The following is a 115,020-nucleotide window of genomic DNA, read 5'->3' as shown; positions in this document are numbered from 1 at the left end:
GCAAGGTCACGAAGTTTACAATGTGATACCGGATAATGCTCCGCACATTGATAAAGACTATCTCCGTCATATGGATATAACTGGAATTAAACTATTTCAGTTAAAAACGAATCAGTGGTGGTGGCCTGAGTCTAAAACGCTAGATATTTTGGATTTAGAAATTCAAGCCTCTCAACAAAAGAATATTGAGGAAGTAAGAGAAATCATCCAGAATGAACAGATCGAACTGGTTATTTCGAATACAGTCAATGTGTTTCAGGGTGCTATTGCAGCTGCATGTGAAAAGGTCAGACATTTTTATATTATTCATGAATTTCCTTTTGGTGAGTTCGGTTATTATAAGGAATTAATTCCTTTAATCGATGATTTGTCTGATAAAATTTTTGTAGTAGAAGGGGAATTGTACCAGACTCTAACGAATTATTTTACGACTGATAAATTGATTCCGTTTATCCCCTATACAGAAGTTCAAGAGCGACCTCTCAAGAATTCTACTATTTCTCGTTTTGTATCCATTGGTGGGATTAATGAACGGAAAAATCAGCTTGAGTTGCTCACTGCTTATAATCAGTTAAATCGGAAAGATATTGAACTGGTCTTTATCGGAGGATGGGATGAGCAGTACAAAAAGTTGATGGATGACTATATTCAAACTCATCATCTAGATCATGTAACTTTTGTTGGTTTTCACTCAGATCCATGGTCTTTGGTGACAGAGAAAGATATCCTCGTCTTGCCTGCTAAATTAGAAACATTTTCTTTAGTATTTGTGGAATCAGTTTTAAATGGTGTTCCGGCAATTATTTCTGATAATTTAGGTCATTTGTCTTCGAGTAGATTTTTAGAATCTGGGAATTTATATCCACTAGGAGAAAGAGATCTGCTAAGTCAACAAATGGCTACAGTGATTGAGAATTTTGATAGCTTTAAAGAAAAACAATTACTGGATCAAGAACTCGCTCGAAAGAAATATAATCTTAAGACGATCTATGCTGTTTTTAAAGATAACATTGAAGTAGAAACGCCAATTTGTAACCAAAAGCTTTCCTCTAAGTATGCTCGATTTTTGGGGATGAAATTCAATAATCGTGATCTCGAAGTGATTGGTAAATCTCAAGTGGTGATTTCAGCTTCACACGATGGACTCCACTCAGCCTACCATGAAATAACAAAAGAGAGAATGGAAAATAAGGGCTCTATTATCTTCCAGCTTGAAAAGGAAAAGAGTCTAAAAATATTACTTTCAGAATTTTCGGGATCCTATAATAAATTGTCATTGATTGCATTGGAGGATCAAAGAGAAATTCCTCTTGTAACTTCAAACGGAATTGATTTCGAGGATGTTCTGGTTTTCTTTAATACCCATCCACATATTCTGTTTGATCTTTCGAATAGTTCGGGTAATCAATTTCAATTCTCCTATGAAAAAGAAAGTGACGAAGAATTTTGCAGACACCTATTCAACTTACATGAGAATCATAAAAAATTATCTCATGAATACAATTCCGTCATCCATTCTCGCCGTTGGACCATTCCAACAAAAATCTTGAAATTCTTTAGAATAAGGAAATAATATGCAACGTTTACTTTTATATGTTCACTACAATAAGTTTAATTTTATTAGTGGGCATGTACTCTATCAATTAGAAAAGATTCGCCCCTTGTATTCACGGGTGGTCTTTATCTCCAATAGTCAGCTACCAGAAGATGTGAAGTCTAATTTAGTAGCACAGCATCTGGTAGACGATATTCTAGAGCGCCAAAATAGTGGCTTTGACTTTGCGGCTTGGCGGGATGGAATGAAGACAGTTGGCTTTGACCAACTGGCTCATTTTGATTCGGTTACCCTCATGAATGATACCTGTTTTGGACCGCTTTGGGATCTAGACCCCATTTATCAGCAGTTTGAACATGATGATGAAGTGGATTTCTGGGGAATGACCAATTACCGGAAAGACAAGGATTTTAACGAGCATATTCAGAGTTATTATCTCAGTTTTAAAAAACAGGTGTTGACATCAAGCGCCTTCCTAGAATTTTGGCAGGGTGTTCAAGACTTCACCAATGTTCAAGATGTGATTGATCACTACGAGACCAAGGTCACAACGAATTTCTTGGATGCTGGTTTTCGCTATAAGACGGTCTTTGATACCATTCATGAAGACACCATAGGGATGCTCTATCCGGACTTTTCTTACTACAATCCTACAGCGATTCTCCTTCATAAGGTTCCTTTCATCAAAGTCAAAACTATTGCAAATAATGAAGGAATCATTCCTTACATTTTTGATGAATTGGAACGTATATCGGACTATCCATTAGATTTGATTCTCAACCACATGTCTATGATTGATCGTCCGGACTATCCGTATTTGTTATCGCGTAAGTACTTGAAAAACAAAGAATTGGAAGAGAATTTCGATAGAAAAGTTGCGGTTCATCTCCATGTCTTTTATGTGGACCTCTTGGAAGAATTTCTAGATGCTTTCCAAACTTTTCATTTCACCTATGACTTATGGATTACGACAGATGTAGAAGAGAAGAAGCAGGCTATTGAGAAAATTCTTTCTCATCGAGCACAAGATACCACGGTTGTGGTGACTGGAAACATTGGACGAGATGTGTTGCCAATGCTGCTCTTAAAAGAGCAACTCTCCCAATATGATTATGTTGGCCATTTCCATACCAAAAAATCTAAAGAAGCAGATTTTTGGGCAGGTGAATCTTGGCGCAAAGAATTGATTGAGATGCTAGTGAAGCCAGCGGATCAAATCCTTGCCAACATGGAAGCCAATCCAAAAGTCGGAATCACTATCGCAGATATTCCAACTTTCTTCCGTTACAATCGAATAGTGGTTGCCTGGAATGAAGCTCTTATTTCACCAGAGATGAACAAGCTCTGGGAACAGATGAATGCTACCAAGACAATTGATTTCAAGAATCTCAATACCTTTGTCATGAGCTATGGGACCTTTGTTTGGTTTAAATATGATGCTTTGAAACCACTCTTTGATTTGAATTTGACAGCAGCAGATGTCCCGGCTGAACCTCTTCCTCAAAATTCGATCCTTCATGCGATCGAACGTTTGTTGATCTATATTGCTTGGGATCAAAAGTACGACTTTAGAATCTCCCAAAACCCACATGTTCTCACACCATTTATTGATAATAAGCAATTGAACAATCGCGAAGATCTTCAACCCCATACCTTTGTAGACTTTAATCAAATCGGTGGGATCAAAGGAGCCTTGAAGTATATCGTAATCGGTCCAGCAAGAGCTGTGAAATATATAGTAAAAAGAATGATAAAGAAAGTGAAATAATGAAACGGAAAGAAGAGTTTAATATTAAGGAATTTATCCTCTCAGTTTTATCGAAAGTCTCAAGAACCCAGTGGTATTATGTGATTACTTTCGTTCTATTTTCTTTTTTTAATTTTTATCTAGCCCAGAATAATCTTGCTGTTCACAACAAGGCAACTGGTACAGTCTTACAATATGTCAATTTTTTAGGAATTTTATTTGGAATAAGTTTCCTACTATTAGTTTCAATATTATCCCAGTTCAATTTTAAAAAATGGTTTCCATTCAAACTGGTTGTCAGTTATTTGGTTTACAATACTCTATCTTATTTGACGGAAATCACGATCTATTTGAATAATCCAAAATACAAGGTTTGGAATTTTGATCAGAATCCATTCTTTAGAACGGATTCCTACCTTTTTGTTTTCCTTCTGTTTGCTTCTACAGGTGGTTTGGTTCTATTGCGACAGCATTATGATAAGCTCCCTAGTCGGAAAAAAGGAGGAGAAGAGATAGGCGAGAACTACCAGTATCTGGTTTTGTCACAACTCTTGATCACTTTTATCGTAACAGATAAAAATTTTTCTACCCTTATTTACAGGACGGATAATTTTTTGTATAAGGCGTTTGAAATTGGCAAATACTCAGCCCAACAATTCTGGTTGACGAATGAATTCTTATACTTTCTATTCCCGTTGATTTCCTTACTTGGATTCTTGTATACAAAAGGGCAGCGAGATTTTGTCAAGAACAAACCGAGTTTCTCTTTAGTGTTCTTCTCTAGTACCACTATTGCAATCGTATTGAATTATTTTATCCAATTTAGTTTAGGTCGAACAGAACCCTTCTTAGGCGTTCATTACACGATTCCAGATGCCATCATATTTCAAATTCTCATTCTGACAGCGATCCTCATCTTAGTTTATTTTTGTATCAATCAATATTGGATCGCTACCTGTCTCATTTCCATTGTTTCCATAGCTTTTGTGGTTGCTAATTCCATTAAGTTTGGAATGAGGAATGAACCAGTTTTACCGAGTGATTTAACTTGGCTAAGTAAACCAATGACCCTTTTGAGTTTTGTGGACAAAGCGCAAATGTTTTACATCCTTTTATTGGTGGTCTTTCTGGTTTGTCTACTAATTGTTGGGAAAAAGTACCTGTTCAAGGGAAGAATTATTTCCTCATGGAAAATTCAAATTGTAGCTATCGCTATGATGCTCTTGTGTTTTAAGAGTGTCAATGGAATATTCAGTGATAAAGAAAACGGTAAAATCAAGGCCAATGTACCAATTATTAGCACCCTGAACAATTATCAGGATATTAATTGGCTAGGCAATACGACCAATGCACGTTATAAGGGCTTGTCCTATGTTTGGATGAATCAATTAACAACAGAAGTTATTCTAAAACCGGATGGTTATTCAAAAGAACGTCTTGAAAAGATAGTCAAAAAATATACTAATTTGTCGAATGAGATCAATAAGGAGAGAAGTAACTACTTAAACGATCAAACAGTCATCTATATACTGAGTGAAAGCTTTTCTGATCCTAGAAAAGTTGAGGGAGTAGAACTGACGCAAAATCCAATTCCAAATATTGAGAATATCATGAAGACCCATACGAGTGGGCAAATGCAATCGGATGGTTATGGGGGTGGAACTGCAAATATGGAGTTCCAGACTCTGACAGGTTTACCTTTCTACAATTTATCGCAAACTGTATCTGTCTTGTATACGGAAGTCCTTCCTAAGATCCATGATGTGCCATCTATCAGTAATGCATACTCGAAACAGAATAAGGTTGCTGTTCACTTGGCAGGTAAATCGAATTATTCTCGGGATATTGTGTATTCGCGGTTAGATTTCAAAGATTTCATTACGACCAATACAAAAGGGATCAAATATAGAAATGAAGGAATCAGTCCGAGTGATGAATCCACTTATAATATTGTTCTAGATAATTTAAACGACAAAACCGGACAATTCTTTTCTGTAATGACCATGCAAAATCATACACCGTGGTTGGAAGCAAATCCAGAATCTTTGGATGGTAAAGGTAAAGGGTTTAGTGATGAAGAAAATTCAAAACTAACCTTTTACAGTCGCTTGCTTTCACAAACAGACACCGCTACCCAATCCTTCCTGGAAAGTCTTTCTAAAATAGATAAGAAGATCACAGTGGTATTTTATGGGGATCACTTGCCAGGACTTTATCCTGAGTCCGCCTTTAAGAATAATCCGGAGAGCCAGTATCAGACAGATTACTTCATTTGGAGTAATTTTGATGCTCCAAAATTGAATTATCCTTTGGTCAATTCAAGTGATTTCTCTGCTATGGTCTTTGAACAGACCAATTCAAAAGTTTCGCCTTACTATGCTTTGTTAACAGAAGTATTGAAAAAAGCAAGTGTCGATAAAAAGGCTTTAGAAGGAGAAGCGTTAGAGATTGCGGATGATTTAAAAATGGTTGAATACGACCTGATTAGTGGGAAAGGTTACCTATCTAAAGACTTTTTTAAAGTTCCAACTAACCGATCAAATTAAAAGGAGGCTAGCAGGTAAAAATCTTTGTGTTTTTAGCTGTCTAGCTCCCTTTTTTTTGTTTTTTATGCTAAACTATTAGATGGGGGTACGCTCATGATTAAGATATTTGGAAAGGTCCATTATCATTGGCAACCGGACTTATCAATACTTGTGACTTATTGGTCCATTGCCGTGATTCCGGTCTTTATTGGACTGGCCTTGATGTATGAGAGCTCTAGTGTGCCAACGCTAGTTTTGTTTTCGTTCTTTTTATTTATGGTCTTGCTCGCGATTGGAGTTCATCGTTACTTCACGATCTATGAAGACGGGATCTTGCGGATTATTACAGCTAATCCTTTTACTCCAATCAAGGTGAAGATTGACTCGATCGAAAAGGTCGAAGTAAATAAGAAATCAATCAAGCTCATTTTTAATGACGGTTCGCGAAGTCGGACATTCTGTATGCGCAAATGGCCGAAAAAATACTTTATCAATGCACTTGCCTTAAATCCTTATTTTAAGGGAGAAGTAATCCTGACGGATAACTTCATCCATGTGGATTACTACGAGATGTATTATGCAGACAAATAAAAAGCCCTCTTAATCTTTTAAGAGAGCACGAGTGGGGCATTCTTTAATAGCCTCGAGAACATCGTTTGTGACAGGGACTTCCTTTTCAAGGAGGTTGTCCTCTTCAGCAGCAAATTTAACGATGCCATTGTCATGGTAATCAAATAATTCAGAATAGGTCTGACAGAGACCGCAAGCGATGCAACGATCTGGAATTAACGTAACTTTCATACTTCTATTGTAATGATTTTTACGAGAAAAAACAAGGAGGAAGTCATGGCAAAAGAACCATGGGAAGAAGATATTTACGATGATGGAGAAGAAACATTGAAAAGAACGAGTAAGTTAAACGGAATTAAGGCAGATCGTCTATTGACGATTTTAGCCATTATTTTCTTTGTAGTAGTAGTGGCGATGGTCTGCTTGTTGATTTTCCTTTCAACAGGTGGCAGCAACAAATCCAAACAAATGTCTGGATTCTATAATGGTGAGACCAAGGTTGAACAGAAATCATCCGCCCCTGCGGCAAAGAACAAACAAGAAGCTACCGAGGACAGTTCGAAAAATGAAAACTCTGAAGAAGGAACGATTACTGTTCAAGCAGGAGAAGGGGAAGCAGCTATTGCAGCGCGTGCCGGCATTTCCATTGCTCAATTGGAACAGTTAAATCCATCTCACATGTCTACAGGATCATGGTATGCCAATCCTGGTGATGTCGTTAAGATTCAGTAGGAGTTGAGCACAGCATGAAACAAATTCAAATTGCTATTGATGGACCGGCTTCTAGTGGAAAGTCAACGGTTGCGAAGATCATTGCTAAGGATCTAGACTATACGTATCTAGATACGGGGGCTATGTATCGTGCAGCGACTTATCTAGCTTTGCAAAATAAATTGACAGCCGAACAGGTTGATGACTTGTTAGACCTTTTAGATCAGTATCCGATTAGTTTTGGTCGTTCGGAAGACGGAGAACAGCTCGTTTTTGTAGCAGATGTGGATATTACCCACCCGATTCGCGATAACCAAGTGACCAATAATGTCTCATGGGTTGCAGCACTTGCACCAGTCCGTGAAAAACTTGTCGCTCTACAGCAAGAGATTGCAGCAGAAGGTGGCATTGTTATGGATGGTCGTGATATTGGGACAGTTGTCCTTCCACATGCAGAATTAAAGATCTTTTTGGTTGCTTCTGTGGAGGAGAGGGCAAAACGTCGCTATAATGAAAATGTTGAGAAGGGCATTACAGCGGATCTTGAATTGCTGAAAAAAGAAATCGCTGAGCGGGACTATAAGGACAGCCACCGTGCCGTGTCTCCTTTGAAACCTGCAGCTGATGCCATTCATTATGATACGACGGGTGTTGGAATTGCAGACGTTGTTGCCTTTATTGAAGAAAAAGCAAAAAAACTTCTTGACAAAGAATAAAAAACTTGATATTATATAAAAGTTGAGAAAAGCAGAAGTGAGAACTTCTCGCCTTGTGACGCAAGTTGCCTGGCCCCTACGGATCAAGTTTCAGTAATGAAATACATCATGTAGTTCGGGCCTGTTTTGCAGGCTCGTTCTTTGTTTTTCTCGAATAATAAAAAAGAGGTGAAAACCATAGCAAAGCAAGACTTATTCATCAATGATGAAATTCGTGTACGTGAAGTTCGCTTAATCGGTCTTGAAGGTGAGCAATTGGGTATCAAACCACTTAGCGAAGCGCAAGCACTTGCGGACGATGCTAATGTTGACTTGGTTCTCATTCAACCTCAAGCTAAACCTCCTGTTGCGAAAATTATGGACTACGGTAAGTTCAAATTTGAGTACCAGAAGAAGCAAAAAGAACAACGCAAAAAACAAAGCGTTGTGACCGTGAAAGAAGTTCGTTTGAGCCCAGTGATTGACAAGGGTGATTTCGATACAAAACTTCGCAATGCTCGCAAATTCCTTGAAAAAGGAAATAAAGTGAAGGTATCCATTCGCTTTAAGGGTCGTATGATTACCCACAAAGAGATTGGTGCTAAAGTTTTAGCCGACTTCGCTGAAGCGACACAAGATGTGGCGATCATCGAACAACGAGCTAAGATGGATGGACGTCAAATGTTCATGCAATTGGCGCCAGCAACTGACAAGAAATAATCTGTCAGAAAGTTAAAAAAAGGAGAAAATATCATGCCAAAACAAAAAACACACCGCGCATCAGCTAAACGTTTCAAACGTACAGGTTCTGGTGGACTTAAACGTTTCCGTGCTTACACTTCTCACCGTTTCCACGGAAAAACTAAGAAACAACGTCGTCATCTTCGTAAAGCATCTATGGTGCATGCAGGAGATTTCAAACGTATCAAAGCAATGCTTACTCGCTTGAAATAATCGCGTATTTGTAAGTAAAGAATTCTAGGAAATATTGGAGGAAATATAAATGGCACGTGTTAAAGGTGGCGTTGTATCACGCAAACGTCGTAAACGTATTCTTAAATTAGCTAAAGGTTACTATGGAGCTAAACATATCTTGTTCCGTACTGCAAAAGAACAAGTAATGAACTCTTACTACTATGCATACCGTGACCGTCGTCAAAAGAAACGTGACTTCCGTAAATTGTGGATCACACGTATCAATGCGGCAGCTCGTTTGAATGGACTTTCATACTCACAATTGATGCATGGTTTGAAATTGGCTGAGATCGAAGTTAACCGTAAAATGCTTGCTGACTTGGCTGTTAACGATGCAGCAGCTTTCACAGCTCTTGCAGATGCAGCGAAAGCAAAACTTGCTAAATAATATTTATAAGACTGGGAAGGTTTTCTCAGTCTTTTTTTCTTGTTGATTTCATGCTATAATGAAAATAATCGTAAGCAATATGAGGAGAGATGGAGGATACAAAGGTGCCACACAATCGACTAGCATGGGATGAATATTTTGCAGCACAGGCCTTACTGATTTCGAATCGAGCGACCTGTAATCGCGCTAAGGTAGGGGCCGTTCTGGTTAAGGATAATAAGGTCATTGCAACGGGTTATAATGGGTCCGTTTCTGGGACAGATCATTGTCTAGAGGATGGCTGCCTCATGGTCGAGGGACATTGTGTCCGGACGATTCATGCGGAAGTCAATGCGATTTTGCAAGGAGCTGAACGTGGAATTCCCAAGGGCTTTACAGCTTATGTGACGCATTTTCCTTGTCTCAATTGTACCAAGCAATTGCTTCAAGTCGGTTGCAAGAGAGTGGTATACATTCATCAGTATCGGATCGATGAATATGCTGAGTATCTTTACCGTGAAAAAGAAGTAGAACTGGTCAATTTACCAATTGAAGAAGTGAAACGAGCTATTGCAGAGGCTGATTTTATTTAGGGAAGCTTCCAGTCTATTTCATGATATGTTAGCAATCTAATTGAAAACCTGTTCAAATTAATGTTTAAGAGATAGCATTGAATAGATGGCTATCATGAAAAGAATAATGGAATCAAGAATAATGGTGTTAAAGGAAAAACATAAAAATATAAGAAAGGAAGGAGAAAGTGATGACAAACCAAGAGAAACATTTTGAGGAAAATAAAGAACATAGTAAGTTAAGTGAAGATTATCCCAATTCTGTATCTGTTCAGAATCCTCCAAAAGAAAATAGCTTACATTCTATTCTTCTTTCAGCGACATTTTACTTATCCATTATCTATCTTGTATTGTTTGTCTTTTACTTTGCACCTTGGGGTTATGGTTGGGGATTTGTCGTTTTGATTTTCCTTGGTCCAAACTTATTAAGTCTTGCGATTGGGGCCTTTCTAATTCGACTAGGGATGAAGAAGGGGAATAAAAGCCTTCTCTATGCGAGTGTTGGACTCTATCTGCTGTCTATCATCTTGGCTTTTGATCCGGACTGGGAAATATTTCGAATTGCTCCCTTATGTTTAGGTATTTTGGATTTAATCGGAACACTCCTGGTTAAAGAAGAGAAAAGCTCTTAATCAAAAAATGGGTATGGTCAACTCTACTCAATAAAAAGTATTCGGGTCGATCAAAGAGACAGTTAAATCAGTTCTTCCGCTCTATTTTAGGCGCTATTATTTGAAAGAATAACTAAAAATGTTAGGAGAAAGTTATGACAGATCAACAAAAAAATCCTGAAGTAGATAAAGAAAATGAGGCATATGCTTCAGATGAAAGTCTTTTTCCGAACAATGAAATGAAGCCAGAGAAGAGAGTTGGGACTTCTGCAATACTTTCTTTTGCCTTGTTCATAGCCATTGCTTATACAGTTTTACTTTTATTAGGTCTCTTTTCAATGGGAGCGTGGGCTGGTGGCTTTTTGTACTTTTTGGGAATCCATATGATTAGCTTTGTTATTGCAACTATCCTCTTGTGGAATGGAAAAGCAAAGGGCAATAAAACAACTCTTTATATAGCAGCAGCTATTTATGTTTTTTCATTTATTGCTGCGGGTGATCCGGATTGGGTGATTAATCATATACCACCGCTTGTGGTAGGAGTGCTGGTATTGATTGGAACTGTGTTGTTTAAAAATGGAGAGTGACTAGTGTAGATGGGATTGAAGATTTTTATAAATATGTTGTAATTTAACTATGTAATAGCATCCATTGCTGTGCGGTTACCTACTATTTTTGAAGATAAAGAAGTACCGTGTGAGGGTGCTAGATCTTGCCTACTGGACTCGTTAATTGATAGATACCCTATGGGGTATTTTTTGTGAACTTTTTAGGAACTTTGAGAACTATATTCAAGTCGGTATAATTAGGTAGTTTATAGACTAAAAAAACTGATCTAATAGGCTTCTTGCAAAATAATTTTCCATATCATTGGTAATGTGTTATAATGAAGTGTTATATGGTCCCGATAAGGTGATAGTCTTTCTATCAGTACTTTGTAACTCTATAACAATATTTTTTAAGGGGGGACATTTTTATGTCAGAATGTAAATTATTCACGTCTGAATCTGTATCTGAGGGGCATCCAGATAAGATTGCAGACCAAATTTCAGATGCTATCTTGGATGCTATTTTAGAGCAAGATCCAGAAGCACACGTGGCTGCTGAAACAGCTGTTTATACTGGTTCAGTCCATGTCTTTGGTGAGATTTCTACAAATGCTTATGTCGATATTAACCGTGTAGTTCGTGATACGATTGCAGAAATTGGTTATACCAATACAGAGTATGGATTTTCTGCGGAGACGGTAGGAGTACACCCATCTTTGGTGGAACAATCTCCTGATATTGCCCAAGGGGTTAATGAAGCCTTGGAAGTACGTGGAAATGCAGATCAAGATCCACTTGATTTGATTGGAGCTGGAGACCAAGGTCTCATGTTTGGTTTTGCAGTGGATGAAACAGAAGAACTCATGCCATTGCCAATTTCACTCAGCCACAAGTTGGTTCGTCGTTTGGCAGAGCTTCGTAAGTCTGGTGAAATCAGCTATCTTCGTCCAGATGCGAAATCTCAAGTTACGGTTGAGTACGATGAAAACGACCGCCCTGTGCGCGTGGATACAGTGGTTATTTCAACTCAACACGATTCAGATGTCAGCAATGAACAAATTCATGAAGATGTCATTAACAAGGTTATCAAAGAAGTGATTCCAGCATCTTATCTTGATGATGAGACAAAATTCTTCATCAATCCAACCGGTCGTTTCGTTATCGGTGGACCTCAAGGAGACTCTGGTTTGACAGGTCGTAAGATCATTGTGGATACTTATGGTGGTTATTCACGTCACGGTGGTGGTGCCTTCTCTGGTAAGGATGCGACGAAGGTAGACCGTTCCGCTTCTTATGCAGCTCGCTACATTGCCAAGAATATCGTAGCAGCAGGTCTTGCTAAGAAGGCAGAAGTGCAATTGGCTTATGCGATCGGGGTGGCTCATCCAGTATCTGTTCGTATCGATACCTTTGGTACAAGTACTGTTGCTGAGAGCAAATTAGAGGCAGCAGCGCGTCAAATCTTTGATCTTCGTCCTGCAGGGATTATCCAAATGCTCGACCTCAAGCGTCCAATCTACCGCCAAACAGCAGCATATGGCCATATGGGACGGACAGATATCGACCTTCCATGGGAGCGTTTAGACAAGGTGGAAACCTTGAAAGAAGCTGTAAAATGATTAGTTGAAATGGAAAAGTTAGGGTCAAGATGATCCTAGCTTTTTTTCGTTTTGAAAATTCCTACAGATGGAAAAATAGGGCGATCTGTGGTATAATAGATGCAGTATTTTGAATACGTTGTCCCTTTTATTTCCGTTAAAAAAACGATAGTAAAAGGAAAAAGACTTGAAAGAACTAATAAATTAATAAGATGAAAAAAATTGTAATAAATGGTGGTCGCCCTCTAAAAGGAGAGGTGTCCATTAGTGGTGCAAAAAATAGCGTAGTAGCCCTGATTCCGGCGACCATTCTGGCGGATGATATCGTGACCCTTGACGGAGTACCGGATATCTCCGACGTGGCGAGTCTGATTGAAATCATGACCATCATGGGGGCTAAGATTGAGCGCAATGAAGACAGCTTGATCATTGATCCACGTGGAGTGAAGAATATGCCTATGCCATTTGGAAAGATCAATAGTCTGCGAGCTTCCTATTATTTCTATGGCAGCTTGTTAGGGCGCTATGGTCAAGCAACGGTTGGGCTTCCTGGTGGGTGTGACCTTGGCCCACGTCCGATTGATTTGCATTTGAAGGCCTTTGAAGCGATGGGAGCCACTATGACTATGGATGGCTCTAGTATGAAGCTTGCAACTGAAGGTCGGCCTCTTCAAGGAGCTAACATCTACATGGATACAGTTAGTGTCGGTGCAACGATCAATACGATTTTGGCGGCGGTCAAAGCTAAGGGACGGACAGTGATTGAAAATGCTGCGCGAGAACCCGAGATTATCGATGTGGTGACCTTGCTCAACAACATGGGAGCCCATATTCGGGGAGCAGGGACAGACATTATTATCATTGATGGTGTTCCACAGTTGCATGGAACGAGACATCAGGTGATTCCAGATCGCATCGAAGCTGGAACCTATATTGCCCTTGCAGCTGCTATCGGAGAAGGTATCCAGATCAACAATGTCCTGTATGAGCATTTAGAGAGCTATATTGCCAAGTTAGAGGAAATGGGTGTGCGTATGACCATTTCTGAAGATAGCATCTTTGTAGAAAAGCAGACGGGCTTGAAGGCGATCCAGATCAAAACGTCTCCTTATCCTGGTTTTGCGACTGATTTGCAACAACCGATCACACCTTTACTCTTAACAGCAGCAGGACGTGGTCGAATCGTTGATACGATTTATGAAAAGCGGGTCAACCATGTGCCAGAATTGGCTAAAATGGGGGCCACTATTTCGACCTTGAACGACCACATTATCTATGAAGGGCCAAATCAATTGACAGGATCCAGTGTGAAAGCGACGGATCTTCGAGCTGGTGCGGCTTTAGTGATCGCAGGTCTGATGGCTTCTGGAACAACAGAAATTACAAATGTGGAATACATCCTTCGCGGGTATTCAGATATTATTCATAAATTGACCCAACTTGGAGCAGATATCCAGTTGGTAGAGGAATAGTGACCGAACTAGGGATCTGATAGTGGCGGCTGGATACACGAACAATGGAGTTTGACATGAATATTTGGACGCACTTAGCTGCCTATTCACTAATTGAAACACAAAGGTTGTATTTACGACCTTTTCTCTTTGAGGATGCGGAAGATTTTTATAAGATTGCTTCGAATCCTGATAACCTACAATTTATCTTTCCTGCACAAGCCGATCTTGCTGAAACTCAATATGTACTTGCCAACTATTTCATGAAAAATCCTTTGGGAGTTTGGGCCATCTGTGATAAGGAAACCAATCAGATGGTTGGCTCCATCAAGTTTGAAAAGTTGGATGAAATCAAGGGTGAGGCTGAGTTAGGCTACTTTTTACGCAAAGATTTTTGGGGAAAGGGTCTGATGACAGAAGCGGTCAAAGAGTTGGCCTACCTATCATTTGAAAAATTTCAACTGAAGGAGCTTAAGATTGTCACCCATGTTGAAAATGCAGGGAGTCAAAAGGTCGCTTTAAAGGCTGGTTTTCGTCTCTTTCGTCAATTCAAAGGGAGTGACCGCTATACGCGTAAAATGCGCGATTATTATGATTTCCGCCTAGGTAGAGGGGACTTTTATGAGTAAACACCAAGAGATTTTAGACTATCTCGAAAAATTACCGATTGGGAAACGGGTCAGTGTCCGCAGTATCTCCAATTTTTTGAATGTCAGTGATGGGACAGCCTATCGTGCCATTAAAGAAGCTGAAAATCAAGGAATTGTCGAAACGCGTCCTAGAAGCGGGACCATCCGTGTCAAATCGCAAAAAGCTGTACTAGAGCATTTGACCTATCGGGAAATTTTAGAAATCACTGGTTCTGAAATATTAGCTGGTGAAGAGGGGCTCGAAAAAGAATTTAATAAATTTTACATCGGTGCTATGACAGAAAAGCACGTTCTTGACTATGTGTCTGAAGGTGGGCTTTTGATCGTGGGAGACCGCACTAACATCCAACGATTGGCACTTAAGCATGACAATGCGGTCTTAGTGACAGGTGGCTTTGAGGTCAGTGAGGATGTGATCGATCTGGCCAATCAGGTACAAATCCCAGTAATCCGAACTTCACACGATACCTATACCGTCGCGACCATGATCAATAAGGCCTTGTCTAACATGCAGATCAAGACGGATATCTTGACAGTGGAACAGGTCTATCGGCCCTTCCATGAGTATGGTTATCTTTCTGAGACGGATACGGTCCGGGATTATTTAGATTTGGTTCGAAAGAATCGCTTTAGTCGTTTTCCGGTTGTCAATCAGCACCAGATGGTAGTGGGCGTCGTAACCATGAGAGATGCTGGAGATAAGGCGCCTCAGACGACCCTTGATAAGGTGATGTCACGGACCATTTTTACCACTAATTTGTCCACCAGCATTGCGACGATTAGCCAACGGATGATCGCTGAAGATTATGAAATGATTCCTGTTGTTCGTAATAACCAGACCTTGCTGGGTGTTATTACGCGTCGGGATGTCATGGATCGGATTAGCAAGGTGCAGTTTTCGAGCTTACCAACCTTTAGTGAGCAGATTGGTCAAAAGATTCAAACAGAGAACGACCATTACCAATTCACAGTGGAGCCAAGTATGCTGGAGAAAAGCGGTGTTTTGGCCAATGGGGTGATGATCGAAGTGCTGATGAAGGTTGTTCGCAAGATGATGCAACACAGTGGGCGTAGCTTGATTGTCGAACAGTTAATCATCAATTTTTTACAGGCCGTACAGATGGATGATGTGATCCGCATTGAACCACAGCTTGTTCAGCGAACCAGACGTTCGGCCTTGGTTGATTTTAGCTTGTATTTAGATCTGCAGCTAGTCGCAAAAGCAACCATTACGATTAAGATTAATTAAACAAAAGAAATGAGGAGACAATGATTACATTAAAATCACAACGTGAAATTGAAGCCATGGATCGTGCAGGAGATTTCCTTGCCAGCATCCATATTGGATTGCGTGACTTGATCAAGCCAGGGCTTGACCTTTGGGAAGTAGAAGAATATGTCCGTCGACGCTGTAAAGAAGCCAATGTCTTGCCACTTCAGATCGGTGTAGAAGGTAGTCTCATGGACTATCCTTATGCGACTTGCTGTGGTTTGAATGACGAAGTAGCCCATGCTTTTCCACGTCACGTCATTCTCAAAGATGGGGATCTCCTCAAGGTGGATATGGTCTTGTCTGAACCACTGGATAAGTCTGTTTTGGATGTTTCAAAATTAGATTTTGATAATGTGTCGCAAATGAAGAAATACACGGAGTCTTATAGTGGTGGCTTGGCGGACTCTTGCTGGGCTTATGCGGTGGGAAATGTTTCGCAAGAAGTCAAAGATTTGATGGACGTGACCAAAGAATGTCTCTATAAGGGAATTGAGAAAGCGGTCGTTGGCAATCGGTTGGGAGATATTGGTGCAGCGATTCAAGAGTATGCGGAAAGCAAAGGCTATGGCGTGGTGCGTGACTTGGTCGGACACGGTGTCGGACCTACCATGCATGAAGAACCAATGGTCCCACATTATGGTCGTGCTGGACGCGGTCTTCGCTTACGTGAAGGGATGGTCTTGACGATTGAGCCAATGATTAATACCGGTACTTGGGAGATTGATACAGATATGGAAACTGGTTGGGCCCATAAGACACTCGACGGTGGCCTTTCTTGTCAATACGAGCATCAATTTGTGATTACAAAAGATGGTCCAGTGATCCTGACTAGTCAAGGTGAAGAAGGAACATATTAAAACTAGAGAGGAAAGAATGGAGCTGAAGGCAAGTGTCTGGTTTCGCTCTTTGCTCTTTTTTAGTAAAATGGGGAGGTGACGAATGAAAAAGGTCCTACAAAAAGTACTGGGACAGCCATTTATAAAGGGCTTCGTGCGGTTTTATCAGAGTGCAGAGTCTGATATCACCAGCATTGCTGTAGCCTATTATTTGCTGATCTCTATTTTCCCTTTGATGCTGATTGCAGCCAATATTCTGCCTTACTTTCATATTCGTCCTACCCAGATTCTTTTGAGCTTACAAAAAGTCTTGCCAGCGTCCTTATATAGAATAGTGGCACAGATGATTTCGAGTGTCTTGACCAAACCGTCAACAGGCTTACTGAGTTTCTCGATTATTTCTGCTTTGTGGATCTTCTCTCAGAGCATTGCCTACCTCCAAAAAGCCTATAACAAGAGTTATGGGGTGGAAAAGGAGCGTGGTATTATCTGGGGGCGACTCTTTAGCTTTCTGATCAGTTTTGCCTTGCAGGGCTTGTTCGGACTCTCGCTGATCCTTTCCATGTTTGGGAAAATGATCGTTCGTTATCTCTATCAGACCTTTTCATTTGATCGGACGATTTATGTGCGCTTACTGAATTTGACAGAGCCGACCATCTATCTCTTGCTTTTTGTCAGTCTGGTCTTGCTCTATTACACCCTTCCAAATGTCAAAATTCCGAAATTTAGATATGTATTGCCAGGGGCGACCTTTGTTGTTGCAGTCCTGTATGCGATCTTGAATATCTTTTGGAAATATGTGGATCGTTATGTGAGTCATTTCTTAGATGCTCGTTTCTTCGGTTCGGTCGTCCTAGCGGTCATTATGTTCTGGTTCATCTTGGTAGCTAAAATCATGATTATTGGTTGTATTTTAAACGCTAGTATCCAGTTTGCTAGAGAAGCCAAGTTCCAAACACGCAATGGAGAAATTGTCTCCAAATTAAAAACAGAAGAAGTAGCCTTTCGGCATAAAGAAGCTTCACAAACATTAAAGCGACGGTTACGCTTGATAAAAAAAGATAAAAAGGAATAAGGGAGAGTGGGACAGAAATCGGTAATTCGTTAGAATTCGATTTCGTCGTCCCACCTCCGCACAGTTTAGTAGGGCTGTAAAAGCTGATGAGATCAGCGTAGTAGAGCCCACTCAACCACTGCGTCTTGCTCGACAATTCAAAAATAATTGAGAGGCTAGAACTTTTGTCCCAGCCTCTTTTTTTGTTATCTATTTTTGTTGCATTTGCAACAAAAATGTGTTATGCTATTGTCAATAGGAAAGGAGGAGTGAGATGAGTATTTTGCGTGAGATTGGCATCATTGCGCGAGCACTGGATTCTATAGCAAATATTGAATTTCGAGATTTGGATCTGGCGCGTGGTCAATACCTTTACTTGGTGCGAATTGCGGAGCAACCTGGAATGATTCAGGAAGAACTCTCTGAGCTCTTAAAAGTAGATCGCTCAACTGTTGCCCGATCCGTAAAAAAACTAGAAGAACGAGGCTTGATTCAACAGCGCCCAAGGGGTGAAAACCTCAAAACCAAGGAATGGGAATTAACTGAAAAAGGCAAGAAGATTTACCCCTTCATTTTAGGGGAGCATCTTTACTCTGAAAAAACTGCCTTAAAAGGATTTTCAAAAGAAGAAGTCTCACAGTTAGAGGAGTATCTCATCCGAGTTCGTGAGAATATCACCTTGGATTGGGAGCTAGTTAAAAAAGGTCAAAAAAGAAATTATAGTGAGGTAAAGCAATGAAAGTGACAGTCGATCAAGCTTTTTGGGATTTATTCCCAACAGCTAGAATTACAGTGATGTCCTTGTATGGCATTGATAATACAGTAGATGAAGCCAAGGATCCTTATTTCAAAGAATTGTTGGACAAGGGTGCCAAGCGAGCATGGGAATTTATCGATGAAGAAAACTATACCCAGAGTGAGTTCGTTCAAGAGTGGCGCCAAGCTTTTAGCAAGTTTAAAACAAAAAAAGGAGCCCGATCTTCCATCGAGGCACTCTTAAAACGGGTTCATCAGGGACGTGAATTCTATCCGATTAATCCTTTGGTGGATCTTTACAATAGTGTGTCTATGGCTTATGCCCTTCCTTGTGGGGGAGAAGATATGGATAAATTGGTGGGGGGACTCTCTCTAGGACAAGCGAAAGGAGGCGAACCTTTCTTTCCGTTAGGAGCTGAAGAAGATTCGCCAGCTTTGGAAGGGGAGATCATCTACTACGACCAAGAAGGAGCCGTTTGTCGTTGCTTGAATTGGCGTGAGGCTCAAAGAACCATGCTAACAGAAGATACCAAGGACGCTATCCTGGTTATTGAAGCCATCAATGAGGAGCAGGCCAAACGGGCTCAAACAGCCATGCAGGAATTGAAAGATCTAGCCAAGGATTATTTTGGGGTTGAAGGCACCATCTATCAATTAAGTGCAGAGCATGCAAGTATAGAAGTTTAAAAGAATAAGGCTGAAACAATCGTTTCAAGCCTTGTTTTTATTTTTAAAGACGAAGAGTTTACTAAAGACGTAATTGAGGACCACAATGGCCACTTGTGCAAAGAGGGTTTCGATTAGATTGATCTGGCTTTTGTTATTGTGGACAAATTGCCCGATAATTCCTGGGAATTGCTTGACAAAGATTTCTGTTAAGGCCATGTCCAGTATAAAGGTCCCAGAGCGCGCAATCGCAAATCGGATTAGGCGCTGAAACCAGCCTTTTCTCTCTTGCTTAAAGACGATGGTATCATTGGTCGCAAAGGCAAAAAGGATCCCAGCAATGTTTCCAATCGCTGTCGCTAATCGTTCATCACGAGACACATGATAGATGAAGAGGCGGGTTCCGACGGAAACAATGGTTGTTGCTACTCCAAAAAATAGATAAGATAAAATCTCATTATCAAAAAATCTTTTAATTAGTGTTTTCATAAATTTAGTCTACCATAAAACCTTAAAATATGCTATACTTGAAAGGTTGAAAAAATAAATTATTCAACCCTTGGTGCTTAAAATCCTTTCGCCAAGCATATTATACGCGGGAAAACCGCTAAAGGAGAATAAATGAAACAGTTAACTGCTCGTGATATGGCACAAATTGCCATTGTTGCCGCGATTTATATCGTATTAACGATTACCCCTCCTCTCAATGCCATGGCCTATTATGGCTATCAATTCCGTGTTTCGGAGATGATGAATTTCTTAGCCTTTTACAATAAGAAGTACTTGATTGGGGTGACTCTTGGTTGTATGATTGCTAACTTATTTAGTTTTGGATGGATCGATGTCTTTGTCGGTGGAGGTTCAACCTTTGTCTTCTTAGGACTTGGACTCATTCTATTTAGTCGTTTCAAAAACAAGTTCTTGTTTGACGGTCTTATTCGCTTGGACCATTTCTTGTTTTCGATTTTCTTTTCCATCTCCATGTTTACGATTGCCTTGGAACTTTATTACCTTCAAGGCCAACCATTCTTCTATAACTGGTTGACCATGGGATTGGGTGAATTTGCATCCTTGATTTTTGGAGCGATTGTGATCAATCAACTTTCTAAACGGATCGATTTTACAAAATAAGAAAAGGGAGCTTTGGCTCCTTTTTTTAATGCTAAGAATGCAGTAAATTCAAGGCTAAATTAAGATTTTATGATAAAATAAGAACATGAAAACCAGAATGAAAGAATTAGTGGAATTACTCAATCGTTATGCTTATGAGTATTACACAAAAGACGCTCCATCAGTTTCAGATAGTGAGTATGATCAATTATATCGGGAGTTGGTGGAACTAGAAACTGCTCATCCAGATGAGATCTTACCAGAGAGTCCAACTCACCGTGTAGGTGGGGTGGTTTTAAAAGGCTTTACCAAATACCAGCACCAGTATCCCCTTTATAGTTTGCAGGATGCTTTTTCGCGTGAAGAATTAGAAACCTTTGATCAGCGTGTCCGTAAGGAATTTCCTTCCATCAGCTATGTATGTGAGCTGAAGATCGATGGCTTGTCCATTTCCCTCACCTATGAAAATGGTGTCCTTGTAACGGGGGCAACACGTGGGGATGGTTCTGTCGGTGAGGATATTACAGAGAACCTCAAGAGGGTCAAGGACATTCCTTTGGTTTTACCAGAGCCAATGAACATTACTGTTCGAGGCGAGTGCTACATGCCACGGGCTTCCTTTGATCGGGTCAATCAGATCCGTCAAGAAAACGGCGAGCCGGAGTTTGCTAATCCGCGGAATGCTGCTGCAGGAACACTTCGCCAATTGGATACGACAATCGTGGCCAAGCGAAATCTCGCAACCTTCTTGTATCAAGAAGTGAGTCCAACTGATCAAAGCAGTCAGGAAGGCGTGCTTGAGAAATTAGCCCGCTTAGGCTTTGTCGTGAACCAAGAGCGAGTGCTGGCTGAGGATATGGAGCAAATTTGGGACTTTATCCAAAAGGTAGCTCAGCTTCGAGACGATCTTCCCTACGATATCGATGGGATCGTCATCAAGGTCAATGACCTAGCTGTTCAAGAAGAACTAGGCTTTACCGTAAAAGCCCCTAAATGGGCTGTCGCCTATAAGTTTCCAGCTGAAGAAAAAGAAGCGAAAATCCTATCGGTGGATTGGACGGTTGGACGGACCGGAGTTGTGACCCCAACTGCCAATCTAACTCCAGTCCAGCTAGCAGGAACTACCGTTAGTCGGGCAACCTTGCACAATGTGGACTATATTGCTGAAAAAGATATTCATCAGGATGATACCGTCATCGTCTACAAGGCGGGTGATATCATTCCTGCGGTCTTGCGTGTTGTTAAAGATAAGCGAGTCTCTGATCAAGCATTAGCCATTCCAACTCATTGTCCGAGCTGCCAGAGTGAGTTGCTTCATTTCGAGGATGAGGTAGCCCTTCGCTGTATCAATCCACTCTGTCCAGCGCAGATCAAGGAAGGATTGAACCACTTTGCAAGTCGGGATGCTATGAATATCACAGGCTTGGGTCCAGCTGTTGTAGAGAAACTCTTCGCCGCTCAGTTGGTAGAGGATGTAGCTGGGATCTATCGTCTGACAGTCGAGGATCTATTGACCTTAGAAGGCTTTAAAGAAAAATCTGCTGAAAAACTCCATGAAGCCATTCAAGCTTCAAAAGAGAATTCAGCTGAGAAGTTACTCTTTGGTTTGGGGATCCGCCATGTCGGTAGCAAGGTTAGTCAAATCTTGCTCCAAGAATTCCATGACCTCGATCAATTGGCTACAGCTGATCCAGAACGAATTGCCAGCATTGACAGTCTCGGTATGGTCGTGGCTGAAAGCCTCAAGCGTTATTTCGCACAAGAAGGATCCAAGCGCCTATTGCAAGAGCTTAAAGAAGCTGGTGTCAATATGACTTATCTTGGTGAAAAAGTCGCTGCTGATGCGGCCCTATCAGGAATGACAGTCGTTTTGACTGGGAAGCTAGAGCGACTCACGCGTTCAGAAGCCAAGGCAAAATTAGAAAGTCTGGGCGCTAAGGTAACTGGATCGGTTTCCAAAAAAACAGATTTGGTCGTTGCAGGTAGTGACGCTGGTAGCAAGTTAACCAAAGCACAAGAATTAGGAATCCAGGTAGAAGATGAGGCCTGGCTTGAAAGTTTATAGAGGATCTTTATGGTAGAACGAATCAAAAAAGCCCGTTTAATTTATAATCCGACCTCTGGGCAAGAAATTATCAAGAAAAATATTGCGGAAGTCTTGGACGTACTCGAAGACGTGGGCTATGAAACCAGCGCTTATCAAACGACTCCAGAACCATTTTCTGCCCAAAATGAAGCAGAAAGAGCCGCTAAAGCAGGCTTTGATTTAATCATTGCCGCTGGTGGAGATGGTACGATTAACGAAGTGGTCAATGGGGTCGCAGGTCTGGAAAATCGTCCGCAGATGGCCTTTATCCCGACCGGTACCACCAATGACTATGCGCGTGCCTTGAAGATCCCGATGGGTGATCCTGTGGCGGCTGCTCGCATTATCGAAAAGAATCAAACCATTCAGATGGATATTGGTCGTGCCTATGGCAGTAAGTATTTCATCAACATTGCTGCAGCAGGAACCATGACAGAATTGACCTTCAGTGTTCCAAGTAGTGTTAAATCTCGCTTGGGTTACTTTGCCTATGTGGCAGAAGCTGCTAAAATGTTGCCGCGAAACAAGGCTCGTAAGGTGCGGATTGAGCATGACAATGGTGTCTTTGAAGGGCCAGCGTCTATGATTTTCGTGGCTCTTACCAACTCGATTGCTGGTTTTGAAAGTGTCGCGCCAGATGCTAAGCTTGATGATGGGAACTTTACCTTGATTATCGTAAAAACTGCTAAGCTCTTTAACATGTTGTCCTTGATGATTCAGGCCATCAATGGAGGCAAGCATGTGCACGATGAAAATGTAGAATATCTCAAGACCAAGAAGTTGACGATCGAAATGCTAGGGAAAAATGCTCAACCATTCCGCATCAATCTAGATGGGGAATACGGGGGAGATACGCCGGTTGAATTGGAAGTCTTCCATAATCACTTGGAATTCTTTGCAAATATTGATGAAATCAACAACGATGCTTTGGTTCACACATCTGACGAATAAAAACAAAAAGTTGGAGTCCATTAAGTGTTTTACAAGCGGATGGTTCCTTCGGTATTAAATTGGAAATAGGAAAATGTTATGCGACAATACCATGTAAAGCTTCATTTTCATAAGCAAAAAGGAAATTATTTTGCCTATGATATGTGGCAATGGCAGGATCAAGTAGAAGGAAAATCAGTCTCATTCTCCAAGTTGGATTATTTTGGAGTAGAGGGAAATCTAATTTATGAGAGCGAAGAACCCTTGAACCGGGGCCATGTCTTGGTCAAAGAAGGGGATTGGCTCACTAAGACCCGTGATTTTGAAATCGAACTCTTACCAGAAGGCTATGTTCGAGAAGTGTGGATTCTCGATGGAGACGATACAGTCTATTATTCTTTGCAAGCTGCTTTGACGAGTCATGCATACAGCCATCGTCAGCCTCATGCCTACGATATGGCGATGCGCCCTAGAGAGTTTGATGCTAAATGGGCGTATCAAGGATGGCTCGGTCATCGGGAGGAAGAAGGGGAGCATTGCTTTAAACTGTGGGCTCCTACTGCTAAGAAAGTTGAATTGTTGCTTTATCAATCAACCGAGCTGGATGCGCCTATCTGGAAGAGTATTCCGATGACGCGCGGCAAACAAGAGTCTAGCTACCACCCAGAAAATACCCATGGTGTTTGGATTTTAGATTTTCTAGGAAATTTAAGTGGTATGGCCTATCAATATCGTGTGCATTTTGAACACCATACTCAAGTGACGCGCGATCCTTATAGCATTGCAACGACAGCCGATGGGATGCGCTCTGCCATTCTTTCAAGAGCAGATCGTCAGTTTGATTGGGGTCCTAAAAAAGGCGCCGATGCGACTCCTTGGCGCTTGGACAATCCTTGTCAAGCAGTGATCTATGAGATGCACCTTCGGGATTTGACCAAGTCACCGACTTCAGGTGTGGACGAGTCTTTGCGTGGGACCTATCTGGGAGCTTGCCAAGAAGGAACCGTCAATAGCCATGGTGATGCAACTGCCTTTGATTATATCCGTCAGTTAGGAGTCAATGTCGTGCAACTACAGCCCATTTCTGATCGCTTTAAACAGTACGACGAAGAAGGCCGGGTGACCTACAATTGGGGCTACGATGTTCAGAATTATTCTGCACCAGAAACTAGCTTTTCGACGGATCCATCCAATCCGAAACAAACCATGAAAGAGCTCAAAACCATGATCCGAGCTTATCATGAGGCAGGAATTTCTGTGGTCATGGATGTGGTCTACAATCATATCTATTCGACCGAGCATGGTCCTTTCCAAAATACAGTACCCGATTATTATTACCGGATGGAGCCAGATGGTCGCTTCCAAAATGGGACAGGTGTCGGGAATGAAACGGCTAGTGAGCATGAAATGTACCGCAAGTACATGATTGATTCCCTCACGCACTGGGTCAAGGAGTACCAGATCGATGGCTTCCGTTTTGATTTGATGGGCATTCATGATGTAAGGACGATGAATGCTATTCGGGAGGCTATGGACGATCTGGATCCTCGCATTCTTCTTTACGGAGAAGGTTGGGACATGGGAACAGGTCTCGCACCAGAGGACAAGGCTAAGAAAGACAATGCAGCGCAATTGCCAAGAATTGGATTCTTTAATGATACGGAGCGCGATGCCATTAAAGGGGCTGAGGTTTATGGTTCCATCAAACGTGGTTTTGTCAGCAGAAAATCAACAGAGAATATCGTTGCGCGTGCTGCTTTAGGTAGCGCAGAGCTTGGCAATTATTTAAGTCCCAATCAGGTCTTGAATTATGTGGAGGCTCATGACAATTATAATCTCTATGACTTGCTTCAGACCCTTCATCCGGATGAAGAAGTAGCAGGATTGGTCAAGCGCTCAGAGTTGGCTACAGCCATGAATCTGCTCTTTCAGGGCATGGCCTTTATGCAATTGGGTCAAGAGTTCATGAGGACTAAATTGGTAGCGACAGGTCCTGATGGTGAGATCACCCCTTTGGATCGTGAACAGGCCATGAATTCCTACAATGCTCCAGATTTTGTGAATCAGGTCAATTGGGATCTGGTCAGTCAGAACAAGGAATCAATTGCCTATATCCGAAGCTTAATCGCCTTGAAGACAAGTCTTCCTGTCTTAGCGCTTGAAAGCTATGATAAAATCTACCAACAAATCTTTATTCAATCTGCAACTGATACCAGTGGTCTTGTCATCTATGAACTTACAGGAAACAAGAAGTACTTGGTGATCTTCAACGCCAGCGGACTTCCATATTACCTCCAAAATTCAAATAAATTGAAATTGATGGTTGGGAATAGTCGTCATAAACGACCATTCTATGTGGAGAATTTAACAGCTTCTGTTTTTGAAGTCCTAGATGAAGATAAAGCGTAATCTTTTTAAAGAAATCACAAAATCCCTGAGTTTTTAAACTCAGGGATTCTTTTTATTTAGAAGAACTGCTACTGGTCTCTGTTGAGGAAGAACTATCGTCTTCTGGGTGCAATTCTTTATAAGTTGGTGCCTTGAAGAGATCAACGGTGGACTGGTTGCCACGTTGATGATAAAGGCTGGTTGATTTGTCACCTTTTTCCTTTTCAATCTTCTTCAATGCCTTGAAGGAATTGGTGTAGGAATAATCTTCTGGATTGACTTTTCCAAGATCATTGCCCTTGAAGAAGCGAAGGAGATCACCCGTTTGGATGCTATCGCTAATCCTCAATTGAAGGTTAGCAGCTTCTCGGATTTTATCCAGTTGTTCCTTGGTATTTTCATCTGGGTTGGTGATTTCCTCACCTGTTTTTGTGTAATAGGTCCGACCACTGTAACTCGTATACTCTGGAGTTACAAAGTAGTTAGCGGATCGGAAGGCTACGATTTGATCATGATCTGGTGAGAGCATATCTTGACCAACCTGGAGGAATTTGTTGGACTCAATACCCAGCAAGTGTTCCAAGGTTGGGAGCATATCAATTTCGCCACCAAAGGTATCAATGATTCCTCCTTTATCCATACCTGGAATGACTACCATATATGGCACTCGTTGCAACATGGCATTGTCATAGCTTGACCACGTTTCAGAGTTCTTGCCAAGTAGTGGAGCGAGAGCTGGGTTGCGAGAGTTTGAAATTCCGTAGTGGTCTCCGTAGAGGACGATGATGGAATTTTTGTAAAGACCAGATTCTTTCAGGTAATCAAAGAAGGCCTTGATCGAAGAATCTAGGTAGTTAGCGGTCGCAAAATAGCCATTGATGGTTTCGTCCTGTGTCTTAGCTAAAGGGAAGCCAAGATCATCTCCTGACAAGCTGGTTGTATAAGGATAGTGGTTGGAAACTGTAATGAACTTCGTATAGAAAGGTTGTTGCAATCTTTCAAGGTATTTGATGGAATCTTTGAGCATGTATTTGTCATTGAGACCATATTGGAAAGAATTACTGCTGTTTTGTTTGGTGAAGTAGCTGGCATCAAAGAAATAATTGTAGCCCCATTGTTTATAGGCTGTATTTCGGTTCCAGAAACTTCCAGCATTCCCGTGGAAAACAGCGCTCGAGTTGTAACCATTTTTTGAAAGAATAAATGGTGCAGCCTGTTGGGTATTGGTTCCACCATAGTTCACCATAAAGGAACCTTGGTTGAGTCCGAAGAGGCCTGTTTCAATCATGGTCTCAGCATCGGACGTTTTCCCTGCCTTGACTTGGTTAAAGACATTTGAAAAGGAAAAGGTTTCCTTTGAGTGGTAAAGTGAATTTAAGAAAGGTGTTACTTCATATTCTTTATCATCTACTTTCAACTTGTAATCGATCAAGAATTGTTGGAAACTTTCCAGGTGAATGTAGATGACATTACGGCCTTTAGCCATTCCAAAGTACTCAGGATTAGGCTTGGCATAATGCTGTTGGATATATTCTTCAACCGGTTTTAAATCTTCTTCGGAGGCTTTGGAACGCTCTTTGTTGGCAGCATAGGTCTGATTAGCGCTGTAACCCAGAAAGGCTGGTAAGCCTAAGGCACGGACGACATAGTAGTTTGAGAACCCACGAGTCAAAAGCTCAGGTCGGTCAATTTCTGCAAGGAAAAGGTTGGCCGAAAAGAGCATGGCAGATAAAGAGGTAACCGCAAAACTAGCTCGTTTATTGAAGGGACGATTGTCCATTCGAATCCATTTCTTAAAGAAGAAAAAAGCGAGAATCGGGAAATCTAGAATGTAAATCACATCCCAAGGGCGGAACAATTCTAGAGCCGCGGCTCCTAAACCAGCAGAAACCTTGCTAGAAGCCAACATGGTATTAACCGTTACAAAGTCTGTAAACTCTCGATAATAGATGGAGTTGGAAATCAACCAAATAAATAAGAGAAGATAGATCCCAAAGGCCAAACTATAAAAGAGCTTGGTTCGTTTGATATAGAGTGCTAGACCGATGAAGAGCAGACTGATCGGCAATGGGTTGATCACTGCTAGAAAAATCTGATACGGTCCCTGAATGTCTAAATTAAAATCAACTGAATAGGCCCACATGGTTTTGAACCAGTAGAGCAGCAGAAGGGTCAAGACAAATCCTAGTCTGGTACTCATGAAATTGAGTATCGAATTCGTAATTTTTTTCACAAAATGTTACTTCCTTGTCTTATTTCCTAAAAATTTTCATATACAAGTATACCACAATTTTATGGAGAAAGAAAAAGATGACTGTAAAGAAGAGGAAAGAAATAGGAAAGATCCGGCATTTTATATCATTTGAAGCTAAATGATGAGAGCTAGGATAAAATGGTAAAAAAAGTTCCAGTAAATAAAGCCTCCCTTTGTGAAAACTGCAGACTTTTGCTATAATAGAGGGTATGAAAAAACTCACAGTCAGTCGCCAAGTCGCAACAAAAATCAAACAAGGACAATCTCTTCTTGAAAAGCAAGATTTTGACTCTCTTCCTGCTTTGGATCAAGCGGTTCAATTGCTTTCAGGAGATGGACAATCCCTCGGAGTCGGATACTTATCTGAACAAAATAAAGGGATTGGATGGTTTGTTTCGCAAGAGTTGGTCGCTTTTGATCAAGACTTTTTTAAAAAGCTTTTCATCAAAGCCAAGCAATACCGTCGTTCTTATTATGCGGATGAAACGACGACAGCCTTTCGTCTTTTCAACCAAGAGGGAGATGGTTTTGGTGGTTTCACGGTTGACTTGTATGGTGAGTTTGTTGTCTTTTCTTGGTACAATCCCTTCGTATTTCAGATCAAGGAAACCATTCTAGCGGCCTTTCAAGAGGCTTTTCCAGAAGTCCGAGGCGGCTATGAAAAGATTCGCTTTAAAGGCTTGGACTATGAATCGGCTCATGTCTATGGAGAAGAAGCTCCGCAAGAATTTTTGATTCTTGAAAATGGAGTCTCTTACCAAGTCTTTCTCAATGATGGTTTGATGACGGGAATCTTTTTGGATCAGCATGAAGTTCGAGGTAGCTTGGTAGAGGGATTAGCAGCTGGTAAGTCCTTGCTCAATATGTTCTCCTATACGGCAGCCTTCTCTGTGGCTTCGGCAATGGGTGGAGCAGTTGAGACAACGTCGGTCGATCTTGCTAAGAGAAGTAGAGAACTATCAGAAGCGCATTTTGTGGCAAATGGCTTGACGCTGGATGCTCATCGTTTTGTCGTGATGGATGTCTTTGACTATTACAAATATGCCAAACGCCATGACCTAAGCTATGATGTGATCGTGCTCGATCCGCCTAGCTTTGCGAGAAATAAAAAACGGACCTTTTCAGTCGCTAAAGATTACCATCGGTTGGTCAGCGAGGCCATTGAGATTTTACATCCAGGTGGGACCTTGATTCTCAGTACCAATGCGGCTAATGTGACCAAAGATAAATTTAAAAAACAGATCGAAAAAGGATTTCAAGGCCGTAAGCATCGCTATTTAGCGGAATACGGCCTTCCGGGAGATTTTCGGTGGAACAAGAAAGAAGAAAGTAGTAATTACTTAAAAGTATTTACAATTAGGGTGGATGTATGAAGTTAGTTGTTTCGATTATGCCTCGCTCCTTAGAAGAGGCGCAACAACTAGATAGTTCGCGTTACGAGGATGCGGATGTTATTGAGTGGCGTGCGGACTTTTTAGAAAAAAGCGAGATCTTAACTGTTGCTCCTGCAGTTTTTGAGAAATTTGCTGGACGCGAGATTTTATTCACCTTGCGGACTCGAGCTGAAGGTGGAGAGATGGAGCTGACCAACGAGGAATATGTTGGGATCCTGAAAGATATTCAATCCATCTATCATCCGGATTATATCGATTTCGAGTATTATAGTCACCGTGAAGTCTTTGAAGAGATGTTGGAATTTTCAAATCTTGTTCTCAGCTACCATAACTTCCAAGAAACTCCGGAAAATATGATGGAGATCTTATCGGAATTGACCAGCTTTTCTCCAAAATTAGTCAAGGTATCCGTTATGGCCCACAATGAACAAGATGTCCTTGATTTGATGAATTATACGCGTGGTTTCAAGACGCTGAATCCTGAGCAAGAGTATGTAACCATTTCCATGGGCAAGGTCGGGAAGATTTCGCGCTTGACAGCTGATTTGACAGGCTCTTCTTGGTCTTATGCTAGAGTCGGAGAGGAAAGTGCTCCAGGTCAAATCCCTCTTGAAAATATGAGAAGAATTCGGGAGTTATTGAATGAGGATTGACGGATATACTCGGATGGCAGCGGTCATTGCCCATCCCATTCGTCATAGTATCTCTCCTTTCATTCATAATCTAGCCTATGAATTAACAGCGACCAATGCTGCTTATCTAGCTTGGGATATTGCTGAAGAAGACTTAGAAAGCACCATCAGCCAAATTCGTAAGTTGGATATGATTGGGGCCAATATCTCCATGCCCTACAAGCAGAAGGTCTTTCCTTATTTAGATGAAGTGGATGAGATGGCCCGAAAGATCGGTTCTGTTAATACCATTGTTCACCGTGACGGCAAGCTTAAAGGCTATAATACGGATGGGATTGGTTTCTTTCGTAGTTTACCTCCTGCTTTCTCTATTAAGGGAAAAACAATGGTTCTCTTAGGTGCAGGTGGTGCAGCTTTAGCGATTATTGCACAGGCGATTCATCTAGGTGTAAAACGTATCCTTGTCTTTGTGAGAGAGGAAAGATTGGTTCATTATCGTTCAATAGTTCAGTTGATTGAAGATGGCTTTGATTTTTTGATAGAATTGTATGCGATTGAGAAAGATGAAGAAGTTCAAAACTCTTTTCATCAAGCTGATCTCATCTTAAATGCCACTGGTGTTGGGATGGATGGTCATTCTCTTCCGATAGCGAGTCACTTGACCTTTCCCCCAAAGGCCTTAATCGTAGAGATGGCCTACTATCCGGCAGTGACCCCCTTTCTGCAATTAGCAGTGAATCAAGGAAACCAGAGGGTAAATGGGCTGGGAATGCTCTTTTATCAAGCTGAAGCAGCCTTTGAATTAATGACTGGGAAAGTATTTCCTACAGAGTCTGTATGGGAAGCATTGACAACAGAATATCGCCAATTTGTATGTGACTAAGAGAGGGGTTTACCTTTTCCTATTGAAAAAGCTTTATGAGATTAGAACAAGACCTGATTTAAAAAAACAGTCTTGCTCTAATCTCTTTTTCATTTTGATTGAGACATGTGCCCTATTTCATGATAAGATAGAATCAAAGAAAAACGTGAAGGAGATTCCTATGAACGTATCGGTACCTATTCCAGGACATTCCTATGATATTGTGATTGAAAGAGGTGGTCTCAACCAGGTTGGAGACTGGTTGCGCACTCTTTGGGGCGATAAAAAAGTCGCCATTATTTCCGATAACCGCGTGGCTAAGCTATATGCCTCTATCATAGAGAAGAGCCTTGAGAAAGCTGGATTTCAAGTGGTGCGCTTTGAGTTTCTTCAAGGGGAAGCCAGTAAGAATCTAACCACTGTTTCAAAAGTCTATGACTTTCTAGCTACCCAGGGCATGACGCGCAGTGATGGAATCGTTGCTCTTGGGGGTGGCGTAGTTGGTGATTTGGCTGGTTTTGCTGCCTCGACCTATATGCGGGGAATTTCCTTTGTTCAGATCCCGACTAGCTTGACGGCACAGGTGGATTCTTCTATCGGGGGAAAGACTGGAGTCAACACAGCACTTGCCAAAAACATGGTAGGAACTTTTGCCCAACCAGATGGTGTGTTTATTGACCCTGAAGTGTTAAGCACATTGGGGCAACGTGAATTGATCGAGGGGATGGGCGAAGTCATCAAGTATGGTCTCATCCAAGATACTGAACTTTGGGAAGAATTGGAAGCTATGAATGGTTCTGTTGAGAGTATTTTAGAGCATGCAGAGAGCATCATTTCTCATTCTTGCCTGGTCAAGCGAGACCATGTTGTAGCAGATGAGCTGGACAATGGCATTCGACTGTATCTCAATTTTGGGCATACCATTGGGCATGCCATTGAAGCGACAGCTGGTTATGGGCAGGTTATGCATGGAGAAGCTGTCAGTATGGGTATGGTGCAGCTGTCCCGAATTGCAGAAGAAAAGGGCTTGATGCCAAAAGGAATCACTCAAAAAATCGAAGAAATGTGCCGGAAATTTGGCCTTCCGGTGACCTGTGAGAACTGGAATAAAGACGCCCTTTATCAAGCCTTGACTCATGACAAAAAAGCGCGTGGGACGAACTTGAAATTAGTAATTGTTCCAGAGTTGGGGCAAGCAGCGATTCATCAAATCCCTCTTCAAGAAATGAAGGACTTTTTAGAAAGAAAGGAATAAGGTTGTATGAGATATTTAACAGCAGGGGAGTCCCATGGCCCTCGACTAACAGCCATCATCGAAGGGGTTCCTGCAGGCCTTCCTTTATCTGAAGAGGATATTAATAAAGAGCTCAAACGTCGACAAGGTGGCTATGGTCGTGGTGCTCGGATGAAAATTGAGAGTGATCGTGTCGAGATCACATCAGGGGTCCGTCATGGCTTGACCATGGGAGGTCCGATTACTCTGAATGTGACCAATCTGGATCACCAAAAATGGCTGGAGATCATGAATGTAGCACCGATCGAAGACAAAAAGAAAAATCTGCGTAAGATTACCAAGCCACGTCCTGGTCATGCCGATCTAGTCGGAGGGATGAAATACCGTTTTGACGATCTTCGTAATTCGCTCGAACGTTCTTCTGCCCGTGAGACGACCATGCGTGTAGCCGTTGGTGCAGTTGCTAAACGGATTTTAGAAGAAATCGGCGTTGAAGTGGTCAGCCACATTGTTAATTTTGGGGGAATCAAGATTGCAATTCCCGAGAATCTAACCGTTTCAGAAATCAAGGAAAAAGCAGCGAAGTCGGAAGTTTCGATCGTTGTGCCAGAACAAGAAGAAGCCGTTAAGGCTTACATTGACCAAGTGAAAAAAGATGGTGATACCATCGGGGGAATTGTGGAAACCTTGGTTGGTGGTGTGCCTGTTGGACTAGGATCCTATGTGCAATGGGACAAGAAATTGGATGCCAAAATCGCTCAAGGGGTGGTCTCTATCAATGCCTTTAAGGGTGTTGAGTTTGGCCTTGGTTTTGACGCAGGTCGCCTAAAAGGCAGTCAAGTCATGGATGAAATCATCTGGTCTGAAGAAGCTGGCTATACCCGTCGCACCAATAATCTTGGTGGTTTTGAAGGGGGGATGACCAACGGAGAGCCCATTCTGATTCGTGGCGTCATGAAGCCTATTCCGACCCTCTACAAACCTTTGATGAGTGTGGATATTGAGACCCATGAGCCCTATAAGGCAACGGTTGAGCGCAGCGACCCAACGGCTCTACCAGCTGCAGGAGTGGTAATGGAAGCAGTGGTCGCAACGGTCCTTGCTACAGAAGTGCTTGAAAAATTCTCATCCGATAACTTGGAAGAATTGAAAGAAGCTGTTGCTAAGCACCGGGAATTTACGAAGAATTTTTAAGAGAAAGAGTTTTCCTTTGGAGAAGAAAGTTGTTTATATTGCAGGGTTGGGCTTGATTGGTGCTTCACTTGCGCTAGGCATTAAGAGGGCCCACCCACATGTGACTATTCTTGGGTACAATCGAAGTGAAGCCTCTCGAACCATCGCCCTTGAAAGAGGAATGGTGGATCAAGTGACGGATGATTTCGAAGCCTTTGCCCCTTTAGCGGATATTATTATTTTGTCGCTTCCGATTAAGCAAACCAAGTCTTACTTAGAAACCTTAGCTGGCCTGAATTTGAAAGACCAGGTACTGGTGACAGATGCAAGCTCTACCAAGGCAGAAATTGTCGCACAAGCTGAAAAGGTATTTACAGACAAGGCTGTTCGCTTTGTGGGAGGACACCCCATGGCTGGTAGTCATAAGACAGGTGCTGCAGCAGCAGATGCAACCTTATTTGAAAACGCCTATTATATTTTTACTCCTTCAGGCTTGACCACAGAAGGTGCCATGGAAGAGTTGAAAGAGCTTCTGAGTGGATTGGGATCTCGATTTATTGAAATCGACGCCGAGGAACACGATCGGGTGACTTCCCAGATCAGCCATTTTCCTCATATTTTAGCTTCGACTCTGGTCGAGCAGGCCGTAGCTTATGGGGAAGAGCATGAAATGACCCGCCGTTTTGCGGCTGGTGGCTTTCGAGATATGACACGGATTGCGGAAAGTGAGCCAAGTATGTGGACTTCTATTCTCTTGTCCAACCCTCAAGCGATATTAGAGCGGATTGCAGATTTCAAAGACCGTTTGGATCAGGTGGCTGAGACCATTCAAGCAGATAACGAAAAGGCCATTTGGTCCTTTTTCCATGAGGGGCGCAAGCACCGAAAAGAAATGCAGATCCATCAGCGTGCTGGACGCGATAGTGCCTATGATCTCTTTATCGATGTCCCCGATAAGGAAGGTGTGATCCTCGAAATATTACAACTCCTACAAGGGATTTCCTTGGTCAATATTCACATCAATGAAGAGAATCGGGAGGACATCCATGGGATTTTACAGTTGACCTTTAAAAATGCAGAAGATCAGGAGCGGGCCCAAGCATTGATCAGCCAGGCGACGTCTTATACCGTCCTTGCTCGCTAGGTCTAAAGAAGGATTTGCATCAAAAGGCCTGCTTCATTTTAGGAATATTGAAGGAAAAGCAGTATAATAGAAGTATCTTATCAGTAAAGGAGCCTAGAAAATGGCAAATATTTATGATGTAGCAAACGAACTCTCTCGGACACTGCGAGACCTTCCTGAATACAAGGCTGTCGTAGAAAGCAAAGAAGCGATTGAAGCAAATCCAGAAGCGAAAACCTTGTTTGACGAATACGTCGCTTTCCAAAATCAATTGCAAGGCTTGATGCAATCCGGTCAACTTCCAACAGAAGCTGTGCAACAAGAAATGAAGGACTATATGGAAAAAATCCAAGCAAGTCCGATTGTGAATGAATTTTTCACCAAACAACAACAATTGTCTATTTATCTTGCAGATCTTGAAAAGATCATCTTTGAGCCGATTCAAGATTTATACAAATAAGATTTTCTACCAGAGTTGTGTCTTCACCTCTGGTATTTTCGTTCGCTTGAAGATGGATAAATGCTCAAAATATGCTAGGAAACATTCGCTTTTTATTCCAAAATTTTGATCAAAAATTGAATTCATGTCCCAATTATGATAGAATATGAGGAAAAGCACTCTGGAGAAGGCAATGAAATTAAGAACCAATAGCAAGGGTCTAAAGGGCACCATTCGTGTCCCTGGTGACAAATCCATCAGTCACCGATCCATTATTTTTGGAAGTCTCGCAAAAGGCGAAACCAAGGTCTATGATATCTTGCGAGGCGAAGATGTGCTTTCTACCATCCAGGTGTTTCGAGATTTAGGAGTCTCCATCCAAGATGACGGGGATGTGATTCGGATTCAAGGAGTAGGCTTTCAAGGTCTTCAAGCTCCGACCGCTCCCCTTGATATGGGCAATTCAGGAACTTCTATTCGTTTGATTTCAGGTGTCTTAGCAGGTCAGGATTTTGCTGTGACCATGGTTGGAGACGACAGCCTTTCCAAACGGCCCATGGATCGTGTGGCGATCCCACTGCGTCAGATGGGGGTAGAGATTGCTGGTCAGGGAGATCGCGATTGCCCACCTTTACATGAAAAAGGGACCCATCAGCTCAAACCGATTCATTACCGTTTGCCAGTGGCATCGGCTCAAGTCAAGTCTGCTCTCATTTTTGCGGCTTTACAGGCTGAGGGTGAATCAACGATTATCGAGAAGGAAAAGACGCGTGACCATACGGAAGATATGATTCGCCAATTTGGCGGAGAGATCCTGGTGGATGGAAAAATCATCCGCATCAAAGGTGGACAAGAGTTCCAAGGTCAAGAAGTCATCGTTCCTGGAGATATTTCCAGTGCAGCCTTTTGGTTAGTGGCAGGCCTCATCCTACCAGAGAGTGCGATTAAGATTGAAAGTGTTGGCATCAACCAAACGCGGACAGGGATTCTCGATGTGATTCAAGAAATGGGGGGAGATCTCGCCATTGAGGATCGCGATGAAAAAGCGGTCTCTGCAAGTCTCACGGTTAAGACTTCGTCCTTAAAAGGGATTCGGATTGATGGGGAGTTGATTCCACGCTTGATTGATGAATTGCCGATTATTGCTTTACTAGCGACACAGGCAAATGGTCAGACAGTGATTGCGGATGCTGAGGAGCTTCGTGTGAAAGAAACGGACCGCATCCAGGTCGTAGCAGATAGCCTCAATGCTATGGGAGCCAATGTCGTGCCAACGAAAGACGGCATGATTATCACTGGACCGACTCCCCTACATGGAGCAGACTTAGAGACCTTTGGAGATCACCGGATTGGGATGATGGCTGCCATTGCTGCCTTATTGGTGAGAGATGGAAATGTGATGCTGGATCGAGCAGAGGCCATCAACACCAGTTACCCTAGTTTTTTTGAAGATTTGGAGACATTTCTGCATGGCTAAAATTTTACTTGGTTTTATGGGAGCTGGGAAAACGACCGTTGGTCGCATTCTTGATCCAAAGTTCTATGATATGGATGAATTAATTGTTGAAGAGATCGGTATGTCGATTAATGACTATTTTGAAGTTGAAGGAGAAGACGCCTTTCGTCATCGTGAAGCTGAGATGTTAGAGCGCTTATTGGAAAATGAAGCGGCCATCATTTCTCCTGGAGGCGGGATTGTGGTCAATCCTCATAACCGTGCACTTTTAGAAAATAATCCGCACAACATTTATCTGCGAGTAGATTTTGAAACCTTGTACAGACGGATTCAAAATGACAAAGCCATCCAACGTCCCCTCTTTTTAAACAACACCAAAGAAGAATTCAAGAAGATTTTTGATGGACGTTTACCTTTGTATGAGGATATTGCAACTCATATTGTGGATGTCGAGGACAAAACACCTGAAGAAATTGCGGAGATTATTCGATGCTTGTAGGCTATCTTGGTCCCAAAGGGTCTTTTACCCATGATGTAGCCACTCATAGCTTTCCAACTTCTGAACGCATTGCCTATCGGACGATTACAGATGTCATCAAGGCTTATGAGAATCAAGAGATCGATTTTGCAGTCGTCCCAGTTGAAAACTCGATTGAAGGCAGTGTCCATGAAACGCTTGATTACCTCTTTCACCAGGGAACGATTCAGGCTGTTGCAGAAGTGGTCTATCCCATTAAGCAACAGCTTTTGGTGGCTAAAAAAGATCGGCTCATTCGAACGGTTTATTCGCATCCACAGGCCTTAGCCCAAGGGAAGGCTTTTTTAAGAGCTCATTATCCGGATGTGGCTATGGAAATGACGGCTTCGACAGCCTATGCAGCTCGCTATGTAGCTGAGCATCCGGACTTGGAAATTGCAGCGATTGCCCCTCTGGCGGCAGCTAGTGAGTATAGCTTGGAAGTCCAGGCCAGAGACATCCAAGAAATTGAGGACAATTATACACGTTTTTGGATTTTAGGGGCTAAAGAGCCAGCGATGTCGGAAACTTTAAGTCCGGCTCTTCAAAAAATAAGCTTAGCCTTAACCTTACCAAATAACTTGTCAGGAGCCCTCTATAAGGGCTTATCTACCTTTGCTTGGCGGGGGATTAATTTAACCAAGATTGAAAGTCGCCCCCTAAAAACGGCTTTAGGAGAATACTTTTTCATTATTGACCTCCTAAACGAAGCGCCTGATCTCATACAGTTTGCCTATCAGGAATTAGACAGTTTGGGCATACAGACAAAAGTCTTGGGTCGATATCAGGTCTATACCTTAAAAGATAACGGAATGGAGAAAAGATGAGTAACGAATCCAACTTTCTATCTCACCACGAGCGAAAGCGATTAGAGTACTTAAACTCAAATTTTCATTATTTGAATGAACGAGAACAACTAGAATACAATTACCTGCTCAAGAAGAGCCAAGGAGCTTTTGAGGATGCAGAAGCCCTTCAACCTGAGGTAGACGCCACAGAAGAAGTGCAAGGTGAGATTGCTGAACCAATTGGTGATCTCCCTGTTTACCAATCACGTAGCAAAAAGTCTAAGAAGAAAGCAGTTGCTGCGATGAGCGATATACCTAAGAAACCACTGAAAAAGATTAGTGTTAAACGGATCTTCAAATGGCTTGCACTCTTTTTATTGCTCATTATTGGTGGCATGGTCTTCATGTTTGTAAAAGGCCTGAACAGTAAGCCGACAGGGCCAGATGCCAAACCGGCTGTCGTTGAGAAATTTAACGGCAAGAAGTCGCGAGATGGGATCAATATCCTGATTTTGGGGACAGATGGTCGGATCGGTGAGAAGTCAGATGAGACCCGGACAGACTCCATCATGGTGGTCAATGTCAATAACAAAGAAGGCAAGATCAAGATGGTCAGCTTCATGCGGGATACATTGGTCCATATCGATGGTGTCAGCCAGCAAAATATTCCTGAATATGATGGCTACTACGACCAGAAGCTCAATACTGCCTTCACCATCGGGGAGCAAAATAACAACCAAGGGGCTGAATTGGTGCGTCAGATGCTCAAAGACAACTTTGACATTGACATCCAATATTACGCCATGGTCGATTTCAAGACTTTTGCGACAGCGATCGATACCCTCTTCCCAAATGGGGTCGAGATGAATGCGCAGTTTTCAACGGTTGATGGCGAAAAAGTCAGTGAAGTAGAAGTGCCAGATGATTTGAACATGAAAGACGGTGTCGTTCCGCAGCAAACCATCAAGGTTGGAAAACAACGGATGGATGGCCGGACCCTTCTCAATTATTCGCGTTTCCGTAAGGACGATGAAGGGGACTTTGGTCGGACCCGTCGCCAGCAAGAGGTCATGTCTGCCATTATGCACCAGATCAAGGATCCAACCAAACTCTTTACGGGATCAGAAGCCCTCGGGAAAGTCTTTGCTATGACGTCCACCAATGTTCCTTTCTCCTTCCTATTGACCAATGGACTTGGCCTAGTCGGTAGTGCTGGAAAAGGAATTGAACGAGTGACCATCCCAGAAAATGGGGATTGGGTCGATGCCTACGATATGTACGGTGGCCAAGGCCTGCTAGTCGATTTTGATGCTTATAAAAAGAAATTGTACCAAATGGGACTGAGATGATATAATAAGGGGATAGGAGTTTTGGACTCCATCCCTTTTAATTTGTAGAAAGATAGAAAATGATGTTAAAGAAAAATGAAATTGTAACGGTTGAGATTGTCGATTTGACCCACGAAGGAGCAGGAGTGGCTAAGGTCGATGGCCTGGTCTTTTTTGTGGAGAATGCCCTGCCAGGAGAAGTCATTCGCATGCGCGTGCTCAAGGTCAATAAGAAGATCGGCTACGGAAAAGTAGAGGAGTACTTGGAAAAATCCCCTCACCGCAATGAAGAACTAGACCTGGCTTACTTGCGAAGCGGTATTGCCGACTTGGGCCACCTAGCTTATCCGGAGCAGCTGAAATTCAAGGCCAAACAGGTCAAGGATAGCCTCTACAAGATGGCAGGAATTTCCGATATCGAAGTGCCCCTGACCTTGGGGATGGACCATCCCGTCAAGTATCGCAACAAGGCCCAGGTCCCTGTCCGTCGCGTCAATGGTCAGGTAGAGACAGGCTTCTTTCGGAAAAACTCTCATGATCTAATGCCGATTGAAGATTTCTATATCCAAAATCCAGTCATTGACCAAGTGGTCTTGGCGCTTCGGGACTTGATTCGTCGATTTGACCTCAAGCCTTATGATGAAAAAGAACAATCTGGCTTGATTCGCAATCTCGTCGTCCGCCGAGGTCACCATTCAGGAGAAATCATGGTCATTTTGGTCACTACTCGTCCCAAGGTTTTCCGTGTCGACCAGTTGATCGAGCAGTTGATCAAGCAATTTCCAGCCATCAAATCCGTTATGCAAAATATCAATGACCAGAATACCAATGCCATTTTTGGAAAAGAATGGCGGACGCTTTATGGTCAAGACTATATTACCGATCAAATGTTGGGCAATAGCTTCCAAATATCTGGTCCAGCCTTTTACCAAGTCAATACCGAAATGGCAGAGAAGCTTTATCAGACAGCTATTGACTTTGCGGAGTTGAGAGCAGAGGATATCGTGATTGACGCTTACTCCGGAATTGGGACCATTGGCTTGTCAGTTGCCAAGCATGTCAAAGAAGTCTATGGAGTTGAGGTCATCCCTGAAGCAGTGGAGAATAGCCAGAAGAATGCTAGATTAAACGGCATCAGCAATGCCCACTATGTCTGTGACACAGCTGAAAATGCAATGAAGAATTGGCTCAAGGAAGGCATCCAACCAACTGCTATCCTAGTTGACCCACCACGCAAGGGCTTGACCGAAAGCTTTATCAGAGCAAGTGCCCAAACAGGGGCTGACCGCATCGCCTATATCTCCTGTAACGTCGCCACCATGGCGCGTGATATCAAACTCTATCAAGAGTTAGGTTATGAATTGAAGAAAGTCCAGCCGGTTGATCTGTTCCCACAAACGCACCATGTTGAGGCGGTAAGTTTGCTAGTCAAGGAGTAAAACGACGAAGATTAGCATTTACTTCCGCCCATGCGATAGCTGTCCGTGATTGACAAGTGCTAGCACGCAGACAGAACGGAGATAGCGAACCGCTGAGTGTGTCGCTCTGCTCGTAAAAGCTTAGAAACCTTTGAACGAAAGGGATAATGAAAGCCTTGATTGCAAGGCTTTTTGCTTTATGGTGGGTAAGTATCAGAGTGAGAAAATTTTTGGAATGAGTAGAAGTGATAGCTAGAAATTATCAGTTTCTATTTCCATTTACCCTGTGGGTACGTGTTTGTTTCCATTGACAAGGAGTTTGTGGGAATAGAAATGTACCCACCTTGTTTGAATCAAGTGAAGTGTAGTTGAAGGAAATCTGTTGAAAGCAATACTTCATTTTACCGAATAAGTAATAATTTAGGCAACTTCAAATCGATTAAAAAAAACTATTTTAAAGGTTAAGAGTAGACAAAAATTGTCCACTCTTTTTTGCAAACTCAATTTATCAATAAATGAAATGAGGGAATGTAAAATGAAATATTTTGAGGTTGAGTTAGAAAATCCTGATGAATTTTTAAAACTACAAACAGAAGATTTTGTGAAAGCTAATCGCTTGCTACTAAGGAAGATAATCCAGAGCGTTACAGTCTATGAAGAAAACTTCGTCATATCCTTTAAATCTGGCATCGAATTGGAAGTATGAGTCTCATTCCATAACTTTTATATTGAACATATCATCTTGTTGTGTTATACTATAAATTGATATAAACAAAGATGTAGGAGGAACCGAAACTATGACAGCCTCAATGCGTTTAAGATAAGCTGGCAATAAAAAAAGCAGAATCTATACCCGATGATAGGCTTTTTTGTTGTGCTTATTTATACGATATTGAGCATTCATTAGTTACGGTGAGGATATTGGTTATTTAACTATACCTTTATTTAACTATGTCTTTAATATGAATGTTTCCAAATTGTATGTATGCAGACCAAAAGCCACATTGTGGGGTTTGGCCTGCATTTTTTATTGCCTAGAATGCTATTCAAAATAGAAATTCAAGCAAAATAATATGCAGGAGATAATATAAATGGAAAAATACAACAATTGGAAACGAAAATTTTATGCAATATGGGCAGGGCAAGCAGTATCATTAATCACTAGTGCCATCCTGCAAATGGCGATTATTTTTTACCTTACAGAAAAAACAGGATCTGCGATGGTCTTGTCTATGGCTTCATTAGTAGGTTTTTTACCCTATGCGATTTTGGGACCTGCCATTGGTGTGCTAGTGGATCGTCATGATAGGAAGAAGATAATGATTGGTGCCGATTTAATTATCGCAGCAGCTGGTGCAGTGCTTGCTATTGTTGCATTCTGTATGGAGCTACCTGTCTGGATGATTATGATAGTATTGTTTATCCGTAGCATTGGAACAGCTTTTCATACCCCAGCACTCAATGCGGTTACACCACTTTTAGTACCAGAAGAACAGCTAACGAAATGCGCAGGCTATAGTCAGTCTTTGCAGTCTATAAGCTATATTGTTAGTCCGGCAGTTGCAGCACTCTTATACTCCGTTTGGGATTTAAATGCTATTATTGCCATCGACGTATTGGGTGCTGTGATTGCATCTATTACGGTAGCAATTGTACGTATACCTAAGCTGGGTAATCAAGTGCAAAGTTTAGAACCAAATTTCATAAGGGAGATGAAAGAAGGAGTTGTGGTTCTGAGACAAAACAAAGGATTGTTTGCCTTATTACTCTTAGGAACACTATATACTTTTGTTTATATGCCAATCAATGCACTATTTCCTTTAATAAGCATGGAACACTTTAATGGAACGCCTGTGCATATTTCTATTACGGAAATTTCCTTTGCATTTGGGATGCTAGCAGGAGGCTTATTATTAGGAAGATTAGGGGGCTTCGAAAAGCATGTATTACTAATAACAAGTTCATTTTTTATAATGGGGACCAGTTTAGCCGTTTCGGGAATACTTCCTCCAAATGGATTTGTAATATTCGTAGTTTGCTGTGCAATAATGGGGCTTTCGGTGCCATTTTATAGCGGTGTGCAAACAGCTCTTTTTCAGGAGAAAATTAAGCCTGAATATTTAGGACGTGTATTTTCTTTGATCGGAAGTATCATGTCACTTGCTATGCCAATTGGGTTAATTCTTTCTGGATTCTTTGCTGATAAAATCGGTGTAAATCATTGGTTTTTACTATCAGGTATTTTAATTATTGGCATTGCTATAGTTTGCCAAATGATAACTGAGGTTAGAAAATTAGATTTAAAATAAACAATATTGGAGGAATATTTATGTATCTTATTTTCATGTAACTCTTCCTGCTAAAATCGCAGGGTTTTCCCTGCATACAAGCAAATGAAAGCATGCGATTATAGACAGGAGGAAATGTTATGGAATTAATATTAAAAGCAAAAGACATTCGTGTGGAATTCAAAGGACGCGATGTTTTAGATATAAATGAATTAGAAGTATATGATTATGACCGTATTGGTTTAGTAGGAGCAAATGGTGCTGGAAAAAGCACTTTACTCAGGGTACTTTTAGGAGAATTAACTCCCCCAGGATGTAAAATGAATCGTCTGGGTGAACTTGCCTATATTCCCCAGTTGGACGAAGTAACTCTGCAGGAGGAAAAAGATTTTGCACTTGTAGGCAAGCTAGGTGTTGAGCAATTAAATATACAGACTATGAGCGGTGGTGAAGAAACAAGGCTTAAAATAGCACAGGCCTTATCGGCACAGGTTCATGGTATTTTAGCGGATGAACCTACGAGCCATTTAGACCGTGAAGGAATTGATTTTCTAATAGGACAGCTAAAATATTTTACAGGTGCACTGTTAGTTATTAGCCATGACCGCTATTTTCTTGATGAAATAGTAGATAAAATATGGGAACTGAAAGATGGCAAAATCACTGAGTATTGGGGAAACTATTCTGATTATCTTCGTCAGAAAGAGGAAGAACGTAAGAGCCAAGCTGCAGAATACGAACAATTTATTGCGGAACGTGCCCGATTGGAAAGGGCTGCGGAGGAAAAGCGAAAACAGGCTCGTAAAATAGAACAGAAGGCAAAAGGTTCTTCAAAGAAAAAAAGTACTGAAGACGGAGGGCGTTTAGCTCATCAAAAATCAATAGGAAGTAAGGAAAAAAAGATGTATAATGCTGCTAAAACCCTAGAGCACAGGATTGCGGCCTTAGGAAAAGTAGAAGCTCCGGAAGGCATTCGCAGAATTCGTTTCAGGCAAAGTAAAGCATTGGAGCTCCATAATCCATACCCTATAGTCGGTGCAGAAATTAATAAAGTATTTGGGGATAAGGCTCTGTTTGAAAATGCATCTTTTCAAATTCCGTTAGGAGCAAAAGTGGCGTTAACTGGTGGTAATGGAATCGGAAAAACAACTTTAATCCAAATGATCTTAAACCATGAAGAAGGAATTTCTATTTCGCCTAAGGCAAAAATAGGTTACTTTGCACAGAATGGTTACAAGTACAACAGTAATCAGAATGTTATGGAGTTTATGCAGAAGGATTGTGACTACAATATATCAGAAATTCGTTCAGTGCTAGCATCTATGGGGTTCAAACAGAACGATATTGGAAAAAGTTTATCTGTTTTAAGCGGTGGAGAAATTATAAAATTGTTGCTTGCTAAAATGCTCATGGGTAGATATAACATCCTAATAATGGATGAACCCAGTAACTTCCTTGACATACCAAGTTTAGAGGCTTTGGAAATACTAATGAAGGAGTACACCGGAACTATCGTGTTTATCACCCACGATAAACGATTACTCGAAAATGTAGCAGATGTAGTTTATGAAATTAGAGATAAGAAAATAAATCTGAAACATTAAATTTAAGGTAGTCGCTGGTCAGTATAGTCTGTTCTGGTTGGCGACTCCATTGTTAAAGAGTATAAAGACTTTAGATTTTATGAATATTAAAAATAGGAACAGTCAATTGAACTGCTCCTATTTTTCTGCTAAATATATTGTAGTTTTCTTATATGTATAATGATAGATTAGCGGATTCTCATCTACGGTACTTACTTCAAATATGAAGAAGTGATCGCGGTTATCTCTGGACTTTTCCTTATTGAGGACAAAGTAATTCTTACGTGAAGTCGCCATTGTTTTTAGGATATCATCAGTTAGGAAGGTCAATGGAATATTCATGTTAGAGTAGCGGTAGAAGTCACGTTCAAAATCTTGGTAGCTCTCGCTATAATAGTCCATTTGTAGGTGATTACGCTGAAACTCAAGCTGATTCATAGAGCACCTCCTCGACAAGTTCAATACTAATAATGTCTTTTAATTTCAAATTGATGTGACCTGTTGTAGTTTTTATCAAAATGAAATCTTTGGTCAGACTTGGTATTGTTCCAGTGTAGGAAACACGCTTGTTTTTTTCAATCACTTGAATGCGTGTGCGTAGCTGCCCGGCGTATACTTGACTGAGGAGTAATAATTTCTTCTCTAGTGATAAGTCAGACATGTACGTTACTTTGTTTGTATCATCAGAGAGTGCTGATGCATGTTCAGATAGGAAAAAGCCCATCCATTTTTGCATCTTTGTATCCTGGTACTCTCTTGCTGATTGAAATGGTAAATATGAACGGTCAATCATATCAAATCCTTTCTATGCAGAGGCAAGGGTATTTTTATCAAATTGAATCGTAAAACCTTGAATTCCCCCACCTGTGTAACATTCTTTAAAGCGATTGATTACCTCAGTATAGATTATCACAGATGAGCTTGTTGGCTTAATGCTAAATGTAAATTCCAATGGTAATCGGTTTTCAGATTTAGCATGTACTAGTCGTATCGATATTTCAGTTGTTTTGAGTTTTCTCTGACGAAGTTTTGAAGTTGCTGTTTCAACGATTCCATGTAAAAATCTTTCAAGCATTTCAATATCATTACATCCTTTGCTACGGATTTCTGAAAATTGTACTGTATTTTTTTCTTGTTTCATTTTAATCCCTCCAATCCACCCGCGGAATGACCACCGATAAGTTTACTGCGTTCAATATTTCTGGAACCTTCAGTTAGGACGGTTCCTTTTTGTATGGCTAAAAAACCAAACTGTTCTCTGACAACATCAATAGCTGTCTGAAGTCTATTATCTTTTTCAATTTGTTCTACATCATCAAAGAGTGATAGTAGAGTATAGCTTTCATCTACGAAGCCACTATAAGATACACCAATTTGTCTCACTGCACCAGAGGTGTATTTTTTCGGAATAATACAAGTACATGACTCACCATTGTTTTGGGGAGATTTGCGGGTTCAATTTTATTCTGAGCATTTATAGATTTTTTCATCTCAGTCCTAGAATAGCCAATATGAATAGAAACGACAGTAGTCAATACTAGGGCTACTGTTCCGTTCCACAGTATCATTTAAAAATCATTTTCACACCCTTTCGTCTATTAGTATAGAAGAAAGCTCTCAGCACATGTTGAGTGTGCATCTTTGCTCGTAAAAGCATAGAAAGCTTGGTATGAATCAATAATGAAAGGCTTTGATTGTAAGGCTTTTTATGTTTTTTGTGATAGAATATAGGTAGTTATAATCGAGAGCAACTAAGAAGCAGTAAAAAAATATTATACGTAGAATAATCAAGATTAGGAAGAAAAAATGACAGAAATTGATAAAAGGAATTTAAAAAATTATCTTTGTTTTACATTTGGAATTACTTATATAGCTTGGGGCCTTCTTGCCGTATTTACTCAATCTCATATTTTGGGATTAGAAACAATTATAGGAAGAACATTACATATAGTAGGTGCACTTGGTCCAGCTATTGCAAGTGGCTTTTATTTGAAAAGGAATAATATAAAATTTCAACATTTTGTATTTAGTAAGAAAGAAAATAGTAGTATTTATTTCATTATTCATTTGTTAGCAATTTTGATACTATTTTCAGTATCTTCCTTAGAATTAAATGGAGTATCAATTTATCTGATGCCATTATTCTTTATACAACTAATTTTTTTTGGTGGTGGACATGAAGAATTAGGATGGAGAGGAATATTACAACCATTACTTGATAAAAAATATACTTATTGGCAATCTAATTTGATTGTAGGATCAATTTGGGGAATATGGCATCTGCCTTTATGGTTTATAGTTGGAGAAAGTCATCAAGGGTTTCCTTTTATCTTATTTTTTATATATACATTATTTTTAAGTTTTGTTTTTGGGCTTCTTTACCGTCAAACGAAATCTGTGGGGTACTGTATATTATTTCATGCGTTCGCAAATTTGTTAAATCTCTATTTTGTTTTAAAAATTAATGTTACTTTTATTATCATTTTTATTGGTTATTTAATCTATACTATATTGGCTAGTAATAGAATTAGTAAGGAAAAGAGTTTGTATCCAAAATAACTGGATATACTCTAGAAAATGAAGATGATTTTGTTCAAGGGAATAAAGTAGAAATAACGAACATTTAGATGAAAGGTTTAGAGTAAACATGAGTCTCTTATTTGAAGAATTTAAAACCATTTGTTTCCATTTAAATCGAGTCGGAATTACACCGACACTGATGGGTTCTTTGGGATTGGAGTTTAGAACGAAAGAAAATTGGGGGCCGTCTGACATTGACATTCATGTGCCTGGTGACCCTAGAGGTTGGGAAGCACCTGATCATCTCAGAATTTATGACTGGGACAAGATAATGAAAGTGATGAAAGACTTAGGCTACGTCTTAATAGATATTCATGAGCATGAATTCCAAAAGGATAGAGTGAGTGTTGAATTTGGAAGTATCGATTCCTTACTTGATTTTGCAGGAGTTTCGGAATCGGATATAGAGCTTATTCACATTGAAGGCATCACTTTTCGTCTTCCAAGTCTGGAGCAGTATCTAAGTATTTACAAAGCCTCTTCTCAAGACTCCTATCGAAATGAACAAAATAACAATAAGGATTTTAAAAAGATCGAGTGGCTGGAAAAACATTTGTAAATTATCATATGAAAAGTAGTAAGTTGTAAGACTGGCTGCTATGTTATCTTTATTATCATTTTTATTGGTTGTATAATTTATACTATATTGGCTAGTAATAGAATTAGTCAGAAAAAATATTTTAAATTTTAGAACAGGACATCCATTATTAAAGGTAACAATCGGTCTATCTAGATAATCAATGTTAGAGATTTTCTGTTTAAAGAGGTATCACTGCTTGTTCAAACAGATTAAACAAAGATGTAGTTAGGAAAGTCTTACAGTAAGGAGTTTAAATATGAAATTCCATGAATTTGGTGATAAGAATTTGCCTTCTATCTTGCTGATACATGGCGGTGGCAGTTCTTGGTGGAATTATCTTCGTCAAGCACGGATCTTATCAAAAAAATACCGTGTTATTTTACCTACTTTGAATGGCCACGGCGAAGAATATCCACTCGATTATGTTTCTACTGAAGATTCCGCTTTGGAGATCCTAGACTATGTCAAAGCAAACTGTGGTGGGAAGCTGTTTGCGATCGGTGGTGTTTCTCTTGGTGGTCAAATTGCCATGGAGCTTTTGTCATTAGACAGCGAGATAGCTGAGAAGGTTATCATAGATGGAAGCCTCTGTATTCCTCAACCAAGGTTAGCTAAAATCAGCATCTTTCTAGTAGCTCTATTTGGTAAACTGATGTTCAGTAAATTCTCTTGCAAACTTCAATTAAGCATGATGGACAAACTCTATCCTAAACTGGCTTATCCAGAGGAGATAAAAGCTTATTATTTGGAGGATTTGCCAAGGACGCCTATCAAAACATTGGTGACCATTTACAAAACCTATATGGGGCGTTACAAGTTGAAGGACACAATTTCTGCTAGCAAGGCCCAGGTTCTGTATATTTATGGTGAAAAAGAATTAAACTGTGTGAAAGCATCAGCGAAATTATTTCAACAACTGCATCAAAATACGATCTTGTATGAAGCTAAGGGCTATAACCACGGCTATTTATCAGCTTATCTACCTCAAGAGTGGATTGATTTGGTAGAGCCGTTTTTAAAGAGCGATTCATTGGAAATGTGTAATGAATCTGATATATCATAAGGAGGAATCTGATGCTAGGAGCAATAGTTGGAGACATTGTTGGTTCTGTTTACGAATGGGACAACATTAAAACGAAAGACTTTCCATTATTTCGTGAGGATTGTTTTTTCACTGATGATACGGTTATGACCTGTGCTGTTGCAGAAGCCATTATGAATGGCGGTCAGAAGGATGACTTTATTGATGCCATGAAGAAGTATGGTAGGATGTATCCTGATGCTGGTTATGGTACTAGGTTTGACGCATGGATTCATAGCAATGACCGCACCCCTTATAATAGCTTTGGCAATGGCTCTGCCATGCGTGTTTCTCCCTGTGCTTGGGTCATGGATTGTGGCTTTTGTGCACGAACAGGTTGCTGGCCATCTAGCAGAGCTCTTGCCCATCTTTCTGCAGAGGCGACTCATAATCATCCTGAAGGGATTAAGGGAGCTATGGCGACGTCTGATGCTATCTTTATGTGTCGTTATTACTTTGGAGGTGATGGTTGCGATAACCCTGCGGAGATTAAAAGACTCATCAAGGAACACATAGAGCAAGAGTATGGATATAATCTTTCTCAATCACTAGATGAAATTCGTCCTACTTATCGTTTTAATGAAACTTGCCAGAATACAGTACCTCAAGCTATCATTGCCTTTCTTGAAAGTACAGACTTCGAAGATGCTATCAGAAATGCTATTTCTCTCGGTGGAGATAGTGATACTCTCGCTGCCATCACAGGAAGCATAGCAGAAGCGGCTTACGGAATTCCTGATTGGATTAAGGAAAAGTCCTATAGCTATCTAGATGAGCCTTTGAAAGACGTGCTAAGAAGGTGGGAAGAGACGATTGTAATAAAATAATAGATAAACGTCATGTGGACCGATACTGAATGACGAAGGGTTATCGATGGTTATATTGGAATTGTATCAAGGTGATTATCAAAAAGATTTAGTCGTATTTGAGACTTTAGAAGAGGGAAGAGCCTTTGTAGCGCAAATCCCTGGATATACTCAAGAAAACGAAGATTTGTTTGAAATGGAGTATTTTAATCCTTCAAACTTGCCGGATTATATGGAAATTATGTTCAATGGATATATTGTTCCTTTATCTAGATTTTCGTTTGAACCTGAAGAAAATGTGAACATAATTTGGAAAGAGGTTTCGAATCTGTCCGAACTAAACGATAAAGTGATCGAAGGCGCTACAAAAATAGATGCCTATGTCGTTAACAACGATGAAGTGAAAGCCTATGTCGAAGCAAGAGAAGCAAAATTCCGTAAGGCAAAAGACTTCTTAGAGCGCAGTGGATATCAAGCCGACAGAAGCTTTTTCGGAAGTGAAGATGGTGAAGCGATTGTCTATAGAAAAATAGGCAACGAAGAATGGCACTTCTTATGTCACTTAAACCCAATGTTTGTAGAGATTGAAGATGTAGAGGAATATATTAAAGAAGTGATGAATGCTATTCAATAGCCAACCAAAGTTCGTTTTGAGTTGCTATCACGTCTTGTATGAACTGATTGACCATCAAATAGTAAACCTTTAACATTGCTAGCTTCTTAAGGAGAAATATCTATCATGAAAATGGAAGTTGGGAAAACCTATCTTGTAAAAAAAGATGTTTTTGGTTTAAAAAAAGATGATCTTTGGACCTTAGTTGACAAGGGTTATCAGGCTTATTTTGGTGAACATAATTTCGTATTTGTCAATGATGATAAAGTGAAGGTATTTGCAGTTTTGCAAGATGGTTCAGAAGAAGATATGCAAATCTACCATCATCTGGATGATTATTTTGAAGAAGTCGCTCATGAGAATTTCTAGAGGATGTGAGTTGTAAATTGCAAATGCCTACTTTTAATTAAGCTTAGACCTAATTAATCAATTTTAAGTTAAGAGTTTATATTTGTAATAGAGTCTTCATAGAGACTTTTTCGTTATAAAAAAACTAGACTGAAACCAGGATGAAAACCTCTGGTTCAGTCTTTTTTTCTGTTTATGTAGTATAATATAAGATGTAGGTATTTTATTTTTTAAAAGTATTTTCCAAGAACGATAATTTATCTAGAAAGAGAAAAAATATGAAGCAATCACTTGAATTTTTAAGAGAAAGAATCACCGATAAGATGCCCTTAGAGGAAATGATAGCCATCTTTGAAGACTTGTGTCGTGAGCCTATTGAGGATGAGATGATTTTATTTGAAACAGGGACGTTTACAACTATATCTGATAAGCCAATGTTTCAACTATCCTTAGTAAGGCAAGCCCCAAATGAAGATGAAGAGTTTTATCAAGTTCACCTTGATATTTTCTATGAAGCATGTCAAGAGAATGAAATATTTCATGAATCGATCTGGGATGAAGATTTAGAGGAAAATATCTTTGATTACATTAGAGCTTCAGAGGTGTTTGCCTATGCTAAAGAGCAGGAATACCAAGCGGTCAAGATTTATATGGACCAAACTTGAGAATGAAAGTTAAACTAAGGAAGTCTAATGACAGGAGAATTATAAATGAAAAAATTATGGTAATCATCAATCCAACATCTGGTGGCGAAAAAGCTTTGAATTATAAGGTGAAACTGGAGAATAAAGCTAGAGACTATTTTGAAGATGTGGAAATTAAAATTACAGAGCAAGCCCAAGACGCCACAAACTTTGCAGAAGAAGCTTCTCGTGAGCGATATGATGATGTTCTTGTTTTTGGTGGAGATGGGACTGTCAATGAAGTAATCTCTGGCATCGCGGAAAAAGACTACATTCCGAAACTCGCAATTATCCCTGGAGGAACTGGAAATCTTATCACCAAACTATTAGAAATCAATCAAGATATTGATGGAGCCATTGACGAGCTTGATTTTAGTTCTACCAACAAGATTGATATCGGAAAATCTAATGGAAACTATTTTGGCTATATTTTTAGTATTGGATCACTACCAGAAGCGATTCACAATGTTGGGATAGAAGATAAAACGAAGTTTGGCATGCTTGCCTATGCGATTAATACTATGAAGTCTGTTGTAACAGATCAAGCATTTAACATTACTGTTGAGACAGAAAATGGAAATTATATTGGCCCAGCCAGCCATGTTTTGGTTCTTCTTACCAATTATTTCGCTGACAAAAAAATCTTTGATGAAGATAAGGATGGTTATGCTAATATTTTGATTTTAAAAGATGCCTCAATCCTTACTAAATTGTCAGTTATCCCTGATTTATTAAAAGGGGATGTCGTCGTAAATGATAATATCGAGTATATAAAAGCTCGCCATATAAAAATTTCTTCTGATTCTGAATTAGAAACGGATGTTGATGGTGACAAATCTGATGACCTACCAGTAGAAATCAAGGTGCTAGGTCAGCATATCGAAGTCTATTCTCAACCGAAAGAATAGGAATTTTTAACAATTTAACAAAAGGAAACATACACGTGAGTATCTAGATAAACTATTTTCAAGAATAGTGAGAATAGCTCTAATACAAAAACAAGTTGTTAAAGATAAGGAGAAAAAAATGGAATTACAAGATTTTACGAAACAAGAACAAGAAATGATTAAAAAGGGACTAACTTTCTCTAAGCTGAACGATAAGGAAACTGCTGACAAAATTATCGCATTAATTCCTCAAGATATGATTAAACGGATTCCATTTTATGTTAGAAAACATGCCATTACACGTACTGTTAAGAGAGTATTGCTCGAGTATCCGGAGTTGTATGCTGTAACTGAACAAGAAGGCCAACTTCCCGAAAGGGAAGCTCAAGAATTGCGACAAACTCTTACAGATATTTTCCAAGAGAAAATGAATAAGCATAAAATCAAGTAGGAGAGTCTAAACGCTCATCTATTTGATTATATGCTTACTAATGACTAAAGATAACACTCCATCATTCCCACATGCTATGTTGGGCTCTGACTCCATAGCTATCAATCGAACCATCTGAATTGAACTTGGATTCAATACGGTATCTTTTCCAGAGGTCGTAATCTGCTGTTTGGATGGTTAGGATAAAGTTGGTATCTTTATCAGAGACGTTATAATCAGCTGGATTGACTTCAAAGATATCGATTAATTTTCGTGTTTGAAAATCTTGGAGCTTGAGATTTGCTAGCTTGACATGATTGATGGAAATTTCTTCTAGTTGCTTGTTATCCTTAGGTGTTCTGTAATAGGTGATGACGCAGTTTTTGAGCTGATCAGTATCCTTACCTGTGGGGGTAAGGCTCATAAAGCCAAAGGACTGATTATCCCGCTTGACTTCGAGAAGCTGACCGTAGTAGAAGTGGTCGTTTTTGGGATTAGTGATGGAGCTCTCTGCGCCTTTATCTCCAAAGGTATAGCCTTGGTCTAAAAGCTCGGAAGCCTTGGTCTCCCCGATAATGATAGTGGTATCTTGAATGGTTACTGGAACAGGTTGAGCTGGAAGGCCACTCATCATCATGCAAAACATAAAAACATAACTCGTTAAAAAAGCTGTCCCGATAAAAGCGTTGGTTGATGCATAGACATGACTGTTATGAAAGTTTTTGCTTATAGCTAGAACAACAAATTTGACAATACTTTTTAAAATCATACTAATAAGTACGATGAAAAATTGTTTTTTCAAACATTCATAAATGGCTTGAGGAAAGCTCTTGCCATGACAGTAGAAGCCAGCCAATACGAGTAGATTTACGATTAAATAGATTAGCAAGAACCAATGAATCTCTTTAAGGGCATTAGCATCAGTGATTTCTTCATAGTCAACGTGAATTCTTCCTTGAACAGCTTGGCCAAGTTTATAGATCCATTTTGGGACATCTTTCCCTTGTCTGACCGCAACTACGAGTCTGATATAGAGATAGATAGTAAAGGATAAGGATAGAAAGAAAAGAGCATAAAACCCTAAAACAATATTAGTGAACATGACTATTCCCCCTATTTAACATCAATAAAACAATTTCTTAGCTCCATTATAGCATTTTCTATAAAAGAGAGGTAAAAACATCAGTATTATCCTACAAGATTCAAAGGAGAAAAATCATGGGAATGATTGCCAATTATCAATATTTACCAGACAATGAATTAGAACAAATAAAAGGTCTTTCTAACCAAGAAGATGACTTGTTAGATTTTGCTGAGAATTCCGCTGATAATCATGATATCTTAATAGATATTGATAAGATATGGGATGCACTTCTCTTTGTCATGACAGGATTTAGTAGTTCAGAATTCTTGGATGACAATCCCTTGAGAGAAGCAGTATTAGGGGTGACCCCTTTAGAGGATGTATCTGAATATATCGCCTATACTGAAAAATCGAGAATAGCGGCTATCAGTCAAGCTTTAGAAGAATTTGATATGGACAAGGCTTTGAAAGACTTTAGTATGGATGCTTGTAAAAAAGCTGACCTCTATCCAGATATTTGGGATTATCTTGAGGAAGAGGATGAAATCAAGGATGATATTTTAACCTACTTTGTCAAAATGAAAGACTTTTACAAGGAAATCTTAAACCACAAGGGGAATGTCTTAGTGACTATTTGTTAAGTTTTTTATATTCCATTAGAAAGGTAGTCCCATGAATCCATTTCTAGAAAAGTATATTACTTTAAAAAAGCAATACCTGGAACAAGATGGAAATTCTTCCAGTGTTGCGGCACTCTATGATTTGGCTGATGAATTAGCTAAGTCTGAGGATTTAGAATCTAAAAAAGTCTTAGTTGACCTCTATGACCAATTGGGTCTCTACACTAGTGCCTATAGCTTATTTACCGAAATCTTAGATAAACCAGACCGAAAACAATTAAAGAAACTGAGCCGTTTACAAGAAATGAGTCAGAGTCATGGCGATCGTTTTGCCCTTCCTCGTCCTCTAAGAAAAGAAGAGAAGAAGCAAAGACAGGACTTGTTAAAAAACTTGCCTCATTTCCTCTATCATCCAGATCCCTTAGCTACAGGTTCATTTGTTGAAGGAGAAGCCAAGGTTTGTCCATCTTGTGGGAAAGAAAACAATATATATTATGACTTGATGCCTTATTGTATTGACAACATAGAAAATCTTTGTCCGTTTTGTATTGCAAATGGGCTAGCAGCCAAGAAATTTGATGCGGAATTTATCCAAGATGCCGAGTGGCAGGGTGAATTGGATCCAGAAAAAGATAAGCTTCTTTTTTGCCAGACTCCAGGTTACATAAGTTGGCAGGGAGAATATTGGCTTTCTTGTTGCCAAGATTATTGTGCTTACTTGGGTACAGTTGGAACTCGAGAATTGAAGGCCATGGGAATCGCTGAGCAAGTCTTGGCAGACTATGAAGCTCGTGAAGAATTTCAAGATATTGAAGAATACTTGGTTAAGGATGGCTCTCTCTGTGGCTACCTTTTCAGATGTCTCCACTGTCAAAAATACCAGATCTGGGTCGATGCAGATTAAATCGAAATGTGATTAGCTATGAAAATTAAAGAGAAGACTATGGAAGAACTAGAATTATTCGAAGCCGCCTCCAAAGATTTATTTGATACTATGCAGGGATTTAAAGACAATCTATCTGTTCAATTTCCCCTATTAGATAGTGATAACTGGCAGTATGACAAGGGATCGATAAAAGTTTGTAAGGCTGATGAGTCAGGATTCAAAAAAAGATCTAGGGTCGGAATTAGCTACAACTTGAAAGTCTCCCTATTAAACGAAGATGCCGAGCAAATCTGGTTACTGTTTAAAGACTGGTTCAATACTAGCAGATTGGGTCAAGTTGAAAGAAATCCTAATAATGAGGATTTGGGAAGATATGTCTTCTCAGCAAGTTCCCCTCTAGGTGATCAGGTAGATTGTTCGCTTTATTTGCCCAATGAGTGGAATATCCCTCAGATTAGCTTTTCAGGCTATCTAACAGCTCGTTATAGGGCTTGTGATCTTGATAAAATGCAAGAATAAGGTGGAGGTTTTTGAGATGAGAAAGATTGATTGGGACAAGATAAAGACTCGCTTAGATGCCTTGCTGGTCATTGATGAGTTTCTAACAGATCCGAGTGAGGATTGGCTCAGACTTGTGATTAAGTCTGAGGAAGACTATGGACTCCGCTACCTTATTGACAATGGCTCTGGTGATTCTTTAAATGTGATTTTGACTGATAAAATGATCCTCATAAAAGGTTTTGATCATGAAAGCAGTTTAAGCCAGTTTGGTGCTGACGAGTGGAATCAAGACGTCATTGATGGTTTTTATAAAGGACTGGATGAAAAGTATCTCTCACTTTATTCTGAAGACCAAAAAGATGAAACAACCTTCTTTATCTGGTATGACGGTCAAGCGCATCAACACACTTACCAAGATCAGGATGGCGGAGAATGGTTGCTCTCTTACCTTTTTGATAGCTTTGAGAGATTTCATGAGTTTGTGACTGACTATTATGAAATTACCGTAGATAAAGATTTACTTAGGAAACTCTACATGGATGGACAACTTTCAGACATAGAAGTAAAGCAATTAATCCAGGATGATTAAGAGGCTTATTATGAGAGTGAACTATAAAAATACCCCTGAAAAATATCAAACTATGGCAGAAATAATTATCACACCATTGCTTGATTTACTCAAAAGTTTAACCTTATTAGAAGAGGAAATTTTTGAGCGTAACAGAGCACTGGATAAGGAAAAAGAAGCCCTTGGTATCCCATCTAATCAGCTTCACCCTTTGTGGAATGATCTTATGGATGACTATTTTCATAGACAAATACAACTTATAACTGGACGAGTGACTCAAAAATGCTTGGAAGGAGGAGTTCGAAATTCTTATGGCTCCCCAAGTGAGTATAACTATGTTCAAAGGAATGATTTTTCTGTAGATTTTATCATGACAAAAGCTGAAGAAGCAAGAGTCATCACCCATTATCAAGAAGCTTTAGAAATGAAGCATCAGTTTGTACTTAGATTGGTGGATGGAAATTGGCTACTTGATGAGAAATTCTACGGTTTTGAGGATGAGGAAACTTGGCATCTCGACTCACTTTGACCAAGATAGCTTTGCTTCCCAACTAATTAGTAAGGAAACCACATGTTAAAATCCAATAAGCTGATTATTTTTTTAATTTCTCTACCCTTTCTGATGGTCCTTGTTTTCTATTCTCTTAGTGAGCATCCTGGATACAGTGATGATGGGAATTTCGTCAGAAATCATGAGACTGCTATTAAGAGTGAGATCATCGCACACTTAGCCCAGGAAAAGCAGGGCATAGAATCTGTGACCTTATTACCAAATACTGCTAGGGGCGAGTATGATAATGGTGGTGATGTGAGCGGACATTACCATATCTATTTTACAGCCTACGTCAATCATAATCGCGAGCGAACGATAAGCGTAGAACTATTCTTCCCAGATGCCAGCATCCCCCCTTTCACCTTGTTTCCTCCCAACCCTTATAAAGACAAGGGCAAAAAGATGTCCAATTGGTTGATGGGGAATATTGAAGTATCGGAAGAAACGTCAAAATAGAAATAAGACAAGTAAGAATGAATAGAATAGTAGACGAACAGATCACTCTTATTCCTTATTATAGGAATGATGACATTTCCCTTCTTTGGTATCAAGATAGTGAGGTTTGCAAACAAGTTGATAATACTGATCAGATTTACGATCTAACAAAACTTCATAAAATGTATGATTACCTAACTTCACACGGATCTTGCTATTATATCCAATATGAGGGAGTGTTAGTTGGAGATGTGACACTTCAAGATAATTCAGAGCTTTCTATAGTGATCAGCAAAGAGTATCAAAATTTACAGATCGGAAGACGATGTATTTCTGAAATGATACAGCTGGCCAAAGAAAAAGAAATGGTTAAGGTAACTGCTCAAATTTATCCTTTTAATACTCAAAGTCAAAGAATGTTTTTGGCATTGGGATTTCAGAAAGTAGATGAAGAGTGGTATGAATATAAGTTGATTTAGGATAGTTGTGTATCTCCATATATATTAAGACTGCAATCTACTGTTTATAAAACAATGTTCATGAAAAATAGAGTTAAAGGGTACCTCCTGATACATGGACAAGAGGTTTTTTCAGAAATCTAAAAATGAAGAGAACACCAACAGATGATTTTTTGTTGGTGTTCTCTTCATTTGATTTTACGATCTTTCTCGCTTTTGCTTTAAAGTAAATGCTGCCATGGAATTATTCAGGCATCTAGTTAGATTTTTGTTTATTCAACAGGAAGAAAGATGATATTATTGCAATGCAAGATACAAGAATCAGATACCAAAGATTTTCAAGACTAAAACCATTTTCTAGCATCAATCTGTATCCCCAAGAAGCGGGGAAAAGACGTCCGATTGCTTGAAGAAAATCAGGCAGTAAGGTGATGGGAAACATGATTCCTGAGAGCATAATTGAGGGTAAAAAGACAAGTTGCGCTATCATGGTCAGCTTTGCTTGATTTTTTACAGTAAGGCCCAGTATACTTCCGATACTCAACGATACAAAAATATAGATAGCTAGTGCGAGAAAGAATAAGGGAAGTTGACTCGGTAGGCTTGCGCTAAATAAAATTGGAGCAAGTAGTAGGATGACCATGCAAGTCATTGTCAAATGAACAAAGGCAGAAAGAACCATTGTCACCAATCCTAAGTGAATAGGCACACCATTTGCTTTATAAATCTTTTTTATGTCGCTTCCGTATGTTTCAATCAAGGAAGCCGGTAAACCGAGAAAGGCTCCCATAGAAACACTCATGACAATCATTGACTGTATAAGTGTGCTATCCATTTCAGGCATAACGGAAGTAAAAATACCACCCATGAGAAGAAAGAAAATAAGCGGTACAATATAGTAAGTAACCAAGAGAGACTTACTTCGTATGTCCAATTTCCACTGTAATGCTAGGCTATATAAAAAACCATTCATTCCGATCCCCTCCTTGCCATTTCGATGAAATGCTGCTCCAGTGTGCCACGATCAACCTTGATATCCAATATCTGGATATTTTTCTGTTTGCATTCTTCCAATAATGAAATTAAGCTATCCTCGATCGTATCTGTTTCATATGTATCCTCCCCTTCCTGTGTTTTTAAATGGATGAAATATTTTCTTCCAAGTTTTACTGTCAGTTCTGAAGGACTATCACAAAAGACAATCTTTCCACTATTCAAAATGGCAATGCGGTCACATAAAGTTTCAACTTCGGCCATATCGTGGCTTGCCAAAACAATTGTATTGCCTTGTGATTTGAGCTTTCGGATTTGTTCATGGAGAGATAGTCGTCCTTCAACATCAAGTCCCGCTGTCGGCTCATCAAGAAATAAAATATCCGGATTGCTGATAAGTGCTAGAGCAAGATGTAATCTTCTTTTTTGACCGGTGGATAATTGTATGTATTGTGACTGTTCAATTTCTTTTATGCCCAGGGCCTTTAGCATAGCAGCATCAATGTATGTATGATTCCATTTTGCAAAGAGCTTTATGGCTTCCATCGGTTTGATGTGGACGGGTAGAGAGGAGGACTGTAGTTGAATTCCGGTTTTACCGTTTACAACTATCTTGCCTTCATCATATTTTCTAAGACCGTCGATACATTCAAGCGTTGTTGTTTTACCAGCTCCGTTCACTCCGAGCAGAGCAAATATTTCTCCTTGTTTGATTTGAAAATCAAGACCTCTAAGAACCATATTGCTACCATAACTTTTCTTTAATCCAGAAATCTCTATCGCGTCTTTCATGGTTCCACCTCCTCAAAGGGATTTGTTCCAAGCCTTGAAAAATAGACTTGTAAAGCGGGCCCTATATAATCATTGACGATTTTTTGCTTTTCTTCCCAAGTGTTTGAGGCGGTATCAATAGTACCTATTTCCATTAACTTCGGAAGCATGCTCATATCACCATTTGTAAACTCCATAATCAAGCTCCAGTATTCTTTCACAACCTGTTGGCTTTGTTCGCTTTCAGCTGGTACGTCTTCTTTTTGAAGCTCCACGATTTGATCACTTAGGCGGTTCAATCTGTCCATAAAGTCTTGTCCGCTTTTCTTGTCAAATCGACTGCGTATCTGGTCGAGCGTATCATCATCAAAGCGCTTGATAAGAGAGTAGGAGTCATTCTTCATCTGTAGATTGACGATGATGTCTGCATATTTCTTAAAATTGACCGTCTGTATTTGTAAAACCTCTGCCTTTAACTGCTCTAGTGCGACCAAAGAATCCTTAAGTTGTTCTATATTTTTACGAAGAACATCTGCCTGCTCCGTAAGAGCTTTAGCAACATCATCAGGTGTTTTCAAAGAGATCAAACGCCCTTTTATATCCTTGAGAGAAAAACCTAATGATTTTAAAGACAATATCTGATGGAGTAGGACTATGTCTTTATCGGTATAAAGCCTGCGACCACCCTCACTTTCTGCCGATGGGGAAAGCACCCCTTCTTTATCATAGTATTGTAAAGTACGGACGGTAACCCCCATTTTCTTAGCAAGTTCCCCAACTGTCATAAATCCTTCCGGGATAGCTCTATATTTAGCCATTATTACCCACCTCCTCATACCTATTATACATCGTTACGTAAGGTCATGAACAAGAGTTATTGAAAAAATATCTTTTTGTAACCGCTTTTTTCTGCTATAATATCACTAGATAGAAATGTGGGAGTTTCAATCATGGTTACAAAACGGTTTTTGAAAAATGTTATTGTTGCGATAGTATCGGTTTTTATGTCCTTGGTCGTTGTTCAAGGGGCTCAAGCTGAGCAAACTGGACTCGATTACCAGAGTCTTCATCTACTGCCTTTTAATGGCGATAAGTAGCTAGTACTGGGGGATTTTGATCATTTGGGTCGTGCGACCTCCGCTCATATTCAGCTGCAGGACAAGGATGAACCAAAGCAGAAAAGAGAGCCACGGCTTACCTACAATCCAGTTGGCTGGCATAATTATAAGCTGTCCTATGGAAACAAAGGGAAGAAGGCCTGGTTGTTCCATAGAGGGCATTTGATCGGCTATCAGTTTAGTGGCTTGTCTAATGAAGGGAAAAATCTGGTTCCTCTAACTGCCTGGACCAATACGGGGAATTATAAAGGAACAGCGGATAGCAATGTGGAGGGCATGCTCTACTACGAGAAACGACTCGATAGCTGGCTAGCCACCCACCCCAATTATTGGCTGGACTACAAGGTGACTCCGGTCTATACTGGTGATGAATTAATTCCTCGGCAGGTGACCTTGCAATATGTAGGAATTGATCGAGATGGCAACCTTCTACCAATCAATTTAAGTAGTCCCAAAGAGTCAGTAGATGCTTATGGGATTACCACCGTTACCTTGGACAACTACTCTAAGAATGCGACCATTGACTATCTGAAGGGAACTGCCAAGCCATCTTTAGTGCCGACAGAACCAAGTAGTCAACCACAACCTGCTAGTCCTTCTGTAGAGACGCAACCAAGTCAAGCCCCTCAACCGAGTCAGCCAGCAGTACCTGCACAGCCAGTTCAACCTGTAGAGCCTGCAGCGCCAACTCGTCAACTGGCTCCAGTAGTTTATGTAGCCAGAAATGGGAGTGCGGAAGTTTATTGGTATTCTTTAGACAGCATGCCTCGCAATACTAATTTTTCTAAGGTTGTTCAAATGTCAGAAGAGCAAGCACTAAGTCTTGGAAAGCGGCATACGAGTAAGGAATGAGTATCAGTTATTCTGATGATGAGAAAGCCCAATCATTGGGCTTTTTGTGTAGGGTAGGTATTAAATAGGAGAACTAAAATGATTGAAAATATGCTATAATAATAGGACGGAGGTAGAATATGACCTTAGATGTAGATAAAGAAAAAATGATGATTATGGGTGTGGTTTTTGACAACAAAAAGGTTTTTAAGAGCGTCTGGTTTGCTCTGAGCACCAATATGATTGAAGGATGGCATCCCACGGTAGAAGACGTGGAGCGACTGAGAGAAGAGGCAGTGGCATTAGGAGTTGGATAATGGTCAGAAAAATATATGATGGGTATGATTATATAGACCCTGATAATTTATACACCTATCCCCATTCATCTGTTCTCATAAATAAATTTAATGAGAAAAATGATAATAAAGCACGAGAATTAGAATATCGTTTAGTAGCAAGCCAAAGTTTAAAACTGTTTATTAATCCAATTGAAGTAAATACTGTTTCAGATATTTTAAAGATTCATAAGTTTCTTTTTGAAGGAATGTATACTTGGGCAGGTCAATACCGTCAAGTAAATATCTCTAAAAGTGGAAATGCTTTTATGCCAGTTCAGTCTTTTGATATGGCAGAAAAATTTTTAAATACTTTGCTTTCAAACTATTTACTTAACGCAAATAATAAAATTGAGATTTGTAAAAGTTTAGCTGAGATATTAGATAATCTAAATTATTTTCACCCATTTCGAGAAGGAAATGGTCGTACTCAACGAGAAGTTATCCGTTCTTTAGCTTTGATGAAAGGTTATGAATGTGAAATTTCAATTGGTTTAGATGATGATATCTATCACTTATATATGGATGGAACAGTTTATGGAGATACTAGTAAGCTCGAACAACTGTTCAATAAACTATTAACAGAAATATAGATCTATAGTATATTTTAGTAGGAAACAGTATAAAGTGATGCTTATAAGGTAAAGTCATTGCTTCAACAAAAATCTTTAAGCCCAATCACTGGGCTTTTTGTGTGCAATACAATCATAAAAGTTAGAAGGCTAAAATTATCTCTTATAAGATCTTGCAAACCTTTTCATAAAGTTGTATACTAGTACATGATTTTATGTAATCGTTTGCATAAACTGATAAATGATGAGAAAGAGAGTAACGTAGGAGACTAGACAGATGGAATTAACAGCTATTTATCACAGGCCTGAATCGGAGTATGCCTATCTTTATAAGGACGGTCAGCTCCACATTCGCATCCGGACCAAGAAAGAAGATATCAAACGGATTGTCTTACACTATGGGGATCCTTTTATTTTTGCAGAGGATCTATATGAGGCGTCCAAGAAAATGGACAAGGTGACAACAGACGACCTATTTGATTACTGGCAAGTGTCGGTATCTGTTGGCTATGCTCGGATCCAGTACCTCTTTGAATTAGAAGATACAAAAGGACAGAAGGTCTTATATGGAGATCGAGGTGTGGTAGCCTATAATAAGGAGAACCTGGATTTCGTCATGAACGGCTTTAAGCTTCCTTTTATCCATGAGATTGATGGTTGTGCTGTTCCAGATTGGGTGGCGCAGACGGTTTGGTACCAAATTTTCCCAGAACGCTTTGCCAATGGGAATCCAGCCCTTTCTCCGGAAGGCGTTCGCCCTTGGGATGCATCAATTGCTTCTCAAATATTGGATTTCTTTGGTGGGGATTTACAAGGGATTATTGATCACCTAGATTACTTGCAGGAGTTAGGGATTACAGGGCTCTACCTTTGTCCAATTTTTGAATCTCCGAGCAATCACAAGTACGACACCATTGACTATTTTGAAATTGATCGGCATTTTGGTGATAAGGAGACCTTCCGCCAGCTAGTGAAAGAGGCCCATGCGCGTGGGATGAAGATCATGCTGGATGCTGTCTTCAACCATATTGGCTATGATTCACCCCAATGGCAGGATGTGGTCAAATACGGGGAGGATTCGATTTACAAGGACTGGTTCCATATTAAAGAGTTCCCTGTCTCCTCAGAAAATCTGTGGAATAGTCGCAACTTGTCTTACCATGCTTTTGCCTTTGCAGGCTATATGCCTAAGCTCAATACGGCTAATCCAGAGGTGAAAGACTATCTCTTGAAGGTGGCGACATACTGGATTGAAGAGTTTGATATCGATGCTTGGCGTTTGGATGTGGCGAATGAAATCGACCATCAATTTTGGCGAGATTTCCGTAAGGCGGTCTTGGTCAAGAAACCGGACCTCTATATCCTCGGAGAAATCTGGCATTCGTCCCAACCTTGGCTCAATGGCGATGAGTTCCATGCGGTTATGAATTACCCGCTCTCTGAAAGTATCAAGGATTATTTCCTGCGAGGGCATAAGGAGACCCAGCGCTTCATTTGGGAAATCAATAGCCAGTCTATGTATTACAGGCAGCAGATCTCTGAGGTTATGTTTAATCTCTTGGACTCGCATGATACCGAGCGCATCCTGACGACGGCCAAAGGTGATCTCCAGTCCGTCAAATCCGCTCTCGCCTTCCTTTATCTGCAACGGGGTACGCCCTGTATCTATTATGGAACGGAGCTAGCCCTTATTGGTGGTCCAGACCCAGATTGCCGCCGTGTCATGCCTTGGGAGCGCGTGTCAGCAGACAATGACATGTTGAACTTTATGAAGGACTTGATCCAAGTACGAAAAGAAGTAGCGGGCATGATTCAGTATGGTAAGGGTAGCTTGGAAGAGGTTGAACCGGATGTGGTAGCAGTAGAATGGCAGCATGAAGGTAACATGCTCAAAGCCTACTTTAACCACTCCAAGAAAGATTTTGTCTTAGAAAGAGGACAGGCAGATCTGATCAGTCTTGGGAGTATTTCCGATAATCGATTGATCATTCAGCCAAATGGCTTTGTTATTTATAGAGAAGATAAGTAGGAATGAAGACTGCAATTGAGAGATTGCAGTCTTCTTTTTTATAAATGGTTTCTTTATTCGTAACCTTATATTATAATTGGAGATGAGAAAGGAGGAGCCGGCGATGAAGATGTTAGCAATCAATCCTATTTCGTTAAAAAAAAGAATGATAGAATTTCTATTCGATTATCTTTTCATTCTAGCTTATTTAGTGCTTCTGTTTTTAGGTTCTATGCTTATTTACCTCATTTTTTTTAATGGCGTCCCAGAGTTTACAGAAATTCAGTCGCAGTGGCTTGTATTTTTTACCTCTGTTTTGCCAATCACGCTCCTGTTCATATTTTTGGATTATGCAAAAAATGGCAGTTTTGGAAAGGCAAAAGCTGGACTTAAACTGATCTACCAGAAAAAAACAGTACAGGCTAGCTTGATCAGAAATTCCGTTAAATTTTTACCTTGGCAACTCGGTCATATGGGAACAATTCATGGCTTCTATAGTGAGTTTGATGTGTTATCCATTATCCTCTCGATTTTAGCGACTCTACTCGCAGTTTTGCTACTGGCAATGACGGTGTTTAGGAAAGATAAGAGGCATCTTGGAGACCTGCTAGCCCATACGCAAGTCCAGCAAAAAGGTGACTAGGATACATTGTCTATTCTGTCCTCATAGAAAAAATACACATAGTTAGGAAGTATCTGTATGAATGAGACCGTAGAGTTTACAATATTGCTTTATTATGAACAAAATAACAAATTAATTTGACTAAAAACAAGTAAAGGTATTCATTATGAAAAATTTTTTGATATTTATTTTGACGATTTTTGTATTGATGGTAGGAGTTGTATCTCTCATGTTAAATAGTTATGATAGAGCTTATGAGAATGCTCATAATCATTCGAGTTATTCATGGACAAAAGAAACTTATCCTGTAGAAAAATACTCTAATCCAATTGATGAATATAATGATAATTTCGAATTATTATTTAATTTGCTTGTTAAAAAACTTTTTTCTCCAACTTTAGTAGAAAAAGAATTTAAAAGGGCATATGAAACAGCTAAAAATCTGTCAGCGGATTCTCCTATTTCGATGCAGGCTATCAAAAATAAAATAAAGATTTATAATTATTCAGAAGGCGCTAACCAGTACGCTGTATATAAGCTTAATATAGACTGGAGAGAGCAGGCTGTTTTAGCAGCAAAATCACTTCAAAAGTATCGTTATTCAAAAGAAAAGTTAGTTGAGCAACTGATAAATGTTGCACTATTTACTCAAAAAGAGGCTGACTATGCTGTAGAACAAGTAAATTTCGATTGGAAGGAGAATGCTGTGAAAGAAGCGGAATCTTATGTAAACAGTGGCAAGATTTCGAAAGAAAGGTTATTAGAAAAACTTGTTGAATATAGAAAATTTACTCAAGAGGAAGCCGAGTACGCAATAGAACATGCAAAAATAGATTTGTTGGATTAGACAATAGTTCTAGTATTTATTTAAAGACCTTAAAAGAGGTTAATGAAGCTAAGATAGCTGCGGTAGAAAGTTATGAAAAGTGGCATAATAAGCATAAGGACACAATTTCTATTAATGATTGCTATTTGAACAGTGGTGATTTCGAAACAAGTCCAATGGAAAATATATAAGATCAACTGAAAATATTTTTGATCGACCATCACTACTATGAAGTGGCTATTCCCCAGATTAGACAATTTAGTAAGAGTTACGATTATTACTATAAAAAACTAACAGAGTAAAGTGACTATTACTTAAAACAAAAAGGAGATGCTCCACAATAAATGGAAGATAACTATACTTCATAATATTTAACGACTAATAGATAGAGTGAGGGATGACTTACCCCTGCTCTATTTTTCGGTTCCTTTAATTGTGCTTTTCCCTACATAGGTGTATAATGTGTCCTTAGGTAAAGAAATTAGTAGAATAAGGAGATTCATATGGAATTAAAAGATTTTACAGAAAAAGAACAAGAACAGATCAACCAAGGTTTGAGTACAGCTGAGATTTCTGATAAAGAAGCGGCGAAGAAGTTGCTCGCTCTTGTCCCGCAGGAATGGATCAAACGCATTCCTTTCTTTGTCAGAGGGCATGCGACGACCAAGACTGTTGAGCGTGTAGCCAAGCAATACCCTGAACTCTATGCGGTGGCGAAACGCCAAGGAGAACTTCCTGAAAAAGAAGGAGAAGAGCTCCGCAAGATTATGACAGCCATCTTTGAAGAAAAGATGAACAAACATAAGATTAAATAAGATTCATTATTCATTGAAGAGCTGGATAGTCTGCCAGCTCTTTTTTTGCTACCTATAAAGTTTCCTCATTTCGTGAAAAATAGTTGGAGCTAAGTCAGTTTTAAACTATAATATAGGAGAAGGAGATTCGATAGGAAAAAGAAATGAATCATGTTGTCCAACGCGATTCCATGTTACAAAACATCTTAGTATATAGAAAAGGAACCAAACTATGAAACCATCTAAAAAAATCATGCTCCTTACTAGCTGTGCTTTGGCGATCTTTGCTTTAGCGGCTTGTGGGACCAACCAAAAGAAATCCAAGGAAAAGCGGGAAAGCTCCACTGTCCAAAAGGCCACTTCAGACAAGGAGCACTACAAGGGAACATACAGCAACCTCAATAGCAAGGAAAGTGTCGAAGAAGTGCGGGCTCTCTTGTCTGCTTATTTGGATCAGGAGAGTGTAGACAAGTTTCTTGGTCTCGTAACGGACTATGATAACATCGTAGGATCTGTTGGCTTGACGGGCGACTTTAGCACTTTCAAAAAGACGGAATACGATGTGGAGAAGATTAGTGACTTGTGGACCAAGAAAAAAGGAGATTTCGTCGGAACCAACTGCCGGATCAATAGTTATACCTTGTTGAAGAATCGCATCGAGATTCCTAAGCAAAAGGCGGATAGTGAACTCTTGTTCGTGGACAATGATGCGATTGAAAAAGGGAAAGTCTTCGATGAGGCAGACAAGGAAGCCTTTAACATTCTCTATTCACGGGTTCCGACAGAAGCTACAACGGATGTCAAGGTTCACGCCAAGAAGATGGAAGAGTATTTTGCCAATTTCAAATTCAATGAAAATGCCCGCATGCTTTCCGTTATCGTTCATGATAACCTAGATGGCAATTCCCTTTTTGTCGGTCACGTCGGTGTCTTGGTTCCTACCAAGGACGGCTACCTCTTTATCGAAAAGCTGACCTTTGAAGAACCCTACCAAGCCATCAAGTTTGCGACCAAGGAAGATGTCTACAAATACTTGGAGACCAAATACCAGGATTACACAGGTGAAGGTCTAGCCAAGCCCTTTATCATGGACAATGAAAAATGGGTTGAAATGAAATAGAGGATGCAGGGTAGCGTGTTAGAAATTAGAAAGATGATGGAGAGTGCTCCGATTCTATTTGTGCTAGTTTTCTTGCTCTTTTTCAGTCTTCTCCTTTTCCTGAGAAGAAGACTAATCGTGAAACGTAGTGGCGGTCCCTTCTTTGCCCCTTTTCATATTAGCTATGGTATCTTCTACATTCATGAGCCTTGGTGTTTCAGTCGGCGAATGATCCCACTGAAAGAGATTAAGCAGCTAAGCTACTTGTTGCTTCGTGGTCGCGCTGGTGGTGGAAGTCGCTACGCTTTCTATATCGAACTCAGAAATGGAAAGACCATACCTTTCTTTTTTGGTAGAAGCAAGCGGAATGAAGTGCTGGTTGAAAAACTCAAGCTAAATGCTGGTAAGTATGGCTTTAAAGTACATTTTCAGCGCTAGAATAGAAATGACACCAAGATTTAATTCTCTGTAAAAACGAAAGTGAGCAATTCTATGAACGACTCTATGAAAGAATATATCCACTTGAAAAAGCAGTTCCAAGCGCAAGATAAGGATTCATCCAGCGTCCTAGCTCTCTATGAATTTGCGGATCGGCTGAACTTACTGGAAACTCCAGAAGCTAAGCAGGTCTTGGTGGATGTCTACCAAGAGTTGGGCTTATATGCCAGTGCTTATACGCTCTTTTTGGGGCTTGTCGACAAGTCAGATCGTAAGCAAGTTAAGAAACTTTTTACCTTAGAAAAGATGAGTCATAGTCATGGAGATCGTTTTGCTCTCTCTCGTCCCTTGACCGAAAAAGAAAAAGAGGCTCATAAGGAGAAAGTCAGTGAATTGCCAACCTTCCGCTATCATCCGGATCCACTAGCGACGGGTTCCTTTAAGGAAGGCGAGCCTAAGACCTGCCCTTCGTGTGGGGAAGATCACACCATCTATTATGCTCTGAGACCTTATTGTGTAGAAGAGATAAGACATCTTTGTCCAACTTGTATTTCTACTGGTCGTGCTGCCCAAAAGTTTGAAGCAGAGTTTATCCAAGATGCTGATTGGCAAGGGGTAATGGATAAGGAAAAAGACCAGCTCCTCTTCTGTCAAACTCCAGGCTATAGTAGCTGGCAGGGCGAATATTGGCTCTCCTGTTGCCAAGACTACTGTGCCTATATGGGGACAGTTGGCACTCGTGAACTGGAAGAGATGGGCATTGCAGAGCAAGTTTTGGAAGAATATGAGGCGCGTGATGAATTTCAGGATGTGGCTGAATACTTAGTCAAGGATGGTGACATGTGTGGCTACCTCTTTCGATGTCTCCATTGTGAACAATACCATCTTTGGGTCGATGCGGATTAGGGTGCAATCTATCTAATTGATTATCCCGTTACGGAGGAAAAATGAAAAAAATATTTTTAGAACAAGGCGTTGCCTTCTGGTATTCGGTAACTGCCCTCCTTGCTACTTTTCTAGTAGGGCAAAGTTGAACTATGGTTTTTCTCAGATGGAAGGAGTTTGGGAGGCTCTTTGCTTTTCATCCTGATGAATTCGATTCCTATGATAACGGCTATTTGCTTTTCCATCGTCTTAGGTGAAACCAGATCCCTTGGAGAATTTTTCAAACAAACTTTTTTACAGAAAGAGAGCACCAAGACTTGGTTTCTAACTTTGCTAATTCCAGTCATCTATTATGGGATCTCATTCTTGCTCATGAATGTTAGCATTACAGGGAACTCCCTCTTGGCCTTCTTCCTGTATTTCCCATGGACTTTTTTATATGGAGGTCTAGAAGAAGTTGGATGGCGTTGGTTTTTACAAGAGCATCTTTCCTTTAGCAAGCACTTTGTATCTAAAATGATGGCACTTTCCCTTGTTTGGTTCCTCTGGCATATCCCTATCTATCAACTTCCTTGGATTACAGCAGGTTCGTCCAACTATCTCATTTTTTACCTGATGATTTTAGGGAATACCTTCCTATTTGGAGCTCTCAAGGAGTATTCGAAAGGAGCTGTTCCCTGTATCCTCGCTCATATGCTGATCGATAGTCTGGCTGTTCTCATGCTAGTTCAGAGTTCACTTACTCAGATTATTCTTCTGGTTATTTTTGAAATTCTATTAGCCTCTTGGCTAGTAGCTATACGAAAATCATAAAAAAGCTTTCAATCTCTCATCCAATTTCGATGGGAGGTTTCTTTTTTATCAGGTGATAAAATAAAACTGTTTAGCTAATGACACAATCCATCATATAGGAGTCTGTAAAGTGATATAATCAATGTAACGAAGAAATCATAGATGGGACAAAATTTAACAACAGTGTCATTCTGATCCGTAATATGAGAGGGGAAAGACCATGCAAAAAACCTTTCAGTTATTGAGAAGGGGTGATATAGAGGCTGTCCGTCAGATATTGGATAGAAAGCCTGAAGAAGTCAATGCTGTTTCGGGTGACAAACCTAAAAGAGATCAAGGCCAATCCCTTCTTCAAGTCGCTATTAAATCGGGACATTTAGATATTGCGGACTTACTCATTGATAGAGGGGCAGATCTTAACTTTATCGAAGAACCAACAGAGCTGAATCCATTTTGTCAACCGGTCATCCAAACGGCCGGTGGAAGAGCTGTATTTGACTGCAGGCGCATGATCAAACGTTGGAATGGTCAATATCAGTTGTATTCGTCTAAGGAAAAGGCTGACCAATCCTTCAAGGTTTTTAAAAAAATGTTAGAACTTGGAGCAGATATCTCTCAGAAGGATAGTCATAGAGGAACTTTATTGCAAACTATTTTAATAGAAACCAAGGAAGTTCTACCCTCTTATTATTGGAAAACAAAAGAAACGAGCGATAATGTCCTCATTACGGATGAATTACGTCATGATTTAAATCGTATTTATGATCTCTTGATTCGTTACGGTGTGACATCGGAAGAGATTTCTGCCTATCATAAGATTCCTCTAAAAGAACTTTACCAGGACAGTCCGACCATGGAGTTCTTAAATCGGTTGGATTAAAGCAGATCTTGATAAGCATTTGAAATACTAGTTAAAAGAGCTTTAGGGCTCTTTTTTCTTTTGCCGACGAGGATAGAAACAGATTGTTTTTTCTTTTGGCCAAATTATGGTACTCTAAAGATAGAACAATATAAGGGTTTTCTGAAAATGCATTTAGCTGATTTAATGGAAAAAAGTGAGGGTGGGCAGTTTTTAATCCTGTCTCATCTGCAGCAACATTCTCCAAGCAGTCTGTCAGAAGTGATGGCGGAGACAGATTTTTCCAAAGCAACCTTGAACAAATATCTTGCATTGATCAATGACAAGGCCAAAGAGAATCAGCTGGCCCTTTCCATTGAACGAGAAGATGAAAATTTTCGCCTTCTTGTGGGTTCGGATACAAAGGGGCGTGACATTCGACGGGCTTTTTTGGACAATGCTATCAAGTACCAACTATTGATCTATTTGCTTTATCATGGTCAATTTCAAGCTCAACAATTAGCTCAGGAACTCTTGATTAGTGAAGCCACACTAGGGCGTCATATTTCTGGCTTGAATAAATTATTAACTGAGTTCTCTATTTCAATTCAAAATGGGCGCCTCAAGGGACCTGAACATAAAATTCGTTATTTTTATTTTGGTTTGCTACGAAAGGTTTGGGCTAGTGCAGACTGGAAACAAGAACTTGCCAAGAAAGAAAGACAAACCGAAATTGAAACCCTAGAAGAGCTCTGTGGTGCCCAGTTGTCTCAAGGCCAACGTTTGGATTTTGTTCTCTGGTCCCACATTACCCAGCAACGACTTAAGATCAATGCCTGTCAGTTTCAAGAAATTGAACAGAAGATGAAGGGCTATACGGACAACATTTTTTACCAACGCTTGTTTCGTCGGGTAAACCAGCTCTTTTCTGGGAAACATATCGCTCTTAGCCATGAAGATGGAGAGATGTTAGTCCTCTTTGCTTTCCTTGTCACCCATCGGATCCTCCCGCTTCATACTATGGAGTACATCTTAGGCTTTGGGGGAGAGATTGGTAATTTGACAACGCAACTCATTCAAGAGATGAAAACGCAGAAGTTATTAGGGGATTATATCGAAGGCCCTGTGACCTATGAATTGAGTCAAATTTGTGGACAGGTCTATCTTTTTACAGGCTACCTTCTTCAAGACAAGTATAAGTACCAACTTGAAAGCCACAATCCTTATGTCTTTAGTAGTCATGATTATAGAGAAGTAGCAGACACTATCTTTAGCAAACTTCCGATCTTTTGCCAAGGGACAGCTCTGGATAAAAAAATCAAGTGGGAGTGGCTCCAGTTAATGGATTATATCGCGGAAAATAGTGGGAGACAAATTAAGATCGGCTTAGACTTAACAGTGGGCTATTTAGGTTATACACGGATGACAGAAGTCCTCAAGCGCTACTTAGAGTACAATCGTTTTATTACCATTGAAGCCGTTGATCCAGCTTCAGATTACGATTTGATCGTGACCAACAATCCGATTAGTCTTACCCAGCGGATTCCTGTCTATTATTTAAAATATGATTTAGATATGATCGATCTAGCCAATATTCGCCAGATGATCTACCAAGAAGAAGGTTAATAAAGCTATTCAATGCTTGATGAGACTTTTATGATATTATTGAGCTGAATTAGTAGTAATTAAAAAATTGAGGTTAGGAAGAACAGATTCTAAACGAATTGTTCTGCCTAGCTTTTTTATTAGATTTTTCTAAAAATTTCATTTTTTCTAAGTCTTAGAAATCCTTATGAAACAAGGGTTCTGAATCCATCTACTCAAATTTTTTAAAATTCTTAAAAAAATTGATGGACATGAAAGCGGTTTATTTTGTATACTAGACAATGTAAGGAGTACGTCTCCTAAAGAATATTTCTTTTTCCCAGGAGGACAGTTCATGTCACAAGAAAAATACATTATGGCCATTGACCAAGGAACAACAAGTTCAAGAGCCATCATTTTTAATAAAAAAGGAGAAAAAGTTAGCTCTAGCCAAAAAGAGTTTACTCAAATTTTCCCTCAAGCTGGTTGGGTTGAACACAATCCAAATGAAATCTGGAACTCTGTTCAGTCTGTTATCGCTGGTGCCTTTATCGAAAGTGGCATCAAACCAGGACAAATCGAAGCTATCGGAATTACCAATCAACGGGAAACAACTGTTGTTTGGGATAAGAATACTGGCCTTCCAATCTACAATGCCATTGTTTGGCAGTCTCGCCAAACAGCTTCTTTAGCTGAACAACTTAAGAGCCAAGGCTATGTCGAAAAATTCCACCAAAAAACAGGTTTGGTCATTGATGCCTACTTCTCAGCAACTAAGATTCGCTGGATCTTGGATCATGTAGAAGGAGCACAAGAACGGGCTGAAAAAGGAGAATTGCTCTTTGGAACCATCGATACTTGGTTGGTTTGGAAGTTGACAGACGGAGCTTCTCACGTAACAGACTATTCAAATGCTGCTCGTACCATGCTCTACAATATCAAAGACCTAAAATGGGATGATGAGATTTTGGAAATCCTCAATATTCCTAAGGCTATGCTTCCAGAAGTTCGTTCTAACTCTGAAATCTATGGAAAAACAGCTCCTTTCCATTTCTACGGTGGAGAAGTGCCTATCTCTGGTATGGCGGGTGACCAACAAGCGGCTCTTTTTGGACAGTTGGCCTTTGAACCTGGTATGGTTAAAAATACTTACGGTACTGGATCTTTCATCATCATGAATACTGGTGAAGAGATGCAGTTATCTGAAAATAACTTGTTGACTACCATTGGATATGGAATCAATGGTAAAGTTTACTACGCTTTGGAAGGTTCCATCTTTATCGCAGGTAGTGCCATTCAATGGCTTCGTGATGGTCTACGCATGGTGGAAAGCTCACCTGAATCTGAACAATATGCACGTGATTCTCACAACAACGATGAAGTTTATGTGGTACCGGCCTTCACAGGTCTAGGGGCACCATACTGGAATCAAAATGCTCGTGGTTCTGTCTTTGGCTTGACTCGTGGAACAACCAAAGAAGACTTTATTAAGGCGACTCTTCAATCTATTGCTTACCAAGTACGGGATATCATTGATACTATGCAGGTTGATGCTAAGACGGCTATTCAAGTCCTTAAAGTGGACGGTGGAGCAGCTATGAATAACTTCTTGATGCAGTTCCAAGCGGATATTCTTGGTATTGATATCGCTCGTGCTAAAAACTTGGAAACAACAGCTTTGGGGGCAGCCTTCCTTGCAGGTCTATCAGTCGGCTACTGGAAAGACCTAGATGAATTGAAAGAACTCAATGCAACTGGTGAACTATTTGAGCCTTCTATGAACGAATCTCGTAAAGAACAACTCTACAAGGGATGGAAGAAAGCTGTTAAAGCTACCCAACTCTTTGCAGAAATTGAAGACTAGTCAAGACTTCAGTAGGATAGAAAGTGAAGAATTATGGAATTTTCAAAGAAAACTCGTGAATTATCGATTAAGAAAATGCAAGAACGCACCCTGGATCTTTTGATCATCGGGGGGGGAATCACAGGTGCTGGTGTAGCCTTGCAGGCAGCAGCAAGTGGTCTTGAAACTGGTTTGATTGAGATGCAGGACTTTGCGGAAGGGACATCTAGCCGTTCAACAAAATTGGTCTACGGTGGACTTCGTTACCTCAAACAATTTGACGTAGAAGTGGTATCAGATACGGTTTCAGAGCGTGCAGTAGTTCAACAAATTGCTCCTCATATTCCAAAACCAGACCCAATGCTCTTACCAGTCTATGATGAAGATGGGGCAACTTTTAGCCTCTTCCGTCTCAAGGTAGCCATGGACCTCTATGACCTCTTGGCAGGTGTAAGCAATACACCAGCTGCCAACAAGGTCTTGACCAAGGAAGAAGTGTTGGCTCGTGAGCCTGAGTTGAAACAAGAAGGTCTTGTCGGTGGTGGGGTATATCTAGACTTCCGTAACAACGATGCTCGTTTGGTGATTGAAAATATCAAACGTGCCAACCAAGATGGGGCTCTCATCGCCAACCACGTAAAAGCAGAAGGATTCCTCTTTGATGAATCTGGCAAGATTACAGGTGTAGTGGCGCGTGATCTCTTGACTGATCAAGTTTTTGAAATCAAGGCTCGTTTGGTGATTAATACAACTGGACCTTGGAGCGATAAAGTGCGTAATCTCTCAAATAATGGAGAGCAGCATTCACAGATGCGTCCAACCAAGGGTGTTCACTTGGTCGTAGATTCAAGCAAGATCAAAGTTTCTCAACCAGTCTACTTCGATACTGGTCTTGGAGACGGTCGGATGGTCTTCGTCTTGCCACGTGAAAACAAAACTTACTTCGGAACGACTGACACGGACTACACTGGTGACTTAGAGCATCCAACAGTAACTCAAGAAGATGTCGACTACTTGTTAGGAATCGTGAATAACCGCTTCCCAGAAGCTCACATCACCATCGATGATATCGAAAGTAGCTGGGCTGGTCTTCGTCCGTTGATCTCAGGAAACAGTGCTTCTGACTACAATGGTGGAAACAACGGCACTATCAGTGATGAGAGCTTTAATGCTTTGATTGCAACAGTTGAAGGCTATCTTTCTAAAGAAAAATCGCGTGAAGATGTTGAATCAGCAATCAGCTACTTGGAAGGTAGCACTTCTGAAAAACATTTGGATCCATCTGCTGTTTCTCGTGGATCAAGCCTTGATCGCGATGACAATGGTCTTTTGACCCTGGCTGGTGGGAAGATTACAGACTACCGCAAGATGGCTGAAGGAGCGATGGAGCGTGTCTTGACCATTCTCAAGGAAGAGTTCGACCGTCAGTTCAAATTGATTAACTCTAAGACCTATCCAGTATCAGGTGGAGAAATTAACCCAACGAACGTGGATTCTGAAATCGAAGCCTTTGCTCAACTTGGCGTATCTCGTGGCTTGGATAGCAAGGAAGCTCACTACCTAGCTAACCTATACGGTTCCAATGCACCTAAGGTCTTCGCCCTTGCTCATAGCGTGGAACAAGCACCTGGATTGAGCCTAGCAGATACCTTGTCACTTCACTATGCAATGCGCAATGAATTGGCACTCAGCCCAGTTGATTTCCTTCTTCGTCGTACCAACCACATGCTCTTTATGCGGGATAGCTTAGATGCGATGATCGAACCTGTTTTGGATGAAATGGGCCGCTTCTATGAATGGTCAGAAGAAGAAAAAGTTGGCTACCGCAAAGACTTGCAAGTCGCTTTGGAAAACAATGACTTGGAAGCATTAAAAAACTAAGAAAAACAAAAAAGGGGTTGGAAAGAAGACTGTCTAACCTTCCCCTCTTTATAATGGAGAATTAAATCATATGAAAGAATTATTTGGTGAATTTTTAGGAACCTTAATCCTCATTCTTCTGGGAAATGGGGTTGTAGCAGGAGTGGTTCTTCCAAAAACGAAAAGCCACAACTCAGGTTGGATCGTCATTACTCTTGGTTGGGGGATTGCGGTTGCTGTCGCAGCCTTCATCTCTGGTAAGTTAAGTCCGGCCCATTTGAACCCTGCAGTAACAATTGGGATTGCTCTTAATGGTGGCCTAGCTTGGGCATCTGTCATTCCTTATATCCTTGCACAATTTGCCGGAGCCATGGTCGGTCAAGTCCTTGTCTGGTTGCAGTTCAAACCGCATTACTTAGCAGAAGAAAATCCTGGAAATATCCTTGGAACATTCAGTACTGGTCCAGCAATTAAGGACACTACTTCAAACCTCATCAGTGAAATCCTTGGAACCTTTGTCTTGCTACTAACTATCTTTGCGCTTGGTCTTTATGACCTTCAAGCAGGGCTTGGTACTTTTGCTGTTGGTACCTTGATTGCAGGGATTGGTTTGTCTCTCGGTGGAACTACAGGCTCCGCTCTCAACCCAGCTCGTGACCTAGGACCTCGTATCATGCACAGCCTCCTTCCTATTCCTAACAAAGGAGATGGTGACTGGGGTTACGCTTGGATCCCAGTGGTTGGTCCAATCATTGGCGCAGTATTAGCAGTTGCAGTATTTAAAATGTTTTAAAAAAAAGAAAGAGAGTGGGACAGAAATCGGTCATTCGTTAGAATTCGATTTCGTCGTCCCACCTCCGCACAGTTGAGTAGGGCTGTAAAAGCTGATAAAATCAGCGTAGTAGAGCCCACTCAACCACTGCGTCTTGCTCGATAATCCAAAGACAATTGAGAGGCTAAGACTTTTGTCCCAGCCTCTTTTAAAATACTGTATCAGCTAAAGAGAGCTTCGTACGTTCTAACTTAAAACAAGTTGTAAGAAATGTAAAAGACGATGAAGAAATAATGATCGCAATAATGTATTGAACTGGTTTAGGTAGGTTATTCAATTTATCCTCAAAACAATAGGCAATATGACTGTTTTTGTTAAGATTAGAAACCCTACTCAGCATCCTATTTATCAGTTAAGTTATTACTAAATAAAGATAATATAACGTTAAAATTATTTTAGAAAAAAAAGACCAGAGTTTGACACTTTTTTCACAAAGGAGTATACTGTTAGCATAGTTTTGTCGGATATTTATAAAAGACCCCATCAAAACTAGTTGTCAACCCTTGCTGTTCTTCTATGAACGTTTGCTGGTATCAGGGATACCAAGGAGGAATCATATGTCTAAAGTAGCTATTGTTACAGGTGCAGGTCAAGGAATCGGTTTTGCAATTGCAAAACGTTTGGTACAAGATGGCTTTAAAGTTGGAGTATTGGACTACAATGCTGAAACAGCGGAAAAAGCAGTGGCTGAGTTGTCAGCAGAAAATGCTTTTGCGGTCGTTGCTGATGTCTCTAAACAAGCTGAAGTAGCTGCGGCTTTCCAAAAAGTTGTTGATCACTTTGGGGATTTGAACGTTGTTGTCAATAATGCAGGTGTTGCGCCAACTACACCACTTGATACAATTACAGAAGAACAATTTACACGTACATTTGCTATTAACGTTGGTGGCGTGATTTGGGGTGTTCAAGCTGCACAAGCTCAATTCAAAGCGCTTGGCCATGGCGGAAAAATCATCAATGCAACTTCACAAGCAGGTGTTGTAGGTAACCCTAACTTGACTGTTTATGGTGGTACTAAATTTGCAGTTCGTGGTATCACACAGACTTTGGCGCGTGACTTGGCGGATTCAGGAATCACTGTCAATGCTTATGCACCAGGTATTGTTAAGACTCCAATGATGTTTGACATTGCTCATGAAGTTGGGAAGAACGCGGGCAAAGACGACGAATGGGGTATGCAAACATTCGCTAAAGATATCACTTTGAAACGTCTTTCAGAACCAGAAGATGTAGCAGCAGCGGTCAGCTTCCTTGCTGGACCAGATTCAAACTACATCACAGGACAAACCATTATCGTAGATGGTGGAATGCAGTTCCATTAAGATGAAAAAAGAGGTCGGGATCAACATCCTAACCTCTGTTTTTGTGCGTTCACAATAAAAGAAACGGAGATCAAAAAAACCACTCCCGAAAGGGAAATGGTTCTGTGTTGGTTCTTATTTGAGACCGTATTTTTTGTTGAAACGATCCACACGTCCATCTGCTTGAGTGAACTTTTGACGTCCAGTGTAGAATGGGTGTGAGTCTGATGAAATTTCAACACGGATCAATGGGTAAGTTTCACCTTCGAATTCAACTGTTTCGTTTGAGTATTTAGTTGAACCGCTGACGAACTTGTAACCAGTAGTAGTGTCCATGAAGACAACAGGGCGATATTCTGGATGGATATCTTTTTTCATTTTGCAATATTTCCTTTCTGCCATGGTCTCTTTCCGAGCCATAGATTGTTACTTAGCTAGTGTACCAAATTTCCAGGATCTTGACAAGTATTTTCACTAATTTTATTTAAATTAATGATCAAAAAAATCACCCTGGCTAAGCCAAGGTGAATCTAATCTTATTATTGTTCAGGTTGATTTGGATCTTTTGGTGCTTCCACTGGTTGATCAGCTTGTCCCTCAGTGTGTTCGTGTGTTTCTTTTTTGATTTCATCTACAGCAGTTTTTACAGTAGAAGTTGTTACGCGTCCAACAGATTGGGCAAATCCTTTACCAGATTCAGCAAGTTCTTCAAATGTTCCTTTAGTGATTTTACCACCTGACATCGCCAAGAGACCAGTCACAACAATAGCGATACTTGCAATTAAAGCAAGGATCAAACCAAAGCCCATTGAAACGCCATAGCCATTGAAATTAGCAGCGTACTTATTCACACCGAAGACATCAATCAATGTTACAACAGTTGAGAGAGCCCCAGATACGATAACACCAATTGCAAAACCTTTTGGTAGTGAAGATTTTACATCATTCAAGCAAGCAAGGACAATCGCAACGACTGCGAAGATAATAACAAACCATCCATCTCCGCGAAGGCCATTCCAGCTGTATGAACCGAAGTTTCCAGCATTCAGGCTTGCCCATGGCAAGAAAGAGCTAAGAATCGCCACCGCAGCAGAAATAATGATAAACAAACGATTTTTTTCCATAATAAGTCTCCTTAAAAATTTTATTAGCTTTATTTTACCATAAGAAGGAGCAAATGAAAACCCCATGACCAAGAAAAAAAGGCTGAGAAACCGTTCTCAGCCTTCGTTCGTGCGCGCCACTTCTTGTAGCTCTTTGTAGATTTGGTCGTTTTCTTCGAGGGAGTAGGAGTTGGCTCCACTCGCGAGTGGATGGCCACCACCATTATGTCGTTTGGCAATTTCGTTGATCACTTTTCGTTTGCTACGCATCCGGACACGGAAGTGACCGTCGGCCTGCTCGACAAAGATGGCCCAAACAGATACGGTATCGATGCGTCCAGGAGCTCCGACAATTGCAGCAGTCTCTGAATCCCGTAGATCGAATTTCTTCAAGAGCTCTTGTGTTAGGGTCACACGCGCAGCGCCATGTTCATCGATCTCAAGATGGTCATAGACATAGCCTTGAAGCTTAGCTGTCTTAAGGTTGATCGTATCCATCTGCCGAGCAAGTGCTGTAAAATCAAAGGGAATGCTTCGAAGAGTTGCAGCGATCTCAAAGGTTCGAGTCGAAGTAGCAGGATAAAGGAAGCGACCTGTATCGCCGACAATCCCAGCATAGAGGAGACGCGCAGCACTAACAGGAAGTTCGAGATTCAATTCCTTAGCAAAAAATGCAATCAACTCACTGGTAGAGCTAGACTCAGTATCGACCCAAAGCAGATCTCCATAAGCATCGTCATTTGGGTGGTGGTCGATCTTGATCAGGAAATCACCGTTCGTATAGCGCTTGTCATCGATACGGGGAGTATTGGCCGTATCACAGACAATCACCAAAGCTCCATTATAATCCTCATCGCTGACAGTATCCATCTCAGCAAGCCAAGTCAAGGTCGGTTCATCATAGCCAGTTGCCAAGACCCGCTTTTGAGGGAAGTGCGCACGCAGGAGGTCCCGCAAGCCCACCTGGCTACCAATCGCATCCGGATCCGGATTCTGATGACGGTGGATAATAATCGTGTCATAAGCTTGAATTTTTTCAAGAATTTCATTCATTACGTTCATACATTACCTCATTTTCTCTGTCAATTTTAACATAAGAAAGGCCCATCCAGCAAGCATTTATCACTAATTAGGAGCTGTGGAAGCGGTTTTACAGAAGATCAATATTTTGGTAGAATGGATGGATATGATGAAAGAAATGAAACAGTCAATTAAATGAAAACAAGGGTGATTAGGTTCCATCGGTCCAATTTCTTGAAACATGTCCCTTCTTTCACCTTATCGGGAAAGGTTTCGTGCAAAATGCTTGAAAAAGTGGTATAATACGGGAAATAGCTTTTGGGAGGAAATTATGACTGTAGCGAAGATTGTTTTTGCTAGTATGACTGGAAATACTGAAGAAATTGCGGATATCGTAGCGGACAAATTCCGTGATCTTGGTGTCGAAGTAGATGTGGATGAGTGTACAACTGTGGATGCGGAGGACTTCCTTGATGCAGATATCGCAGTGGTAGCGACTTATACATACGGTGATGGAGAACTTCCAGATGAGATCCAAGATTTCTACGAAGATTTGGCTGGCCTTGATCTCAAAGGCAAACTTTATGGTGTGGTAGGATCAGGTGATACCTTCTACGATGAATTCTGTAAAGCAGTTGATGATTTTGACCGTTGCTTCGCTGCGACTGGTGCTGAAAAAGGCTCTGAGTGTGTCAAGGTTGATTTGTCTGCAGAAGACGAAGACATTGAAAAATTAGAAGCCTTTGCAGAAGAACTTGTAGCAAAAGCAAATTAATGACAAAGAGGATGAATCGATGGATTACAGCCTCGATTTATATCCAAAATAAAGAGGAGACACATGGATTTAGATCAGATTCGTAAGGACATTGACCAGATCGATCAAGAGCTTGTAGCCTTGCTGGAAAGACGGATGGTCTGTGTCGGTCAGATTGTAGAATATAAGGAGCAGCAGGGTTTACCTGTGCTCGATCAAGGAAGGGAAAGAGAGGTGCTTGAGAAAGTCGGCTCTCTCGTGACGGAGGAGCAGTATCGTGCGACCATTCAAGCTCAGTTTCAAGATATGATGAAGCGCTCGAGAGACTTCCAAGAGGAGGTGAGGGCGCGTGACTAGTCTATCTATCAAGAAAAAAGCACAACAGTATGTGGTCCTAACAGGGATGGCGCTTTTCATTGGTCTCTTGGTTGGTGCCATTGATATGATTTTTGGTCAAGGTCTTCTTCTGATCGGGGATTTCCGAAGCCAGCATTGGCATTTGATTCTTTTTTTGGCCTTAGCGGGGCTTGTCATCGTTTATCTTTATAAACGTTTCGGTGGCAAGGCTTCAAAAGGGATGGGCCTTATTTTTGATGTCGGGCACGCGCGTGAGGAGAAAATCCCCTTGGTCTTGGTACCTTTGATCATGCTGACGACCTGGATGAGCCATCTCTTTGGTGGTTCGGTCGGTCGGGAAGGTGTAGCAGTCCAGATCGGAGCGACGCTTTCGCATCGTTTTGCGCGTCATATCAAGATTCCAGATGCTTCGCGTATTTTTCTCATGACTGGTATGGCAGCTGGTTTTGCGGGGCTCTTTCAGACGCCACTGGCAGCAACCTTCTTTGCCCTTGAAGTCTTGACAGTTGGGGAGTTGCAGTTGATGGCTCTCTATCCTGCCCTTATCGCTTCGATCGTGGCTAGCTTCACCTCTCATGCCCTTGGCTTGGAGAAGTTTGCTGTGCCACTAAAAGAAACGCTAAGCTGGACACCAGAGACCTTGATCAAAGTTGCCCTTCTTGGCCTAGCTTTTGGCCTCGCTGGGAAACTCTTTGCAGTTAGCCTTTCCTGGTTGAAGAAAACAGTCGCGAAAGTACTGCCTAATCCTTATATTCGGATTGCCCTTATAGGGGCTGGACTTAGCTTGGTCCTCTTGACCCTCCAGTTCACCAAGGTCGGCACTTATAGTGGACTTGGAACCAATCTGATTGATGTGGCTTTTCATCAGGGCAGTGCGCAGAGTTATGACTGGATCTTGAAGCTCCTCTTTACCGTGGTGACGATTTCAGCTGGATACCAAGGAGGAGAAGTAACCCCGCTCTTTGCGATCGGAGCTACGCTTGGAGTCTTTCTTGCTCCTATGCTGGGCTTACCAGTCTTAGTCGTGGCTGCTATCGGATACGCTAGTGTCTTTGGCAGTGCGACGACGACCTTGCTCGCACCGATCTTGATCGGAGGAGAAGTCTTTGGTTATGCCAATCTTCCTTTCTTTGTCATTGCTTGTGCCATCGCCTATTGCCTACCAAAAGAGTGGAGTATTTATTCCGGTCAAAAAGTTGCGAAAAAGTAGAGAAAAGAGCTTTACAAACCTGAAATTATCTGATATGATAGTTTCTGTGCGTAATGGAAGCACAAAAATACAGTTTATCCGCTGAGGGAGGTCCCTCAAGATTGACGAAGATAGGAGAATAAAATGAATCCATTAATCCAAAGCTTGACTGAAGGTCAACTTCGTACTGATATCCCTGCATTCCGTCCTGGTGACACTGTTCGTGTACACGCGAAAGTTGTCGAAGGATCTCGTGAACGTATCCAGATCTTTGAAGGCGTTGTTATCGCTCGTAAAGGTCAAGGACACACTGAAATGTACACTGTTCGTAAAATCTCTAACGGTGTCGGTGTTGAACGTACATTCCCAGTACACACTCCACGTGTAGAAAAGATTGAAGTTGTACGTTACGGTAAAGTACGTCGTGCGAAATTGTACTACCTTCGTGCATTGCAAGGTAAAGCAGCTCGTATTAAAGAAATCCGTCGTTAAGACGAACAAGGAGGCGGGAGTAATCTCGCTTCTTTTTTTATAGGGTCCCCTTAGTTCAATGGATATAACAACTCCCTCCTAAGGAGTAGTTGCTGGTTCGATTCCGGCAGGGGACATAAATTTATGAAGATGAGGGATTTTCTATTTGAATAGAAATTCCTCTTTCGAGACTTTCCTTAGGTGAGGACGGACGTCAGCGAACTTCTACGAAGTTCCATGACTAATTCTTGAGCCTAAGGTCTCAAGAATTCCGAGTGCCTGAAACGATTAAGTTTCAGGCACTTTTTTCACAGCGGAAAGTCTCTACAGAAAATAAATGAGGAATGTTATACAAAAAGGAGTATATCCACTATCTAAAGGAACTCGTGCATGCGAGTTCCTTTGTAAATTTCAAGTTAAAAATAGATGGAATATCTCCATGTAATGAATTGATTTTTGAGGAGGGAAGGAGTAAAATATAGTTAATATAATGACTAATTAGGGATAGATGAAAATAAACACAAAAAAAGCACCGAATTAGTGGTGCGCATTACTGATTATGGATAACCATATTTTAACTCAAAAGAATAATCTTTTGGCTGTGTTGTTTCGAATAGTTCCAACACATGGTGACACTCCAACAGTGCGAGAACTGCGTTTTAGAGCTGTGTTGTTTCGAATGGTCCCAAAACTGATCAAGGCTTTCTGACTTTTGCCGAGATCCAAAAGATGTGCGTCAGTTGTTTACTCCTATTTCTGCAGAAGGTCATGTGACTTATGCATCCAACGGTGATGGGACAGTGACCATCTATCCTGTACCGAGCCACTGGCAACAGTCTGCAGATGAACTCAATAGTGAGGAGTTTATGACGCAATTTACCCAAGGGATCTTGGATCATGCTGAAACAGTGACTTTGCCTGATGGGGATCCGGATATGATTCGTCAGATCCTAGCCGTATTGAAGTAGGAGCTGGATTTGAGAGCTCAGTTTATTGTTTTTTCAAGCTGATCCTGTTACAATGATAGTACTCAGAAAAGACTGGGCTTCCAGCCTTTTTCATTTCACTTTAGAAAGGTCTTTTATGAAACGCAAATCGATTTTGTTTCTCTATTTACTCTTGCTAGCGATTGGGCTGGCCTATGAGACCCAATCACTGACAGAAGGCTGGATGTCTGGTAGCCAGTACGGGATTGTGGGACTTTCAACCTTGATCCTCTTGGTTTATGCGCTTCCTGCTGTCTGGGCCCTCTTTCATTTTGCTAAGAAGTGGAAGTTGTCTTGGGTACCGGTTCTCTTTTCTCTATTAGGTGGGGGCTTTGTTGCCGGTTGGTTGTCTAGCTTTGCCAATACCTATTTCCATGACATGATTCAAGAAATCGCTCCATATAGCGACTTTTGGAACCAGTACGAGAGTGCCATCGCGGCTCCCCTCTTTGAGGAACCCTTTAAGTTGATTCCGATCTTCTTTGTCCTCTATTTGTTCAGTGTCCATCGCATCAAGTCGATCTTCCTTTTGGCTATTGCCTCTGGTCTTGGTTTCCAGATCGTGGAGGACTTTGCCTATATCCGTCAGGACCTGCCGGAAGGTTTCTCTTATACGGTGTCAGGGATTCTCGGTCGTGTGGCCAATGCGCCCATGTCTCACTGGGTCTACACAGGACTTGTCATGCTGGGACTCTTCCTGATTGTCCAAGCAAGCAGAGGACGCAAGGATCTACGTTTAGCGGGCTGGGGATACTTAGCAGCTGGGTTTGGACTCCATTTTGTTGGCAATTCACCCTTCTCACAAATCGTGACCGAGTTGCCGATTGCGATTCCAGTCTTGAATGCTACTGGGCTCTTCCTGATCTACCAAGCATATCAAACCGTCGAGCGATTAGAACAAGGAAAATAAAACCAAAAAAGAATGCGTATGTTTGCACACATACGCATTTTTGTTATTTTGGACACATTGTTTTTCTACTTTTGTATAAACTGAGTGATCCTATAGCTGTAAACTTAATTCTATTTTGAAAGAAATATTTGAGACTTTCCGCCGTGAGAAAAGTCTCTAAGAGTATAGGATCTTAAAATAGATTTATTTACCAAGACAGAACTGGCTGAAGAGTTGGGTAATGAGTTCATCTGGAGCAGCATCTCCTGTAATTTCTCCGAGGATTTCCCAGGTGCGTGTGAGGTCGACTTGAAGCAGGTCTACCGGCATACCGAGGGCCAAGCCTTCGTTGACCGCTTGCAGGCTTTCAACAGCTTTCTCGATGAGGGAGATGTGACGAGCATTAGAAAGATAAGTCGCATCTTGCTCAACCAGCCCAGCGTTTTCGAAGAAGAGGGCGTTGATCCGGTCTTCGATTTGATCGATGTTTTGATTTTTCAGAACGGAAATCTTGATGTAATCTTCTGGCAGTTGGTCGATTTCGATCTTCTCTGGGAGGTCGACCTTATTGAGGAGAATGATGCGGTTGCTATCTTGTGAGATCTCAAGGAGTTGGCGATCTTGATCGGTCAAGGGCTCGCTAGCATTGAGGACGAGGAGGACTAGATCAGCTTCCTTGAGGGCTTTTTTTGACCGTTCGACACCAATCTGCTCAACGATGTCTTCGGTTTCCCGGATACCAGCTGTATCGACTAGCTTGAGGGGAACGCCGTTGATGTTGACGTATTCCTCGATAACATCACGGGTGGTTCCTTCAATATCGGTAACAATGGCTTTTTCTTCGCGAAGAAGATTATTGAGGAGGCTCGACTTGCCGACGTTTGGCCGGCCGATGATAGCAGTAGAGATCCCTTCACGCAAGATCTTGCCACGACGGGCAGTCTTGAGAAGGTTGGTCAAGAGGACTTCAAATTCACTGGTCTTTTCGCGGATGATCTCAGTGGTTGCTTCTTCGACATCATCGTACTCAGGATAGTCGATATTGACTTCGACCTGGGCCAGAGTATTGAGGATCTCTTGGCGCGTGTTGTTGATGAGGTCAGACAGGGAACCATCTAGTTGCTTCACGGCGATGTTCATAGCCTTGTCGGTCTTGGCGCGGATAATATCCATGACGGCTTCTGCCTGGGTTAAATCGACCCGACCGTTCAGAAAGGCCCGCTTGGTAAATTCACCAGGTTCAGCTAATCGAGCGCCTTCACGAATGACCAATTGCAGGATTTCATTGGTTACGGCAATCCCGCCGTGGGTATTGATCTCGATGATGTCTTCACGGGTAAAAGTCTTCGGCGAGCGCATGGCTCCAACCATGACTTCGTCGAGAATCTCGTTCTTATCTGGATCTATGATATGGCCGTAGTTTAGCGTGTGGCTAGCGACCTTGCTTAAATCTTTACCTTTGAAGATCTTTTGCGCGATGGCAAAGCTGTCTGTCCCGCTCAAGCGGACGATCCCGATAGCTCCCTCACCAAGAGGAGTCGAGATAGCAGCAATGGTATCAAATTCTTTAGTAATCATGTCATTCTCTTTTCCTGTAGATTCATCTCTATTCTATCGTAAAGTCAGCAGACGGGCAAGGTTTTGCTTCTGGAAGAAGAACTTGGAAAGGTTTTCAAATAATTAGTGAAATCTCTTTCAGAATATGCTATACTGTAATAGAATATAAAAGGAGGTCTATGATGGTAAACCTAAAAGAACAGGTAGGAATTAAAGCGGCTGAGTTTGTCAAAGACGGCATGATTGTCGGTCTCGGTACAGGGTCAACTGCTTATTATTTTGTGGCTGAATTGGGTCGTCGCATCAAAGAAGAAGGCTTGCAGATCACAGCTGTCACAACGTCGAATGTGACCTATGATCAGGCTGAAAGTTTAGGCATCCCGCTCAAGGCTATCGACGATGTCGAAGTGGTTGATGTGACAGTGGATGGCGCAGATGAAGTGGATCCTCAATTAAACGGGATCAAAGGGGGCGGTGGGGCTCTCCTCATGGAAAAGATCGTCGCAACCAATTCAAAAGACTGCATTTGGATCGTGGATGAATCTAAACAAGTCACTACTCTTGGGGCATTCAAACTTCCAGTGGAAGTAGTGCAATATGGGGCTGAAAATCTCTTCCGTCACTTTGAGCAAAAAGGTTACCATCCTGCTTTCCGTCTTGCGGGTGATCAACGTTTTGTAACCGACCAAGGCAACTTCATCCTTGACTTGGATCTCAAGGTGATCGAGGATGCAGATGCTCTAGCCAATGAATTGGATCATACCGTAGGCGTCGTAGAGCACGGTTTATTCTTGAACATGATTTCAAAAGTGATTGTAGGGACACCAGATGGCCCTGTCATCATTGAAAAATAGGTTTCTCTAAGAGGGTTCGGATCTATCAACGGCTCTCTTCTTATAGGGATATGGTATAATATAGCTAGTTTAATAAAGGAAAGAGGCAGTATATGTCAAAATTTAAACGCATGCACTTAGTTGTGCTGGATTCAGTTGGGATCGGTGCTGCACCGGATGCCAATAACTTTGTCAATGCAGGTGTTCCAGACGGAGCATCTGATACATTGGGCCACATCTCTAAAACCGTCGGATTAAATGTACCAAACATGGCCAAAATCGGTCTTGGAAATATTCCTCGTGAAGTACCATTGAAGACGGTGCCAGCTGAAAGCAACCCAACTGGTTATGCGACAAAATTGCAAGAAGTCTCTCTTGGGAAAGATACCATGACTGGTCACTGGGAAATCATGGGGCTCAACATTACAGAACCTTTTGATACTTTCTGGAATGGTTTCCCTGAAGAAATTATTACAAAGATTGAAGAATTCTCAGGACGTAAGGTCATTCGTGAAGCTAACAAGCCTTATTCTGGTACAGCGGTGATCGATGACTTTGGACCACGTCAAATGGAAACTGGTGAGTTGATCATTTATACATCAGCAGACCCTGTGCTTCAAATCGCTGCTCACGAAGACATCATTCCTTTGGATGAGTTGTACCGTATCTGTGAATACGCTCGTTCCATCACTTTGGAACGTCCAGCTCTTCTAGGACGTATCATTGCCCGCCCTTATGTTGGGGAACCTGGAAACTTCACACGGACAGCCAACCGTCGTGACTTGGCTGTTTCACCATTTGCGCCTACTGTTTTGGACAAGTTGAACGAAGCAGGTATTGATACCTATGCAGTTGGTAAGATCAACGATATCTTTAACGGAGCTGGTATCAACCACGATATGGGCCACAACAAATCAAATAGCCACGGTATGGATACCTTGATTAAGACCATGGGGCTTCCTGAGTTCCAAGAAGGGTTCTCATTTACCAACTTGGTAGACTTTGATGCTCTTTACGGTCACCGTCGCAATGCTCACGGCTACCGCGATTGTTTGCATGAATTTGACGAACGCTTGCCAGAAATCATTGCAGCGATGCGTGAAGATGACCTCTTGATGATCACGGCAGACCACGGGAATGACCCAACCTACGCTGGTACAGACCATACGCGTGAATACATCCCATTCTTGGCTTATAGCCCATCCTTCAAGGGCAATGGTGTGATTCCAGTCGGACATTTCTCTGATATCTCTGCAACAATTGCAGAGAACTTTGGTGTTGAAAAAGCCATGATCGGTGAAAGCTTCTTAGACAAATTGAACTAAGATGACACGCTTCGCTCTCCTCGTAAGAGGGATCAATGTTGGCGGGAAAAACAAGGTCGTAATGGCAGAGCTTCGAGAGGAGCTTCAAACGATCGGGCTGGATGGGGTAGAGACCTACATCAATAGTGGCAATATCTTCTTTGAATCTGCTGGTTCTAAAGCAGAATTGGTGGATTTACTGGGACATTTCTTTCGTGATCACTATCCCTTTATCCAGTCTTTTTCTCTCTTTTCAGCTGAGGACTATGCGCAAGATCTCGCTGCTCTACCAGCCTGGTGGCAGGAGGATCTGGCCCGCAAGGATGTTCTCTTTTACACAGAAGACCTCAATCAGGATGCTGTCTGGGAGCTGGTCTCCTCTTTTTCGCTCGGTGATGAAATCATCCATCGTGGAAGCCTTGGGATCTACTGGGGCAAATACTCAGAAGAGACCTATACAAAGACCGCTTACCACAGACAAGTCCTCAAGATGCCGGATTACCGTCTCTTGACCATTCGCAATGCCAATACATTTGACAAAATTGGCCAATTTTTAAGGAAATCATAAAGGAGATATGCAATGACATTATTAGCAAAAATCAATGAAACAGCTGCTTTTTTGAAATGCAAAGGAATGGAAGCACCTGAGTTTGGCTTGATCCTTGGATCAGGTCTTGGAGAACTGGCTGAAGAAATCGAAAATCCAGTCGTGGTAGACTACTCTGAAATTCCAAACTGGGGTCGTTCAACGGTTGTCGGCCATGCTGGTAAATTGGTTTATGGTGAGCTTGCTGGACGCAAGGTTTTGGCCCTTCAAGGACGTTTCCATTTTTACGAAGGAAACCCACTAGAAGTGGTGACTTTCCCAGTTCGTGTCATGAAAGTTTTGGGCTGTGAAGGGGTTCTTGTTACAAATGCTGCTGGTGGTATTGGCTTTGGTCCTGGTACTTTGATGGCCATCACAGACCACATCAATATGACTGGTCAAAACCCATTGATCGGTGAAAACTTGGATGACTTTGGTCCACGTTTCCCTGATATGTCAAAAGCTTACACACCTGAATACCGGGAGACAGCTCATAAAGTGGCTGACAAATTGGGTATCAAGTTGGATGATGGGGTTTATATCGGTGTGACTGGTCCTACCTACGAAACTCCAGCTGAAATCCGTGCTTATAAGACACTTGGAGCAGATGCTGTCGGTATGTCAACTGTTCCGGAAGTCATCATTGCAGCGCATTCTGGCTTGAAGGTTCTTGGTATTTCATGTATTACCAACTTTGCGGCTGGTTTCCAAGAAGAGCTCAACCACGAAGAAGTAGTAGAAGTGACAGAGCGCGTCAAAGGCGACTTCAAAGGTTTGCTAAAAGCGATCCTTGCTGAACTCTAATCCAATGAAAGCACGACTCCAAAGTCTGCCCTACGGGCTGAGGTTGCTTCTAGCCACCTTATCATTAGGGATAGGGACAGGTCTGGTCGGAATTGCCTGTCATTATCTACTAGAAGGGGTGCAAGGGCTGGCCTTTGGCCAAGCTAGTTCCGATTTGCTCCAGCAATTTCAAGCAGCAGGAGGTCTCCGTAGATTTCTGGTTTTGTGTGTGACTGGGTGCTTGGCAGCTGGCTTCTGGTATGTTCTGCAAAGACGTTATAAGATCCTGTCTATTCGCCAGCAAATTGACTTAGCTGGAGACAGGGAACCAGCGCCCTTAGCCCACCTCCTTCATGCAGGGATGCAGGTGGCAATTGTCGGAGCAGGCGCATCGGTCGGAAAAGAAGGAGCCCCACGTGAGGTCGGGGCTCTTCTAGCTGGTCGCTTGGCGAAGGGATTCTCACTAGCTCTCAAAGAGCGAAAAGTCTTGATCGCCTGTGGGGCTGGAGCTGGTTTGGCTGCGGTCTATCAGGTCCCCTTTGCCAGTAGCTTATTTGTCTTTGAGACCTTAGGACTCGCCTACAGTTGGCAGAACTTTTTACTTGTTTTGACCAGTACTTATCTGGCCACCTGGGTAGCTCAGCCTATCGTTGGTCAGGAGGCCATTTATCACCTGTCCGCAGTTTCATGGTCAGCTAGCAGCTTCTTACAGGCTATTGTGATTGCTTTCTTGGTCACTCCCTTGGCTCTGGTCTTTGATTTCCTAGCCAAGCGGGCTAGTCACAAACGGCGGAAGGATAGGACGATTCTTTGGTCTCTTCCTCTAGCCTTTCTAGTGCTGGGGAGCCTAGTAGCCTTTTTCCCTATCTTTATGGGAAATGGCCAGGTACTGGCGCAAGCCCTCTTGTCTAGCCAGTCGATTCCTTATCTTCCACTGACTCTTGCAGTGAAGGGGCTTCTGGTTTATCTCCTCTTGCGCAATGGTGCCTATGGGGGAACTTTGACACCATCATTTGCTTTAGGGATTGGCTCTGGCTATCTAGTGACCTTGCTTTTGACAGTCCTTGGGATTCATCTGGATCCTGCTCTAGGGATGTTACTAGGAGCGACCGTCTTTTTAGGGACGACCTTAAAAGCTCCTCTGACAGCCATTGCCCTGAGCCTTGGATTTACAGGCCAGCCTTTGAGTTTGACAATCCCGCTTGTACTTGCGGCTAGTCTGTCTTACGTGATTCGAAAGAGATGGGAGAAGAAATGATGAAGGTACATTTTGTACTGCATGAAACTTTTGAAGTGCCGGGCGCTTATCTAAAATGGGCGCAGGAGCGTGGCCATCAGGTGACCACGACCAAAGTCTATGAGAATGAAGCCTTACCAGAGACAGTGGATGAGATTGACTTCTTAATTGTGATGGGAGGTCCTCAATCGCCAGATGAAGATCGAGAAGCTTTTCCATACTACGATCCTCAGGCAGAGATCGAGTTGATTCAAAAAGCCATCAAGGCAGAACGTTATATTATTGGGGTCTGTCTGGGTGCCCAGCTCCTGTCTGTTGCCTATGGTGCGAAGTATGACCACAGTCCGGAACGTGAGATTGGGGTTTATCCTGTGACCTTGACGCCTGAAGGACTAACAGATCCACATGTCGGTGAGTTTGGAGCAATTCTTGAAACCGGCCACTGGCATGGCGATATGCCAGGATTGACAGAAGATGCTGTCGTTCTTGCGACCAGTCAAGGGTGTCCACGTCAGATGATTCGCTTCAGTCCTAAACACTATGCCTTCCAAGCCCACTTAGAATTTGATCCAGAAGCAGTCGATCTCTTGATTGCTGCAGACGGTGAAGATGTTTTGGAAGAACAAAGTCAAAACCTGACCTTTGTTCAAGAACCTGAAGCCATTCGTGTTTACGATTATCGAGAAATGAATGCTAAACTCTATGCATTTTTGGACTCATTAACAAAATAAAAAATGAAAGGAAGGGCAGTTTGGGTTTGAATTGAACCCGGAATCGCCACGACTTTCAAAACCAAATAATAATTGAACCCGCCCTAAAAGCTGTGTGAAAAAGATCGATTGACTTGCAAGTCCAGTACTTGCTGCGTCCATCCCCTATTTTCACTGTGCTTTTTACGGGCTTGGTATCTTATAGAAAGGTAGAGCATGTGTTCTGATTTGAACACGAGCGGAAAGCTCTCCTAATTACTCAATAAAAAAAGAAAGGATGGGTTTACCGTATTCGCTGAACTGAATACGGGCGGAGAACTGTGTAAAAAAGATAAACTGTCTAGCATCTGCGATGCGTCGTCAGTTTCCTATTTTTACTTTGTTCTCTGTCGCCTGTTCTGTATATAAAAAATGAAAGGAAGGGTAGTTCGGGTTTGAAACTGAACCCGGGCTAGAGGCTGTGTAAAAAAGATAAATCCTCCTAGATGCGATGCATCTTTGTCGGATTTCCTATTTTTACTTTGCCTCTTTAACGCCCTTGGTATCTTATATTATGTCTATCCATATTGCTGCTAAGCAGGGTGAAATTGCTGATAAAATTCTTCTTCCTGGGGATCCTCTTCGTGCGAAATTTATTGCTGAGAATTTCCTTGAAGACGCTGTTTGCTTCAACGAAGTCCGTAACATGTTTGGCTACACAGGGACTTACAAGGGTCATCGTATTTCTGTCATGGGTACTGGGATGGGGATGCCATCCATCTCTATCTATGCGCGTGAGTTGATTGTCGACTACGGCGTGAAGAAATTGATCCGTGTGGGAACGGCTGGTTCTTTGAATGAGGATGTGCATGTTCGTGAATTGGTCTTGGCGCAAGCTGCTGCAACCAACTCAAACATCATCCGCAACGACTGGCCTCAATACGATTTCCCTCAAATCGCTAGCTTTGATCTTTTAGACAAGGCTTACCACATTGCCAAAGACCTTGGCATGACGACCCACGTCGGAAATGTCTTATCATCAGATGTCTTCTATTCAAACTATGGTGAAAAGAATATTGAGCTTGGTAAGTGGGGTGTCAAAGCTGTAGAAATGGAAGCAGCAGCCCTTTACTATCTTGCTGCTCAACACCATGTTGATGCGCTTGCGATCATGACTATTTCAGACAGTTTGGTCAATCCAGATGAGGATACAACCGCTGAAGAACGTCAAAATACTTTCACAGACATGATGAAAGTCGGTCTTGAGACCTTGATTGCAGACTAATGGCAAAATTCCTTCATGATGAATGGCTCTACGATCTCCAAAATTATCACTACAGCCGGGCTCTGCGCTCTATCAAGCAGCAGGAGGAAGTACCGGATTTGTTGGTGAGCTTACTGCAGTTAATGGCGGAGCGTCGTGAGCTTAATATCCAACCCGTCATGAATCAAAAGTTGAGAACCGAGTTGCTAGGGGCGACTGGTTTTCAGCTTTTTTGGCATGAAGATCCAGAAGATGAGCAGTTGGCCAACTACCTTTATGACTTAGAGGCGAAGTTGAGAAATGAACAGATTATAGACTTTGTTCGTGCCGTTAGCCCAGCCATCTATCGGATCTTTATGCGATTGATTCAGTTGAAAATTCCTGATATTACCAACTATATTCATAACTCCAAAGAATCGAGTTATGACCGTTGGAAGTTTGAGAGCCTGCATGCGTCCGACAACCCTATCCTGCAGCAATTCCACAGCGAAAGTGTGGTCAATTCGTCCAGTTTGACGGAGTTGATTGTGCAGTTGGATTTGCCAGATAGCGTCAAAGTTGCGGCCCAACAATTGCGGGAGTTAGAAAAATCCGTTCGCAATCCCTTGGCCCACTTGATCAAGCCTTTTGATGAAGAAGAGCTCCATCGGACGACGGGTTTCTCTTCTCAAGATTTTATGAAGAATTTGATTGACCTTGCAAGCTACACAGGCATCCGTTATGATCAAGCTAACTTTTATTTTGATCAGGCCAATGCTGTGATGGAAGAGCTACTAAAGGAGAAGTAGATGGATAAGATTGCTCAACTACAGGAGATGATTGATCAGAGTCATCGGATCGTGTTTTTCGGTGGGGCAGGAGTTTCCACGGAGTCAAATATTCCAGATTTTCGAAGTTCAGACGGTGTCTATAGTGTTCAGGTAAGGCGGCATTTGACAGCTGAACAATTGGTCTCCCATACCATGTTTGAGCGTTATCCTGAGGACTTTTTCGACTTCTATAAGAAATACCTACTCTACCCAGATGCCAAGCCCAATGCTGCTCATCGCTATCTGGCTCGGCTTGAAGAGTCTGGTAAGCTCAAGGCAGTGGTGACACAAAATATCGACAGTCTCCATGAAATGGCTGGCTCTAAAAAAGTCTTGAAGCTCCATGGCAGCGCCGACCGTAATTACTGTACGGGTTGCCAGCGATTTTATGATTTGGAAGACTTTCTAGCTTTGGAAGGCCCGGTTCCACACTGTCTGAACTGTGGCAAGGTGGTCAAGCCGGATGTGACTCTCTATGAGGAACCTCTTGATATGGACGTCTTTAGTCAAGCAGCCCAAGCCATCCAAGAGGCTGATCTCCTGATTATCGGTGGAACTTCTCTCGTGGTCTACCCAGCAGCTAGCTTGATCCAGTATTTCCAAGGGAAGAAGCTGGTTGTCATCAATAAAACCAGTATCCCACAAGACAAGCAAGCAGACCTGGTTATCGAAGGAAAGATTGGGGAAGTATTTTCACAATTAAGACAATAAAAAATATCTGAGTGAACATGAACACTCAGATATTTTTTATTTATCAAACTTCACTTCCTCAAGCAAGTACTCGATGAATTTCTCTCCCATTTTTGAGAGGGCTGTTTTTTCATGTTTGATGTAGACCAGCTCGATCGGGTCTTCGATATCAAGGGGAATGGAGACGATGTTATTTCCGTTGAGATTGCTGTTGAGGATCCCGGTCGCAATGGTGTAGCCATCCAGACCAATCAAGAGATTAAAGAGGGTAGCCCGGTCACTGACGACGATGGATTTCTTATGATGCTCTTGAGAGAGGATCTCTTCTGAGAAGTAGAAGGAGTTGTGGGTCCCTTGGTCATAGCTAAGGTATGGGAAATCTTCCAGATCAGATAAGTGAACGATCTCTTTCTTGGCAAGAGGATTGGTCTTGCTGACAAAGATATGAGGTTGCGCTGTAAAGAGGTGGGTGGCAATCAGGTGATTATCATCTAGCATCTTAGAGAGGACATCGCGGTTGTAGCTATTCAAAAAGAGTACGCCAACTTCGCTTCGGAAGTTCTTGACGTCATCGATGATCTCCCAAGTCCGCGTCTCCCGTAGGAAGAGCTCGTATTTTTCCATGTCGCTTTTCTTGAGGAGTGAAACGAAGGCCTCAACCACGAAGGCGTAGTGCTGTGAAGAGACACTGAAAAGCTCACGAGAGCCCACAGGATTTTTATAGCGCTCGGACAAGAGGTCAATCTGCTCCACCACCTGGCGGGCATAAGAGAGGAACTCCATCCCATCGCGGGTCAAAGTGATCCCTTTGGGATTTCGGATAAAGATTTCAATTCCCATCTCATTTTCCAAGTCCTTAACGGCATTGGAAAGGCTAGGTTGCGTGATGAAGAGTTGTTTTGCGGCCTCATTCATAGAGCCGGTTTCGACGATTTTGATAATGTATTGTAATTGTTGTATTCTCATGCTTTTATTTTAACATAAAAGAGCGCGTTTTTCCCGTAAAATGTGGTCTTTCAAGGACTGTATCAGAGAATAAGACAGGCTGAGGGAGGTAATAGGAAGTAGGCTAGATCAAATATATAAAAAATAGAAAATTGGAAACAAAATCTCCATCTGGGGACTGATTTTGATGGAAAAATACAGTTTTGCCTTGCTTAAGGGGTGAGCTGCTTGATAGAATGGTAAAAAATGGATTGAGGAGATCTTATGAAAAAACTCGTTTCCTGGTATAAGAAAAAGGATAAGGATTTGGAGACGCATTTTACAGCCGGCCTGTTACAGATCAATTTTGTGACCAATGCCCTGATTCTATTGGCCTTTTACATCTATTTTGTCATTCGTGAGTCGCTCTATGCTCTGTCGGACTCAGTGGTTCAATTTAGTTTTTTTGCAATTTTATCCTTTACGATAGAGATTTTTCCTTACGGTTTGACTCTGGCCCTCTTTGTCCCCAATATTTTTGTCATTATCTATGGGATCGGTCGGTGGTCTAGCATCCAGTTCAAAGAAGCGGAGGAAGAAGCTCTCAAAGATCCAGATCTGTTTGAAGATAGAGGACCAGTCAAGGGCGAAGAGCTGATAGAAAAGGATGCCTCATTAGAAATGAAAGAAAGGCAAGAGACTTCAAGTAATAAGCCTGTCAAAAAGAAGAAGCAACAGCCAACAATCGTTCTTTGGTTTGGTCTCTTTGGTTGCTTTCTCGAAGCGATTTTCATTTTCATCGTCAAGGATATGACTTTTTACGATTGGAGTGAGAGTTTGATCAATTCTCAGAAGCATGCTCTGATCTGGTCTGGCGCCTATCCGACCTTCTTCACACTGGCAGCTCTTACTTTACTTGCCTTGATTATCTATTCCTACCGGGATGCGAACTCACTTTCGCCGTTAGCAAATATCTTCTGCATCAGTGGCATTCTAGGAGGAGTGGTTCTTCTCTTAGTTTTTGATAATCAACTGCAGGTAGCAAGTTTTCACACCTTTTTCTTACTGATCTATTCCATCCATCTCTTATGGTTTCGCATCAAGGAGTGGCAGGAAGATCGAACAGAGATAAGCTATGAGAATCATCTGCTTCAATGGCTCCATCAGCTCTTAAACAAGTCGCGCAACTGGCCATGGCTAGCGGTCCTTGTCGCTTTTCCAACCCTTGCCTTTGTTGTCCTTGTTCTCATGCTCTTTGGGCAGCAGCCGGATTCCATGATCAAGGCCTGGACGAATACAGCTGACTGGGCCTTCTCACAGAAGATACCTCCTCAGAATCTCATCATTGATGAGCACTATCTCTGTACGGTTGCGGCTGGTGGGCATGAAAATGTTGTCAAGCCCCAGCGGATGGGAATCCGCCACGGACATCCGGTTGTCGTCAATCGCCAGCTCTGTATCGCCAATGCCTTTGAGCAGGTGTTAGAAGAAAAGACGCCACGATTCCATCGCTTCTTGCGTCGCAATTACGACCGCTATGGCTATCCCTTTGCCAAACATATCAAGAAGAAATGGGCCATGGATGTCATTTACTATCTGATGAAGCCCCTGGAATGGATCTTCTTGTTGGTTCTCTACTTGGTCGATCGCAAGCCAGAAAACCGAATTGCTATGCAATACATCAAGCCGATCCCAGAAGATTTTGACCCCCATAAAGTTTCCTGAGTTACTGATTTTACTTGACAAGCGAGAAGGAGCGCGATATAATGAGACAAATTTAACCTTTAAGAGGTCCAGAGAGGCCTGCAAGGAAAGACAGAAAAAAGATCAGTAGACGGTGTCTAGCTGATCATTTGTAGGGCCTTGCTTTTGCGAGGTCTTTTTTGCTGAAAGAAAGAAGAGGAAATCAATGGTCAGTGACAGTTGTAAAAAACGCTTTGGCAACATCATGATGGAGGAGATGGATCTGGTCGCTCAAGAAGAAATCGCTCCCCGCATCTATTCTATGATCCTGAAGGGAGAAATGGTGGCGCAGATGCTACCAGGACAATTCCTTCATATCCGCGTCCCTGATGGGTCCAAGCTCCTTCGCCGTCCGATTTCAATTTCTGAGATTGATCGTAAGACACAGACGTGTCGCTTGATCTACCGCATCGAAGGTGGGGGGACAGCTATCTTTTCCCAATTGCCAATCGGTAGCAAACTCAGCGTGATGGGACCTCAGGGAAATGGCTTTGATCTCACCAATCTCGGCCAAGGTCAGAAAGCCTTGATCATTGGTGGCGGGATCGGTGTTCCTCCTTTGGTCCAAGTGGCCAAACAACTCCATGAGCAAGGGGTGGAAGTTGAAGTGGTTGTCGGCTTTGCGACCAAAGAAGCCGTTATTTTGGAAGAAGAGCTTTCTCAGGTTGCTCATGTCACTGTAACGACAGACGATGGGACTTATGGCACTAAGGGCTATGTCTCTACGGTCGTTGAACAGATGGACCAGGAGTTTGACGCTATCTATTCTTGTGGAGCACCAGGCATGCTCAAATATGTCAATACCAAATTCCATGATCATCCCCGCGCTTACATTTCTATGGAATCGCGTATGGCTTGTGGGATGGGGGCTTGCTACGCCTGTGTAGTGCATCTGGAAAATGAAAGCCAAGCAGCTAATAAGCGCGTGTGTGAAGACGGACCGGTCTTTGAAACCGGAACGATTGTGATGTAGGAGGACCTTATGACAGCAAATCGACTAGCCGTATCCTTACCTGGTTTAGACTTGAAAAACCCGATTATTCCGGCATCTGGCTGTTTTGGTTTTGGTCAGGAATATGCCAAATACTATGACTTAGACCTGCTTGGATCCATCATGATCAAGGCGACAACTGCGGAGGCCCGTTTTGGTAATCCGACGCCCCGTGTCGCTGAAACTCCTGCAGGCATGCTCAATGCCATTGGCCTCCAAAATCCAGGTGTAGACGTGGTTCTGGCGGAAAAACTTCCTTGGTTGGCCCAACATTATCCGGAGCTACCGATTATTGCCAACGTAGCTGGCTTCTCCAACGAAGAGTATGCAACGGTATCTAGGAAGATCTCGCAAGCGCCAAATGTCAAAGCGATTGAGCTCAATATCTCTTGTCCAAATGTAGACCATGGGAACAATGGTCTCTTAATCGGGCAGGTTCCTGAGTTGGCCTATGCGGCTGTGAAAGCAGCGGTAGAAGCATCCTCAGTCCCTGTCTATGTCAAGTTAACGCCTAGTGTGGCAGACATCACGCAGGTCGCAAAAGCAGCAGAGGATGCAGGAGCGACCGGCTTAACCATGATCAATACCTTGGTCGGGATGCGCTTTGACCTCAAGACTGGTAAGCCCATCATTGCCAATGGAACCGGAGGCATGTCGGGTCCAGCCGTTTTCCCAGTTGCATTAAAACTCATCCGCCAGGTTGCTCAATCCACTAAACTTCCGATTATCGGAATGGGAGGTGTGGATTCAGCAGAAGCAGCTATTGAAATGATGATTGCAGGAGCCTCTGCGATTGGAGTTGGAACCGCTAATTTTACCGATCCTTATGCTTGTCCAACCATCATCGAAGATCTGCCACAAGTCATGGATCACTATGGGATTGATACCCTTGAGAACTTCCGAAAACATGTACGGGAAAATCTACTTTAAAGATCATCAAGACAACAAAAAATGCCTGTTGGCAACAACCCCAACAGGCTACTGAGTAAGTAACAACTTTAAACAACCCTTACTCAGCATATTAAGTATTTTACAGGAAAAAAGATTATCTGTCAAGTTTTTTTTTCATAATTTTGAACTCATTCTAATAAAATTAAAAAAAGACGGATTGAATCCGAATGTTTTGCGATTATTTCTTGACTTTTCTTTAATATCGTACTACAATGAAGAAAAACCTTTAAAGTAGTCCAGAGAGGCTCCTAAGGTCTAGACGGTGAATCATGGTAGTTGTTCTTACCTAATTTTCGTGTAACCTTGCCTCGGGCAAGGTTTTTTTGTGAACAAAATGATCAATCATAAAAAGGAGTAATCCATGCGTGAAGAACGTCCTATTATCGCCCTTGACTTCCCAGCTTTCGAGGATGTCAAACACTTTTTAGAGCATTTTCCAGAAGACGAAAAATTATTTGTAAAAATCGGAATGGAATTTTTCTATGCAGTTGGTCCTGAAATTGTACATTATCTCAAAGGGCTTGGGCACAGCATTTTCCTTGATTTAAAATTACATGATATTCCAAATACAGTCAAATCAGCCATGTCTGTACTCGGTACCTTCGGAGTAGATATGGTGACGGTACATGCAGCTGGTGGTGTAGAGATGATGCGCGAAGCCAAGGCAGCTCTTGGTGAAGGAGCTAAATTGGTAGCCGTGACCCAGCTGACTTCTACCAGTGAAGAAGACATGCGTGATTGCCAAAACATCCAAACAACGGTCCAAGAATCAGTAGTCAATTATGCTCGCAAGGCCCAAGAAGCTGGCTTGGACGGGGTTGTCTGCTCAGCTCATGAAGTGGCCTTGATCAAGGATGCCACTTCATCAGATTTTGTCTGTGTGACACCAGGGATTCGTCCAGCTGGAGCTGAAATCGGTGACCAAAAACGGGTCATGACGCCACAAGAAGCTCATAAAATCGGCTCTGACTATATTGTCGTTGGACGTCCAATCATCCAAGCAGAAAACCCATGGGACGCTTATCATGAAATTAAGAGACAGTGGAATGCGTAAGAGCTACTAAAAGTGAAACTTTTGTAGCTCTACGGGAAGTCCTATGGGACCTTCCCTAACGCATTCACTAGATTTAGAGGATAAAAATAATCGTTTTATCCTCTAAATCGTCGGAATACCAATCGCTACTAAAAGTGAGATTTTTTGTAGCTGTACGGGAAGCCTGATAGGGTCTTCCCTAAACTATTCACTAACCTGTAATGTTGTTGTTTAAATCAATAATTGATTTAATTCGTATATGATTAAAATCGTAAAAAGGAGTCGTCATGTCATTAGCTAAAGATATTGCTAGCCATCTTTTGAAAATCGAAGCGGTTTATTTGAAACCAGAAGAACCTTTTACTTGGGCATCTGGTATCAAGTCCCCAATTTATACAGATAACCGTGTAACACTTGCTTATCCAGAAACTCGTACCTTGATCGAAAATGGATTTGTAGATAAAATTAAGGAAGCTTTCCCTGAAGTAGAAGTGATTGCAGGAACTGCAACTGCAGGGATTCCTCACGGTGCGATTATTGCGGACAAGATGAATTTGCCATTTGCCTACATCCGTAGCAAACCAAAAGACCACGGTGCTGGTAATCAAATCGAAGGCCGTGTACCACAAGGCCAAAAGATGGTCGTAGTGGAAGATTTGATTTCTACTGGTGGATCTGTCTTGGATGCTGTCGCAGCTGCCAAGCGTGAAGGGGCGGACGTTCTTGGTGTCGTAGCCATCTTCACCTACCAATTGGAGAAAGCCGATAAGAAATTTGCGGAAGCTGGCGTTCAACTTGAAACCTTGTCTAACTATACTGAATTGATTCATTTGGCAGAAGAACAAGGTTACATCACCTCTGAAGGATTAGAGTTGTTGCACCGTTTCAAGGAAAACCAAGAAACTTGGCAAAATAAATAATAGGACGGAAGCGTTTCTAACGCTTCTTTTTTATACTCTTTTCACTAGTTGGTGGTGAACTTGAAACTCAAAGTAAAATCCGATATATTAGTAGTAATTGTTTTTATGGATGAAGGAAAAACTATGTTTAAGGTAGTATAAGATGACAAAAGAACATTATTTGCAAATGAAGAAGCAGGATCGGGTCTGGTTTACCGTTAATATCATCATAACTATGATATTTCACCAACCTACATGATTTCGTACCACCCCAAAACAGCAGAATTGCTGTTTTTTTGATATAATGGACCTATGTTATCGAAAAGTAAACGTATTCTATTTGGGATGCTTCATGTTGTCATGTTGCTAGTGATGGTCCACTGGTTCTTGATTAGTGTAACCTATCTAAGAGAGATTTCATGGCTAGCCATTTTAGGTGCTGGATTGCTATTTCTGCTAGCCTGGTTGAAACGCGATGGGCTAAAGAGTGCCTTTGCTTGGTTGACCCGGCATAAAAAAGGCTTCTTGCTTGGAGCCCTTGTCTTTCAGTTGATTGTTATGGTCTGTGCGGAGCTCTTTATCCGTCGGGATGCTGCGGTTGTTTTCAAAGGGGCTTTTGATCTTCTTAAGCAATCCTCTATCACCAACTACCTCAGTCGCAATCCCAATAACATTCCGCTCTTTCTTTACGAGAAGTTTTTCTATGTCTTATTTGGCTCTAGCGGTCTGTGGGTCATGCAGGCTCTCAATATCCTCTATGTCAATCTGGGTGCAGTCCTCTTGTACAAGCTGTCCCAGAAGCATTTCAATCAAAAAACGGCTGATCTAGTCTATCTCTTCTATGTGAGCTTGATCTGTTACTCGCCGTATTTCTATTCCATGTACACGGACATTCCGCCGCTTCCTTTGATCGCTCTTCAGTTATGGTGGGCCTTGGATCTCTTGAAGGAAGACCAAGCAGGCTCCTGGAAGAAGATTGTTGGCTTGGGAATCTTATCTGGCGTGACCATGTTGATCCGTCCAACGACGATTATTGTCATGATTGCCTTTTGGGCTGTGCTGTTCTTCAGAGGAAATTGGAAGGCCTTTGGCAAGATTGCTACGGTGACAGTCATGATGACAGGCTTTGTCTTTGCAGGATTGAATACAGCGGTCAATCATCAAACAGTTGTACCGATCTTGAAACAAGAAGGGTTGGCTAAAGGACCGCTCTTGTTTATCAATCTGGGCTTGACGGATATGGGTCATAACCAAGAAGATATGAAAGAGGGATTGTTGGCCTATATCGATGAGGACAAGCGCTCAGATTACAACAATGCCCTCTTTAAAAAGGAAAATGTGATCAAAGAAATCAAGCGCCGTCTCAAGGAATATGGACCTTTAGGTTTGATCGGTCATATCTACTACAAGCAATCCTTGACGGTAGCAGAAGGAACCCTTGGCTGGCTGTACCGAGATGTAGAGTATGAGAAGACGCCTTTGATTAACCCTCTCTATGCACCCCTGACTAAAAATAATGGTCTGGCAAAATGGGTGCGGACCTATTTCCTTAGCATTGATCGCCCGCAATACAAGTATTATGAATTTGTGAAGCAGGTGATCTGGATCGTTCTATCGGCTGGTTTGGTTGGGGCTTATTTCAAACGTCGAGATACAGATGACTTTAACTTCCTTTCCTTAGCGGTCTTTGGTGGCTTGCTCTTCTTAACCATCTTTGAAGGCGGGAAGACCCGCTACCTCATTCAATTCTTACCGCAAATTTTACTAGTCGCTTCGATCGGTCTAGCAGGATTTACCAAGAAGGAAAATACCCAAAAGCTCCTGCTTGTTTGACAGGCAGAAACAGAGAGTGGGACAGAAATCGGTAATTCGTTAGAATTCGATTTCGTAGTCCCACCTCCGCACAGTTGAGTAGGGCTATAAAAGCTGATGAAATCAGCGTAGTAGAGTCCATTCAACCACTGCGTCTTGCTCGACAATCCAAAAATAATTGAGAGGCTAGGACTTTTGTTCTAGCCTCTTTTTTATCCAGTGGATCCGCGCCAAATGTGGTATAATGAAAGGTAAGAATTTATTGGATAGCGGAGAGTTTCCATGCAGCATTCACCCTGGCATGAAGCCATCAAATCCCATCTTCCAGAAGGGTATTTTCACCAGATCAATGACTTTATGAATGAAGTCTACAGCAAAGGAGTGGTTTATCCACCGCGTGAAAAGGTCTTTAAGGCCTTGCAGATGACAGAGATGGATCAGGTCAAGGTCTTGATCTTAGGCCAAGATCCCTATCATGGACCGGATCAAGCGCAGGGCTTAAGTTTTTCTGTTCCGGATCATGTACCAGCGCCGCCTTCTTTGCAAAATATTCTCAAAGAATTGCGCTCAGATATCGGAGAGAAGCGTTCTCATGATCTGACCTCTTGGGCAGAGCAAGGAGTGCTCTTGCTCAATGCCTGTTTGACGGTTCCAGCTGGTCAGGCCAATGGTCATGCGGGACAAATTTGGGAGCTTTTCACAGATGCTGTGATCAAGGTGGTCAATGAGTTGGAGGAGCCAGTTGTCTTTATCCTCTGGGGATCTTATGCCCGTAAGAAAAAGCCTCTGATTACCCACGATCGACATTTGGTTCTTGAATCAGCTCACCCAAGTCCCTTATCGGCCTACCGAGGATTCTTTGGTTCCCAACCCTTTTCAAAAACCAATCAATTTTTGAAAGATTCGGGACGCGAGCCGATTGATTGGTTAAGATAGGAGAAAGAAATGCCACAATTAGCAACGATTTGTTACATTGACAATGGGAAAGAATTTCTCATGTTGCATCGCAATAAAAAGCCCAATGATGTCCATGAAGGTAAATGGATCGGAGTTGGTGGAAAATTAGAACGAGGGGAAACCCCACAGGAGTGTGCTGCGCGTGAGATTTTTGAGGAGACGGGCCTTAGAGCCAAGCCAGTCTTAAAAGGGATCATTACCTTTCCGGAGTTTACTCCAGATTTGGACTGGTACACCTATGTCTTCAAGGTAACAGATTTTGAGGGAGAACTGATCGAGTGTAACGAAGGGACCTTGGAGTGGGTACCTTATGATCAAGTCCTCTCAAAACCAACCTGGGAAGGGGACCACACTTTTGTCGAGTGGTTGTTGGAGGATAAACCCTTCTTTTCAGCAATGTTTCGCTATGACGGCGACCGTTTGTTAGAGTCGCATGTTGATTTTTATGAATAAAGGAGAATGCAATGGTTGTCATTAAAAATGGTCGCGTAATGGATCCCAAGACTGGCTTGGATCAAGTCTGTGATCTTCGTATTGAAGGAAAGAAAATTGTAGAGATCGCTGAAAACCTCCCAACGGATGGACAAGAAGTCCTTGACGCTACTGGTCTGGTGGTAGCTCCTGGTTTGATCGATGTACACGTGCATTTCCGTGAGCCTGGTCAAACTCATAAAGAAGACATCCATACAGGTGCCTTAGCCGCAGCTGCTGGTGGTTTTACTCGAGTGGTCATGATGGCCAATACTAATCCGACCATTTCAGATATTGCTACCTTAGAGGAAGTCTTAGCTTCTGCAGCCAAGGAAAATCTTCACATTCATACAGTTGCGACGGTGACTAAGAACTTTGACGGTCAACACCTGACAGATTTTGAAGGCCTGCTTAAGGCCGGTGCAGTGGGATTTTCAGATGATGGGATTCCCCTTCAAAGTACTAAGGTTGTCCGTGAAGCCTTGGAAGAGGCTAAGCGTCTAGGGACCTTTATTAGTCTGCATGAAGAAGACCCTGAGTTGAATGGCATTCTTGGTTTGAATGAGAACATTGCCAAGGAACACTTCCATGTCTGTGGGGCGACGGGTGTAGCCGAATATTCAATGGCTGCGCGTGATGCAATGATTGCCCATGCGACAGGTGCCCACCTCCATATCCAACACCTCTCCAAGGAAGAAAGTGTCAAGGTGGTGGAATTTGCCCAAGGATTAGGAGCTCATGTGACGGCAGAAGTGGCACCTCAACACTTTTCGAAAACAGAAAGTCTGCTCTTGACTAAAGGAAGCAATGCCAAGATGAACCCACCTCTTCGTTTGGAATCTGACCGTCTAGCAGTGATTGAAGGCTTAAAATCAGGCGTTATCTCAGTGATTGCGACGGACCACGCGCCTCACCATGCGGATGAGAAGAATTTTCCTGATATTACCAAAGCACCATCTGGAATGACTGGGCTTGAAACCTCACTTTCTCTTGGTTTGACCTACTTGGTGCATGCAGGCCATTTAAGCCTGATGCAATTGCTTGAAAAGATGTCCTATAATCCAGCACGTCTCTATGATTTTGATGCTGGCTATATCGCAGTGGATGGACCAGCAGATTTGACCATCTTTGATCCAGAAGCAGATCGTCTGGTATCGGATCATTTCGCTTCAAAAGCGGGCAATTCACCATTTGTGGGTGAAACATTAAAAGGGAAAGTTGCTTATACAATCTGTGATGGACAAGTGATTTTTCAAGGATAAGCGATCGTATTCATATGAATCTTAAAAAAATGATGCAAGGCTTGGTTTTCTTTTTAACCAGCCTTCTTGTCTTTGTCTTTCTATTTCGTGCTCTGCTACCAACTGCATCCCCTCGTATGACCAAGCCCAAAATGGCTGCGAAAGAAATCACCTATACTTATGTAGCTCTAGGAGATTCACTGACCGAAGGAGTAGGGGATAGCACCAAGCAAGGAGGCTTTGTGCCCATTCTTGCCCAAAGCCTATCCAATGAAAATGACGGTCAGTACAAGGCTGTCAACTATGGCGTCGCTGGAAACACCAGTGCTCAAATTATAGATCGGCTCACGAAGCAAACTGACCTTCAGAAGGATCTCAAAAAGGCGCGTGTCATGACCTTAACGGTTGGGGGAAATGATCTGCGCAAAGTCGTTGTCAATCATCTGAGTGATTTTTCTCTATCAGATATCCAAAAACCGCTCAAGAATTATACAGCTAACCTCAAAGAAATTATCACTAAGGCCAGAAAGGACAATCCCCATCTTCCCATTTATGTAGTGGGGATCTACAATCCTCTTTACCTGAATTTTCCTGAATTAACCAGTATCCAGACAGCTGTAGATCGTTGGAATGAGACGACGGAAGAAACCATCGCGCAATTTGATCAGGTCTATTTCGTTCCGATCAATGATCTGCTCTATAAAGGAATTGACGGCAAAATGGGCGTATCAGAAATCAGTGACGGGAAGATAACCGTTATCAATGATGCCCTGTATGAAGAGGATAGCTTTCACCCCAACAATACGGGCTATGAAAAGATGAAACAAGCAATATTGGAGAAAATCAATGCTACGAAGAAAACTTGGAGTCAAAAATAATCCCATCAAAGAGAAGGTCCCCTTCCTTCAAAAAATCAATATTTGGAAATGGTTATTTTTAGGTTTGGTCAGCCTTCTCTTAGCCTTCGTTTTAGTTGTGCAAGGACGCTTAGCGACGCCAAGGGAAGATGTTAGTCAGCTTCATCAAATAGTTGGTACCAAAGATGTCAAAGTTGGAACTATGACAACGACTCGTGATCAACTCAATGATACCATCAAATCGCTCCTGAAAAAATATAAACTGTCCGACTACAAGGTCTATGCGGACAATCAGCAAATCCTATTAGAAGGGCAGTTGAGTCTCTTGGGGAAGGATTATCCCTTATACATTTACTTTCAACCATCCAAATTGGAAAATGGGAACATCCTCTTGACGGTGAAGGATTTTTCAGTTGGAACCTTTCAAATTCCACAAAAGATGGTCTTACAGCTCTTGAGCAAGAATAAAAATATTCCAGAATTTATTCAGATTTCTCCAAAGCAGTCTACTATCACCATTGTATTACCAGAAATTGACAATGACTTTGGAATCTATGTCAAGGCCAATACCATTGACCTATATAATGACAAGATCGTTTTTGATTTGTATCAGAAGAAGTAGAGTAACAGGCTCTATTCAGATTGATGGAAAATTGTATTTTACATAAAACAACTAGAATGATGCTGAAAATAAAAACGATAGTTACTATTAGGCTTATTCAATAAATATTGAAACTTTCCGCCGTGAGAAAAGTGCTAGAAACACTTTTGTTTCTAGCACTCGGAATTATTGAGACCTTAGGCTCAATAATTAGTCATGGAACTTCTTTGAAGTTCGCTGACGTCCGTCTTCACCTAAGGAAAGTTTCTAAGATGACTTTATCTTCAATCTAACTAGAATTGAAAGCTCTATTTTGTTTCTATTCAAAAAATTCAGAATATTACGGAAAATTCTTGACATTGATTCTTCCCTATGCTAAAATACTAAACAAGACATTGAACAAAGGAGAAAGTCAAACATGAAAACAGCTAAGTTTATTCAATTTGCTTTGTTGTTGAGGTATAAGGGCTAGTGCAGAAGCATTAGTCCTGTTTGGCTTACCAAGCGGGCAAAAACATCTCGCTTGGTTAACCGAGTGAGATGTTTTTCTTTATATCCACTACATAGAAATGAGGAGACCCTATGCGTAAAGTTGAATTTTTAGATACCAGCCTTCGGGATGGCGAACAGACTCCAGGAGTTAATTTCTCTATCAAAGAAAAGATTGCCATTGCCAAGCAATTGGAAAAATGGGGCATTTCTGCTATTGAAGCAGGTTTTCCTGCAGCTAGTCCGGATTCCTTCACAGCTGTGCAGGAGATTGCCAAGGTCTTGACCAAGACTGCTGTGACAGGTTTGGCTCGCTCCGTTAAATCCGATATCGATGCTTGTTATGAAGCTTTGAAGGATGCTAAGTATCCACAAATTCACGTCTTTATCGCAACGAGTCCGATTCACCGGGAGTTTAAACTCAACAAGACCAAGGAAGAAATTCTTGAAGCGATCAAAGAGCACGTTTCTTACGCTCGCTCAAAATTTGAGATTGTGGAATTCTCTCCCGAAGATGCGACCCGGACAGAATTGGATTTCCTCTTGCAAGTTGTCCAGACTGCAGTCGATGCTGGTGCTAGCTACATCAATATTCCTGATACAGTCGGTTTCACGACACCAGCAGAGTACGGAGCCATTTTCAAATACTTGATCGACCATGTCAAGACAGACCGCGAGATTATCTATTCACCTCATTGCCATGATGACCTAGGTATGGCCGTGGCAAATAGCCTCGCTGCTGTTAAAAATGGTGCCCGTCGTGTCGAAGGAACCATTAATGGGATCGGGGAGCGGGCCGGCAATGCGGCGCTTGAAGAAGTAGCGGTTGCTCTCAATATCCGTGAAGACTATTACCAGGTGGAAAGTCCAATTGTCCTTAATGAAACTATCAATACTTCTGAGTTGGTCTCTCGTTACTCTGGTATTCCAATTCCTAAAAACAAGGCGGTTGTTGGTGGCAATGCCTTCTCACACGAGTCTGGGATTCACCAAGATGGGGTCCTTAAAAACCCTCTTACCTATGAAATCATCACACCTGAGTTGGTGGGTGTTAAGAGCAATAGCCTCCCTCTTGGAAAGTTGTCTGGTCGCCATGCCTTTGTCGAAAAATTGCATGAGTTGGGACTGGATTTCACAGAAGAAGACATCAAGCCATTGTTTGCGAAGTTCAAATCTCTGGCAGACAAGAAACACGAGATCACAGATGCCGATATCCGAGCCCTTGTTGCCGGTACAGCAGTGGAAAATCCAGAAGGATTCCAATTTAATGATCTCCGCTTGACCACCAATGCTGACGAAACGATTACAGCGGCGGTTAGCCTCAGCAATGAAGAAGGGGAAGTACTTGAATTCCTTGCCAATGGTCAAGGGTCGGTTGAGGCGATCTTTAATGCAATTGATAAATTCTTCAACCAAACTGTTCGCTTGACATCTTATAATATCGATGCAGTGACTGATGGGATCGATGCCCAAGCCCGTGTCTTAGTATCTGTGGAAAATGTCGATACAGATACGATTTTCAATGCCTCTGGTTTGGACTTTGACGTATTGAAAGCCTCTGCCATCGCTTATATCAATGCCAACACGCTGGTTCAAAAAGAGAATGCGGGTGAGATGGGACGAGCTGTCTCCTACCGTGATCTTCCACAAGCCTAAGAGGAAATGAACATGACAAAGAAAATTGTAACACTTGCAGGAGATGGGATTGGCCCTGAGATCATGGCAGCTGGACTAGAGGTCCTCGCAGCCGTCGCTCCCAAAATCGGCTTTGATTATAGTCTTGAAGACAAACCTTTTGGGGGTGCTGGGATTGATGCCGCTGGCCACCCACTTCCCCAAGATACTCTAAAAGCAGCTAAAGGAGCGGATGCTATTCTTCTCGCGGCTATCGGGAGTCCTGAGTATGACAATGCTCCTGTTCGTCCAGAACAAGGCCTGCTCGCTATTCGCAAGGAATTAAATCTCTTTGCAAATATTCGTCCTGTACGGATTTTTGATGCTTTGAAACACTTGTCTCCTTTGAAACCAGAGCGTATCGAGGGTGTCGACTTTGTGGTCGTACGTGAATTGACAGGTGGGATTTACTTCGGAGACCATATCTTAAAAGAAGATACAGCACGCGATATCAATGATTACAGTACAGAAGAAATCCGTCGGATTATGCGCCAAGCCTTCAAGATCGCGCAAGGACGTGGTAAGAAAGTGACCAGTATCGATAAGCAAAATGTCCTTGCAACTTCTAAATTGTGGCGCCAAGTGGCAGAAGAAGTTGCTAAAGAATTTCCAGATGTGACCTTAGAGCACCAGCTTGTCGATAGTGCGGCCATGATCATGATTACCAATCCAGCCCGCTTTGATGTTGTAGTGACAGAAAATCTATTCGGAGATATCTTATCTGATGAATCGAGCGTCCTTCCTGGAACACTAGGCGTGATGCCATCTGCCAGTCATTCTGACCAAGGACCAAGTATGTACGAACCAATTCATGGTTCAGCACCTGACATTGCAGGTCAAGGCATTGCCAATCCGATTTCCATGATCCTGTCCGTTGCCATGATGCTCCGAGACAGTTTTGGAGAAACAGCAGGTGCAGAAATGATCGAAGAAGCTGTCAATCAAACCTTGAATCAAGGAATCTTGACGCGAGATCTAGGTGGTCAGGCTTCTACTGCAGAGATGACTGCAGCCATTATTGGGAATCTCTAAGATGACATGGAGAGATCGCTGTTTAGTTCTTATTGCTATTTGGAATAGTATCGTATTTCTGACCTATGGTTTAGATAAACGAAAAGCTATCCAAAAGAGGTGGCGGATTCCTGAAAAGGTCCTGTTACTCGAGAGCTGGGTGCTTGGTGGATTCGGAGCTCTACTAGGTGGATATCTCTTTCACCACAAGGTGCGGAAATGGTATTTTCAAGCCACCTGGTGGGGCAGTAGCCTTCTTTTAGCAGGTGCCCTCTTTCTATTCCTTCAATGGATTTCCTAACAAGAAGATAAATGGAGAAAGATGATGAGTGGAAAATCTATCTTTGATAAACTTTGGGACCGCCACGTGATTACAGGAGTGGAAGGGCAACCCCAACTCATGTATGTGGACCAACACTACATCCACGAAGTGACGAGTCCGCAAGCCTTTCAAGGATTACGGGACGCAGGACGCAAGGTTCGACGACCCGATTTAACCTTTGGAACCTTTGATCACAATGTTCCAACGGTCAATATTTTTGATATTCGAGATGTGATTTCAAAAGCCCAGATTGATAAATTGGCTGAGAACGTGGTGGACTTTGGGATTGATCATGCTGCCCATGGTTCTGCTAAGCAAGGAATCGTTCATATGGTGGGCCCTGAAACCGGTCGGACCCAGCCTGGAAAATTTATTGTCTGTGGAGACAGCCATACCGCAACCCATGGAGCCTTTGGTGCCATTGCCTTTGGGATTGGAACCAGTGAAGTGGAGCATGTCTTTGCCACCCAAACCATCTGGCAAGTCAAACCCAAGAAAATGTTGGTTGAATTCACCGGAACCCCACAAAAAGGGATCTATTCAAAGGATTACATCCTAGCTTTGATAGCGAGCTACGGCGTCGCTTGTGGAGTTGGCTATGTCGTAGAGTATCGGGGAGAAGCAATTGATCGCTTGACTATGGAAGAACGCATGACCATCTGTAACATGTCGATCGAGTTCGGGTCAAAAATGGGGATCATGAATCCAGATGAGACGACCTTTGACTACCTCCGAGGACGCGAATGTGTGCCAGATGATTTTGAGACCGCAGTAGCTGATTGGAAGACTCTGGTTAGTGATGACGACGCCGTTTATGATAAGGTCATCCGTATGGATGTATCTAATCTTGCTCCGATGGTGACTTGGGGGACCAATCCTTCCATGGGAGTGGACTTTGAAACTTCCTTTCCAGAGATTCGTGACATGAATGATGAGCGGGCCTATCATTATATGGATCTAGAACCTGGCCAAAAACCAGCAGACATTGAATTAGGCTATATCTTTATCGGATCTTGTACCAACGCGCGTCTCAGCGATTTGGAGTTGGCAGCCAAGTTTGTGAAAGGCAAAAAGATTGCGCCCAACTTAACAGCCATTGTCGTACCTGGTTCTCGTCCGGTTAAGCAGGCTGCTGAAAAGTTAGGCTTGGACAAGATCTTTATAGATGCAGGCTTTGAATGGCGTGATCCAGGTTGCTCTATGTGTCTAGGAATGAATCCAGATAAGGTTCCAGATGGGGTCCACTGTGCCTCTACCAGCAACCGAAATTTTGAAGACCGCCAAGGGTTTGGGGCCAAGACCCATCTCTGTAGCCCTGCTATGGCAGCTGCAGCGGCAATAGCAGGACGCTTTGTCGATGTGCGCCAAATGCCCGAAGTCCAGTAAAGGAGGAATCATGGAGAAATTTACCATTTATACGGGGACAACCGTTCCCTTAATGAACGATAATATCGATACCGACCAAATCCTCCCCAAGCAATTCTTAAAGCTGATTGATAAAAAAGGCTTTGGCAAATACCTCATGTATGCTTGGCGCTATTTGGACGATCACTATACCGAGGATCCAACATTTATCTTTAATAAGCTGGAATACCGCAAGGCAACCATTTTGATCACTGGTGACAATTTTGGGGCAGGTTCCTCTCGGGAACATGCAGCCTGGGCCTTGGCTGATTATGGCTTTAAAGTCGTCATCGCCGGATCCTTCGGAGATATCCATTACAATAATGAGCTCAATAATGGCATGCTTCCGATTGTCCAACCGCTAGAGGTTCGTCAAAAATTGGCAAGCTTGAAGCCGACAGATCCAGTCACAGTGGATTTGGAAGAGCAGAAGATCATCTCGCCTGTAGGAGAGTTTAGCTTTGAGATCGATGGGGATTGGAAGCACAAATTGCTCAATGGTTTGGATGATATTGGGATTACACTTCAGTACGAAGACTTGATCACCGCTTATGAAAAGCAACGGCCCGCCTATTGGCAATAAAAATTGTATAGTTAATTAAGAATTTTCAGAAAATATATTGAAGCTTTTTTGGAATTTTGATAGAATAGAAAAAAAGAAATAGAAGAGGACGAAATTTATGACAAAACACATTCAATGGGACGGAACACTTTCACAAGAAGGATTTGACATTCTTAAAGGCGAGGGTGGTTGTATCGTCTGCCCTACCAAAGTCGGCTACATCATCATGACCAGCGACAAGGCTGGCTTGGAACGCAAGTTTGAAGCCAAAGAACGTAACCGCAACAAACCAGGTGTCGTTCTTTGCGGAAGTATGGATGAACTTCGTGCCCTTGCGCAATTGAATCCTGAAATCGAAGCCTTCTACCAAAAACATTGGGATGAAGATATCTTGCTTGGTTGTATCCTTCCTTGGCGTGAAGATGCCTATGCCAAATTACAAGCCTTCGGCGATGGACGTGAAGAACTCATGACAGATGTTCGTGGAACCAGCTGTTTTGTCATCAAATTCGGTAAAGCTGGTGAGCAAATCGCCAAAGAAATGTGGGAAAAAGAAGGCAAAATGGTTTATGCCTCTTCAGCTAACCCATCTGGTAAAGGAAATCGTGGGAAAGTCGAGGGAATCGGAGAGCGAATCGAAGGTGCCGTGGATTTGGTCATCGAAGCCGATGATTATGTAGCCTCTATCCAACCAGACAAGACTATTGAAACTCGCTATGAACAAGGAGTGATGGTTTCTATGGTTGATGCAGAAGGAAAACTCATCCCAGAACAAGGAGCAGGTAGCCGTTCTGTCAATACTTGCCCAGTCGTGATCCGTAAGGGATTGGATATCGACAAGATCATGATGCACTTATCTGATCATTTCAACTCTTGGAACTACCGCCAAGGGGAGTACTATTAAAAGATAGAAAAAAGGTCGTTACAGTTCGTAACGACCTTTTACTTGTCTATTTTATCGAATAGCTGATTTCCAACTTTAATAAGTCACGACATTAATCTCACCCTTGTCGTACTCAGCGATAAAGATGTCATCGACATTTTCAAATCCTTTTTTATTCAGTTCGGCCATAAGCCATTCTTCAGTTTTACCGATGTACTCTAAGATTTCTACTTGGACTACACCATCTGTAATGATTGGGTATTTGGGATTTTCATCTCCCATTCGAACGATTATGAGTTGGCCATTTTGTTCGATGACGGCTCTTTTGACTTCTTTCAATTGGAAGACCCCTTGAGAGCGCAACTTAAGAGCGACGTCAGAAGCAGAAAGGCCTTTTGAGCGACAAGCTTCTGGATCTAATTTTCCGTTTTTTATGATAATAGTTGGTTTTCCATCAATCAGATGTTTGATGAAGTAAACATTGGTATTAAGACATTTGAGTGACAGAATCAAAATCGTCCAGATGATGAGGATGACGACATATTGAAGGATGGTAATCGAGCTATTGTAGATGACCCCGCCGATAATACCCCCGAGAACAAAGTTCTGTATTTGGTCTACTGCAGAACTTGGTGCTAGATTTCCTTTACCTGTTACATTGATAACAAAAACAAGAGACAGAAGCCCCAAGGCCAATTTAATCGCAATTGTAGCAAAAAAGCTTATCATTTTTCAACCTCCACCAGTTCTACATCTGTTTTATATAAGTCCATTTTTTCAAGTAAATAGCTATCCGGGTCTGTTCCGCTAATAGCGCGATAGAATTGCTTGTCTACCTTGATAATAGCTCCATCGGTTGTCGCTGAAGTATTGACGTAGACATTTTCTTTATCAACTCCTAACTCTTTTGAAACGACTTCGATAAAGTGCAAAGAGCTACGGAATTGATTGTCGTTGGACTGATTGCTTTGGAAATTTGAAATACCAATCAAAACAACGGCCACTAATAATAAGATAGAAATGATTGATAATTCACGGAACTTACTTCCGCGTTTATCCTTAAATGCCTTAAAGGCAAAAAAAAGCCGTTACCAACACTAAGAGAATGGACATCATCACCATGATCCAATTTTGCTGGCTAATTTGACTCAGTACGTAATCATATGAATAGAATTTCATAAAAATCCCTCACTTATTTTGTATTCAAGGTATTATATATTATTTCAATCCATATTTCAATGATTAAAAGTAAATCTCTCATTTTTTTAAGGTATAGATTGTACATTAAATGTTGAAGAATGGCAGTAGGAGTTTTCTATCTAATCGAAATTTGGTACACTAGAGCTATGAAGATGGAAGATACAATTAATAAAGCGATCATTTTAGGAGCTACAGGAGGGATTGGCCGGCAGCTAGCGAAAGAATTGGCAAGAAGGCTGGATCATCTGGTCTTAGTAGGTCGGGATTCAGACAGACTCTCCCAAGTCCAAGAAGAACTAACTGGGAGCAAGGCGCAACTGTCAATCCTAGCATTAGATATGCTAGATCAAATGGCTCTAGAAGCTTTTGTAGATAACCTAGATGCAGATCTCCTCGTCAATTGTGCAGGGGTAGCGTATTTTTCCCAAGGTAACCATCTAGCCACAGCAAAAGAGCAAGATCTCTGGCAAATCAATTACCATGCTCCTGTCCACCTAATCAAGAAGTTAGTGCAGAAAAATCAGAAGATCCAGCTGGTCCAGCTGTCATCTCTGGCTGCCCTTTATCCTCATCCCTATCTAGCAGCCTACAGTTCCAGCAAGGCTGCCTTGCAGACCTACACTCTTGCTCTCCAGGAGGAACTAAGTCAATTAGATTCTCCGGTCCAGCTAGGTCTTTATATTCTTGGACCAGTCCAAACAGGTATTTTTCCTCCTAAACTAGTAGAAGCATTGGGAGGAAGTCGCTTGCAGATGAAGCCTGAGAAAGTCGCTCAGCAGTTGATTCGATTCATAGAAAGAGATACTTCCTATGCTGTTATCGGCCTTCGCTATCGCTTGCTCGTTTTGCTAGGTGG

At 41.7% G+C, this 115,020-nt stretch carries 120 protein-coding genes, 1 tRNA gene, 3 pseudogenes, 1 riboswitch and 1 other annotated feature (2 of these 126 running past the window's edge); of the genes and pseudogenes, 106 read left to right on the top strand and 18 right to left on the bottom strand.

Features of this window, described 5'->3' with window-relative positions; translation table 11 throughout:
* The 4 genes from SM121_RS07840 to SM121_RS07825 form a co-directional block, all read left to right on the top strand.
* Nucleotides 1–1,573 carry the 3' portion of a glycosyltransferase family 4 protein gene (locus SM121_RS07840; RefSeq protein WP_155171625.1) on the top strand. Its footprint begins 86 nt before the window's first position, so 1,573 of the gene's 1,659 nt are visible here — the last part of the coding sequence; its start codon lies beyond the left edge, outside the window; the stop codon is at nt 1,571–1,573.
* A gap of 1 nt (nt 1,574) precedes the next feature.
* Nucleotides 1,575–3,323 carry a rhamnan synthesis F family protein gene (locus SM121_RS07835; protein WP_155125739.1) on the top strand — a complete coding sequence of 583 codons (1,749 nt, stop codon included), beginning with the start codon at nt 1,575–1,577 and terminating at the stop codon, nt 3,321–3,323.
* On the top strand, nt 3,323–5,848 hold the full coding sequence (locus tag SM121_RS07830; protein WP_320910795.1) for an LTA synthase family protein: 2,526 nt from the start codon (nt 3,323–3,325) through the stop codon (nt 5,846–5,848). Before SM121_RS07835 ends, SM121_RS07830 begins: the two co-directional genes overlap by 1 nt.
* A 93-nt stretch (nt 5,849–5,941) precedes the next feature.
* Nucleotides 5,942–6,418, top strand: a complete 477-nt coding sequence (locus SM121_RS07825) for an EbsA family protein (RefSeq protein ID WP_003003650.1) — start codon at nt 5,942–5,944, stop codon at nt 6,416–6,418.
* Between the two features lie 9 nt (nt 6,419–6,427).
* Here SM121_RS07825 and SM121_RS07820 read toward each other — a convergent pair whose 3' ends face one another.
* Entirely contained in the window at nt 6,428–6,628 is a 201-nt protein-coding gene (locus SM121_RS07820; RefSeq protein ID WP_320910794.1) for a ferredoxin, read from the bottom strand.
* 45 nt (nt 6,629–6,673) lie between these two features.
* On the opposite strand from SM121_RS07820, the gene SM121_RS07815 reads away from it, so the two are divergent.
* The 16 genes from SM121_RS07815 to SM121_RS07740 all read left to right on the top strand — a co-directional run bounded on the left by SM121_RS07815 (nt 6,674) and on the right by SM121_RS07740 (nt 19,181).
* A complete protein-coding gene (locus SM121_RS07815; RefSeq protein ID WP_003003714.1) occupies nt 6,674–7,129 on the top strand; it encodes an SAG1386/EF1546 family surface-associated protein in 456 nt (151 codons plus the stop codon).
* Between the two features lie 14 nt (nt 7,130–7,143).
* The gene (cmk, locus tag SM121_RS07810) at nt 7,144–7,824 is read left to right on the top strand and encodes a (d)CMP kinase (protein WP_320910793.1); all 681 of its coding nucleotides are present in this window, start codon (nt 7,144–7,146) and stop codon (nt 7,822–7,824) included.
* A gap of 23 nt (nt 7,825–7,847) precedes the next feature.
* Nucleotides 7,848–7,976: a sequence feature (ribosomal protein L20 leader region), on the top strand.
* 16 nt (nt 7,977–7,992) lie between these two features.
* The gene (gene infC, locus SM121_RS07805) at nt 7,993–8,523 is read left to right on the top strand and encodes a translation initiation factor IF-3 (RefSeq protein ID WP_003003721.1); all 531 of its coding nucleotides are present in this window, start codon (nt 7,993–7,995) and stop codon (nt 8,521–8,523) included.
* Nucleotides 8,524–8,556: 33 nt separating this feature from the next.
* Nucleotides 8,557–8,757, top strand: a complete 201-nt coding sequence (gene rpmI, locus SM121_RS07800; RefSeq protein ID WP_003003453.1) for a 50S ribosomal protein L35 — start codon at nt 8,557–8,559, stop codon at nt 8,755–8,757.
* 49 nt (nt 8,758–8,806) lie between these two features.
* The gene (gene rplT / locus SM121_RS07795) at nt 8,807–9,166 is read left to right on the top strand and encodes a 50S ribosomal protein L20 (protein WP_005590588.1); all 360 of its coding nucleotides are present in this window, start codon (nt 8,807–8,809) and stop codon (nt 9,164–9,166) included.
* A 104-nt stretch (nt 9,167–9,270) separates the two neighbouring features.
* Nucleotides 9,271–9,738: a deoxycytidylate deaminase gene (locus SM121_RS07790; protein WP_003003232.1), complete on the top strand. Its 468-nt coding sequence runs from the start codon at nt 9,271–9,273 to the stop codon at nt 9,736–9,738.
* Between the two features lie 170 nt (nt 9,739–9,908).
* On the top strand, nt 9,909–10,349 hold the full coding sequence (locus SM121_RS07785; RefSeq protein WP_151379015.1) for a hypothetical protein: 441 nt from the start codon (nt 9,909–9,911) through the stop codon (nt 10,347–10,349).
* A gap of 134 nt (nt 10,350–10,483) precedes the next feature.
* The gene (locus tag SM121_RS07780; protein ID WP_003003750.1) at nt 10,484–10,915 is read left to right on the top strand and encodes a hypothetical protein; all 432 of its coding nucleotides are present in this window, start codon (nt 10,484–10,486) and stop codon (nt 10,913–10,915) included.
* A gap of 389 nt (nt 10,916–11,304) precedes the next feature.
* Nucleotides 11,305–12,495, top strand: coding sequence for a methionine adenosyltransferase (gene metK, locus SM121_RS07775; RefSeq protein ID WP_320910792.1), 1,191 nt, complete (start codon nt 11,305–11,307; stop codon nt 12,493–12,495).
* A gap of 191 nt (nt 12,496–12,686) precedes the next feature.
* A complete protein-coding gene (locus tag SM121_RS07770) occupies nt 12,687–13,946 on the top strand; it encodes a UDP-N-acetylglucosamine 1-carboxyvinyltransferase (protein WP_003003362.1) in 1,260 nt (419 codons plus the stop codon).
* Nucleotides 13,947–14,002: 56 nt separating this feature from the next.
* Nucleotides 14,003–14,554 (top strand): GNAT family N-acetyltransferase, encoded by a 552-nt coding sequence (locus SM121_RS07765; RefSeq protein ID WP_151379012.1) that lies wholly within the window; start codon nt 14,003–14,005, stop codon nt 14,552–14,554.
* Nucleotides 14,547–15,824 carry a CBS-HotDog domain-containing transcription factor SpxR gene (spxR, locus tag SM121_RS07760; RefSeq protein ID WP_320910791.1) on the top strand — a complete coding sequence of 426 codons (1,278 nt, stop codon included), beginning with the start codon at nt 14,547–14,549 and terminating at the stop codon, nt 15,822–15,824. The genes SM121_RS07765 and spxR overlap by 8 nt, the downstream gene beginning before the upstream one ends.
* Nucleotides 15,825–15,844: 20 nt before the next feature.
* Nucleotides 15,845–16,705, top strand: a complete 861-nt coding sequence (locus SM121_RS07755; RefSeq protein WP_003012160.1) for a methionyl aminopeptidase — start codon at nt 15,845–15,847, stop codon at nt 16,703–16,705.
* 82 nt (nt 16,706–16,787) lie between these two features.
* Entirely contained in the window at nt 16,788–17,759 is a 972-nt protein-coding gene (locus tag SM121_RS07750; RefSeq protein ID WP_155125755.1) for a YihY/virulence factor BrkB family protein, read from the top strand.
* 253 nt (nt 17,760–18,012) lie between these two features.
* The gene (locus SM121_RS07745) at nt 18,013–18,477 is read left to right on the top strand and encodes a MarR family winged helix-turn-helix transcriptional regulator (protein ID WP_155125757.1); all 465 of its coding nucleotides are present in this window, start codon (nt 18,013–18,015) and stop codon (nt 18,475–18,477) included.
* A complete protein-coding gene (locus SM121_RS07740; protein WP_155125759.1) occupies nt 18,474–19,181 on the top strand; it encodes a B3/B4 domain-containing protein in 708 nt (235 codons plus the stop codon). Before SM121_RS07745 ends, SM121_RS07740 begins: the two co-directional genes overlap by 4 nt.
* 24 nt (nt 19,182–19,205) lie before the next feature.
* Here the strand turns inward: SM121_RS07740 and SM121_RS07735 are convergent, their stop codons facing one another.
* The gene (locus tag SM121_RS07735) at nt 19,206–19,649 is read right to left on the bottom strand and encodes a GtrA family protein (RefSeq protein ID WP_003003648.1); all 444 of its coding nucleotides are present in this window, start codon (nt 19,647–19,649) and stop codon (nt 19,206–19,208) included.
* Between the two features lie 28 nt (nt 19,650–19,677).
* A riboswitch (PreQ1 riboswitch) is annotated at nt 19,678–19,784 on the top strand.
* On the opposite strand from SM121_RS07735, the gene SM121_RS07730 reads away from it, so the two are divergent.
* The 4 genes from SM121_RS07730 (at nt 19,782) to pulA (ending at nt 25,695) form a co-directional block, all read left to right on the top strand.
* Entirely contained in the window at nt 19,782–20,291 is a 510-nt protein-coding gene (locus SM121_RS07730; protein WP_155125761.1) for a QueT transporter family protein, read from the top strand. (Overlaps the previous riboswitch by 3 nt.)
* Nucleotides 20,292–20,376: 85 nt before the next feature.
* The gene (gene ligA / locus SM121_RS07725; RefSeq protein WP_320910790.1) at nt 20,377–22,335 is read left to right on the top strand and encodes an NAD-dependent DNA ligase LigA; all 1,959 of its coding nucleotides are present in this window, start codon (nt 20,377–20,379) and stop codon (nt 22,333–22,335) included.
* Between the two features lie 9 nt (nt 22,336–22,344).
* Nucleotides 22,345–23,307: a diacylglycerol kinase family lipid kinase gene (locus tag SM121_RS07720; protein WP_320910789.1), complete on the top strand. Its 963-nt coding sequence runs from the start codon at nt 22,345–22,347 to the stop codon at nt 23,305–23,307.
* A gap of 78 nt (nt 23,308–23,385) precedes the next feature.
* Nucleotides 23,386–25,695: a type I pullulanase gene (pulA, locus tag SM121_RS07715; RefSeq protein WP_151379005.1), complete on the top strand. Its 2,310-nt coding sequence runs from the start codon at nt 23,386–23,388 to the stop codon at nt 25,693–25,695.
* Between the two features lie 52 nt (nt 25,696–25,747).
* Here pulA and SM121_RS07710 read toward each other — a convergent pair whose 3' ends face one another.
* On the bottom strand, nt 25,748–27,907 hold the full coding sequence (locus SM121_RS07710; RefSeq protein ID WP_320910788.1) for an LTA synthase family protein: 2,160 nt from the start codon (nt 27,905–27,907) through the stop codon (nt 25,748–25,750).
* Between the two features lie 230 nt (nt 27,908–28,137).
* Here SM121_RS07710 and SM121_RS07705 point away from each other — a divergent pair, with 230 nt between their 5' ends.
* From SM121_RS07705 to msr(D), 15 genes are all read left to right on the top strand, one after another.
* Nucleotides 28,138–29,301, top strand: a complete 1,164-nt coding sequence (locus SM121_RS07705) for a class I SAM-dependent rRNA methyltransferase (protein WP_320910787.1) — start codon at nt 28,138–28,140, stop codon at nt 29,299–29,301.
* Nucleotides 29,298–29,975 (top strand): type I 3-dehydroquinate dehydratase, encoded by a 678-nt coding sequence (aroD, locus tag SM121_RS07700; protein WP_134974149.1) that lies wholly within the window; start codon nt 29,298–29,300, stop codon nt 29,973–29,975. The genes SM121_RS07705 and aroD overlap by 4 nt, the downstream gene beginning before the upstream one ends.
* A complete protein-coding gene (gene aroE, locus SM121_RS07695; protein WP_151379002.1) occupies nt 29,965–30,837 on the top strand; it encodes a shikimate dehydrogenase in 873 nt (290 codons plus the stop codon). Before aroD ends, aroE begins: the two co-directional genes overlap by 11 nt.
* A 160-nt stretch (nt 30,838–30,997) precedes the next feature.
* Nucleotides 30,998–32,071 carry a 3-dehydroquinate synthase gene (gene aroB / locus SM121_RS07690; RefSeq protein ID WP_320910786.1) on the top strand — a complete coding sequence of 358 codons (1,074 nt, stop codon included), beginning with the start codon at nt 30,998–31,000 and terminating at the stop codon, nt 32,069–32,071.
* Between the two features lie 6 nt (nt 32,072–32,077).
* Nucleotides 32,078–33,244, top strand: a complete 1,167-nt coding sequence (gene aroC / locus SM121_RS07685; RefSeq protein WP_320910785.1) for a chorismate synthase — start codon at nt 32,078–32,080, stop codon at nt 33,242–33,244.
* A 16-nt stretch (nt 33,245–33,260) separates the two neighbouring features.
* The gene (locus SM121_RS07680) at nt 33,261–34,367 is read left to right on the top strand and encodes a prephenate dehydrogenase (RefSeq protein ID WP_320910784.1); all 1,107 of its coding nucleotides are present in this window, start codon (nt 33,261–33,263) and stop codon (nt 34,365–34,367) included.
* A gap of 100 nt (nt 34,368–34,467) precedes the next feature.
* Nucleotides 34,468–34,806, top strand: a complete 339-nt coding sequence (locus SM121_RS07675; RefSeq protein WP_003011745.1) for a YlbF/YmcA family competence regulator — start codon at nt 34,468–34,470, stop codon at nt 34,804–34,806.
* A 172-nt stretch (nt 34,807–34,978) separates the two neighbouring features.
* Nucleotides 34,979–36,262, top strand: coding sequence for a 3-phosphoshikimate 1-carboxyvinyltransferase (gene aroA, locus SM121_RS07670; RefSeq protein ID WP_320910783.1), 1,284 nt, complete (start codon nt 34,979–34,981; stop codon nt 36,260–36,262).
* Nucleotides 36,255–36,740 (top strand): shikimate kinase, encoded by a 486-nt coding sequence (locus SM121_RS07665; RefSeq protein WP_003012119.1) that lies wholly within the window; start codon nt 36,255–36,257, stop codon nt 36,738–36,740. Before aroA ends, SM121_RS07665 begins: the two co-directional genes overlap by 8 nt.
* A complete protein-coding gene (gene pheA / locus SM121_RS07660) occupies nt 36,731–37,585 on the top strand; it encodes a prephenate dehydratase (protein WP_003003459.1) in 855 nt (284 codons plus the stop codon). The genes SM121_RS07665 and pheA overlap by 10 nt, the downstream gene beginning before the upstream one ends.
* Nucleotides 37,582–38,895, top strand: coding sequence for an LCP family protein (locus SM121_RS07655; RefSeq protein ID WP_320910782.1), 1,314 nt, complete (start codon nt 37,582–37,584; stop codon nt 38,893–38,895). Before pheA ends, SM121_RS07655 begins: the two co-directional genes overlap by 4 nt.
* Nucleotides 38,896–38,957: 62 nt before the next feature.
* On the top strand, nt 38,958–40,313 hold the full coding sequence (rlmD, locus tag SM121_RS07650; RefSeq protein WP_320911326.1) for a 23S rRNA (uracil(1939)-C(5))-methyltransferase RlmD: 1,356 nt from the start codon (nt 38,958–38,960) through the stop codon (nt 40,311–40,313).
* 514 nt (nt 40,314–40,827) lie between these two features.
* The gene (locus SM121_RS07645) at nt 40,828–40,998 is read left to right on the top strand and encodes a hypothetical protein (RefSeq protein WP_000873143.1); all 171 of its coding nucleotides are present in this window, start codon (nt 40,828–40,830) and stop codon (nt 40,996–40,998) included.
* A 385-nt stretch (nt 40,999–41,383) separates the two neighbouring features.
* Nucleotides 41,384–42,601 carry a macrolide efflux MFS transporter Mef(A) gene (gene mef(A), locus SM121_RS07640; protein WP_000417519.1) on the top strand — a complete coding sequence of 406 codons (1,218 nt, stop codon included), beginning with the start codon at nt 41,384–41,386 and terminating at the stop codon, nt 42,599–42,601.
* A 119-nt stretch (nt 42,602–42,720) separates the two neighbouring features.
* Nucleotides 42,721–44,184, top strand: coding sequence for an ABC-F type ribosomal protection protein Msr(D) (gene msr(D), locus SM121_RS07635; protein ID WP_000420313.1), 1,464 nt, complete (start codon nt 42,721–42,723; stop codon nt 44,182–44,184).
* A gap of 117 nt (nt 44,185–44,301) precedes the next feature.
* On the opposite strand, the gene SM121_RS07630 is transcribed toward msr(D), so the two are convergent.
* From SM121_RS07630 to SM121_RS07615, 4 genes are read right to left on the bottom strand one after another with little or no spacing between them, the layout of a single operon-like run.
* Nucleotides 44,302–44,601, bottom strand: coding sequence for a DUF5960 family protein (locus SM121_RS07630; RefSeq protein ID WP_001072467.1), 300 nt, complete (start codon nt 44,599–44,601; stop codon nt 44,302–44,304).
* Complete coding sequence (locus tag SM121_RS07625) at nt 44,588–44,956, bottom strand: hypothetical protein (RefSeq protein WP_000567222.1); 369 nt, start codon at nt 44,954–44,956, stop codon at nt 44,588–44,590. Before SM121_RS07625 ends, SM121_RS07630 begins: the two co-directional genes overlap by 14 nt.
* A gap of 12 nt (nt 44,957–44,968) precedes the next feature.
* Nucleotides 44,969–45,304, bottom strand: a complete 336-nt coding sequence (locus tag SM121_RS07620; protein WP_000806926.1) for a DinB/UmuC family translesion DNA polymerase — start codon at nt 45,302–45,304, stop codon at nt 44,969–44,971.
* Nucleotides 45,301–45,546 carry a hypothetical protein gene (locus SM121_RS07615; RefSeq protein WP_001813542.1) on the bottom strand — a complete coding sequence of 82 codons (246 nt, stop codon included), beginning with the start codon at nt 45,544–45,546 and terminating at the stop codon, nt 45,301–45,303. Before SM121_RS07615 ends, SM121_RS07620 begins: the two co-directional genes overlap by 4 nt.
* Before the next feature lie 423 nt (nt 45,547–45,969).
* Here SM121_RS07615 and SM121_RS07610 point away from each other — a divergent pair, with 423 nt between their 5' ends.
* From SM121_RS07610 to SM121_RS07570, 9 genes are all read left to right on the top strand, one after another.
* Nucleotides 45,970–46,722 carry a CPBP family intramembrane glutamic endopeptidase gene (locus SM121_RS07610; protein WP_134974140.1) on the top strand — a complete coding sequence of 251 codons (753 nt, stop codon included), beginning with the start codon at nt 45,970–45,972 and terminating at the stop codon, nt 46,720–46,722.
* 88 nt (nt 46,723–46,810) lie between these two features.
* Nucleotides 46,811–47,302, top strand: coding sequence for a nucleotidyltransferase (locus SM121_RS07605; protein ID WP_031575028.1), 492 nt, complete (start codon nt 46,811–46,813; stop codon nt 47,300–47,302).
* A 277-nt stretch (nt 47,303–47,579) separates the two neighbouring features.
* Nucleotides 47,580–48,386, top strand: a complete 807-nt coding sequence (locus tag SM121_RS07600; RefSeq protein ID WP_320910781.1) for an alpha/beta hydrolase — start codon at nt 47,580–47,582, stop codon at nt 48,384–48,386.
* Between the two features lie 11 nt (nt 48,387–48,397).
* Nucleotides 48,398–49,231 (top strand): ADP-ribosylglycohydrolase family protein, encoded by an 834-nt coding sequence (locus SM121_RS07595; RefSeq protein WP_320910780.1) that lies wholly within the window; start codon nt 48,398–48,400, stop codon nt 49,229–49,231.
* Between the two features lie 46 nt (nt 49,232–49,277).
* On the top strand, nt 49,278–49,844 hold the full coding sequence (locus SM121_RS07590) for a hypothetical protein (protein ID WP_320910779.1): 567 nt from the start codon (nt 49,278–49,280) through the stop codon (nt 49,842–49,844).
* Nucleotides 49,845–49,949: 105 nt separating this feature from the next.
* Entirely contained in the window at nt 49,950–50,192 is a 243-nt protein-coding gene (locus SM121_RS07585) for a phosphohydrolase (protein WP_320910778.1), read from the top strand.
* 257 nt (nt 50,193–50,449) lie between these two features.
* Nucleotides 50,450–50,836: a hypothetical protein gene (locus SM121_RS07580; protein ID WP_320910777.1), complete on the top strand. Its 387-nt coding sequence runs from the start codon at nt 50,450–50,452 to the stop codon at nt 50,834–50,836.
* 2 nt (nt 50,837–50,838) lie between these two features.
* Entirely contained in the window at nt 50,839–51,762 is a 924-nt protein-coding gene (locus SM121_RS07575) for a diacylglycerol/lipid kinase family protein (protein ID WP_320910776.1), read from the top strand.
* Between the two features lie 118 nt (nt 51,763–51,880).
* The gene (locus SM121_RS07570) at nt 51,881–52,192 is read left to right on the top strand and encodes a hypothetical protein (protein ID WP_320910775.1); all 312 of its coding nucleotides are present in this window, start codon (nt 51,881–51,883) and stop codon (nt 52,190–52,192) included.
* 61 nt (nt 52,193–52,253) lie between these two features.
* Here SM121_RS07570 and SM121_RS07565 read toward each other — a convergent pair whose 3' ends face one another.
* The gene (locus SM121_RS07565) at nt 52,254–53,273 is read right to left on the bottom strand and encodes a hypothetical protein (RefSeq protein ID WP_320910774.1); all 1,020 of its coding nucleotides are present in this window, start codon (nt 53,271–53,273) and stop codon (nt 52,254–52,256) included.
* A gap of 116 nt (nt 53,274–53,389) precedes the next feature.
* On the opposite strand from SM121_RS07565, the gene SM121_RS07560 reads away from it, so the two are divergent.
* The 7 genes from SM121_RS07560 to SM121_RS07530 are packed head-to-tail and all read left to right on the top strand — an operon-like array spanning nt 53,390 to nt 57,297.
* Complete coding sequence (locus tag SM121_RS07560) at nt 53,390–53,896, top strand: YfbM family protein (protein WP_320910773.1); 507 nt, start codon at nt 53,390–53,392, stop codon at nt 53,894–53,896.
* 31 nt (nt 53,897–53,927) lie between these two features.
* Nucleotides 53,928–54,779 carry a CbrC family protein gene (locus tag SM121_RS07555; RefSeq protein ID WP_320910772.1) on the top strand — a complete coding sequence of 284 codons (852 nt, stop codon included), beginning with the start codon at nt 53,928–53,930 and terminating at the stop codon, nt 54,777–54,779.
* 18 nt (nt 54,780–54,797) lie between these two features.
* Complete coding sequence (locus SM121_RS07550; RefSeq protein WP_320910771.1) at nt 54,798–55,280, top strand: hypothetical protein; 483 nt, start codon at nt 54,798–54,800, stop codon at nt 55,278–55,280.
* Between the two features lie 16 nt (nt 55,281–55,296).
* Nucleotides 55,297–55,851 (top strand): hypothetical protein, encoded by a 555-nt coding sequence (locus SM121_RS07545; protein ID WP_320910770.1) that lies wholly within the window; start codon nt 55,297–55,299, stop codon nt 55,849–55,851.
* A gap of 10 nt (nt 55,852–55,861) precedes the next feature.
* On the top strand, nt 55,862–56,359 hold the full coding sequence (locus tag SM121_RS07540; RefSeq protein ID WP_320910769.1) for a hypothetical protein: 498 nt from the start codon (nt 55,862–55,864) through the stop codon (nt 56,357–56,359).
* A 42-nt stretch (nt 56,360–56,401) separates the two neighbouring features.
* A complete protein-coding gene (locus tag SM121_RS07535) occupies nt 56,402–56,839 on the top strand; it encodes a hypothetical protein (protein WP_320910768.1) in 438 nt (145 codons plus the stop codon).
* A gap of 17 nt (nt 56,840–56,856) precedes the next feature.
* Entirely contained in the window at nt 56,857–57,297 is a 441-nt protein-coding gene (locus SM121_RS07530; protein WP_320910767.1) for a GNAT family N-acetyltransferase, read from the top strand.
* Nucleotides 57,298–57,532: 235 nt separating this feature from the next.
* Here the strand turns inward: SM121_RS07530 and SM121_RS07525 are convergent, their stop codons facing one another.
* Genes SM121_RS07525 through SM121_RS07515 form a run of 3 tightly spaced genes read right to left on the bottom strand, consistent with a single transcriptional unit; the run spans nt 57,533 to nt 59,861 of the window.
* Nucleotides 57,533–58,249 carry an ABC transporter permease gene (locus SM121_RS07525; RefSeq protein ID WP_320910766.1) on the bottom strand — a complete coding sequence of 239 codons (717 nt, stop codon included), beginning with the start codon at nt 58,247–58,249 and terminating at the stop codon, nt 57,533–57,535.
* Complete coding sequence (locus SM121_RS07520) at nt 58,246–59,061, bottom strand: ABC transporter ATP-binding protein (protein WP_320910765.1); 816 nt, start codon at nt 59,059–59,061, stop codon at nt 58,246–58,248. The genes SM121_RS07525 and SM121_RS07520 overlap by 4 nt, the downstream gene beginning before the upstream one ends.
* Nucleotides 59,058–59,861 (bottom strand): MerR family transcriptional regulator, encoded by an 804-nt coding sequence (locus SM121_RS07515; RefSeq protein WP_455431242.1) that lies wholly within the window; start codon nt 59,859–59,861, stop codon nt 59,058–59,060. The genes SM121_RS07520 and SM121_RS07515 overlap by 4 nt, the downstream gene beginning before the upstream one ends.
* A 129-nt stretch (nt 59,862–59,990) precedes the next feature.
* On the opposite strand from SM121_RS07515, the pseudogene SM121_RS07510 reads away from it, so the two are divergent.
* The 17 genes and pseudogenes from SM121_RS07510 to SM121_RS07430 all read left to right on the top strand — a co-directional run bounded on the left by SM121_RS07510 (nt 59,991) and on the right by SM121_RS07430 (nt 77,639).
* Nucleotides 59,991–61,010, top strand: a pseudogene (locus SM121_RS07510) (DNA/RNA non-specific endonuclease).
* Nucleotides 61,011–61,129: 119 nt separating this feature from the next.
* Complete coding sequence (locus SM121_RS07505) at nt 61,130–61,306, top strand: hypothetical protein (protein ID WP_023023570.1); 177 nt, start codon at nt 61,130–61,132, stop codon at nt 61,304–61,306.
* Nucleotides 61,306–61,917 carry a Fic/DOC family protein gene (locus SM121_RS07500; RefSeq protein ID WP_023023568.1) on the top strand — a complete coding sequence of 204 codons (612 nt, stop codon included), beginning with the start codon at nt 61,306–61,308 and terminating at the stop codon, nt 61,915–61,917. The genes SM121_RS07505 and SM121_RS07500 overlap by 1 nt, the downstream gene beginning before the upstream one ends.
* A 256-nt stretch (nt 61,918–62,173) precedes the next feature.
* Nucleotides 62,174–63,925, top strand: a complete 1,752-nt coding sequence (locus tag SM121_RS07495) for a glycoside hydrolase family 13 protein (protein WP_320910763.1) — start codon at nt 62,174–62,176, stop codon at nt 63,923–63,925.
* 103 nt (nt 63,926–64,028) lie between these two features.
* Nucleotides 64,029–64,547 (top strand): RDD family protein, encoded by a 519-nt coding sequence (locus SM121_RS07490; protein ID WP_407073051.1) that lies wholly within the window; start codon nt 64,029–64,031, stop codon nt 64,545–64,547.
* Between the two features lie 208 nt (nt 64,548–64,755).
* Entirely contained in the window at nt 64,756–65,373 is a 618-nt protein-coding gene (locus SM121_RS07485; RefSeq protein ID WP_270285369.1) for an Ltp family lipoprotein, read from the top strand.
* Between the two features lie 482 nt (nt 65,374–65,855).
* On the top strand, nt 65,856–66,167 hold the full coding sequence (locus SM121_RS07480; protein WP_003012260.1) for a hypothetical protein: 312 nt from the start codon (nt 65,856–65,858) through the stop codon (nt 66,165–66,167).
* A gap of 211 nt (nt 66,168–66,378) precedes the next feature.
* On the top strand, nt 66,379–67,266 hold the full coding sequence (locus tag SM121_RS07475; RefSeq protein ID WP_320910761.1) for a DUF4300 family protein: 888 nt from the start codon (nt 66,379–66,381) through the stop codon (nt 67,264–67,266).
* Nucleotides 67,267–67,269: 3 nt separating this feature from the next.
* Entirely contained in the window at nt 67,270–67,683 is a 414-nt protein-coding gene (locus SM121_RS07470; protein ID WP_023026896.1) for a hypothetical protein, read from the top strand.
* Between the two features lie 54 nt (nt 67,684–67,737).
* A complete protein-coding gene (locus SM121_RS07465) occupies nt 67,738–68,589 on the top strand; it encodes a CbrC family protein (RefSeq protein WP_023026895.1) in 852 nt (283 codons plus the stop codon).
* 41 nt (nt 68,590–68,630) lie between these two features.
* Nucleotides 68,631–69,381: pseudogene (locus SM121_RS07460) on the top strand (CPBP family glutamic-type intramembrane protease).
* 199 nt (nt 69,382–69,580) lie between these two features.
* Nucleotides 69,581–70,240, top strand: a complete 660-nt coding sequence (locus SM121_RS07455; protein ID WP_223344400.1) for an ankyrin repeat domain-containing protein — start codon at nt 69,581–69,583, stop codon at nt 70,238–70,240.
* 147 nt (nt 70,241–70,387) lie between these two features.
* Nucleotides 70,388–71,824, top strand: a complete 1,437-nt coding sequence (locus tag SM121_RS07450; protein ID WP_320910760.1) for a helix-turn-helix domain-containing protein — start codon at nt 70,388–70,390, stop codon at nt 71,822–71,824.
* 313 nt (nt 71,825–72,137) lie between these two features.
* A complete protein-coding gene (gene glpK, locus SM121_RS07445) occupies nt 72,138–73,646 on the top strand; it encodes a glycerol kinase GlpK (RefSeq protein WP_009730830.1) in 1,509 nt (502 codons plus the stop codon).
* A gap of 33 nt (nt 73,647–73,679) precedes the next feature.
* Nucleotides 73,680–75,506: a type 1 glycerol-3-phosphate oxidase gene (gene glpO, locus SM121_RS07440; RefSeq protein WP_320910759.1), complete on the top strand. Its 1,827-nt coding sequence runs from the start codon at nt 73,680–73,682 to the stop codon at nt 75,504–75,506.
* A 70-nt stretch (nt 75,507–75,576) separates the two neighbouring features.
* Nucleotides 75,577–76,278, top strand: a complete 702-nt coding sequence (locus SM121_RS07435; RefSeq protein WP_023023547.1) for an MIP/aquaporin family protein — start codon at nt 75,577–75,579, stop codon at nt 76,276–76,278.
* A gap of 596 nt (nt 76,279–76,874) precedes the next feature.
* Nucleotides 76,875–77,639, top strand: coding sequence for a (S)-acetoin forming diacetyl reductase (locus tag SM121_RS07430; RefSeq protein ID WP_320910758.1), 765 nt, complete (start codon nt 76,875–76,877; stop codon nt 77,637–77,639).
* A 114-nt stretch (nt 77,640–77,753) separates the two neighbouring features.
* Here SM121_RS07430 and SM121_RS07425 read toward each other — a convergent pair whose 3' ends face one another.
* From SM121_RS07425 to SM121_RS07415, 3 genes are all read right to left on the bottom strand, one after another.
* Nucleotides 77,754–77,996, bottom strand: coding sequence for a type B 50S ribosomal protein L31 (locus SM121_RS07425; RefSeq protein ID WP_003003666.1), 243 nt, complete (start codon nt 77,994–77,996; stop codon nt 77,754–77,756).
* 161 nt (nt 77,997–78,157) lie between these two features.
* Nucleotides 78,158–78,742 (bottom strand): hypothetical protein, encoded by a 585-nt coding sequence (locus SM121_RS07420; protein ID WP_003011750.1) that lies wholly within the window; start codon nt 78,740–78,742, stop codon nt 78,158–78,160.
* 96 nt (nt 78,743–78,838) lie between these two features.
* Nucleotides 78,839–79,783 (bottom strand): DHH family phosphoesterase, encoded by a 945-nt coding sequence (locus tag SM121_RS07415; protein ID WP_320910757.1) that lies wholly within the window; start codon nt 79,781–79,783, stop codon nt 78,839–78,841.
* A gap of 289 nt (nt 79,784–80,072) precedes the next feature.
* On the opposite strand from SM121_RS07415, the gene SM121_RS07410 reads away from it, so the two are divergent.
* The 7 genes from SM121_RS07410 (at nt 80,073) to SM121_RS07380 (ending at nt 84,408) form a co-directional block, all read left to right on the top strand.
* Nucleotides 80,073–80,516, top strand: coding sequence for a flavodoxin (locus SM121_RS07410; protein WP_003007049.1), 444 nt, complete (start codon nt 80,073–80,075; stop codon nt 80,514–80,516).
* Between the two features lie 63 nt (nt 80,517–80,579).
* Nucleotides 80,580–80,852, top strand: a complete 273-nt coding sequence (locus SM121_RS07405) for a chorismate mutase (protein WP_003012298.1) — start codon at nt 80,580–80,582, stop codon at nt 80,850–80,852.
* 46 nt (nt 80,853–80,898) lie between these two features.
* Nucleotides 80,899–82,062, top strand: coding sequence for a chloride channel protein (locus tag SM121_RS07400; RefSeq protein WP_320911325.1), 1,164 nt, complete (start codon nt 80,899–80,901; stop codon nt 82,060–82,062).
* Nucleotides 82,063–82,185: 123 nt separating this feature from the next.
* Nucleotides 82,186–82,533, top strand: a complete 348-nt coding sequence (rplS, locus tag SM121_RS07395; RefSeq protein ID WP_003003254.1) for a 50S ribosomal protein L19 — start codon at nt 82,186–82,188, stop codon at nt 82,531–82,533.
* A 44-nt stretch (nt 82,534–82,577) separates the two neighbouring features.
* A tRNA-Arg gene (locus tag SM121_RS07390) sits at nt 82,578–82,649 on the top strand.
* A gap of 633 nt (nt 82,650–83,282) precedes the next feature.
* On the top strand, nt 83,283–83,480 hold the full coding sequence (locus SM121_RS07385) for a hypothetical protein (protein ID WP_320910756.1): 198 nt from the start codon (nt 83,283–83,285) through the stop codon (nt 83,478–83,480).
* 115 nt (nt 83,481–83,595) lie between these two features.
* On the top strand, nt 83,596–84,408 hold the full coding sequence (locus SM121_RS07380) for a PrsW family glutamic-type intramembrane protease (protein ID WP_320910755.1): 813 nt from the start codon (nt 83,596–83,598) through the stop codon (nt 84,406–84,408).
* Between the two features lie 183 nt (nt 84,409–84,591).
* Here the strand turns inward: SM121_RS07380 and mnmE are convergent, their stop codons facing one another.
* Entirely contained in the window at nt 84,592–85,965 is a 1,374-nt protein-coding gene (gene mnmE, locus SM121_RS07375) for a tRNA uridine-5-carboxymethylaminomethyl(34) synthesis GTPase MnmE (protein ID WP_155171717.1), read from the bottom strand.
* Between the two features lie 161 nt (nt 85,966–86,126).
* Between mnmE and rpiA the strand changes: the two genes are divergently transcribed.
* The 9 genes from rpiA (at nt 86,127) to SM121_RS07330 (ending at nt 94,160) form a co-directional block, all read left to right on the top strand.
* Nucleotides 86,127–86,798, top strand: a complete 672-nt coding sequence (gene rpiA / locus SM121_RS07370) for a ribose-5-phosphate isomerase RpiA (RefSeq protein ID WP_003011834.1) — start codon at nt 86,127–86,129, stop codon at nt 86,796–86,798.
* A gap of 92 nt (nt 86,799–86,890) precedes the next feature.
* A complete protein-coding gene (locus SM121_RS07365; protein ID WP_003011617.1) occupies nt 86,891–88,102 on the top strand; it encodes a phosphopentomutase in 1,212 nt (403 codons plus the stop codon).
* Between the two features lies 1 nt (nt 88,103).
* Nucleotides 88,104–88,649: a DUF1697 domain-containing protein gene (locus SM121_RS07360; protein ID WP_320910754.1), complete on the top strand. Its 546-nt coding sequence runs from the start codon at nt 88,104–88,106 to the stop codon at nt 88,647–88,649.
* A gap of 12 nt (nt 88,650–88,661) precedes the next feature.
* Entirely contained in the window at nt 88,662–89,471 is an 810-nt protein-coding gene (locus tag SM121_RS07355) for a purine-nucleoside phosphorylase (protein WP_320910753.1), read from the top strand.
* Between the two features lie 4 nt (nt 89,472–89,475).
* Nucleotides 89,476–90,708 carry a chloride channel protein gene (locus SM121_RS07350; RefSeq protein WP_320910752.1) on the top strand — a complete coding sequence of 411 codons (1,233 nt, stop codon included), beginning with the start codon at nt 89,476–89,478 and terminating at the stop codon, nt 90,706–90,708.
* Nucleotides 90,705–91,418 (top strand): type 1 glutamine amidotransferase, encoded by a 714-nt coding sequence (locus SM121_RS07345; protein ID WP_320910751.1) that lies wholly within the window; start codon nt 90,705–90,707, stop codon nt 91,416–91,418. The genes SM121_RS07350 and SM121_RS07345 overlap by 4 nt, the downstream gene beginning before the upstream one ends.
* Before the next feature lie 532 nt (nt 91,419–91,950).
* Nucleotides 91,951–92,661, top strand: a complete 711-nt coding sequence (gene deoD, locus SM121_RS07340; protein ID WP_320910750.1) for a purine-nucleoside phosphorylase — start codon at nt 91,951–91,953, stop codon at nt 92,659–92,661.
* Nucleotides 92,661–93,428, top strand: coding sequence for a hypothetical protein (locus SM121_RS07335; protein WP_320910749.1), 768 nt, complete (start codon nt 92,661–92,663; stop codon nt 93,426–93,428). Before deoD ends, SM121_RS07335 begins: the two co-directional genes overlap by 1 nt.
* Nucleotides 93,429–94,160 (top strand): NAD-dependent protein deacylase, encoded by a 732-nt coding sequence (locus SM121_RS07330; protein WP_320910748.1) that lies wholly within the window; start codon nt 93,429–93,431, stop codon nt 94,158–94,160.
* Between the two features lie 36 nt (nt 94,161–94,196).
* Here the strand turns inward: SM121_RS07330 and SM121_RS07325 are convergent, their stop codons facing one another.
* Complete coding sequence (locus SM121_RS07325) at nt 94,197–95,105, bottom strand: LysR family transcriptional regulator (protein ID WP_003003594.1); 909 nt, start codon at nt 95,103–95,105, stop codon at nt 94,197–94,199.
* Nucleotides 95,106–95,348: 243 nt separating this feature from the next.
* Here SM121_RS07325 and SM121_RS07320 point away from each other — a divergent pair, with 243 nt between their 5' ends.
* The 17 genes from SM121_RS07320 (at nt 95,349) to SM121_RS07240 (ending at nt 112,985) form a co-directional block, all read left to right on the top strand.
* Nucleotides 95,349–96,788 (top strand): DUF6688 domain-containing protein, encoded by a 1,440-nt coding sequence (locus SM121_RS07320; RefSeq protein ID WP_320910747.1) that lies wholly within the window; start codon nt 95,349–95,351, stop codon nt 96,786–96,788.
* Nucleotides 96,789–96,972: 184 nt separating this feature from the next.
* Nucleotides 96,973–97,779 carry a dihydroorotate dehydrogenase electron transfer subunit gene (locus SM121_RS07315; protein WP_320910746.1) on the top strand — a complete coding sequence of 269 codons (807 nt, stop codon included), beginning with the start codon at nt 96,973–96,975 and terminating at the stop codon, nt 97,777–97,779.
* 9 nt (nt 97,780–97,788) lie between these two features.
* Nucleotides 97,789–98,727, top strand: a complete 939-nt coding sequence (locus tag SM121_RS07310) for a dihydroorotate dehydrogenase (protein WP_003011934.1) — start codon at nt 97,789–97,791, stop codon at nt 98,725–98,727.
* A 382-nt stretch (nt 98,728–99,109) separates the two neighbouring features.
* Nucleotides 99,110–99,802 (top strand): orotidine-5'-phosphate decarboxylase, encoded by a 693-nt coding sequence (gene pyrF, locus SM121_RS07305; protein ID WP_003003278.1) that lies wholly within the window; start codon nt 99,110–99,112, stop codon nt 99,800–99,802.
* A 266-nt stretch (nt 99,803–100,068) separates the two neighbouring features.
* Nucleotides 100,069–100,701 (top strand): orotate phosphoribosyltransferase, encoded by a 633-nt coding sequence (pyrE, locus tag SM121_RS07300; protein WP_003003338.1) that lies wholly within the window; start codon nt 100,069–100,071, stop codon nt 100,699–100,701.
* Between the two features lie 291 nt (nt 100,702–100,992).
* Complete coding sequence (locus tag SM121_RS07295; RefSeq protein ID WP_320910745.1) at nt 100,993–102,513, top strand: glycosyltransferase family 39 protein; 1,521 nt, start codon at nt 100,993–100,995, stop codon at nt 102,511–102,513.
* 261 nt (nt 102,514–102,774) lie between these two features.
* Nucleotides 102,775–103,428, top strand: a complete 654-nt coding sequence (locus SM121_RS07290) for a uracil-DNA glycosylase (RefSeq protein ID WP_320910744.1) — start codon at nt 102,775–102,777, stop codon at nt 103,426–103,428.
* A gap of 9 nt (nt 103,429–103,437) precedes the next feature.
* Nucleotides 103,438–103,902 (top strand): NUDIX hydrolase, encoded by a 465-nt coding sequence (locus SM121_RS07285; protein ID WP_003003493.1) that lies wholly within the window; start codon nt 103,438–103,440, stop codon nt 103,900–103,902.
* Nucleotides 103,903–103,913: 11 nt separating this feature from the next.
* Nucleotides 103,914–105,182 (top strand): dihydroorotase, encoded by a 1,269-nt coding sequence (locus SM121_RS07280; RefSeq protein ID WP_320910743.1) that lies wholly within the window; start codon nt 103,914–103,916, stop codon nt 105,180–105,182.
* 14 nt (nt 105,183–105,196) lie between these two features.
* Nucleotides 105,197–106,039: an SGNH/GDSL hydrolase family protein gene (locus tag SM121_RS07275; protein WP_320910742.1), complete on the top strand. Its 843-nt coding sequence runs from the start codon at nt 105,197–105,199 to the stop codon at nt 106,037–106,039.
* The gene (locus tag SM121_RS07270) at nt 106,008–106,640 is read left to right on the top strand and encodes a YpmS family protein (RefSeq protein ID WP_320910741.1); all 633 of its coding nucleotides are present in this window, start codon (nt 106,008–106,010) and stop codon (nt 106,638–106,640) included. The genes SM121_RS07275 and SM121_RS07270 overlap by 32 nt, the downstream gene beginning before the upstream one ends.
* Nucleotides 106,641–107,201: 561 nt before the next feature.
* Nucleotides 107,202–108,764, top strand: a complete 1,563-nt coding sequence (locus SM121_RS07265) for a 2-isopropylmalate synthase (protein WP_155171748.1) — start codon at nt 107,202–107,204, stop codon at nt 108,762–108,764.
* Between the two features lie 12 nt (nt 108,765–108,776).
* Nucleotides 108,777–109,814, top strand: a complete 1,038-nt coding sequence (leuB, locus tag SM121_RS07260; RefSeq protein ID WP_151379055.1) for a 3-isopropylmalate dehydrogenase — start codon at nt 108,777–108,779, stop codon at nt 109,812–109,814.
* Nucleotide 109,815: 1 nt separating this feature from the next.
* Nucleotides 109,816–110,094 carry a DUF1294 domain-containing protein gene (locus SM121_RS07255; protein WP_320910740.1) on the top strand — a complete coding sequence of 93 codons (279 nt, stop codon included), beginning with the start codon at nt 109,816–109,818 and terminating at the stop codon, nt 110,092–110,094.
* Nucleotides 110,095–110,118: 24 nt separating this feature from the next.
* Complete coding sequence (leuC, locus tag SM121_RS07250) at nt 110,119–111,501, top strand: 3-isopropylmalate dehydratase large subunit (protein WP_320911324.1); 1,383 nt, start codon at nt 110,119–110,121, stop codon at nt 111,499–111,501.
* A 10-nt stretch (nt 111,502–111,511) separates the two neighbouring features.
* Entirely contained in the window at nt 111,512–112,102 is a 591-nt protein-coding gene (gene leuD / locus SM121_RS07245) for a 3-isopropylmalate dehydratase small subunit (protein ID WP_320910739.1), read from the top strand.
* 97 nt (nt 112,103–112,199) lie between these two features.
* A complete protein-coding gene (locus SM121_RS07240; protein ID WP_006596430.1) occupies nt 112,200–112,985 on the top strand; it encodes an L-threonylcarbamoyladenylate synthase in 786 nt (261 codons plus the stop codon).
* A gap of 75 nt (nt 112,986–113,060) precedes the next feature.
* Here the strand turns inward: SM121_RS07240 and SM121_RS07235 are convergent, their stop codons facing one another.
* Both SM121_RS07235 and SM121_RS07230 read right to left on the bottom strand, forming a co-directional pair.
* Entirely contained in the window at nt 113,061–113,693 is a 633-nt protein-coding gene (locus tag SM121_RS07235; RefSeq protein WP_023026770.1) for a DUF421 domain-containing protein, read from the bottom strand.
* A pseudogene (locus SM121_RS07230) lies at nt 113,690–114,143 on the bottom strand (DUF3290 family protein). The gene SM121_RS07235 and the pseudogene SM121_RS07230 overlap by 4 nt, the downstream one beginning before the upstream one ends.
* A 167-nt stretch (nt 114,144–114,310) precedes the next feature.
* On the opposite strand from SM121_RS07230, the gene SM121_RS07225 reads away from it, so the two are divergent.
* Nucleotides 114,311–115,020, top strand: the 5' portion of a protein-coding gene (locus SM121_RS07225; protein WP_320910738.1) for an SDR family NAD(P)-dependent oxidoreductase. It continues 67 nt past the right edge of the window; the window shows 710 of its 777 coding nt (coding positions 1–710); the start codon lies at nt 114,311–114,313; the stop codon falls past the right edge of the window.

Origin of the sequence: Streptococcus sp. S1, assembly GCF_034137685.1 — a bacterium.
Lineage (GTDB): Bacteria > Bacillota > Bacilli > Lactobacillales > Streptococcaceae > Streptococcus > Streptococcus dentalis.
This window is presented reverse-complemented; position numbering and strand designations above follow the sequence as displayed.

Excerpts from the sequence above, each read along its gene's own strand:
- SM121_RS07835 (WP_155125739.1), top strand. The coding sequence starts at position 1,575 with ATGCAACGTTTACTTTTATATGTTCACTACAATAAGTTTAATTTTATT.
- SM121_RS07830 (WP_320910795.1), top strand. The coding sequence starts at position 3,323 with ATGAAACGGAAAGAAGAGTTTAATATTAAGGAATTTATCCTCTCAGTT.
- SM121_RS07825 (WP_003003650.1), top strand. The coding sequence starts at position 5,942 with ATGATTAAGATATTTGGAAAGGTCCATTATCATTGGCAACCGGACTTA.
- SM121_RS07820 (WP_320910794.1), bottom strand. The coding sequence starts at position 6,628 with ATGAAAGTTACGTTAATTCCAGATCGTTGCATCGCTTGCGGTCTCTGT.
- SM121_RS07815 (WP_003003714.1), top strand. The coding sequence starts at position 6,674 with ATGGCAAAAGAACCATGGGAAGAAGATATTTACGATGATGGAGAAGAA.
- cmk (WP_320910793.1), top strand. The coding sequence starts at position 7,144 with ATGAAACAAATTCAAATTGCTATTGATGGACCGGCTTCTAGTGGAAAG.
- rpmI (WP_003003453.1), top strand. The coding sequence starts at position 8,557 with ATGCCAAAACAAAAAACACACCGCGCATCAGCTAAACGTTTCAAACGT.
- rplT (WP_005590588.1), top strand. The coding sequence starts at position 8,807 with ATGGCACGTGTTAAAGGTGGCGTTGTATCACGCAAACGTCGTAAACGT.
- SM121_RS07785 (WP_151379015.1), top strand. The coding sequence starts at position 9,909 with ATGACAAACCAAGAGAAACATTTTGAGGAAAATAAAGAACATAGTAAG.
- SM121_RS07780 (WP_003003750.1), top strand. The coding sequence starts at position 10,484 with ATGACAGATCAACAAAAAAATCCTGAAGTAGATAAAGAAAATGAGGCA.
- metK (WP_320910792.1), top strand. The coding sequence starts at position 11,305 with ATGTCAGAATGTAAATTATTCACGTCTGAATCTGTATCTGAGGGGCAT.
- SM121_RS07770 (WP_003003362.1), top strand. The coding sequence starts at position 12,687 with ATGAAAAAAATTGTAATAAATGGTGGTCGCCCTCTAAAAGGAGAGGTG.
- SM121_RS07765 (WP_151379012.1), top strand. The coding sequence starts at position 14,003 with ATGAATATTTGGACGCACTTAGCTGCCTATTCACTAATTGAAACACAA.
- spxR (WP_320910791.1), top strand. The coding sequence starts at position 14,547 with ATGAGTAAACACCAAGAGATTTTAGACTATCTCGAAAAATTACCGATT.
- SM121_RS07755 (WP_003012160.1), top strand. The coding sequence starts at position 15,845 with ATGATTACATTAAAATCACAACGTGAAATTGAAGCCATGGATCGTGCA.
- SM121_RS07750 (WP_155125755.1), top strand. The coding sequence starts at position 16,788 with ATGAAAAAGGTCCTACAAAAAGTACTGGGACAGCCATTTATAAAGGGC.
- SM121_RS07745 (WP_155125757.1), top strand. The coding sequence starts at position 18,013 with ATGAGTATTTTGCGTGAGATTGGCATCATTGCGCGAGCACTGGATTCT.
- SM121_RS07740 (WP_155125759.1), top strand. The coding sequence starts at position 18,474 with ATGAAAGTGACAGTCGATCAAGCTTTTTGGGATTTATTCCCAACAGCT.
- SM121_RS07735 (WP_003003648.1), bottom strand. The coding sequence starts at position 19,649 with ATGAAAACACTAATTAAAAGATTTTTTGATAATGAGATTTTATCTTAT.
- SM121_RS07730 (WP_155125761.1), top strand. The coding sequence starts at position 19,782 with ATGAAACAGTTAACTGCTCGTGATATGGCACAAATTGCCATTGTTGCC.
- ligA (WP_320910790.1), top strand. The coding sequence starts at position 20,377 with ATGAAAACCAGAATGAAAGAATTAGTGGAATTACTCAATCGTTATGCT.
- SM121_RS07720 (WP_320910789.1), top strand. The coding sequence starts at position 22,345 with ATGGTAGAACGAATCAAAAAAGCCCGTTTAATTTATAATCCGACCTCT.
- pulA (WP_151379005.1), top strand. The coding sequence starts at position 23,386 with ATGCGACAATACCATGTAAAGCTTCATTTTCATAAGCAAAAAGGAAAT.
- SM121_RS07705 (WP_320910787.1), top strand. The coding sequence starts at position 28,138 with ATGAAAAAACTCACAGTCAGTCGCCAAGTCGCAACAAAAATCAAACAA.
- aroD (WP_134974149.1), top strand. The coding sequence starts at position 29,298 with ATGAAGTTAGTTGTTTCGATTATGCCTCGCTCCTTAGAAGAGGCGCAA.
- aroE (WP_151379002.1), top strand. The coding sequence starts at position 29,965 with ATGAGGATTGACGGATATACTCGGATGGCAGCGGTCATTGCCCATCCC.
- aroB (WP_320910786.1), top strand. The coding sequence starts at position 30,998 with ATGAACGTATCGGTACCTATTCCAGGACATTCCTATGATATTGTGATT.
- aroC (WP_320910785.1), top strand. The coding sequence starts at position 32,078 with ATGAGATATTTAACAGCAGGGGAGTCCCATGGCCCTCGACTAACAGCC.
- SM121_RS07675 (WP_003011745.1), top strand. The coding sequence starts at position 34,468 with ATGGCAAATATTTATGATGTAGCAAACGAACTCTCTCGGACACTGCGA.
- aroA (WP_320910783.1), top strand. The coding sequence starts at position 34,979 with ATGAAATTAAGAACCAATAGCAAGGGTCTAAAGGGCACCATTCGTGTC.
- SM121_RS07665 (WP_003012119.1), top strand. The coding sequence starts at position 36,255 with ATGGCTAAAATTTTACTTGGTTTTATGGGAGCTGGGAAAACGACCGTT.
- pheA (WP_003003459.1), top strand. The coding sequence starts at position 36,731 with ATGCTTGTAGGCTATCTTGGTCCCAAAGGGTCTTTTACCCATGATGTA.
- SM121_RS07655 (WP_320910782.1), top strand. The coding sequence starts at position 37,582 with ATGAGTAACGAATCCAACTTTCTATCTCACCACGAGCGAAAGCGATTA.
- rlmD (WP_320911326.1), top strand. The coding sequence starts at position 38,958 with ATGTTAAAGAAAAATGAAATTGTAACGGTTGAGATTGTCGATTTGACC.
- SM121_RS07645 (WP_000873143.1), top strand. The coding sequence starts at position 40,828 with ATGAAATATTTTGAGGTTGAGTTAGAAAATCCTGATGAATTTTTAAAA.
- SM121_RS07630 (WP_001072467.1), bottom strand. The coding sequence starts at position 44,601 with ATGAATCAGCTTGAGTTTCAGCGTAATCACCTACAAATGGACTATTAT.
- SM121_RS07625 (WP_000567222.1), bottom strand. The coding sequence starts at position 44,956 with ATGATTGACCGTTCATATTTACCATTTCAATCAGCAAGAGAGTACCAG.
- SM121_RS07620 (WP_000806926.1), bottom strand. The coding sequence starts at position 45,304 with ATGAAACAAGAAAAAAATACAGTACAATTTTCAGAAATCCGTAGCAAA.
- SM121_RS07610 (WP_134974140.1), top strand. The coding sequence starts at position 45,970 with ATGACAGAAATTGATAAAAGGAATTTAAAAAATTATCTTTGTTTTACA.
- SM121_RS07605 (WP_031575028.1), top strand. The coding sequence starts at position 46,811 with ATGAGTCTCTTATTTGAAGAATTTAAAACCATTTGTTTCCATTTAAAT.
- SM121_RS07600 (WP_320910781.1), top strand. The coding sequence starts at position 47,580 with ATGAAATTCCATGAATTTGGTGATAAGAATTTGCCTTCTATCTTGCTG.
- SM121_RS07595 (WP_320910780.1), top strand. The coding sequence starts at position 48,398 with ATGCTAGGAGCAATAGTTGGAGACATTGTTGGTTCTGTTTACGAATGG.
- SM121_RS07590 (WP_320910779.1), top strand. The coding sequence starts at position 49,278 with ATGGTTATATTGGAATTGTATCAAGGTGATTATCAAAAAGATTTAGTC.
- SM121_RS07585 (WP_320910778.1), top strand. The coding sequence starts at position 49,950 with ATGAAAATGGAAGTTGGGAAAACCTATCTTGTAAAAAAAGATGTTTTT.
- SM121_RS07580 (WP_320910777.1), top strand. The coding sequence starts at position 50,450 with ATGAAGCAATCACTTGAATTTTTAAGAGAAAGAATCACCGATAAGATG.
- SM121_RS07575 (WP_320910776.1), top strand. The coding sequence starts at position 50,839 with ATGAAAGTTAAACTAAGGAAGTCTAATGACAGGAGAATTATAAATGAA.
- SM121_RS07570 (WP_320910775.1), top strand. The coding sequence starts at position 51,881 with ATGGAATTACAAGATTTTACGAAACAAGAACAAGAAATGATTAAAAAG.
- SM121_RS07565 (WP_320910774.1), bottom strand. The coding sequence starts at position 53,273 with ATGTTCACTAATATTGTTTTAGGGTTTTATGCTCTTTTCTTTCTATCC.
- SM121_RS07560 (WP_320910773.1), top strand. The coding sequence starts at position 53,390 with ATGGGAATGATTGCCAATTATCAATATTTACCAGACAATGAATTAGAA.
- SM121_RS07555 (WP_320910772.1), top strand. The coding sequence starts at position 53,928 with ATGAATCCATTTCTAGAAAAGTATATTACTTTAAAAAAGCAATACCTG.
- SM121_RS07550 (WP_320910771.1), top strand. The coding sequence starts at position 54,798 with ATGAAAATTAAAGAGAAGACTATGGAAGAACTAGAATTATTCGAAGCC.
- SM121_RS07545 (WP_320910770.1), top strand. The coding sequence starts at position 55,297 with ATGAGAAAGATTGATTGGGACAAGATAAAGACTCGCTTAGATGCCTTG.
- SM121_RS07540 (WP_320910769.1), top strand. The coding sequence starts at position 55,862 with ATGAGAGTGAACTATAAAAATACCCCTGAAAAATATCAAACTATGGCA.
- SM121_RS07535 (WP_320910768.1), top strand. The coding sequence starts at position 56,402 with ATGTTAAAATCCAATAAGCTGATTATTTTTTTAATTTCTCTACCCTTT.
- SM121_RS07530 (WP_320910767.1), top strand. The coding sequence starts at position 56,857 with ATGAATAGAATAGTAGACGAACAGATCACTCTTATTCCTTATTATAGG.
- SM121_RS07525 (WP_320910766.1), bottom strand. The coding sequence starts at position 58,249 with ATGAATGGTTTTTTATATAGCCTAGCATTACAGTGGAAATTGGACATA.
- SM121_RS07520 (WP_320910765.1), bottom strand. The coding sequence starts at position 59,061 with ATGAAAGACGCGATAGAGATTTCTGGATTAAAGAAAAGTTATGGTAGC.
- SM121_RS07505 (WP_023023570.1), top strand. The coding sequence starts at position 61,130 with ATGACCTTAGATGTAGATAAAGAAAAAATGATGATTATGGGTGTGGTT.
- SM121_RS07500 (WP_023023568.1), top strand. The coding sequence starts at position 61,306 with ATGGTCAGAAAAATATATGATGGGTATGATTATATAGACCCTGATAAT.
- SM121_RS07495 (WP_320910763.1), top strand. The coding sequence starts at position 62,174 with ATGGAATTAACAGCTATTTATCACAGGCCTGAATCGGAGTATGCCTAT.
- SM121_RS07490 (WP_407073051.1), top strand. The coding sequence starts at position 64,029 with ATGAAGATGTTAGCAATCAATCCTATTTCGTTAAAAAAAAGAATGATA.
- SM121_RS07485 (WP_270285369.1), top strand. The coding sequence starts at position 64,756 with ATGTTAAATAGTTATGATAGAGCTTATGAGAATGCTCATAATCATTCG.
- SM121_RS07480 (WP_003012260.1), top strand. The coding sequence starts at position 65,856 with ATGGAATTAAAAGATTTTACAGAAAAAGAACAAGAACAGATCAACCAA.
- SM121_RS07475 (WP_320910761.1), top strand. The coding sequence starts at position 66,379 with ATGAAACCATCTAAAAAAATCATGCTCCTTACTAGCTGTGCTTTGGCG.
- SM121_RS07470 (WP_023026896.1), top strand. The coding sequence starts at position 67,270 with ATGCAGGGTAGCGTGTTAGAAATTAGAAAGATGATGGAGAGTGCTCCG.
- SM121_RS07465 (WP_023026895.1), top strand. The coding sequence starts at position 67,738 with ATGAACGACTCTATGAAAGAATATATCCACTTGAAAAAGCAGTTCCAA.
- SM121_RS07455 (WP_223344400.1), top strand. The coding sequence starts at position 69,581 with ATGCAAAAAACCTTTCAGTTATTGAGAAGGGGTGATATAGAGGCTGTC.
- SM121_RS07450 (WP_320910760.1), top strand. The coding sequence starts at position 70,388 with ATGCATTTAGCTGATTTAATGGAAAAAAGTGAGGGTGGGCAGTTTTTA.
- glpK (WP_009730830.1), top strand. The coding sequence starts at position 72,138 with ATGTCACAAGAAAAATACATTATGGCCATTGACCAAGGAACAACAAGT.
- glpO (WP_320910759.1), top strand. The coding sequence starts at position 73,680 with ATGGAATTTTCAAAGAAAACTCGTGAATTATCGATTAAGAAAATGCAA.
- SM121_RS07435 (WP_023023547.1), top strand. The coding sequence starts at position 75,577 with ATGAAAGAATTATTTGGTGAATTTTTAGGAACCTTAATCCTCATTCTT.
- SM121_RS07430 (WP_320910758.1), top strand. The coding sequence starts at position 76,875 with ATGTCTAAAGTAGCTATTGTTACAGGTGCAGGTCAAGGAATCGGTTTT.
- SM121_RS07425 (WP_003003666.1), bottom strand. The coding sequence starts at position 77,996 with ATGAAAAAAGATATCCATCCAGAATATCGCCCTGTTGTCTTCATGGAC.
- SM121_RS07420 (WP_003011750.1), bottom strand. The coding sequence starts at position 78,742 with ATGGAAAAAAATCGTTTGTTTATCATTATTTCTGCTGCGGTGGCGATT.
- SM121_RS07415 (WP_320910757.1), bottom strand. The coding sequence starts at position 79,783 with ATGAACGTAATGAATGAAATTCTTGAAAAAATTCAAGCTTATGACACG.
- SM121_RS07410 (WP_003007049.1), top strand. The coding sequence starts at position 80,073 with ATGACTGTAGCGAAGATTGTTTTTGCTAGTATGACTGGAAATACTGAA.
- SM121_RS07405 (WP_003012298.1), top strand. The coding sequence starts at position 80,580 with ATGGATTTAGATCAGATTCGTAAGGACATTGACCAGATCGATCAAGAG.
- SM121_RS07400 (WP_320911325.1), top strand. The coding sequence starts at position 80,899 with ATGGCGCTTTTCATTGGTCTCTTGGTTGGTGCCATTGATATGATTTTT.
- rplS (WP_003003254.1), top strand. The coding sequence starts at position 82,186 with ATGAATCCATTAATCCAAAGCTTGACTGAAGGTCAACTTCGTACTGAT.
- SM121_RS07380 (WP_320910755.1), top strand. The coding sequence starts at position 83,596 with ATGAAACGCAAATCGATTTTGTTTCTCTATTTACTCTTGCTAGCGATT.
- mnmE (WP_155171717.1), bottom strand. The coding sequence starts at position 85,965 with ATGATTACTAAAGAATTTGATACCATTGCTGCTATCTCGACTCCTCTT.
- rpiA (WP_003011834.1), top strand. The coding sequence starts at position 86,127 with ATGGTAAACCTAAAAGAACAGGTAGGAATTAAAGCGGCTGAGTTTGTC.
- SM121_RS07365 (WP_003011617.1), top strand. The coding sequence starts at position 86,891 with ATGTCAAAATTTAAACGCATGCACTTAGTTGTGCTGGATTCAGTTGGG.
- SM121_RS07360 (WP_320910754.1), top strand. The coding sequence starts at position 88,104 with ATGACACGCTTCGCTCTCCTCGTAAGAGGGATCAATGTTGGCGGGAAA.
- SM121_RS07355 (WP_320910753.1), top strand. The coding sequence starts at position 88,662 with ATGACATTATTAGCAAAAATCAATGAAACAGCTGCTTTTTTGAAATGC.
- SM121_RS07350 (WP_320910752.1), top strand. The coding sequence starts at position 89,476 with ATGAAAGCACGACTCCAAAGTCTGCCCTACGGGCTGAGGTTGCTTCTA.
- SM121_RS07345 (WP_320910751.1), top strand. The coding sequence starts at position 90,705 with ATGATGAAGGTACATTTTGTACTGCATGAAACTTTTGAAGTGCCGGGC.
- deoD (WP_320910750.1), top strand. The coding sequence starts at position 91,951 with ATGTCTATCCATATTGCTGCTAAGCAGGGTGAAATTGCTGATAAAATT.
- SM121_RS07335 (WP_320910749.1), top strand. The coding sequence starts at position 92,661 with ATGGCAAAATTCCTTCATGATGAATGGCTCTACGATCTCCAAAATTAT.
- SM121_RS07330 (WP_320910748.1), top strand. The coding sequence starts at position 93,429 with ATGGATAAGATTGCTCAACTACAGGAGATGATTGATCAGAGTCATCGG.
- SM121_RS07325 (WP_003003594.1), bottom strand. The coding sequence starts at position 95,105 with ATGAGAATACAACAATTACAATACATTATCAAAATCGTCGAAACCGGC.
- SM121_RS07320 (WP_320910747.1), top strand. The coding sequence starts at position 95,349 with ATGAAAAAACTCGTTTCCTGGTATAAGAAAAAGGATAAGGATTTGGAG.
- SM121_RS07315 (WP_320910746.1), top strand. The coding sequence starts at position 96,973 with ATGGTCAGTGACAGTTGTAAAAAACGCTTTGGCAACATCATGATGGAG.
- SM121_RS07310 (WP_003011934.1), top strand. The coding sequence starts at position 97,789 with ATGACAGCAAATCGACTAGCCGTATCCTTACCTGGTTTAGACTTGAAA.
- pyrF (WP_003003278.1), top strand. The coding sequence starts at position 99,110 with ATGCGTGAAGAACGTCCTATTATCGCCCTTGACTTCCCAGCTTTCGAG.
- pyrE (WP_003003338.1), top strand. The coding sequence starts at position 100,069 with ATGTCATTAGCTAAAGATATTGCTAGCCATCTTTTGAAAATCGAAGCG.
- SM121_RS07295 (WP_320910745.1), top strand. The coding sequence starts at position 100,993 with ATGTTATCGAAAAGTAAACGTATTCTATTTGGGATGCTTCATGTTGTC.
- SM121_RS07290 (WP_320910744.1), top strand. The coding sequence starts at position 102,775 with ATGCAGCATTCACCCTGGCATGAAGCCATCAAATCCCATCTTCCAGAA.
- SM121_RS07285 (WP_003003493.1), top strand. The coding sequence starts at position 103,438 with ATGCCACAATTAGCAACGATTTGTTACATTGACAATGGGAAAGAATTT.
- SM121_RS07280 (WP_320910743.1), top strand. The coding sequence starts at position 103,914 with ATGGTTGTCATTAAAAATGGTCGCGTAATGGATCCCAAGACTGGCTTG.
- SM121_RS07275 (WP_320910742.1), top strand. The coding sequence starts at position 105,197 with ATGAATCTTAAAAAAATGATGCAAGGCTTGGTTTTCTTTTTAACCAGC.
- SM121_RS07270 (WP_320910741.1), top strand. The coding sequence starts at position 106,008 with ATGCTACGAAGAAAACTTGGAGTCAAAAATAATCCCATCAAAGAGAAG.
- SM121_RS07265 (WP_155171748.1), top strand. The coding sequence starts at position 107,202 with ATGCGTAAAGTTGAATTTTTAGATACCAGCCTTCGGGATGGCGAACAG.
- leuB (WP_151379055.1), top strand. The coding sequence starts at position 108,777 with ATGACAAAGAAAATTGTAACACTTGCAGGAGATGGGATTGGCCCTGAG.
- SM121_RS07255 (WP_320910740.1), top strand. The coding sequence starts at position 109,816 with ATGACATGGAGAGATCGCTGTTTAGTTCTTATTGCTATTTGGAATAGT.
- leuC (WP_320911324.1), top strand. The coding sequence starts at position 110,119 with ATGAGTGGAAAATCTATCTTTGATAAACTTTGGGACCGCCACGTGATT.
- leuD (WP_320910739.1), top strand. The coding sequence starts at position 111,512 with ATGGAGAAATTTACCATTTATACGGGGACAACCGTTCCCTTAATGAAC.
- SM121_RS07240 (WP_006596430.1), top strand. The coding sequence starts at position 112,200 with ATGACAAAACACATTCAATGGGACGGAACACTTTCACAAGAAGGATTT.
- SM121_RS07235 (WP_023026770.1), bottom strand. The coding sequence starts at position 113,693 with ATGATAAGCTTTTTTGCTACAATTGCGATTAAATTGGCCTTGGGGCTT.